Consider the following 115,343-nt stretch of genomic DNA (forward strand, 5'->3'; position numbering starts at 1 on the left):
TTCCAGCTCTTTATTTAAGGTATCCTTTAACTGATGATTTAACTTCAGTTGTTTAATAGTGCGTTGTGTTGCCACCTCTTTTTGCTCTCTCAACAATCTTACTTTGTCTCCAATAGCAACAGACAAGAACATCATTTCGGCAACAAAACAAAAGCTTAAACTATAATGAGTAATTGGACCATATGGCAGGAAATTAGGCCAAAAAGTAAGAATACTCTTTACCACCAACCCAAGAAATAAAAATGAATAGGCGATAACGTAGAATCGAGCCGGACGATAGCCTGAAACCCGAAGTCTTAATCCTACATAGAAAGCAATGCTTAAAGGAATCACTTCTATACCTCGCAACTCAAAACCAGAACGGAACCAAATCAAACAATACAGAAAGAAAAGCGACCGGCATACCAACGTTACAATAATGAGCTTATCGAGTTTAGGCGCTACTTTTTTCAGGTTCAACAGTTTACGCCCAAATAAGAGGGCAAAGAAAGATGCTGCAAACAACGTAAACCCAGTTGTATGTTGATTCCAGTTAGGATAATTAGGCCATAGGTATTCATAGGCAATCCCATCTGCACACATTTCATAAAGGGCAATTGCCAACAAATAAGCTATATAATAAAGGTATTGGACTTCTTTGATCGCAAAATACATTATGAGATTGTAGAAGCAGAATACAGCTATCATTCCATAAAAAAAACCAAAAAAGAAATACTCGTTTAAAGCATACTCAACAAACCAGTTTACCGACCTTAAAACAATAAGGGCATCTGCCTTTTGCGCTGATTTTATCTTGAAGTAATAAGTGTGAACTTCATTATCGTTGTTCGTAATATCCATAGTGTAGTTTTTATGGATATACTGACGATTCCTGAACTTAAAGCTGTCGCCAAACTCGGTAGGTGCATAAGCTCCATTGGACAGTGGCATGTAAAACTGAATATAATCGATTGTTTGATCAAAAAACTCGAAGATCCATCGCTTACTGGAACTTTGATTATTTTTCAGCCTGATGCGGTACCAATAGGTTACATTCCGCTTAAAATTATGCGGAAACAGTAATTTACTTGATTGAAATTTTTGTGAATAAGGGAACGAAGAAACCGTGTTAATATCTAACTTCCCACTTTCATCTTCGAGGTATTGGATATCATTATACATGAAGATATGCTGATTGACCTTATCATCTATAGCTATTATATTTTGGGCCGTCAGACGATTAAAACAAGTCAACAACAACAATGATACTACAAAAACAGCACGTAAAGTTCTATTCATAAAACGTTAGAAATGATCACAAATATTTTGTTCTCTCAAATCTATATAAAAAGTAATTACATCAAAATGTAATCGATCTTTAGCTTATAAATAAAAAAACGGGTCTGGTAATTAACCGGACCCGTCGTTTGTATGTAAGTTTTACTAATTATTTCTTAGCAAATTTGAAGCTTTTTCCTAAGAAACGAGCAGTGTTTCCTAACTCTTCTTCAATACGTAACAACTGATTGTATTTAGCTATCCGGTCTGAACGAGAAGCTGAACCAGTTTTAATTTGACCACAGTTTAATGCTACCGCTAAGTCAGCAATGGTGTAATCTTCAGTTTCACCAGAACGGTGGCTCATAACCGAAGTATAACCGTTATTTTGAGCTAAAGTTACCGCATTTATGGTTTCTGTTAATGAACCAATTTGGTTCACTTTAACCAAAATAGAGTTAGCAACGCCCATATCAATTCCTTTTTGAAGGAATTTAGAGTTAGTTACAAATAAATCATCACCAACTAATTGAATTTTGTCACCCAATTTCTCAGTTAACTTTTTCCAGCCATCCCAATCGTTTTCAGCTAAACCGTCTTCGATAGAGATAATTGGATATTTAGCAGCCCAATCAGCCCAATAAGCAACTAACTCATCGCTGGTAAATTTGCGATCAGGATTTGACTTATAGAAACTATATAAGCCAGTTTTTTCATCATACATTTCAGAGCTAGCGGCATCCATTGCAATGTAAACATCGCTACCAGCTTTGTAACCAGCAGATTCGATCGCTTGCAAAACAGTTTCAATAGCTTCTTCGTTTGAACCGATGTTTGGAGCAAAACCACCTTCATCACCAACGTTAGTTGAGTAACCTTTTTTCTTCAACACATTTTTTAAGTGATGAAAAACTTCGGTACCCATACGCAAAGCGTGAGAGAACGACTCAGCACCAACTGGCATTACCATAAATTCCTGGTAATCAATTTTGTTATCGGCATGAGCGCCACCGTTGATGATGTTCATCATTGGAATTGGTAATGTATTAGCATTAACTCCACCAATATAACGGTATAACGATTGATGCGACTCCTGAGCGGCAGCCTTAGCAACAGCTAATGAAACTCCTAGAACAGCATTTGCACCCAAATTCCCTTTATTCTCAGAACCATCGATTTCGATCATAGTCTTATCAATCAGGTTTTGATCGAAAACATCCATTCCACGTAAAGCATCGACTAAATTATCATTTACATTGGTTACGGCTTTTAATACACCCTTACCCATGTATACGCTTTTATCATTATCGCGAAGTTCTACGGCTTCATGCATACCGGTTGAAGCACCGGATGGAACTGCGGCGCGACCCACTACTCCGTTTTCAGTGATTACATCCACTTCAACAGTAGGGTTACCTCTTGAATCGAGGATTTGTCTTGCTTTAACATCTAGGATTAAACTCATGTTATTTCAATTATTAAATAAATACTGATGGTTGATGTGTAAGTAGTAAATTATTTTAGGAGATATGCCGTCAAACAATTACCCAACTTACCATTTTATTTTTCGCAGCCGAAAGTAGTTAAAATTCCTCAGAGAGACAAACCGTTTTTCGACATATTTTTAATAATTTTCCAATAAATTGATAAAAAATTAATGAAATGATTAATTATTAAATGTTTTATTATGTATATTAAAACAAACCAAACTTAGTGTGAAAAATACACTAAATTAACATTTTGACTACTTTCAATCGATTTCCTTATAATCATAAATCTTAGGAAGATATAGTTTAAATCGAAACGAAACAACCCGAACCACAACTACTGTTACAGCCGAAATAACTTCGGTTAAATGTGTTTCTATATTTAAAAATCTTAACAAAAAGAACAAACTGCCACCAGCAATACATGCTGTTGCATAAATTTCCTTCCTAAACACTACGGGAATTTCATTGACCATTATATCTCTGATAACTCCACCGAAAGCACCAGTCATAGTTCCTAAAGCAATACACAACACAGGATGAAGTCCAAAAGCCAAACCTTGGGCAATACCTGTTATTGTGAAGGCTCCTAGTCCAAATGAATCAAAATAAAACAACAGCTTTTTTAAATGATGAATGTGTGCATTAGCAAAAAGGGTAACGATATAGGTCACAAGAATTATCGAAATGGTGGTAAAATTACGCATCCAGGCCACTGGAGTATAACCGATCATAACATCTCTTAAGGTTCCTCCCCCAACAGCTGTCACAAAAGCTAAAATAAGCACCCCGAATATATCCAGGCGCTTGTTCATTGCCGATAATGCTCCAGAGGTAGCAAATGCAATGGTTCCGAGTATATCAAATAAGTAAAGAATTGACACAGTATTATTTATGTGTTTTGGTAGCTTGATAACACCAATAAAAAATAGCTTTAATTTTCAGGTTTACCTAATAATCGCCGTTACGTTTACGCACAAACCATTCTATAGTTAATAAACCTAAAATCAACCCAAATAACAGCTTTAAATTAATGAGCTCATCCAGTGTTTTATCTTCATAAGAAACCGCCTTAATTGTTTCTTTCTTTTCAATTAAACCAACAAGTTTATTGATACTTGCAGGATAAACCATTTCGCCACCATTATTCTTTGCAAGATTGAACAACAATTGATGATTGGCCGTAGTTTGAAGTTCCTCAATATTTAAGGCATTGATGATAAACATCCCTGAAAACGATTGATCTTTATTTCCAAGACGTGTCTTTGCTATATACGTATAATCACCAACCGGCAGAACACCCGCATTCAGAAAGTAGGCCTTATCTGATTTGCTAAATGCAAAATTGTAATTTTTACCTTCATTGTTTTTAATGACTATAGATACTTCGGGATCGTTTATCGGTTCGTAACTGTCGTTATATAGCTCCGCATTGAAGATCACTGGTTCGTTTTCATCAAAGATCTTTTTAGGTTGTGTAACTCTAAACTTTCGCTTATCATCGCGAGCAGTTAAATACTGAACAGTTTTAGTAAGAAATTCATTAAAAGCCTCATGGTTCCCTGTCGATTGAAAATCTGCTAATCGCCAGCGCCACAACCCCTCACCAAACAAATACCCGGTTTTCAACCCATTATTAGTTGTAAAACTTAACAAAGGCTCCCCAGTTTTTACCGACCCAATTTGTTGAGTAAGCAATGTGCCTGTAAGGTTTTTTACTCCGAACTTAGCGAATGGTGAACTTAAAGGAGGATAGGAAGCAAACTGTCGCTGGGCTGCTTCTGAGAATGAAAACTGAAAAAAATCACCTTGAAAAACAGGCTGAGTCTCATTGTAGCTATTTCTGAAATTGTTTACATCAGCGCCTTGTTGTGCTTTATTAAACAAATCGATGTAAGTTTGGTTACCAACAATAAACCATATTGGAACTCCTGAAGCCTGTACCTTGTTCACCAAATCCATACTACCTGCATCTGAAGATGGAAGCTGATGCAAAACAATTAAACTATAGTCTCCAAGCTTTAATGTCGATGCTTTTTCTGCCAGCTCAATTTGCACCTCATAGTTTTTATTGGCTTCGAGCGTTTGCTTTAAAGCTCCTAAATCAGGATGAGGAGCATCAGCAAGGATCAACACTTTTTGCCGTACATCTAAAACGTCAATAAAAACAGATTGATTATTATTCTTCAGAGTTATTTCACTGGCCAATGGCTGCAAGCCAATTGTATAACGTTGCGTTCCTACTTTATCGGCTTCAAGATCAACCGGAAACGACTGACGAAAATCAACAGCATTGATCAATACATCTTTAACAAACAAAACCTTTCCGCCAGCTGAAACACTTAATCGCGTTTTTTGATTTTGAAACCCAAATGCTGCTACATTAACATTAACCCGGAACGAGTTGCCCAGGTAAGCAATTTTATTGTAGTCAACAGACGCAACGAGTAAATCTTTTTTCGGAGTGGTATCACCAAGGGCCACCGTATAAACTGCGGCATTAAAATTTAACTGCTGATATACTGGATTGGGCCCTCTGTTATACAATCCATCACTTATCAATAGAATGGCTCCTACATTACGATTGGCATACCGACTATTCAACTCATTGAATAGTTGCCCGAAATCAGTTCTTTTACCAGAAAAGTCATTCTTCCCATTTTCTTCTACTCTATCCCCAAACAAATAATTTTTCACATCGTAACTTGATGATAGCTCTTGAGTTAACTCCCCTATTGCCTTAGGAAGTTCGGTTTTATAATACTCGCCTTCTTTATTCAATAAAACAGAAGATGAATTATCCTGAGCAATAATGATTAAAGGTTTTTCAACAGTCCGTGAAACCGTTTTAATAAGCGGTGCTAGCAGTAAAAAAGCAATAAGTGCAATTGCCAAAGCTCTGATACCGAACAAGAGTTTTCTGAAACCTGAATGAAATGAGTTGGTTTTATTGTAAAGCAACCAAGCATAGCCTAAGCCTAAAAGTACACACGGAATAATCCACCAGGGAGAAACGCTGCTAAATATGATCACTGATAATGCTTTAAATGATTAATGTTCACGCCCAAACGTAAATGTAGCAGGACCCAAAAGGTCCATTTTAACAGGGATTTAAAATATTAAAAAATTCAGGCAATGTGCAATTCGAATAAGTAAAAGTTTTGAAAGAAATACAACCCTCATTTGTTTAAGCCAACAAACTGATCATCAGCGAAAAAGCACTTAATGGTTGTAAAAAAGAAAGGCGATTGAACTAAATCAACCGCCTTTCTTCTATTTGAATAATACTAACCTTATGCAATCAACTCTTCTTCTTCTTGTGGAACCGTAGTATTCCTTTTAGGAAAATTGAACAGAATAGAAGTTACTACCGGAACAACAAAAATTGCGACGGTGAACAGGGAAACAAAAAGATCGGCATGTTCACTATCTATGGCCTTAGCTATACTATTCTCCGGATAAAAATGGGTAAAAAGCGAAACTGATAGTTTCAAACCTAACACTGCAATTACTATAAAGGCAATAGTTTCAAGAAACGAAAACTTCTCCATCAGTTTTACAAACCCCTGAGCCACAAAACGCATTGCCAGAATACCTATAAAAACGCCTGTACAGATCAGATAAATATTATCGGTAAAAGCTACAGCCGCAAAAACATTATCTATTGAAAATGCAAGGTCCATAACTTCAACCAAAGCAACCGTTGCCCAGAAGTTCCCAATCGTACCTACTGTAATAGTATAAAACCAGTTGCCTTTTTTATCAATAAGATCGTCTTCTTTTTCAGGTGTTGATTTCCCCTTAAAATAACCGTAAGCAAGATATAATAAGTACAAACCACCTAATGGTTTTAACCACCAGATTTTCACCAGCCAGGTTGCCAGCAGCAAGCAAACTCCTCTAAAGAAATAAGCTCCAAAAATACCGTAACGTAGCGCTCTGTTTCGCTCTTCTTTTGGCAAATCCATTACCATAGTAGCCAAAACAGCAGCATTATCAACAGAAAGTAAACTCTCTATTACAATCAGATTTAAAATAATAAGAGATGCAGCCTTTAAATCGCTGCCAAGAAACTGGTGTATTAAATCCATCTATTTATCCTACTAATCGTTTTATAAAATTGAAAAAGTCCGCAAGTATACAGCTTTCGATCAATGTAACTTTCAGGAATTTTAACATTCATTACTTAAAGCCTTTTTATTTACAATCGAACACTCTAATTTTAGCATCTACTCCTTTCATATTTTTAATCATCATTTATGACCCAAACACAAATTCAATTTCTTGGTCATGCATCATTTAAAGTTATTTCTCCTGAAGGCAAAGTAATTTTAGTTGATCCCTGGCTAATCAACAATCCTTTTATTCCCGATGAATTTAGAAATCAGTTAAATGTAGATTTGGTTCTAATTACTCACGGTCATGAAGACCACATGGATCCCAACATTATTGAACTTATTAAAGGTTGGAACTGTAAATTGATAGTAAACCCGATTGTTCGCTGGTATTTACTTGAACATGGTGTTGATGGAGAATTGTTTGAACCAATGAACTTGGGTGGAACAATCTCGGTTTTAGGTATTAAGATTTCAATGGTTCAGGCACATCACATTGCACACATTCCAGAGTCGGAAACTAAAGCACGTTTTCAGCATCCTACTGTAGGCTTTGTATTACAGTTTTCTGATACAAACTCCGTTTACTTTGCCGGAGACACCTCTGTTTTTGGCGACATGAAACTCATCGGTGATATCTATAACCCTAAAATTGCTGTTTTACCTATTGGCGACCGGTTTACAATGGGCCCGCTGGAGGCTACTTATGCACTTAAATTATTGAATACAAAGCACCTGATTCCATTTCACTTCGGAACTTATTCAATGTTAACCGGAACTGTGGAAGAACTGAGAGAATGCACAAACGAAATTGAGAAACTAAGTATACATTCCTTAAAAGCAGGCGAAACACTTGACTGCAGCACACTATAATCAACACCTAACAAACACAAACACATCATGACTGAAAGAGAACAACTTATCGAATTGGCCAATAAATTATTCATCTACACCGATCATCATCAATGGGAAAAATTATTAACAGAAGTATTTACTGAAACCGTACGCTTTGACATGTCGAGCCTTGGAGCAGGAGAGCCAAAGGATATTTCTGCAATAGATCTTTGTAAACTATGGGAACAGGGATTTGCCGGTATTGACGCGGTTCACCATCAGTCGGGGAACTATCTGGTAAGCACTGCCAATAACTATGCTGAAATTTATTGTTATGCCATTGCTTCTCATTTTAAAGCCGCTGCAACAGAGGGTAAAACCCGTGAATTTGTTGGTAGTTACAATCTTGAAGCAACAAAAACTGAAAAAGGCTGGCGATTAATCAGCTTTAAATACAACCTGAAATACGTAAATGGCAACATTGATCTGAAATAAGCTGATAATCTTTCTGTTGACAAAGTAAAGTTATTTTGCTTTCCTAATAATTTGCTATTTTAATGTATGATCATTTACAATTAAAGCAGGTTATCTAAATGAAGTTAAATTTACGCTCTATATCCTTCTGGGTTGTGCTCATTTGTACCTTCAGCTTTACAAATAGCGTATCTGCCCAAAAAAAGAAAATTTCATTAAAAGACTCACTCGACAACGCTTTTGACGTAAGCGACTGGGTAATAGAGGCTCATGGTTTTATCCCTATACCTTATATTATAACAGAACCTGCATTAGGCTATATAGGCGGTGCTATTGTACCTGTTTTTCTAACTCCTAAAACACCTTATATAGATTCAGTTGGAGGAAAAAGAAAAATAACACCTGTAGGACCTGACATTACAGGAGGGGCTTTCTTTTACACGGCAAATAATACATGGGGAGCAATTTTGTTTCGGTCGGGAACATGGAAAAAACCGCGTATAAAATACAGAATGGCCACTGGCTACGCCGACATAAACATGGATTTTTACCGAACCTTTCAAAACGTAGGTGAGCAAAAATTCGAGTTCAATTTTAAATCATATTTCTTTCATGCGTTTGGATTAAAGCAATTTAAAAACCCAAAATGGGCAGCGGGTTTACAAACATTGTTATTGTTCACTAAAGTTGGTTACGCCGGAACAGTGCCGGATTTTGTTACACCTAAAGAGTTAAATAGCAATGTGGTATCCGTAGGTCCAATTGCAGAGTTTGATAATCGCGACAATACCTTTACGCCAAACAAAGGGATTAAAACACGTCTAGACACATATTGGTCAAACAATGTAATTGGAAGTGACTATAATTATGGGAAGATCAATTTTTTCATTAACGCATACAAACCCCTTCTGCCAAATTTAATTGGAGGTATACGGCTTGATGGACAACAAGCATTAGGTACAGCCCCTTTCTATTTACTCCCCTATATTGATATGAGAGGCATTCCAACCAACCGTTATCAGGGGCAAGCGGATGTGTTAACCGAAGCTGAATTGAGATGGGATTTTAACAGAAGATGGAGTTTAATGGGATTCGGAGGTACCGGAAAAGCTTTTGACGACTGGAGTGAATTTGGTGAAGCAGACTGGGCCTATAGCTATGGCACTGGCTTTAGATACCTGTTAGCTCGTAAATTTGGTTTACGTATGGGAATAGACGTAGCAAGAGGGCCTGAAAAATGGGCCTACTACATTGTTTTTGGCAGCACATGGCTTAAATAATTTATTAATTCGATTATTTTTAGCGAATGAAAAAGACACTTTTATTCGCCATCTTCCTTTTTTCTACCCTGTTCAGTTTTGCTCAGGACCGTCTATTCTTAAAATCTTCCAAAATTCCAGGTACCGATACTGTTATTGTTTTTAAACCCAAACAATACGATTATGTTCAAAAAGTCCCTGTGGTATTTCTATTACATGGATGGTCGGCTAATTACAAACAATGGGATAAAACTATGGATGCACAGAAATACGCCGATGAATATAATGTTCTAATTGTTTGTCCAGATGGATTTTATGATTCTTGGTATTTAAACTCTCCGCTTAAACCCAACTCACAGTATGTCGATTTCTTCTATGAAACTTTACTCCCTAAAATTAAATCGGACTACAGAATAGATGACAAAAACCTATTCATTACCGGCTTAAGTATGGGCGGGCATGGAGCATTGAATATTTTCCTTGAACATCCAGAAGTTTTCAGAAGCGCGGGAAGCACAAGTGGTGGTGTTTACCTTGAAGCCTCAGGCGACCGCTTTGGTATAAATAAAGTAGTTGGAAGTTTTCAAACCGCATTAGATACCTGGAAAGCTTACTCCATTGTAACTAAAATTGACAAATTAAAAGGAATCGATAAGCAGATTATTTTCGATTGTGGAACCGAAGATTTCTTTTATGAAGCTAATAATATGTTGCGGGCCAAATGCGACTCTTTAAAGATTAAGGCTACATACATTACACAGCCTGGTGGACATGATCCAACCTATTGGAAAAAATCAATTAAACAGCAATTCGAATTTTTCAGAGAACTGATGCTTAATTGATAAACAAACCGAGGGTAAACAAAAAGTAAAATCGCGTAGTTCTACGTAGTCAGCTTATTTATCCTCTTGTTATATTTGAACATCGAACACCACCTATAAAAAACACACAAGCCGAATTTCGAAAGAAATCCGGCTTGTTTTTTATATCTACTTAAGCTGCTATTATGATTCCATACCACCACAAACAGCAATTGACTGTCCGGTGATGTATGCGCTCATATCAGAACCTAAGAATACAGTTAAGTTAGCCACGTCTTCGGTTTCGCCCATACGCTTTAATGGAATTGACTCCGCCCATTTTGCTACTTGCTCTGCAGGTAACACATCGGTCATTTCGGTTTTAATAAAACCCGGACAAACTACATTGGCGCGAATGTTACGAGAACCTAATTCTTTAGCAATTGATTTAGTAAAACCAATAATACCCGCCTTAGAAGCAGCATAGTTAGCCTGTCCAGCATTACCTTGTAAACCTACAATAGAGCTCATGTTTACAAAAACACCAGAACGCTGTTTCATCATTGGCTTAGAAGCAGCTTTAGTTAAGTTAAAGATTGATTTCAAGTTCACACGTAAAACTTCATCCCATTGTTCTTCGGTCATACGCATTAACAAACCATCTTTGGTAATACCAGCATTATTAACCACGATATCGATTCTGCCAAATTCGGCAACAATATCATTGATTAATTGCTCGGCAGCATTATAGTCAGAAGCATCTGAACGGTAACCTTTTACTTTAGTGCCAAATTGTTGCAATTCCTGCTCTAAAGCTTGTCCCTTTTCAACAGATGATAAATAAGTGAAAGCCACTTGCGCACCATTCTTGGCATATAATTCAGCGATCTTACGACCGATTCCCTTAGATGCGCCAGTAATCAGGGCTACTTTTCCTTCTAAAAGTTTCATGTTTGTGTTTAGCTTGGAGGTTTTAGATGTGAGATATGAGCTTTCGACTTAGTCGAAAAAAGAATGAGAAATCTTACAGGCTAAAACTCTCTAATAATAAAAAAAGGTATGCGATGAGTCTCATACACCACATCGCATACCTGATATCTGATTTTAGATTTTTCCAGCTTTCTTCAATTCTTCTGCCATGGCTTCGCCAATTTCAGCAGGAGATTCTACTACACGAATACCACACTCACGCATAATCTTCATTTTAGCAGCAGCAGTATCATCAGCGCCACCAACAATTGCTCCAGCGTGACCCATACGACGGCCAGGAGGCGCAGTTTGACCAGCGATGAAACCTACAACTGGTTTAGTACCGTTTGCCTGAATCCAACGAGCAGCTTCAGCTTCCATCCCACCACCAATCTCACCGATCATGATGATACCATCAGTTTCAGGGTCGTTCATTAATAATTCAACTGCTTCTTTAGTAGTGGTACCAATAATTGGGTCTCCACCGATACCAATTGCAGTTGACTGACCTAAGTTTTGTTTAGTGATTTGATCTACAGCCTCGTAAGTTAAGGTTCCTGATTTAGAAACGATACCAACGCGACCTGGAGTAAAGATAAAGCCTGGCATAATACCAACTTTAGCTTCGCCTGCTGTCATAACGCCTGGGCAGTTAGGACCAATTAAACGGCTTGATTTATCTTTTAAGTATTCTTTAACCTGAATCATATCCTTAGTAGGAATACCTTCAGTGATACAAATAATTACTTTAATACCAGCAGCAGCAGCTTCCATAATAGCATCTGCAGCAAATGCAGGTGGAACGAAGATAATTGACACATCAGCGCCTGTTTCTTTTACCGCGTCAGCCACAGTATTAAATACTGGTAATTCTAAGTGATATTGCCCCCCTTTGCCTGGAGTTACACCACCCACTACATTTGTTCCGTATTCAATCATTTGCGAAGCGTGGAAAGTACCTTCGCTACCTGTGAATCCTTGAACAATAACTTTTGAGTTTTTATTAACAAGTACGCTCATTTTAAGCTTATTTATGAAAGTGTTTTGTTGATTCTTGTATAACCCTCAATGCTAGTAAACATCGTAGTTCAATAGTTTTCAAAAGGCAAAACCAATAGTACAACCGGGTTTAAAAGTTGTGGTGCAAAGCTAAGTTTATTTTAATAATTTGAAAATGCATCTAAAGATTTTAATATGCTTAAGCTTTGCTTTTAATAGGCCCATAAAAATTCCGGCTAATGATATTAACAATCAATTCTATTTCTCCAGAGTTGCATTGGAGAGGCTGTTTCCGAAACACTTCTGCAGCATTAATGAATAAATGTGCAAATAAGCTATACTGCCTTATTGGCACATTTATTCATCTGCACATTGATTTACTCATCTGCACATCTTCAAATTTTCAAAATTTCAAATTATGCTACTTTCTCTTCGCTTTCAATTCCATTGTTTTAAATTCTTTGCCATCATCCATCACCATGTACATTTCCATTACCTGGGTGTTAACATCAGGCCATTTCATCACAGATTTTGACTGACAGTCTTTTCCTTTCATTGGATCATAACTTTTACCCATCATGGTAAGTGTTTTGGATGCATCATCCCACTGACCTTCCTGCCACATGATGCCAGTGCCCATATTATCTATCCAGGTACTATAGAATGTTTTCTTTCCATTATCATATGCAGTTGTAGCGATGCCCTCAAAAGGTTGGCCCATAAAAGTTCCCTTATAGGTTGATTGTTGATAACGGCCACCTAAAATCATTTTATTAACACACGTGCCGGTGCTTTTAGACGGAGGAGCATCAGGCGCCATCCAGGCTGTCATTTCATAGGTCCACTGACCATCATCCTTAGCCAGCATTTTATGTACTTCCCCTGGAGTCATATAGGCTTGCCAAGCCTTCATACTAGCATCATCGGTATTTTGCGCGCGCAATCCACAGCACAGCAGAATCAATGATGCGGTTAATAATGCAGTTAACTTTTTCATGTTTTAATAAGGTTGGTTACATTAAATCTACAAAAAAAACATGACCAAAAACTTGTTTAAACACTGATAACCATCTAATTAACACTAACAATCGAAATAACTAAAAACATCCATTTGCAAGGCCATTAAACGTTTCTATCTTGCGCATGTCAAAGCCAAAAACATACAAATGAAGAATATCTGCAAACCGCTACTATTAATTTCGACATTACTATTTTCATGCTCTTCCAACAACAACCCAGAGCCCAACCCTCCTTCAGATAATAAATCGTATTATTTCCCTCCTAACTCCTCGAACGAATGGGAGACAGAAACTGCGTCTTCATTAGGCTGGGATGAAACCAAGCTTGCCGAGGCCATTACTTTTGCTCAAAGTAAAAACACCTATGGACTGATCATTTTACATAGAGGAAGAATTGTAACCGAGAACTATTGGAATAATTGGAACAAGGACACCAAATACTATATCGCTTCCGCCGGAAAAAGTGTTGTTGCTTTTTTAACAGGAATTGCTCAACAAGAGGGTATTCTTAATATTAATGATAAAACCTCAAAATACCTGGGGACAGGTTGGAGTAGCTGTCCTGCAGTCAAAGAAGATTTAATTACCATCAAACATCAGCTTAGTATGACCACCGGATTAGATGACGGAGTCGCAGATGTAGATTGTACCGACCCATCATGTTTGATTTATAAAGCTGATGCAGGAAAACGTTGGGCCTATCATAATGCACCCTATCATTTAATCCAGAATATTATAGCAACAGCATCGGGCACAACGATGAATAATTATACCAAAACTAAGCTATCGGATGTAATTGGCATGAAAGGTTCAACTTGGGTAAACTACATTTTGTGGTTGAACACACGAGACATGGCCCGTTTCGGGTTATTGATTCTAAACAAGGGTAAATGGGCTGACAAAACATTAATGACCGACCAGAACTATTTTAATGCAATGGTAAACACTTCGAACACTTACAATCCATCGTATGGTTATTTGTGGTGGTTAAACGGCAAAGCCAATTTTATGGTTCCCACGTTACAAACTGTTTTCCCGGGTGCATTAACACCTTCGGCTCCTACAGATATGATTGCTGCTTTAGGTAAAGGGGACAAAAAGATATATATAGTACCCAGCCTTGACCTGGTAGTGATAAGGCATGGAGATGACACAGGAACAAGTGTCTTGGGTCCTTCCTCCTTTGATGAACAGTTTTGGGCAAAACTGAAATTAGCAATGAAATACTGATTAAACGTGTCGTGTTGAGCGCAGTCGAAACACCCTTCGACTGCGCTCAGGGTGACTACGGCAAATCTTTCCTTACTACAATTTTAGCTTTATCTCAGAAATTTACTTACATCTTAATCCCTACCGAATTAAACTGCAAATCATACAAGCGTTTGTAATAACCATTTAGTTTCAACAACTCCTGATGATTACCCATTTCTTTTATCTCTCCTTTATCTAACACAATAATCTTATCTGCATTTTGAATGGTTGATAAGCGGTGGGCAATAACAATGGTGGTACGTCCCTGCATCAACTTTAAGATCGCACGTTGAATTAACTCTTCGGTTTCGGTATCAACTGAAGAAGTGGCTTCATCTAACACTAAAATCTTAGGATCATAAACCAATGCACGAATGAAAGAAACTAATTGAGCCTGACCAACGGAGAGTGTGGCTCCCCGCTCCATTACATTATAGTTAAAACCACCAGGCAATCGTTTTATAAAATCTTCTGCTCCGACTTCACGTGCTGCTTCTTCTATTTGAGCATGAGAAATCTTATCATTATTCAAGCTTATGTTATTATATATAGAATCTGAAAAGAGGAAAACATCTTGCAAAACTGTAGCTATTGACGATCGCAAATAATTCAAATCATAATCCCGAACATCCACACCATCAAGCTTTACTGAGCCCTTACTAATTTCATAAAATCGATTTAAAATATTGATCGTTGACGACTTTCCGGCTCCGGTAGCACCAACAAGTGCCAGGGTTTCCCCGGGTTTAATTTTAAATGAAAGGTCTTTTAACACCCATTGCTCATCATTGTAAGCAAACCAAACATTTTCAAATTCAACTTCGCCTTTTAAACCATCAGGCTTTAAGGTTCCTTTATTAGGTGTTATCTCATCTGTATCAATCACTTTAAACACACGTTCAGCGCTTACCATACCCATTTGCAAGGTATTGAACTTATCAGCAAGCTCCCGGATAGGACGATACAGCATGTTGATATACATCAGGAAAGAAACCACCACTCCTGGTGAAATTTTATCGCCTATAATTTCTTTAGAACCCCACCAAACCAACAGACCAACCGACATGGCTGAAATCAACTCTACAACTGGAAAAAAGATCGAATAGTACCAGTTAGAACGAATATTGGCCTTTCGGTGGGAGCGGTTAATGCTTTTAAACTTATTGAATTCTTGATCTTCGCGACCGAAAAGTTGTGTAACAAACATTCCGGTTATGTGTTCCTGCAAAAAAGTATTTAAACGGGTTACTTGTTGGCGCACATCTTGAAATGCCGACTTGATAGCTTCTTTAAACACATAGGTAGCCACCAGCAACAAAGGCATCGGCGCAAGCACTACCAGTGTTAAAACCGAATCGGTATAAAGCATAAAAGCGATAATCGTTACGATCTGCAGAATATCCCCAATTATTGAGATCAACCCTTCGGAAAAAACATCAGCAATTGTTTCTAAGTCAGAAACAGTACGGGTAATAAGTGTTCCTATAGGTGTATTATCGAAAAACTTTAAGCGAAGATTAGTGATATGATCAAAGGTATCTCTCCGCATATCTTTTATCACCGATTGACCCAGCCAGTTGGTGCAAAAAGTATGATTGTATTGAATAATTGTTTGCAGTAAAATTACCCCTATCATCAAGCCCGTCATACCTAATAATCCGTTTACATCATTGTATAAAATGAAATGATCAACGGTATACTCAACCAGGTAGGGACGTAATGGAGCAACAATAGCCAAAGCAATGGTTAAGACCACTGCCCAATAAAAAATACCCTTATAGGGTTTGGCATAATTAAGTACTCTTTTAGTAAGTTTTACATCAAGGGCGTTTCCGGTTACGGCCATAAACTGATTTAAGGAATTTAGGTTCTAAAAGTACGAATTGAAATATTGTCAACTAGTTTAACGACAAAATTGTTATCTGGTTTGATTTAACAGATATTTTACGTTCCGCTGGCTATAGATACGGGTAAGTAATCGTTGTTAAGAACAAACCTGCCGCCGGAACCGACTCACCCGCATTCGAGCGGTTTTTACTCTCCAGTATTTTCGGAACATCATTAAGCGACAAATTCCCTTTTCCAACATCGAGGAGCGTTCCAACAATTGCCCTTACCATATTACGAAGAAAGCGATCGGCAGTGATATGAAACACTAAGCCTCCTTCTACTTGCACCCATTCTGCCCTCGTTATCTTACAATTGTTCGTGAAGGTTTGGGTATTACTCTTACTAAAACAGCTAAAGTCGGTATGTTGCATTATTACTGATGCGGCTTTATTCATAAGTTCAACGTCCGGCTGGCTCCCTAACAAATAAGAGATTTCTAACTTAAAAGGATCTTTTACGAAATGCACATGATATTCGTACGAACGACTTGTTGCATCAAAACGGGCATGAGCTTCAGGAACAACTTTTATGAAACGCTTTATAGCGATTTCGTACCCTACTAAAGCATTTATCGCTTTAACTAATCGATCATGAGTAATTATAGATTGAGGATTTCGGATTTCGGATTCTCCATTACTGACTCCTGATTGCTGGCTTCTTATTTCAGTAACCGTATCAAAATGAGAAAAGAAATTAGTGGCATGAACGCCTGTATCCGTTCTTCCACAACCAACCGTTTCAATTTCTTCACGCAACACAGTCGATAATGCCTTATTCAAAACTTCTTGAACACTAATTGCATTAGGCTGAATTTGCCAGCCATGAAAATTGGTGCCTTTGTAGGCAAGTTCAACGAAATAGCGATGTTTTTTTTGCGCCTCCATCACACCTGCTCTAAATTAATTATTGGATGTAGTGGTATTACTTGATATGTATTCCTGCACCAGTTCTTTTATCCCATTGGCAGTATTCTTAATTCGACCTGTATTTATTTTGGTTACTATTGATCTATTATCTCTAAAGTATTCTAGCAAAATTTTAGAAGTCTCTAACTTATCACCCAAAAAGCCAAAAGGAATTTTCTTCAATCCTACTTTATCATTTTCCAAATAAAGTTCAGTAATAACTGATCGCCCAGAAACTTTCCCCCCATAACTGACTAAGCCTCCATAGGTCGTTATCAATAAATAACTAACTTTTTCATTCAAAATACATTTCATGTTCCCATCGTAAAACTTAACTGTTGATTCTTCACTAATTACTTTTCCTTTAGGTATGAAAATGAAATCATCCTCGTCAGCATTCAGTACTTTCTTCGAAATATAAGTTATCGAACTCATGTCATCGAAATAGCCTTTAATTGAACCTGCAGTAAATACCTGATCTTTATTCTTGCCCCTTAAACCAATCTTTACACTTCGTGGCATTGCCTTGGAGATATAACCTTCATACTTTACAGAATCAGCATCCAATATATAATCTTGAGCAACCGCATTGTCGATAATCAAACTTAATAGCACTACAAACAGTGTAATTTTTAATCTCATAAATAGAAGTCCTTTTTTGCCCCAAAGATAGACACGAATTTCACGAATTAAACAAATTGCACAAATTCACATTTAAGAGTCACAAATAGTGTAGCCGCATTATTTGATCAATTTACAAAATGACATTGGAATCAATTTATACATAAAAGCCCCCTTAACTATGGTCCAATGGCTATTGACTATTAACTATTGACTATAGATTATTGACTAACTATATTTGGCTCCATGATACAACGCGTACAATCAATCTACTTAGCCATCGCTTTTATTGCAGCAACGGCTCTATTCTTTGTTCCTGTGATAAGTTTTGTGGATATGGACAACCAAGGACAAGGCAGTATTAAAGAATTGGTGGAGATTAAAACATCAGGCAAGTATGTTATGTCAATGGCAGGCCCTAACCAAGTCGAAACTTATATTCCGGGCATTATTTTAACAATTGCAGTAGCGGCGTTAGCATTAATTACGATCTTTCTTTATAAAAACAGAAAGCGTCAGATTAGTCTTTGCTGGATAAACGCATTTTTAGCTTTAGGTCTTTCAATCTTCATGATGACTAAAGCACAACCTGCGAGTTTGGGACAAGTTTCGGAGTGGACTGCAAAAATTGGATCTTACCTCTTTACTGTGATCATTATTGCATTAATGCTGGCGCTACGCTCGATCAGAAGAGATGAAAACCTTGTGCGCTCAGCTGATCGATTACGTTAATTAAAAGATTAAAATATAAAATAATGAAAAGCAGATGACCTTAAATGGTTAATCTGCTTTTTCTTTTAATTCCCTTTTAAATAGTATGATAGCTATCATTTTTATCCGATCAAGGATCTTTAAAAAAGATTAAAACCTGAAAATCAACAAGGTATATCAAAAACTTATTTGGTTTTTAAAATAAAATAACCTTACCTTTGCGGCTGATAAAAACACCCGATGTTTATCGGAAAAGGTAGAGAGGCATTTTGATCTGGCGATCATCCCCTTTTTAAATCCCAAGCTACCCTCCTGTTAACCATTCGGTTAAAACTTAAAAAACTTGATGAATTTATTTGAACAATTGGGCATTGGCCCCAAAACTGTCCAAGCTATTACTGAGCTGGGATTCGAAGCGCCTACTCCTATTCAGGAACAAGCAATCCCAGAACTTTTAAAAGGCAATCGTGACTTTGTTGGTTTAGCACAAACAGGTACCGGTAAAACTGCAGCATTTGGCTTGCCAATGCTGGAGCTTATCAACCTTGATTTGCGTCAGCCACAAGCGTTGGTATTATGTCCAACACGCGAACTTTGCTTACAAATTACTAACGACTTAGTAAATTTCAGTAAATACCTTGGCCAAGTTAATGTTGTAGCTGTTTATGGCGGTGCCAGCATTATTAACCAAATGCGCGACCTTAAGCGTGGAGCTCACATTATTGTAGCTACTCCTGGCCGTATGTTGGATATTATCAACCGTAATGTTATCAACTTTGATAATGTAAAAATCTCTGTGTTAGACGAAGCAGATGAGATGTTGAATATGGGTTTCCAGGAAGACATCAACTCTATCCTTTCTCACACTCCTGACACTAAAAACACCTGGTTATTCTCGGCAACTATGCCAAATGAGGTACGTCGTATTTCACAAAATTACATGACCGACCCATTTGAATTAACCGTAGGTAATCGTAACGAAGGTAACGCTAACATTGAGCACGAATATTATGTTGCGAAAGCACGTGATAAATACGCTGCCTTTAAACGTTTAGTTGATTTTAACCCTGAAATTTTCGGTATTGTTTTCTGTCGTACCAAAATTGAAACGCAGGAAATTGCTGAAGCTCTAATCCGTGATGGATACAATGCTGATGCTTTACACGGCGACTTATCACAGCAACAACGCGATAAAGTAATGAAACGCTACCGCGATCGTTCTTTACAGTTATTGATTGCTACTGACGTTGCAGCACGCGGTATTGACGTTAACGACGTAACTCACGTAATTAACTATTCATTACCTGATGATGTAGAAAGCTACACTCACCGAAGTGGACGTACAGCTCGTGCTGGTAAAACCGGCGTTTCTATGGCTATTGTTAATAGCAAAGAAATGGGTAAAATCCGTCAGATTGAGCGTATTATAAAAAAGAAATTCACTAAATGTGATATTCCTAACGGATTTGATGTTTGTGAAAAACAATTATTTGCGCTTATTCACAAAGTACACAATGTGCAATTGAATGACCAGATCGATCAGTACCTGGAACGCATAAATGCCGAATTTGCTGATGTTAGCAAAGAAGATATCATTAAACGTTTTGCATCCTTAGAGTTCAACCGTTTCCTTGATTACTATAAAAACGCTCCTGATTTGAACGCCCGTGTAGACGAGCGCGAAGGTCGTGAACGTGTTGGTGAAAGAGGTGAAAGAGGCGAACGTCATACAATGCGCGGTGGAGCCGGCAAGTTTACTCGTTTATTCGTTAACCTGGGTTCTCTTGATGACTTTACACGTGGTGACATGTTACGTTACATTTGCGACAATGCACATGTAAGTGGAAGCAAGATTGGCCGTATCGATGTTAAAGGTGTTTACTCATTCTTTGAAATCGAAAGCGATAACGTTGACAAGATCTTCGAAGGTTTCAAAAGCAAAGATTTCAACGGCCGTCAGGTTCGTGTTGAAATTTCGCAAGACGGTGACCGTAAACGCGAAGAGCGTCGCTCAGGCTTTGGCGGTGGCGAACGTCGTTCGTTTGGCGGCAACCGCGAAGGTGGAAACCGTGAAGGCGGTGAGCGTCGCAGCGGTGGCTTTGGAGGAAACCGTGAGCGTAATGGCGAACGTTCTGACAGAGGTGATCGCGGAGGCCGTGGTGGCTTCGGAGGTGGTAACCGTGAGCGCAGACCATCAAGCAGCGAAGATAAAAGAGGTCGTTGGTAATCTCATTTAATCGATATAAAAAAGTCCGGATCAATGATCCGGACTTTTTTTGTGCATTCAACTATTTCTTCTGTCAACAGGTCTTTGAACTCTGAAGCTTATTCCTAGCTTAACTTTTCTGCCAACAATCTTATTTCCATACTTGGCGAAATATTTTCGTAAAGAATTGCGTAAACAGCCCTGCTGATAGGCATATATACTTTGTAGGTTCGATTAATCTCGTGCAAACATTTTACAGCGTAATATCCTTCAGCTACCATGTTCATTTCCAACTGGGCCGACTTCACTGAATACCCCTTTCCGACCATATTACCAAAGGTACGGTTGCGACTAAACTGGGAATATGCAGTTACCAGCAAATCCCCTAAGTAAGCCGAATCCTTTATATCACGATCAATCGGGTGAACTGCATCCACAAAACGCTTGATCTCTTGTAAGCCATTTGAAATTAGTACTGCTTGAAAATTATCACCATAACCTAATCCATGGCAAATTCCACTGGCAACAGCGAATATATTCTTTAACACAGCCGCGTATTCTGTACCGTAGATATCATCAGAAACAGTTGTTTTAATGTATCGGTTTAAAAGAGCTTGTGCAATCAATTCAGCTACATCATGATTCTTAGAAGCTATGGTCAGGTACGACAGTTTTTCTAATGCTACCTCTTCGGCATGGCAAGGACCAGATATTACTGCAATGTGACTCAATGGAACGTTATAACGGGTGTTCAAGAACTCCCCAATGATGAGGTTATCCGAGGGCTCAAAACCTTTAATAGCAGAAACAACAATCTTACCTTTAAAGTCTTCTTCCGACAACTCTGCAATGGCAGTCTTTAAAAAAGCTGCGGGAACAGCCAATATGATAACATCAACCTTTGCAATTGTTCCTTTCAGATCCGAGGTCAGGTTTTCTGGAGCAACATTAATTTCAACCGAACTTAAATAACGTGGATTATGACGATACTTCCGCAAATGCTCAATATCCTCATGATTACGCATCCACCAAAAAATAGTATGCTTACGGCTATTATCAGTAAGCATCTTTACAATGGCGGTTGCCCAGCTTCCACCGCCAATAACTAGTATATTCTTTTTCTCTTCGGTTAACATTTATTAGGTATGAGTTCTTAAAGATAAATAGTCTGCTCAATTGAGGCCACGAACTTTTAAACTCCTTAATTGGTTTTGAAATGGTTAACGACTAAACGTTTTAAAATAAAAATGGCCCAATTTTACATTAAATTAGGCCATTTTCAAGAAATTATTGAAAACTATTTTTTCTTTTCGCCGGCGTACAACTTATCCTTCTCCACTTTTTTTACCTTATCGCCGCTCTTAAGTGTCTTAGATACTGCCAGATAGGGGCCAGTGATGACTTGATCACCCGCCTTTAAACCCGATTTAATTTCGATGAACGAATCGTTCTGAATACCGGTGGTTACGTTAACCGATTGAGCGACCCCATTACGCATAACAAATACCAAAGGCTGAACCTGATCCATTGATTTATCGGCCTTTTTATCATCCTCTTTTGACTGAGGCCCTTTGTCTTTATCATCTTTTTTCTCTGGCTCGCGTGTGGTTACCGACTGAATAGGAACGGATAAAGCATTTGTTGATTTTTCGGTATGAACATCAACCGTTGAAGACAAACCCGGACGGAACGGCGACTCAGCGCTTCCTTTTAGTAACTGTTCATACGACGAAGGAATCAAATGCACTTTAACTTGAAAATTAGTTACCTGGTCAGTGGTAGCAGTTGAGCTTGCAGTTGAAGCAGAATTAGCAATTGAAGTAACCACTCCTTTAAATTTCTTACCAAGGAAAGCATCTACTTCAATATCAGCGGTGTCATTTAATGAAATACGATTAATATCGTTCTCATTTACATCAACCACAGCTTCCATGCTTTTTAAATCGGCAATACGCATAATCTCGGTGCCCTGCATTTGAGCTGTACCTAATACGCGTTCACCTTTTTTAACGCTTAACAACGAAACAATTCCATCAATTGGAGAGTAGATAGTGGTCTTGGCAAGGTTAACCCCTGACTGTTCTAACGAAGCCTGAGTAGAGGCCACATTATAACGAGCAGCCTGTACACTTTGTTTAGCCGCGCTTACACTTTGCTTAGCCTGTTCATACTGAGCTAAAGCAGCATCATATTCTGATTGAGAAATTACTTTGTCCTGAAACAACTTTTGGTTACGGTTATAAGAAGCTTCGGCATTTTTAAAGGTAGCTTCAGCTGATGCAAGTTGAGCCTGGCTGTTGGCCATATTGGCTTTTACCTCATTCACCATTGCTTCCGAACGGCTATAATCAGATGCATAAAAGTCTGGACGAATCTTACATAACAACTGCCCTTTTTTAACCCTGTCACCTTCTTTCACATAAATCTCTACCAATTCACCTGAAACTTCCGGACTAAGTTTCACTTCTACTTCCGGTTGGATTTTACCACTTGCCGATACTGTTTCAACAATAGTTAGTTTTGAAACAGGCTCAACAGATACCTCCACTTCATCCTTGCCACCGATCCATCCTTGTTTCTTACCAACAAATGCAACAATTATTAACAGCGCTACCGCACTCAACAAGTACCATAGCATTTTATTACTTTTCTTCATTTAAGTTTCGTGTTATTGCTGATCTATTATTTTTATTATAAAGTTAACGGCTTTCCTAAGTAATAATCAATCACTTTGCTCTTAAAAATCATATCATATTTTGCCTGAAGAGCTTCCGATTCTGATTTACTGTAATTGTTTTTTGAAATATTCAGGTCCAAACTATTGATCAAGCCTACATCAAAACGTTTTTGACTGTATTCGTATGCTTTTTTAAGCGATTCGAAAGAACTTTGAGCTGATGCATATTTCTTTTCAGCAGCTCTTAAATCGGCAACAGATTGAGCAATGGTTTTGTTCAATACATTTTTAGCTAATTCTTCACTGGCTTTAGCATTTTCATAATCAATTTTAGCCTTTTTAACATTGTTTCTGGACTGTAACCCATTGAATATCGGAATATTCAAACTAAAGTTCAGTGATTTACCTAAAAAGCTATCGTACTGATCGCTGAATGAAGGACGATGCTTTGAACCGTTGGGGTTATTTGGATCATCAGGAACTTCAAATTGCCATGAATAATATGAACCCATGTTAGCATTCATACTTAAAGTCGGATAATATGCTCCGCGTGCCATACTCACTAACTTTTCATAAGATAGCTTTTGATACTCACTGATCTTTATGGCAGGATTAATTTTCACTGCTTCATTATAAACATAATTAGCGTCGTATTGCAAATTGCTTGCTTTTAAAGCATTCTCACTTGGGCGTTGAATGCTAAAAGCTTGTTGCGGTTCTAAACTCAACAATTGTTTTAATTCTAATGTTGAAATTTCAAATTGATTCTGTGCAGATGTTAAATTTGTTTCATCTATAGCCACCTGTGCCTTAAACTGCAAATAGTCAGCTTCTGTAATACTTCCCACATCTGCTTTTTTCTTCGCCATTTCCGCCTGTTCCTGACTTACTTTTAATTGGTTGGTAAGGTTATTCACCTGCTCTTCATTGAATAGCGTAGCTAAAAACTGGGTAACGACATTTAACGAAACATCCTGAATGGTTTTTTCTACGTTACTTTGATTAGCCATTAAAGAATACTTTGCTTGCTTAATGGAATTCACTCTTTGTAAACCTGAGAATAAGTTCCAATTAGCCGACAACCCATAATTAAGGTTATTGGTTGTTGTATTTGCATACTCGTAAGTAACCTGGTTAACACTCCGCCCAAAGTTATTAAGCTGTGAAATATTACCATTTACTGTAGGTGCCAAATCAAACTTAGATTGTGAATAATTTACTTCTGAAACGGATTGAGCAAATTTTGCCTGCTTTATACTCAAATTGTGCTCTAAAGCATAGTTCACACATTGCTCCAAGGTAAATTTCTCCTGGGCTTGTGCTTTATTAAACAGTAAAATACTTGATGTAATGAATAAGAATATCGGCTTTTTCAAGGTATTTAAATTATTTGAGGCTGAAACTAAATATATTTTTTTTAATACAAGATATTTCTTGAAAGCTGTTGCCGTAATTTTTTGGTTACAGCTTATATAACTATTAGGCAATTTTTCCATCTAACAGATTTATAATTCTTGAACCATACGACGCATTCTTTTCCGAATGGGTTACTTGTACAATGGTCACTCCGTCTTCTTTATTTAATCGGGTAAACAAATCCATAATTTCTTCGCCTTGCTTTGAGTTGAGGTTACCCGTTGGCTCATCGGCTAAGATTAGTTTAGGCTTGGTGATCACCGCTCTGGCAATACCCACTAATTGCTGTTGTCCTCCTGATAATTGCTCCGGAAACAGGTCTTTCTTTCCAACAATCTGAAAGCGGTCTAATATGTCTGCAACCATGGCCTTACGCTCCGAAGAACTTATTTTATGATATAGCAGTGGTGTTTCAATATTTTCATAAACTGTTAACTCATCAATTAAATGATAGGCCTGAAATACAAAACCAATGTGTTTTTTATATAGCTCCGAGCGTTGTTTCTCTTTCAAGGTAAAAACAGATTCTCCTTCAAAAGAATACTCACCTTCAGAAGGGTCATCAATCATACCCATAATGTGCAGTAAAGTAGATTTCCCGGAACCCGACGGGCCCATGATCGATGCAAACTCACCTTCTTTGATTTCAAGATCAATGTGACGCAGAATATGCGCTTTAGCTGACCCGTTTGAATACCACTTTGATATATCTTTTAATTTTATCATTCTTTTATAGTTTTAAGCCTTTAGGTTTTAGCTATTGGCTATTAGGTTTATTAATTTATTTAGCTAACGACTAACAACTTCGGTAATTTCCGGTTCAAAGAAATTTCCACTGGGCAGCAATTTCTTATCACCGTACGACAAGGCATGCTCTCCTTCCCATGAACACATTACCACATACTTAAAGTCGCTGCCGTACTTGGCTTTAATTTCATCACCCAAAACATAAGGGACTGATCTTTGGGTTCCTTTAAAGCCATTAAAGGTTTGATTTTGCCAAACAGCAGCAATTTTATCGTGGTTTTTGAAATTCTTGTTAAATGATAATTCATCCCAAATCCATAAACCGATTAACATAGCCACCGCCATACCTACGGCCAATCCACCCAGATTGATGAATGAGAATATCTTGTGCCTCGAGAGGTTTCTAAGTGCGATCTTTATATAGTTTTTTAACATAGCTTTTAGCTTTATAGCCTTTAGCAGTTAGCTGTAGGTTATGATTTTTATAATTTATTTAATCAACGAGAGCTATCTAATGGCTAATAACTAATCGCCAATAGCTCTATTACTCTGTTTTCAAACTATTTACCGGATTGGCTACCGCCGCTTTAACAGCCTGAAAACTAACCGTGACTAAAGCAATAACTGCCGCTAATAAACCGGCAACAATAAACATCCACCAGCCAATATTTATCCGATAAGCAAAATCCTGCAGCCATTTATCCATTGCGTACCAGGCAATTGGAAAGGCAATTAGGGTTGCTATAAGCACTGGTTTCAAAAAGTCTTTAGATAGCAGTAAAACAATGTTGCTTATACTGGCGCCAAGTACTTTTCTGATACCAATTTCTTTAATGCGTTGTTCAGCAGAGTAAGTTGCCAAACCGAATAAGCCTAAACAAGAAATCAGGATGGCAATTAGGGTGAAATAGCTTACGATTGATGAAAGCCGTTCTTCCGACTGGAAGTTTTTGGCAAAATCTGCATCTAAAAAGCTGTATTCAAATGGCTCGGCTGGATTAAGTTTTTGCCATTTACTTTCTATTGAGGTTAAAACTGAGTGCATATTCTCTGCCGTAGTATGAACGATCAGGTAGTTGTAGCCATCTGTTACCCATCTGAATGCAAAGGGTTTTATTTCGTTGTGCAGATCTTCGAAATTAAAATCGTTTACCACACCTACGATTGTGAATGGCATAGTTTGTCCTTGCCAGTCCCAATTAAGAATTTTTCCAATTGCTTCCTGCGGATTTTTGAAGCCTAATTCAGCTATAACTTTTTGATTCACCACTAATCGGTCATTGGTATCGGCTTTAAACTCGGTTGTAAACAACCGCCCAGCAAGTGGTTTTATGTCTAAGGTTTGTAGTAAATCGTCATCAACATAATTCATAAACACATTCTTCGCCTCGTTAATTGTCTCACCTGAACGATACAAATTCATATCGCTGGGATTCATAATCCCAGGATAATAATAGCAGGCGCCAACCGAACGTATTTGTGTTTCTTTTTTGAGCTCATTTTTTAACGGCTCATAAATTTGTTTTGCCAATGATGTTCGCAAGGGAATTATTACCTGCTGTTCACGTTGAAACCCCAGATCCTTTGAACGCATGAAATGCATCTGACTATATATAACAATGGAGGAAACTATTAATACCACTGAGATAACAAATTGGAAGACCACCAAAAACTTGCGAACGGACACCGCTGCCATTGTATTTGACAACTTGCCTTTTAACGCTTTAACCGGCTTTAATGATGATAAATACCAGGCTGGATAGCTTCCAGCCACGACACCGGCAATTAACGAAAGGATGAAAAATCCTATGATAAGAAGATAATGCTGCTCAAATGAAAAGGTAATTTCCCTGCCCGAAACTTGCGCAAACAATGGGACCATTACTCGCGTAACAAGCATGGCAAAGCCAAATGCAAACAGGCTCATTAATATCGATTCACTTAAGAACTGTCGTACCAAAGCCGACTTTTCTGCTCCTAATACCTTACGAACTCCTACTTCAGCCGAGCGTTTTGCCGATCGGGCAGTGGATAAATTCATAAAGTTGATGCAGGCAATTAGTAAAGTGAACAAGGCGATGGATGCCAGTATGTAAAGATAGGTCACGCTTCCTGCCGGCGTTACTGTATTCTTTAGTCCTGATGCGAGGTGAATCTCGGTTAAAGGAGTAATTGTGAACTTTCTTCCTAAACCAACCTTCCTTAATGCTTCACCCAAATATTTATTTACAAACGCCGGAAACTTGGATTCTAAGGTTTTGGCGCTGGCATTCGGTTTCAAACGAAAATAGGTAAAGAACATATTGTGAGTGATCAAATCAGACGATTGGCGGTTGATCAACTGTTCCATCGTCCCACCCCTCATCGACATAAAAAAGCGTGCATTTATATGTGAGGGCTTTTTACCAGGCACAAAAACACCTGTTACCTTAAAATCATTTTCGCCGTTGGTGTTGCTGTTAACATGAATTACCTTATCTAATGCCGATTCGTTACCGAATATTTTCTTCGCTATTTCTTCCGAAATCACTAATGAATTTGGCTCTGACAGTGCTTTAAGTGGATTTCCTTCTTTAAACTGATAGGTAAAAACATCAAAAAAAGTAGAGTCGGCTAAGAAGCCATGATCTTCGTAAAAAGGCTTTAGGGTTCCCCTATCATTATATTGAAACAGGGTTTTATCATCTACAAAGGTTTGCAGCAAACGAGTGGTTTGTTCAATTTCAGGAAATACCTCCTGCATGGTTTTAGCCATGGGTGCAGCCGCTGTTGCTGACGCAGATTCCTTTCCATCTTTAACAAACACGGTATTCAATTGATAAATCCGGTCTGCATTTTTATAATGCTTATCGTAACTCAATTCATTGTTCAAATACAATGCAATGAGTAAGCAGCTGGTTAAACCCGTTGCCAGTCCGAACACATTGATAAAGGTGAACGTTTTATTTTTCTTAAAACCTCGCCAGGCTATTTTTATATAGTTTCTAAGCATACTTTTTAAGTATTTAGCTTTTAATGCATTTGCCTTCGACTACGCTCAGGCTGACCTTATTGAAGTGTCAGCCTGAGCGTAGTCGCCTTACTCTGTTCTCAAGCTCTTCACCGGATTTGCCATTGCTACTTTAATGGCCTGAAAGCTTACGGTTGCTAAGGCGATGATTAAAACCATGATTCCAGTAGCTGTAAATATCCCCCAGCCTACGTTAATCCGATATGGGTAGTTCTCCAGCCATTTATTGGTTGCCCACCATGCTACCGGCATGGAAATTAAAAATGAAACAATGATAAGCTTCAGAAAATCTTTGGATAATAAAGTAACTACTCCCCCTACCGATGCACCCAACACTTTACGGATGCCAATTTCTTTGGTTCTCTTTTCGGCAGATAATACAGAAAGACCAAACAACCCAATGGCTGATATGAAAATGGTCAACACTGCTCCAAACAACAGGATGGTTTTCCATTTTGCTTCGCTTTGATAGTTTTCAAGGTTTTCGATATGCTTGAATTTGTAAACGTAAGGGTTAATTGGAAACATCTTCTTGAACACTTTTTCAATGTATTGAAGACTTGCTGTCTCGGTATGTGGTTTGATTTTGATGAATACAATACCGTAGCCATTATCCTTTTTCATGGTAAACAATTGTGGACCGATCTTTCTTCCCAATCCTTCGAAATGATAATCTTTAACCACCCCAATCACATTATACTTTTTATTATGGTACCAAAAATCAACCACCTGATTCAAGGGATCTTTCCAACCGGCTTCCTTTACAAACGCTTCGTTAACAATTACCGAATGGCTTGAATCAGAAGGATAATCCGCAGAAAAATTACGCCCCTGAATAATCGACACCTTTAGCAAAGGCAAATAGGTTTCGTCGACGGTTTCGTAAGCAAACTGCAACTGTTTTTCGCCATTAACTTTTGCCATAGTACCCCAAAAGCCGCCATTTTTAGGAGCAACTTCAACTATGTTTGGATTTTTCTTTAGCTCATTTTTTAACACCTGGGCCTGCTCTCTGTTCATATCCCATTTCTGCACCCCAACTAAATCTGTATCATCATAACCCAATTTTGCATTGGTTAAATAGTTGAACTGTGAAAAGATGGTGAGCGTGGCGATAATTAAAAATGAAGCCAATGCGAACTGCGTAACTACTAATGATTTTTGCAGATAGTTTTTACCGGCTATGGCAAACCGACCGTAAAGTGTTTGAGTTGGATTATATTTCGACAGCACCAATGCTGGGTAAAACCCTGCCAATAAACCGGTAAGTATAAACAACAAAATATAACCGCCAATAAGTTTTGCATCTAAGAGATAACTAAAGGCTAGCGCTTTATTCGAAAGGTCATTAAAAACAGGTAAAATAAGCTGTACTACTACTAAAGCCAACACAAAAGCTATAAAGCATAGAATGAACGACTCGCCCATAAACTGCACGATCAGCTGTTTTCTTCCACTTCCAACCACTTTTCGTACGCCGATCTCTTTAGCGCGTTTTACCGATCGGGCTACGGTAAGGTTAATGAAGTTGATACAGGCGATTAACAAAATAAACACTGCAATACCTGAAAGGATGTAAGAAAAAACAGGGTTACTATTACCAGAAAGCCCATTCTGTGCAGGCATTTCTGTGCTCAAATGCATAGCGGTATATGGCTGCAACAGATAAGCCCATTTTTGAGTCACCCCATACTTATCGAACTGCGCTTTTATTTCGGAAGCGGCATCTTTCTCATAAACCATTTTCATTTTACGTTCCACTGCCTGCACATTTGCCGTTGGCTTTAAAACGATGAACGTATTGAGGAAGAAATTAAACCAGTTCTCGCTGTTTTGCTCATCCTCTTTCGATACAATCATCGGCAGTAATACATCAAACTTAATAGATGAGTTTTGTGGGCATTTCTTGGCAACAGCTGTTACCGTATAAGGAACAAACTGCTTGTTCTCTTCAAAAAGAATGGTTTTACCTACAGCATCTGTAGTTCCAAACTGTTTTATCGCCTCGGTTTCGCTAAGTACAACGGTTTGAGGATGAACCAGTGCCGTTTTCGGATCTCCGCTTAACAATGGAAAAGAGAACACGGAAAAGAAACTTGAATCGACATACGAAAGCTCTTGTGAATAAATTTCACCCTTGCTTTTTATATCACGGTTTCCTCCTTGTACTCGGACAAAAGATTTAATCTCCGGAATGTTTTGCGTAAACCGAGGGCCCTGAAAATAACCTGTTATGGCATCCTTGCGGCCCTTTGCCCCATCTTTACTTATCTCCTGAAAACCGATACGATAGATCTGGTTCACATCTTTATGAAAACGATCATAGCTCACCTCATCTTTTACGTATAAGACAATGAGCATTGCACAGGTTAAGCCTAAGCTCAGTCCTGCGATATTGATGAAGGAATACACTTTGTTCCGAAGTAAATTCCTTAATGCCGTTTTAAAGTAGTTGCTTAACATAACATTTAGCTTTTAGCCATTAGCTGTTGGCTATTGGCGTTGTGTTTTATTTCTTAAAATCGATAATGGCTACTAGCCAACCGCTAATAACTCTTTTATTCTGTTCTTAAACTTTTCACCGGATTGGCCACGGCTGCTTTCAATGCTTTGTATCCTACCGTTATCCAAGCAATTAAGATGGATAGCACTATTGCCAATGCGAAAACACCAACACCGATACTAATTCGATAGGCAAAATTGCTTAACCAATTATTCATGATATAATAGGCTGTGGGTGCAGCTATAAAAAAGGCAATAGCAATTAGAATGGTGAATTCCTTAGAAAACAGGTAAATAATATTGGCGACTGAGGCGCCTAATACTTTTCGAATCCCTACTTCTTTCGTTTTCTGAACTGCCATAAATGACACTAGTCCGTACAACCCTAAACAAGAGATAAATAAGGCCAAGCCTGCAAAAATTTTATACAACACAGCCAGCTGTTCCTCCTGCTGATAAAAGTGAGCTATACTTTCATCCATGTAAGAGCCCGAATAAGCGTATTCCGGATAAAACTTATTCCAGCTTTTTTCTATATTTTTTTGGGCCTTGGAAAGATTATTGGTTAACAGTTTTATAGAAGTAACACTATAAAACTTTGAATTAGCAGCGATCAGAAGAGGTTTAACAGTTTCGCGTAGGGAATTCGTTTTAAAGTCTTTAACTACACCTACAATCTGTTTCCATGGTTGACCTCCCAATCGGATTTCTTTCCCAATCATATCCTGGGCATTCTTCACACCCATTTTATTCATCAAGGTTTCATTAACTAAAACTTCGTTGATAGTGTCACTTTGAAAATAACCTCGTCCGGCAACTAACTGTAAACCGTAGGTCCTCACATAATCAAGATCACCAAACTTTAAGAAAAGCGGGAACTTTTCATCCGGACGATGATCGTAGGCGAAATTGGTACCCCAGTTATTTTCAGATGAAGGCACATCGGTACTAAAACTAACGGCCTTTACTCCCGGAATAGATAAGAGTTCTTCCTTAAATGATTTTTGTCGGGCAACAGAAGCACTATCTGAATTTCCTTTTAATACTAAAATGGCTTCCTTGTTAAATCCCAAATCGGCTGTGCGGATATAATTCATCTGACTTACGGCCACAATAGTGGCAACCACTAATATTTGTGACATGGCAAACTGCAGAACCACCAATCCCCGGCGCAAAGAAATGCCTCCAATTGTGGTTGTGGTCAGTTTACTTTTCAATGCCAAAACAGGCTGAAAACCGGATAAGATCAGCGAAGGGTAAAAACCGGAAAGTATAGTAACAACTGTAATAATGATCAGTAGAAATAAGAAATTAATACCGCTGAATAAACTAAGCTGCTCGGGCAGTGAAACCACATGTTTAAGGTATGGCAATATTAACCACGCAATTAATACTGCTACCAAAGCCGAAACAATAACAATAAATGCCGTTTCACTCATCATCTGCCCAATCAACTGTTTACGGTCGCTTCCCAAAACTTTGCGCACACCCACTTCTTTTGAGCGGCCAATTGCCAAAGCAGTTGAAAGGTTGACAAAGTTGATACATGCCATGATGATGATCAGCACTCCGATAAATGAAAGTGTAATCAGGGTTGGTTTACTGGTAACATGGTCGCCCAAATTGCCGAATCGTGTGTCAAAATGATTTTCGGCAATCGGATGCAAATAGTTCAAACGGTATCTGCTTGGATCACTTTTTTGATAGTGCTTTAAACTGAATTTTTTCAACTGGGCATTTATTGAAGCAGCTGAAACTTTTTCAGGCAACAGCATAAAGACTTGAAAACTACTGGTTGTACTGCCCCAATCAGTGGTATAATAATACACCGATGGATTATTCTTCATGGTGATAAATGAAGCTACCAGGCCTAATGGAAAGTCGGTATTGGCTGGAGGATTACTTAAAATACCTGCAACTTTAAGCGTTATGGTATTATCAAGTTTTACAGATTGCCCAATAGCCGTATGCCAATCACCAAAATACTTTTCTGCCATCTTTTGGGTGAGTACTACCATATTAGGTTGTGCAAGTACCTCCTTGTTTCCAGCTAACCAATTAAAGTTAAAGACCTCAAAGAAAACTGGATCACAAAAGCACATTCCATTTTCTTCGATAAACTTTTTATCCTCAGCCACAGCTTTACCATTGTTTAAAACAGTAACCTGACTGCCATAAAGTGAAAACAATGCCCCGGTTTTCACTTGCGGAAAGTCTGTTCTAAATGCGTCTAATGCAGGAAAAGGAACACCGGGAGTATAATCGATTCCCTCGGAATTCTTGTCTTCTGTAACCACATGGTAAATGCGGTTGAAATTAGGCTGAAATTTATCATAACTCAATTCATACCTGATCACCATAAACAGCAGCAAACAAGAAGCAATGCCAATGGCTAATCCGGCAATATTTAGTAATGAATAGGTCTTTCGACGAATCAGATTACGAAAGGCTATTTTGAAATAATTTCTGAACATAATTACAGTCTTTATAGATAAGCGTTAGTATTAGAATAAACTAAACAGAGTTACTCAGGGCTATTCCGTTCTTAAACTTTTTACAGGATTGGCCCTTGCAGCTTTAACCGCTTGAAAACTTACAGTAAGCAAGGCTATCGAAACTGCGGCAAGGCCTGCAATAACAAATACGCCCCAACCTATATCAATACGATACGCAAAATCCTGAAGCCATTTATGCATAGCCCACCAAGCTAGCGGAGAAGCGATAACAATGGCGATCAAAACCAGTCGTAAGAAATCTTTACTTAGCATTGCCAAAATGCTTGTTACACTGGCACCCAGCACTTTTCGAACACCAATTTCCTTGGTTCTTTGCTCTGCGGTAAAAGTGACCAAACCAAACAATCCTAAGCACGAAATGAATATGGCCAGAAAGGCAAAGTATCGTGAAAGCTTGTTAACTGTAAGCTCTGTTTTATAGTTTTTTGATATTTCCTGATCGGTGAAATAATACCTGAACGGAAAACCGGGATTAAACTGTTTTAACACCTTTTCCATACTGGCAAGGGCCTGTTTGGTTTGGCCGGCTTCTGTTCTAACAATTACATTCTGACCATAACCCCAGTCTTTTTTCACTAAACGAAGTATTAACGGTTCAATAGGAACATGCAATGAATTATGGTGATAATCTTTCATCACACCGATAATGGTTCCTTTATCCCCCCACATGGTGAGTTCCTTACCAACCGGATCTTTATAACCTATTTTCCTGGCAGCTGCTTCATTTACCAGGTAGTTCAAGGTATCTGTTCCGTAATCGGCGCTAAAGTCTCGTCCATCCACCAGTTGAATACCCATTGTTTTTATATAATCATAGGTAATTGGGTTTGAACTGAAAAGGATAAGCTTGGTGGTGTCTTTGCCGGGCCAGGTTACACCTTGTGTTGAACTACCTACCTCCAGCGGACTGCTTGCGGCACTTGTTACATTTTTTATCCCAGGCTGTTTAAGTAGTTCTTGTTTAAACGTTGGATAGTTCTTTGCTAATTCGCCCTCCAATGGAATATATAAAAGATCTTCCCTGGCAAAGCCCAGGTTCTTATTATGAATAAAATCAATTTGCCTGTACACCACAATCATTCCGAGTATTAAAATGATGGATAGTGAGAACTGAAAAACAACTAAGGCTTTACGAAAATAGGCCGCACTTGGATTAATTTTCAGCGCTCCTTTTAAAACCACTATCGGCCTGAGAGACGACATGAACAAGGCAGGGTACGAACCCGAAACAATTCCGGTTAGCAGGGTAAGCAAAATAATTGTCGACCAAAAAGAAACATCTCCAAAATTGAGGGCAAGCTGTTTATCGGTTAAAGCATTGAACGAAGGAAGAATGAATAAGACAAGTAGCAAAGAAACACCCATTGCTATAAAAGAAACCAATAGTGACTCACCAATAAATTGCCCTATTAGTTGTCCTTTACTGGCCCCAACAACTTTACGCACGCCAATTTCCCTGCTTCGTTTAAGCGAACGGGCGGTGGCTAGGTTCATGAAATTAATGCAGGCAATTAAAAGTATAACAATGGCTACAACTGAAAATATTCGCACATACTCTATTCTTCCGCCATTTTGTTTTCCACCTTCCCAGTTAGAATACAGGTATGATTCGCCATAATTCTGCAAAAACATCTCTACATTGCTGCCCTTGTTTTTACTTTTTATATACCCCTTAAGTTTAGCATTTACTTTCTCAAGCGAAGTATTTGGAGCAAGCATTACATAGCAACGCGGACCATTATTGCCCCATTCTTTTGCCCAGGTATTTTCTTTCGCCCATCGATCAAAACTCATTAAAAACTCAAATTTCAAAGAAGATGACGTTGGAATTTCGTCGAGCACTCCGGTAACGATCACATTTTCTTTATTGTCTATGCGGATCATTTTTCCGATAGGATCCTGGCCTTTAAAGTATTTATCCGCAAGTTTCTTTGACAACACCACCGCATCCGGACGGGCAAGGGCCGTAGCCGCATCACCTTTTGTCAGTTTAAACGAAAACATCTTTAAGAAATCCTTCTGTACGTAACGGCCCTTTTCTTTATCGAAGGTATCGTTCACGGTAAACAGCGGCTCTTCTTCCCACAAACACTGACTCGCCATTTGAATTTCAGGAATATCCTTCACAACATTTTCAGCGAAGATTCCCGGTGTTGAAGGAAAGGTGGATATTGAACCTGAATAAAACTGGTTCTCCATCACGCGGTAAAGTCGGTTGTCGTTGGCATGAAACTTATCCATGGCCAGTTCGTCTTTTACCCAAAGCATTATCAACAGGCTGCAGGTCATCCCCAGGGCCAACCCCATTATATTAATGAAAGAGAACATCTTGTTGTTCAACAGGTTTCTCCAGGCGGTTTTAAAATAATTTTTTAACATAGTTGTAGCTTTTGCGCTTTAAAAATCTTAGTGAATTGATATCCAAAACAGCATCAATGCACTGCAAATAATTCCCAGGGCAAGTCCCAACACGCTCAGCACAATGGTGCCTTTAAGTAGAAACTTGTTTTTCATTTGTCTTTCAATAGTGTGAGGTCCCATGATTTTAATGTTATAAGTTATTTTTAGCCTTCGACTACGCTCAGGCAGACTCTATTGGAAGTGTCATGCTGAGCGTAGTCGAAGCGTTATTCAGTTCTTAAACTTTTCACCGGATTTGCCAAAGCTGCCTTTACTGATTGGAAACTGAGGGTTACCAAGGCGATTACCAATGCGGTAAGACCGGCTAAAACAAACACCCACCAGCCAATTTCAATACGGTAAACAAAATCTTGCAGCCATTTATTCATGGCATACCATGCAATTGGAAATGCTATTAGGGACGCAACAAATACCAACTTCAAGAAATCTTTAGAAAGCATGGTGATAATATTGGCTGCGGAAGCTCCCAATACCTTTCGGATACCAATTTCTTTAGTGCGTTGCTCGGCCGAATAAGCTACCAATCCGAATAATCCTAAACAAGCAATGACAATGGCCAGCATAGCAAAAACGATCGCTATTTTACCTACCCGTTGTTCGGTCCGGTACATATCGTCAAATGAATCATCGAGAAAACGGTAGCTAAAAGGCATGCCCGGTGCCAATGATTTCCATTTGGTTTCAACCTGCTGAATTAGCGCTTGCATGTCTTTGGTTTTAACTTTGAAAGCTGCATAGCCATCAGTTTTTGAAAGTATCAGGGCTAATGGACCAATATTCTGACGCAAGGATTCGAAATGAAAGTTTTTAACGACCCCAATAATTGTATACGGAATCATAACCCCTGTTTGCGTATCCTGAAGCGTATAAACTTTCTGACCAATAGGATCTTTATAGCCCAGTATTTGTGCAGTGCTTTCGTTAATAATAATAGCACTTGAATCGGCGCCAAAATCCTTTGAGAAATTCCTTCCTGCACTCAGTTGCATACCCAGTGTTTTTAAGTATTCATAATCAACACCCCAAACTTGAGAACTGTAGGAATTTTGAACATTCATTACCGTTTCTTTTGAAAACGTATTGTCGTTGCGCCACGAAGAAGACACTGGCAAAAAACCACTAACTGTTCCGCTTAACACTCCAGGCATGTTGCCAACCTCATTTTTAAATGCATCCACATTCTTTTGAAGTGCACCTGCCCGGTCAATAATTAAAACCTGCTCTTTATCAAAGCCTAATTTTTTGGTTTGTATATAATTAAGCTGGCGGTAAACGATGATAGTCCCGATGATTAGAACAATAGAAGTAACAAATTGAAATACCACCAATCCTCCTCTCAACCAGCTATTTTTCATACCGTTTGACAACTTGCCTTTCAAAACAACAATCGGCTGAAATTTGGAAAGGAAAAAAGCAGGGTAACTACCGGAGATAGCCCCAACAACAAATGGCAGAATGATTAGAAACAGCAGCATTTTGCCTCCTAACAAATTCTTAATGGAAAGCGATTTTGCAGCCAGCTCATTAAAAGACGGTAACACCAGCCAAACCATAACCACAGCTATAACCGTTGAAATGATCACTGTTAAAGTCGACTCTGTTAAAAACTGACCGATCAGGCTTCTCCGTTCAGTACCAAGTACTTTGCGTATACCAACCTCTTTAGCCCTCCTACTTGAACGTGCCGTTGAAAGGTTCATGAAATTGATACATGCCAGCAACAAAATGAAAAGCGCTACTGCCGAAAAAATATAAACATATTGAATGCTGCCGTTTGGGGCCAGCTCAACACCCCTGTCTGATTTAAGGTGGATATCAGTTAGCGGTATTAAGTTATATTCCAGTTTATTGCCGGCTTTATAAAAATCATCCATGCTGTTTATTTGCATAAACTGTTTGGCCTGCGGAAAAATATATTTCTGAATTACCTGGGCAAAGTTTTTTTCAAAAGCTTTATAGTTAGTTCCTTTCTTTAATAAAAGGTAAGTATGAAAGTTATGACTAAGAAAAGTTCCAAAGTTGTAATCCACATTTTGCATCGAGAAGATGAAATCAAAATTAAAATGTGAATTATGAGGAATGTCTTTTATTACCGCAGTAACTTTATAAGGAGTTTTGTTAGCTTCAATAACTTTACCCAAAGCCGCTGTAGTGCCGAAATATTTTCGGGCTGTCGATGCGGTAATTACCACCGAATTAGGCTCTGTAAGCGCTTTTTTCGCATTACCCTCAATAACCGGCAAGGTAAATACGTCAAACAAGGTAGAATCGGCATGCGCTACATTCTGCTCTTCAATAAATTCATTTCCCTTTTTAATAAGTTTAGCTCCGTTTGAGTTGTAAATGCGAACAAATTCTTCTACCTGCGGATAATCTTTTTTGAGCGTTTCACCCATCGGATCAGAAGTAACAGCCAGCTTCATTTCATTGCTACCCAATTTCAGGTCAGAATTTATACGAAAGATCCGGTCGGCATTTACATTATACTTATCATAACTTAACTCATCAAAAACGTACAATGAAATCAGGATAAAACAAGCCAAACCTGTAGCTAATCCAATAATATTGATCAGCGAGAACGTTTTGTTCTTTATCAGGTTTCTCCAGGCAATTTTTATATAGTTTGTTAACATAGTTGTAGTTTTTAAGGTTATGTGTATGTTGATCTAGCCTTCGGCTACCCTCACTGTCATGCTGAGCGAAGTCGAAGCGATTGTCATGCTAAGCGAAATCGAAGCGTTATTCAGTTCGTAAACTCTTTACCGGATTAGCCATTGCAGCCTTTATGGCCTGGTAGCTCACCGTTGAAAAGGCAATGAATAAAGAAACTATTCCGGATGCTATGAAAATCCACCATTGCATATTTATATGGTAGCTGAATGTTTGCAACCACTTACTCATCGCCCAATAAGCAATGGGTGAAGCAATAAGGATGGCTATAACGATCAGCTTTAAAAAATCTTTAGATAATAGCGCGGTGATATTAATAACAGAAGCACCTAATACTTTGCGTACTCCAATTTCTTTCGTGCGGTTCTCGGCCATATAGGTTGCCAAACCGAACAGCCCCATACAGGAAATGATAATGGTAAGCATCGCAAAAATGGTGATCAGCTTAGAAGTACGTTGAGCATCATTGAATTTCTGAGCATATTCCTGATCTATAAACTGATATTCGAATGGGAACTGGAAATTATGTTTCTTGAATATCTGTTCTGCAGCTTTAATGTTTTGAGCCGTTGAATTAGCAGGGTTCAGTTTAATATGAATTACATTAAACCATCCTTTAGCGCCCTCAATAACCATTGGTTCTGTATTTTCAAAGGGCGACTGCAGCACAAAATCTTTTATCACACCCACTACATGCCAATCAATTCCATTGTCTTTTACAATTTGTCCGACAGGATCTTTGAAACCCATTATCCTTGCTGCCGATTCACTTAATATACAAGCAGTTGAATCCGTTGGAAATTCTTTCAGATTAATATCACGTCCCTGAATAATCTTTAAGCCAATGGTTTTGGTAAGATCATCGTCCACACAAAAACGGTTAAAGATTATTTTCTGCTTTGGATCTTTTCCTTTCCACTCAAAACCCCATGAATTACTAAATCCTTGTGTAATTGGCGCGCTGGTTTTACAAACCGAAATAGCCGTTCCTGAACTCAGCAATTCTTCTTTGATAACAGGATAGTTTTTCTCCAAATCCTCAGTTAAAAAGTGATAGATCAGGTTATCTTTTGAATAACCGGTTTCCCTCTCTTGAGAATATTGAATTTGCCGTCTGATAAAAAGAGTAGAAATGATTAGTATAATGGCAATGGTAAACTGAGTTATCACCAACACTTTGCGTGGATTGAAAGAAGTATGCACTGCCTTTAAGGTTCCTTTTAAAACCCGCACCGGTTGAAATGCAGAAAGGTAAAAGGCAGGATAGCTTCCGGCAAGCATGCCTGTAAAAAGTATAAAAGAGAAGAAGAACAACCAGAAATATGGATTTCCATACTGAACTGATAACTGTTTCTCGGTAACACTATTAAACACCGGCAAAAACAGTTGAACAATGGCAATGGCCAATACCCCGGCAATGAGTGCCAACAAAATAGACTCACCTAAAAACTGGCGAACCAATGCAGTTCTTTCAGCACCAATAACCTTACGAATACCTACTTCCTTAGCACGTTTCTCGCTTCTTGCAGTACTCAAATTCATGAAGTTGATACATGCAATTACCAAAATAAATGCAGCCAGTATTCCAAATATTTTAACCAGATCAATTCGTCCTCCCTCCAGTTTACCATCGAACTTAGAATATAATCTCAATTTGCTTAAAGGATGAATAAAGAGTTCGTTTTGCTCCTCTCCTTTTGAATGACGAATGGTGAAATCTCTAACTTTAGCGTTAAAAGTGGCAGCATTAACACCTTTCTTTAATTCAATATAAGTATCGGTTGAATTGTTGCCCCAATAATCATCATCCCAGCCAATTTTTGTTAAATAGGCCCATGGCAATAAGTACTCAAATTGAAAGTGTGAATTTGAAGGAGGATTTTTAACCAAGCCGGTAACGATGAAATTATCTTTGTTTTCGATCTTAATGGTTTTGCCTATTGGATTATCATCATTGAATAAACTTTTTGCAAGCTTTTCAGTGATCACAATTGAATAGACATTGTTTAATGCTGTTTTAGCATCTCCTTTTAACACAGGAAACGAAAACATGGATAAAAATCCCGGATCAACAAAACCACCCTTAACACGAACTTTATTGTCCCCAACGATCAATAAAAATGGGCTTCTGATTTCAACCCGCGATACTTCTTGTATATCAGGATATTCCTGCTTTAAGGTTTTTCCTAATACTTTAGGTGTAGTACCCCATGATTGCAGCTTACCATCAAACACAGTACGGTTCCACATCTCATAAATGCGATCCTTGTTTTCATGAAATTGATCGTAACTGAATTCATGTTGAATCCACATCAAGATTAGCATTGCGCCGGCCATACCTATTGCCAGGCCCGAAATATTGATAATCGAGAAGCCTTTGTTTCTCAATAAATTTCTGAATGCTATTTTAAAGTAGTTGCGTAACATGAGGTTGATTTTTAGCAATGGGCCCTGCCCGGCAGGGCCCTTAATTGAAACTTTATTTAAATGAAGATCTTAGATCGAATTAAATCATCACATTCTCCAGCACCACCTGTCCATCGAGCATGCGCACAATGCGATGGCTGTAGCGGGCATCATGCTCAGAGTGAGTAACCATGATCACTGTTGTTCCGGCATCGTTTAACTCGGTAAGCATTTGCATTACCTCATTACCGTTACTTGAGTCAAGATTACCGGTAGGCTCATCGGCAAGAATTAGTTTAGGACGATTGACCACAGCACGCGCAACAGCCACACGCTGCTGTTGTCCACCCGACAATTGCTGAGGGAAGTGATTCTTGCGGTGCATGATCTGCATTTTCTCCAAAACTTCCTCAACACGTTTCTTGCGTTCATCAGCACCTACTTTTAGATAAAGCAAAGGCAACTCAACATTTTCATATACCGTTAACTCATCTATCAAGTTGAAGCTTTGGAACACAAAACCAATATGTTGTTTGCGCAAGCTCGCACGCTTACGTTCGTTGTAATGCGCTACTTCTTGTCCGGCAAAAACAAAACTTCCGCCATCAGGGTCATCAAGTAAACCCAGAATATTTAGCAAGGTAGATTTACCACAGCCCGAAGGGCCCATGATGGCAACAAACTCACCTTCTTTAACATCAAATGACACACTGTTTAATGCAACGGTTTCTACATCTTCAGTTCTGTAGATTTTTTCCAGATTGGATATCTTTATCATATGCTTAGTTATTAGCTTTTAGTTGTTAGCTTTTAGTTGTTAGCTTTTAGTTGTTAGCTTTTAGTTGTTAGCTTTTAGTTGTTAGCTTTTATAATTAATTTATCTACTTAAAACTTATTCATTTTCTACTATGAGAAATTTTAAACAGTTATTAGTATGGCAAAAAAGCCATAAACTTGTTCTTTTGATTTATAAGGCCTCTTCAAAATTTCCAAAAGAAGAATCCTTTGGTATAACCAGTCAATTAAGACGTGCTGTTGTCTCCATTCCCTGCAATATTGCCGAAGGATGTGGAAGAGAAACAGCTCCTGATCTTGCTCGATTTCTTAGCATTGCCATGGGCTCAGCCTCTGAAACAGAGTATTTAATTTTACTCTCCCGCGATCTTGAATATTTAACCGATACCGAATTCATGCTATTAAATGATGAATTAATTGAATCCAAAAAAATGTTAAACACACTGATCAGAAAAATTAAGTCCTGATATTTAGCGATTAATTATTAGGTGTTAGGTATTAGATTTACCTAATGGCTAACACCTAACGACTAATCACTAATAGCTAATGACCAATATTCAGTTCCTGAATCTCTCCGTAGTTCTCATAACTTGAAGTCACTACTTTATCACCTGGCTGTAAGCCGCCAAGCACTTCGTAATAATCAGGGTTTTGACGACCAAGCTGTATATCAACTTTGTAAGCAGTTTTACCATCAGCACTCACTTTAAATATCCAGTTACCGCCGGTTTGCTGATAAAAACCGCCTTTAGGCAATAACAATGCTTGAGTTTCATCGCCCAATGCTAAACGGATTTGTAATGTTTGGCCTCTTCGTACTCCTTTAGGAACGCTTCCAACAAATTCCATATCTACTTGAAAACGTCCATTACTCACCTGAGAATAAACCTTTTTTACTTTCAGTTTATAGGTTTCGTTATTGAAAACAAACTCTCCATCCAAACCGGTAAATACTCTCGAAATGTAATGTTCATCGATATCGGCACGTACTTTAAATCCGCTCAATACATCGATTTGTCCTAAACGTTCGCCTTTATTTTTTGACTGACCTATCTCTGCATCAAGCGAGGTAAGCTGACCATCAACAGGAGCTTTTACGGTAAGATCTTCTGCTTTTTTTCGCATTAGCATCAAAGCATTTTGCATACGCATTAACGATTGCTTTTGCTGAATAAACTGCTGGCTATTAGCGAGTGTATCTTTCTTTAATGTTTCCAGCGTTAATTTTTTCCTGCGTAATTGGTAGTTGTACTCGTTCTCAACCGATTTAAACTCCTGAAAAGAAACCACTTTTTCATCATAAAGGGTTTTATTCATTTTGTATTTACGTTCTGCCTCGGCTAAGGCATTATCTACATCGGCCAATTGATTTAACTGTCTGATACTGTTTTGATCAGCAAGGTTACGAGTGTTTTGCATATTGGTGATCAGGTCGTAAACAGCTGTTTCGCGGTTAGCCAGATCCAGCTCTAAATCAGTATTGGCTAATTTTAAAATTGGCTGTCCGGCTTTCACCACCGCTCCGTCTTCAACAAACTTTTGTTCAACACGTCCGCCTTCTACCGCATCCATATAAATAGTAGTAATCGGTTGTACTACGCCATTTATTGGAATAAATTCCTGAAACGGGCCCTTCTTCACTTCACCCACAATAATCTGTTCGTCCTTTACATTTAAACGTGTCTTACCGCTTATAGAAAAATAGCTGAAACCAATTAGTGCTATTATTGCCACCGCGCCAACAATTGTGAAAATTCGTTTTGCCGGCCATTTTTTCTTTTCAATGATTCTGTCCAAAGCCTTATGTATTAGTATTCGTTAGTGGTTAATTACTGATGTTTTTCGTTCATCTCAGCTCTTTCACGCTGCTGTTCAGTTGGCATTGCTATCTTCAAAAGCGTGCCATTGAAAAAAACGGCTTTAACTCAGTCATTTAGCAGAAAATCGAATTTTCAACCATTTTAAATGTGTTCGGTTTCGATACAAAAACTGTCCGCATACGAACAGGTAAATGATACAGTCTAACGTTAAACACTGAAACTAAGCTATATTTAAAACTGCATGAAAGTTGTTGCTGTAGAAATAGCTTTATGCAGAGAAAGTCATTTGTAGTACTTTTATCACCACTAAAACCTTTTGCTTAAAAAATGAAATTGAAAAACGCCAAAATTCTTATTGTCGATGATGACCCGGATGTGTTGTTAGCCATGAAAATGCTGCTGCAACCCGAAGTGCATCAATTAACAACCGAGAAAAACCCTGAAAACCTCAACGCTTTAATTTCCCGCAATAAGTTCGACCTGATCATTTTGGACATGAACTTTAAAAGCGCGTTGAATACTGGTAATGAAGGGTTCTTTTGGCTAAGCAAAATTCGTGAGCAGGACAAAGATGTTTTAGTGATCATGATTACTGCTTATGGCGATATCGATTTAGCGATAAGATCATTAAAAGAAGGTGCTCGTGATTTTGTAGTAAAGCCTTGGCGTAATGAAAAATTAATAGAGGTTATTTCAGAAGCCCTTGACAAACAAGCTTCAAATGGTAAATCGCTTAATGTTTCAAAAAGCGACTCAGCTTCACAACCAAACAAAAATGGATCAGCCAAAACCAATACCTCTAATTTGATTGAACTCATTGGTGAATCCGAAGCGATGCAGGATGTCTTTTATAAAATCGACAAAATCGGCCCTACGGATGCCAACGTATTGATTTTAGGAGAAAATGGGACCGGAAAAGACCTCGTAGCAAGAGCCTTGCACGAACGTTCGCTTCGAAATGATAAACCTTATGTTGCTGTTGACCTGGGCGCACTTACCGAAACTTTATTTGAAAGTGAACTATTTGGCCATCGAAAAGGTGCTTTTACTGATGCTCGTGAAGATAGAACCGGAAGGATTGAAGCAGCCTCCGGAGGAACATTATTTCTGGATGAAATCGGAAACATCTCTTTGTATCAACAGGCCAAATTACTATCAGTTTTGCAAAACCGACATATTGTACGTTTGGGAACCAATCAAATGATCCCGGTTGATATTCGGTTGATTTGTGCCACTAACGTTCCTATTTATGAACTGGCATCAGAAGCACGTTTCCGTAAGGATTTAATTTATCGGATCAATACCGTTGAAATTACCTTACCCCCATTGCGCAAAAGAGGAAATGATATTGAACTGTTAGCCCAACATTTTCTTAAGATCTATTCCACCAAATACAACAAATCGGGGCTTGATTTTGAACCATCTGCCTTGCTCAAATTAAAGCAATACAATTGGCCTGGCAACGTTCGTGAGCTTCAGCATACAATTGAACGTGCTGTAATTATGGCCGGAACAGCATTTATAAAAGCTAACGAACTTTCCTTCTCTCCAATTGAGCATCCGGAAATGACCAATGATGAACCTAAAACATTTCAGTTGCATGACATTGAGAAGGATACCATTTTAAAAGCTATAGAAAAGCATCAGGGAAACATAAGTAAAGCGGCAAAAGAACTTGGTATAACACGCACTGCATTATACAGAAGACTCAACAAATATGACATCTAAACGCTTCGAAATCATACTAATTGCCCGTGTGGTGCTTCTGTTTATCACACTATGTGGGGCGGCCTGGCTTTTTGTAAAATATCAAACATGGTACCCGATAGTCTTATTGGTTATCGCATTTTTCCAGCTGTTTGCCATTATTAAATATGTTAATCGAATTAATACCGAATTAAGGGATTTCATTAACGCCATTAAATACAAAGACTTTAGTCAGCATTACAGCGTACAAAAAGCCCCTGCTTCTGTTGCCTTGCTACGACAGGCTTTTAATGATGTTGGGAGGGCGTTTAATCTACTAAACATAGAAAAAGAAACCCAGTATCGGTATCTACAAACCGTTATGGAAATTGTTGATACAGGTATTTTATTGTTTGATGAGGATGGTACCGTGAAATGGGTAAATGAAGCGGCTAAAAAGATGTTTAGTTTGCCGGAACTTAAAAACATTGAAGGTTTAAAATCACGAAATACTGAGCTAAAAGAAATTTTAGAATCATTAAAGCCGGGAGAAAATAAACTTTTGGAAATAGAAACGGGACATTTTCCGATAAAGATCGTTTCCTCAACCATGCAATTTAGGTTAAACGGCAAAATTCAATCGATGTTCGTATTTAAAAACGTGAATGATGCAGTTCAGGAAACGGAAATGCAGACCTGGCAAAAGTTGCTGAGAACAATCACACATGAAATTATGAACTCAGTGGCCCCTATCGCTTCTCTGGCCGAAACATTAAAGAAACGACTGAGCTACATTCAAACCGATGGTGGATTCGAAACTTCCGATAATGAAGCTATAGAAGATATAGAATTGATGGTGGATGTCATCAGAAAACGCAGTGAAGGATTATTAAAATTCGCCGAAACCTATAGAAGCCTTAGCAAAATCACTATTCCATCATTATCGGTAATAAACATTCAGGATTTGTTTGCTAACCTAAACCAGTTATTGGGCCCTGATCTCAAGCAAAAAGGAATAAAAATTTCTACTGAGCTACGTGACCATGGTTTAAAAATAGAGGTTGATATTTCGCTTATTGAACAGGTTCTTATCAACCTGATTTTAAATGCTACAGAAGCAGTTAAAGAAAGAGAGAATCCTCAAATCAAACTGGTTTCTTTTTTAAATGAAGCGAATCATATAGTTATTGAGGTGATCGATAATGGTATTGGTATTCCTCAGGAATTAAGAGACCAGATCTTTATTCCTTTTTTCACAACCCGCAAAAATGGCTCAGGTATAGGCTTAAGCTTATCTCGTCAGATTATGCAATTACATAAAGGAACAATTGTAGTAGACTCAAGAGAAGGGGAAGGCAGTATTTTCCGGCTGATCTTTTGATAAATCCTTCTAATCAATTTAAACATTTATAATTTAACATCTCGTTAAAAGAAAGCCAATAGAAATTTCGTAATTCGTAATTCGTAATTCGTAATTCGTAATTCTAAAATTAATTATGTATCCGGTAAAGACTCCCTATTTTATAAAAAAGCTGTTTCCTTCATTAACCTGGAACTATCCAAGAACCGAGAAAGTACTATACCTTACTTTTGATGATGGTCCGATACCAGAAGTAACACCTTTTGTAGTTGAGCAGCTTAAGAAATACGGTGCAAAAGCAACTTTTTTTTGCATAGGCGACAATGTGCGTAAGCATCCGGAAGTTTTCGAATTAGTAAAAAAGAATGGGCATTCCATTGGGAACCATACCTTCAATCATTTAAATGGCTGGCATACCCAAACAAATGAGTATTTAAAGAATATTCAAAAATGCCAAGAGTTGACAAAATCATATTTATTCAGACCTCCTTATGGCAAAATTCGTCCAACACAAATTTTAGATCTTAAGAAACACTATAAAATCGTTATGTGGGATGTATTAAGTGGCGATTTCGATTTAAAATTAACTCCTGAAGAATGTCTTGAAAATGTTATAAAACATACTGAAAATGGTTCAATCATTGTTTTTCATGACAGCCTGAAGGCTGAACCTCGGTTGCGTCACACGCTGCCATTGGCATTAGCTCATTGGGCAAAACTTGGTTATAAATTTAAAGCCATATAGCTTATTATTACTTTAGGGAAGTGGAATCTGCCTTTGATCCAGTCTCTTTAAACTTTTTGTAGCTAGTGCTTATATAGGTATAAATGTCGTACTGGTTAGCTGATTTTATAAATTCATATTCAGGCCGGCTAAATTTCATAAAAGCTTCCATTTCAGCGTCACTATCAATTTTAACTATTTTTTTAATTAGCACCGGATTGTAATAGTTATCAATAAACTTTTCGTGTTCATAGTCCACTATCCGGCTTTGGAAACTTCTCAAGCCCTGGCGTTTTTTGCCACTGTATAAATATTCAATAAATGATAGTGGATGAAAAATGGCTGTTCCGATCAGGTTCCCGGTTGATTTATCTTTGTAATTAAAAACCCTTGCATAATCTTCTCTAACCTCAGCGGAATCAGCTTTGTATGATTTTTTGCCCGACACCATTACTTCTGGTAAGGATAAGGTTCGGGTTTGCATGTAAATATTCTTGTTTAAAAAATTAAGTGACTTATCAATAATAATCTTTTGCGTTTCGTAGCCTAAAGCTGAGAACAGAATTGTATCACCCATTTTCACGTACACCTTATAATTCCCCTCCCTATCGCTTGATAACTGGTAATCGATGGTTTTGTTATAAACCTGAACAAACTCCATTGGCTTAGCCTTTTCGCGATCATATATTTTACCCGACAAAATCCCCTGGCCACGTACCGCGTAGCTAATTATCAAAAAAAATAAGACAAAAAATACTTTCAAGTACCTCATAGTCAATATCAATCTTCTAAAACTCAAAACATACAAAGATAGTATTCGAGGTGTAAAAGAAATTTCAGTAACGCATAATATACAATTTAGTTCAACAAAAACACAAAAACACTGAATTTCAGCAAGTTAGAAACATTTAATAATTTGCAGACCAACAATTTAAATCCCGGTTTAAATACTATAACTTTTGATATATTAATTTTGATAAGTATATTTAAGTATAAACGCTCTCTCATGAATAAGAATTTTTACTTAGCCAAACTTGGCATTTGCGCAAGTATTATTAGTTGCGCGCTTGTCCTTAACTCCTGCTATCCGAATAACGATGCAGACATTCAAGATCTGGACGTAGTTGCAAGCTTCCCAAAAAAAGATTACGACTTTAAGCAGAACAACACTTACACACTCCCTACTCGTATTCCAATAATAGACGATGAGGTTCCATTACCAGGTGACACTTTACCTGCGGCTGTTGCTCAACCAATTATCGCTAAAATCAGAGCAAACATGACGGCAAATGGCTATACCGAAATCCTACCCGGAAATCCTACAGCTCCTGATGTAGCCATCACCTCTTATGCGATCGAAACAACTTATGTTGGCGCTTATTATCCGTACTGGTGGTACTGGTGGGGTTATTATCCATGGGGTGGTTGGGGCTACCCTTGGGGTCCAGGTTGGTATCCTGGAGGAGGTTATTACTATTCTTTTGATACGGGTAGTTTAATGATTTCAATGAGCTCTCCATCGGGCGGTAGAACTAATGAGGTTAATACACTATGGCTGTCTGCCATTAAGGGTGTCTTGAACGGAACCACTTCCAATGTTCAACGAGCAACAGAAGGTGTTGATCAAGCCTTTTTACAATCTCCTTATTTAAAAACAAATTAATCTCAAAAGCCTCGAAATCATGAAATTTATTTATAAAACACTTAGTCTCGCGCTCATTGTTTGCTTATTAAGCAGTAGTGCAATGGCACAATATAAATACTACGTTAACTTTTCCTGGAACACCGCCCTACCAATGTCACCCACATCTGATTACATCAGTAAATTTAGTGTAAGAGGTGTAGGATTTGAATGGGGTGGATTTGTTAAGCCCAATGTTAGCCTCTCATTTCAAACCGGATGGAATGTTTTTTATCAGGCAAAAAACCGCCAAACATATATTGGAGAAGGTGGAGGGGCGGTTACAGGCACTCCATACAACTATATTAATGCGCTTCCTATTTACGGAAAAGCAAATTATTATTTTAAAGACCCCGCATCTTCTAAAACTACTCCTTATGTTGGCATAGGAGTAGGAACTACCTGGCAAAAACAAAATACTGATTTTGGGATCACTTCTTTCTACCGCGATGGCTGGATGTTTGGCCTGTACCCAGAGCTTGGAGTAGAATACAATATCAATCCTATTTCAGGAATAAACTTTAACGTAAGATACAATTACAATTTCGAAACCGATCAGGTTAACGAGCTAAGTTACCTGGGATTTAATATTGGTTTTGTTTACCGTTATTAATTAACCATTCTGCCTTTTCTTTATATAACTAATAATTAACTTGGTCTGTCGTGAGATACACCAAGTTTTTTTATATGATAACATTTGAAGATTTTGAAAAAATAGACATACGGGTTGGTACAATTATCAATGCTGAAATATTTCCTAAAGCTAAAAATCCATCCTATAAGCTTACCATCGATTTTGGGCCTTTGGGCATTAAAAAGTCATCGGCTCAGATAACCGTACTTTATGCAACCGCTGAATTGGTTGGCAAACAAATAATTGCAGTGGTTAACTTTCCTCCTAAACAAATTGCCAATTTCGTTTCTGAATGCCTAATATTAGGAGTTCTGGGAGATGGAAAATCTGTCACCTTGTTAGCCCCTGACAAGAAAGTTGAAAATGGGCAACAAATAGCTTAAAACCACCAGCCACAGTGATCGGTATACTTTACATTTTTAATTCTTCAACGTTTCTAGGTTTTCAAAACAACTACAATTTCACCCTATAAAGCACTTCTGAAAAAGCATACAACTTCTTATTAAAAACTAATCATTATCAATAGCTTAAGCCGGTTTTGAGTGTATATTTAACACTATTTTTTTAAGGAATGATTTATGTATATGTTCCACCAACTAAATTTAATTTAATCTTAATACGCTCTCAAAATATGCAACAGCTTTTTAAGCTATTGGTAGTATTTTTTATTGGATTGGGGGTTCTAACCCTATGCTCTAAAAGTCAACTAAAGCCTGAATATAACGTACGAGTATTAAAGTATACACTTGATAACTCTGACAATGTGCTAACTTTTGCCTTAGGAGATAACTTCTATATAGCTTATGACACCATTCAATGTGGCTTATATAAAGTTTGGCGAGGAGGATTAGCTGCAAATGATTCAAGCATTTCGGCTGTTGGAGAGTTATTTTATGAGAATTACTTGCTAAATAGTGACATTAAACTGATTGATACTAGCGGACGAGGCTATAGTCCGGCTGTTAAATTCATGGGATTTAGCATAAAAGAGAACTCCATTTGTATTTGTTATGAGGTTACTAATGAAGACAAGAAATTCATTATTGAAGAAACTATAAAAGGGGAATCAGAAAACCACACCTGCAAATTATTACGCATTTATAGTTTTAATAAACAACCCGAGAACACTCAAATAGGTATATACATTCCGAATTCATCCATAAGAAAACCTCTTACAATTACAGCTCGTAACGGAGAGGTTGCATCAGGAATGGACAAGCTTTTATTACCCGAATCAAGCAAATCTCAATTTACTCTTATATTTAACGAATAGCCCGAACACCTCAGTACCTAAACTAATCATTTTTTGCAATCAACTGTTTTTTTAAAGGGCATTATTAGTATCTTTGCGCTGATTTTAAAATCAGTATAACAAGCTAATAATCAATAAAAACAGATAAACTATGTCAGTATTAGTTGGAAAAAAAGCACCTAAATTTGTTGCCCCTGCAGTTATTAACGGTGAGGAGATTGTAGAAGATTTTTCATTAGAGCAATACATAGGTAAAAAACACGTATTATTCTTTTTTTATCCAAAAGATTTCACGTTCGTTTGCCCTACAGAATTACATGCTTTTCAAGAAAAGTTAGCTGAATTCGAAAAGCGCAATGTTGCCGTTGTTGCCTGTTCAACCGATACAGAACAGTCACACTGGGGTTGGTTACAGCTACCTAAAAAACAAGGCGGTATTGAGGGTGTTACTTATCCTTTAGTTGCTGATACAAGCAAAGCGATCTCAACTAACTTTGGCGTTTTAGCAGGTGAGTATGAATACAACGAAGAAGGATTTTTGACTGCAAACGGCCCTATGATTGCCTACCGCGGTTTATTCTTAATTGATCAGGCAGGTGTAGTTCGCCATCAGATTGTAAACGATTTACCATTAGGTCGTAATGTTGATGAAGCGATTCGTATGGTTGATGCTTTACAATATTTCGAAACCAAAGGTGAAGTTTGTCCAGCAAACTGGAAACAAGGTGAAAAAGCAATGGATGCAACTTTCAGTGGTGTTGCTTCTTATTTCTCTGAAAACTAAGAAGGATTTCACCATTTAGTTGTGTGATTACACCGATAATAAAAATGGACCCAAAGCGGTCCATTTTTATTATCGGTGTAATCTTTTTAAATCAGTGGAATCACTTACGATATTGAGGTTCTCACCCTCGAAGTATAAGCTCGCAAGGCCTTCGGAAATGCATCACCTGTTTTATCAATTTCCTGCTTAATCCAAATGGCCGCTAAAATATGCGTTAACTGCTCTCCCTCATCATCACCCTCAACTTCAATTGCCGGCATTTGTTCATCCATTAAAGCATCTTCGGCTAATTGCAACGAAGCTAAATCATAAGCTTCTACTAACTTTTTAATAGCGGGAATTTTCATTACTTGGACAATAAGTTTTCAATCATTTTAACTACCACCTCTTCTTTAGAAGATGCCGAACTTTCAACCAACTCACCTTGATTAAACGTGGCGAAAAATGGCAAATTGTCAACACCTGCCAGTTTACGGGCCGCTTCATTTTCTTCAGCGTTTATATCCAGAAAAACAACATTTGTAAAGCGTTCATCATTAGATAAACGTTTATACTTAGGCGAAAACAATTTGCATGATCCACACCAATCAGCATAGTACTTAACTATAACTTTAGCATTGGTATCTAATGTATTTTTAAAATCCTGGTCGGTACTAACAACTACTGCCATATTTATACTGTTTAATTTTTCGAGGGGCAAAAATACGGAATACACTTAGCTTTAAGAAAAGTGGCATACTTGACTACTATGCTTTGAAAAACCTTACTATATATAATGTGCTTTAATAAAAGAATGAATGATAGCTGGCAATAACAAAATATGAGGTTATTTATTCGTCGAAATAATTGCATAAATTAAGAAGCATTTCAGTTTAACGCTCTATGTCAGCAGCTTATACCAAAAAACTTTACACATAATTTTTTTCAAATTATAAAATAAACAGAAACAAGGGTCGTTAATTAAATAATCACGCTAACAGATTATTATATGATTGAAACCTTTACTCAACACAACCCAAAAACTGAATTGCGAACTCAAGAAACTTCCGAAGAAGCTGAAATGATGGAGAATTCCCTGGCAGCTGAAGAGGCTTATACCGAAGGATATGAAAATCTGGTAAGTATAAAAGAAGCCTTGAACCAATTTTTGGTAGAACCTGGCCAACACACTGTTGAAAACATTTTGAAGTATTCAAATTCAACACGCAAGTAGTTCAGCTTTCTTATGTATCTGTAGAAGGTTTAAGTCATAACAAATGGCTTAAACCTTTTTAGTTTCCTCCCAATTAGTGCCGTTCGTTTATGCCTTGAATTCATAAGGCGTTATTAATGAATTCCAAAAAAAACTATCTTTGGCCATGCTCAAAAAAGACCGTTACAAAGCATTTATTGATTATTTCTCCGAACATCAACCTAACGCCGAAACAGAACTAAACTATACTAATCCGTATGAACTGTTAGTTGCGGTTATTCTTTCTGCTCAATGCACCGATAAACGGGTAAACATGGTTACCCCTACTTTATTTGAGCGCTATCCAACACCTGAAGTTTTAGCAGAATCAAGTTCAGACGAAGTTTTCAGCTATATACGAAGCATAAGCTACCCAAATAACAAAGCCAAACATTTAGTTGGAATGGCGAAATTATTGGTTGAGAAATTCAAGAGTGTGGTTCCGTCAAGTGTAAACGAATTGCAGGAAATGCCCGGAGTTGGCCGTAAGACAGCCAATGTAATTGCGTCAGTAATTTACAATATGCCTGCAATGGCTGTTGATACTCATGTATTTCGGGTTTCCGCGCGCCTTGGCTTAACAAGTAATGCTAAAACACCTTTAGCTACCGAAAAGCAATTGGTGAAATATATACCAAAGGAGCTGATACACGTAGCTCACCACTGGTTAATTTTACATGGGCGCTATACTTGTTTAGCCAGAAGTCCTAAATGTGAAGCTTGCCCACTAACTTATTTTTGCAAATATTTTGAGCAAAATAACCTGAAAAAGACTAAAAAAAGTGGTACTCAGGAAATATTTTGAAAAAATTTTTAGCATTTTTAGAAAATAATATCCTATTTTTATCTCACTATTTTTAACATTAGAAACTACTTGATAATGAGCGATAACAAACTTGAAAAGCTAAAAGCTTTACAACTTACCTTAGATAAATTAGAAAAATCATACGGAAAAGGAACCATTATGAAGCTTGGCGATACGGCAATTGAGCCGATTGAAGCCATTTCAACTGGTTCATTAGGTCTTGACATTGCATTAGGGATTGGTGGTTTACCCAAAGGACGTATCATCGAGATCTATGGTCCAGAGTCATCGGGTAAAACCACTTTAGCTATTCATGCAATTGCCGAAGCTCAGAAAAAAGGGGGAATTGCTGCGATCATCGATGCGGAGCATGCCTTTGATAAGTTTTATGCTAAAAAATTAGGCGTTGATGTTGACAATCTTTTAATTTCTCAACCTGATAACGGTGAACAAGCTCTTGAAATTGCAGATAATTTGATCCGTTCCGGAGCAATTGACATCATTGTAATTGACTCGGTTGCTGCATTGGTACCTAAAGGTGAGATTGAAGGTGAAATGGGTGAATCTAAAATGGGTTTACAAGCACGTTTAATGTCACAGGCGCTGCGTAAACTTACTGGAACCATTAACAAAACTGGATGTTGCTGTATTTTCATCAACCAATTGCGTGAGAAAATTGGAGTAATGTTCGGTAACCCGGAAACTACTACTGGTGGTAACGCTTTGAAATTTTATGCCTCTATTCGTTTAGACATTCGTAGAACCGGACAAATTAAAGATGGAGAGGAAGTATCAGGTAACCGTGTTAAAGTAAAAATTGTTAAAAATAAAGTTGCTCCTCCTTTCCGCTTAGCCGAATTTGACATTATGTACGGCGAAGGAATTTCAAAAGCCGGAGAGATCATTGACCTTGGTGTTGAATATGAAATCATCAAAAAATCAGGTTCATGGTTCAGCTATGGTGATAGCAAATTAGGCCAGGGCCGTGACGCAGTGAAACAGTTGATCTTAGACAATCCTGAACTGATGGAAGAATTGGAAACTAAGATTCGTGCAGTGGTAACAGGTGAAAGTCTTGCGGATCAAGAAGTGAAATAAGCTTGGTCTTCATTCAATTTATATCAAACTCCGGAATTTTGTTCCGGAGTTTTTTAATTTTCAGTTATGCTTGTAGAACACCATCCTTTTCCAGCTTTTATTCCTGAAAACGCCAAGTATCTGATTATGGGAACTTTTCCGGGGAGAGACTCTACTCTAAACCCTAGACCTGAAATCTGGACCTTTGAAAGTGAACGAAATCAATTTTGGAAACTATTCAGAACGATATACAATCGTTCGTTAAGCAACAAAGCAGAAAAACAACAATTATTCTCTGACTTAAAACTAGCCAATACCGATATTATTTTAAGCTGTTCGAGAAAGAATAACAGCAATCTTGATAGTAATCTGATCAATAAGATCTATAACACAACAGTAATTGAGGCTATTTTGATCAATAATCCAATCGAAAAGATTTATTTAACAGGTAAATCAATGGAAGTTGAGTTTAGGAGTAAGTTTAAAGAAATTATTCAAAGGAACAACCAAATACAAATTATTCCACTTCCGTCGCCATCGCCGGCTTACGCCAGTATGAGCTTTCAACAAAAACTGGAAATTTATAATAATTGCTTACCGACTTTGTTCGTTCGTTAAACACTCCATCGGGCCAATGGACTAACCTCTTGCCCTACAAAGTCGCCTTTTAAATATTTATAGTAACCCGCAATAGCAATCATAGCGGCATTATCAGTACAATACTGAAACTGTGGGATAAACACTTTCCATTTCCATTTCTTCTCTGCTTCTAATAACGCATCCCGTAAACCTGAGTTTGCAGAAACCCCACCGGCAATAGCAACCTGGTTTATACCAGTTTCTTTAACTGCCTTTTTTACTTTGTTAATTAAAACCGAAACAATTCGATGCTGAATTGAGGCACAAACATCGGCCATATTCTCCTCCAGAAAATTCGGATTTTCCTTTTGCTTATCTCTTACAAAATAAAGAAACGCAGTTTTCAACCCACTGAAACTAAAATCTAGCCCGGGTATTTGAGGTTCGGGAAATTGGTAAGCATTTGGATTACCCAGCTTGGCATATTTATCAACCAGTGGACCTCCAGGATATGGCAATCCTAACATTTTTGCGGCCTTGTCAAAAGCCTCACCGGCAGCATCATCGGTAGTTTGACCAATCAGCTCCATGTCAAAGTAGTCGTTCACTTTTACGATTTGTGTGTGACCACCCGAAACTGTCAGGCATAGGAATGGAAATTGAGGCTTTGGATCATCAATAAAATGGGCCAAAATATGCGCCTGCATGTGATTAACATCAATCAGTGGAATGTTTAAACCCAAGGCGAATGACTTAGCAAAGGATGTACCCACCAAAAGTGAGCCTAAAAGGCCAGGACCACGGGTAAATGCTACTGCATTTATCTCTTTTTTACTTACTTTAGCGTCAATTATTGCCTTATGAACAGCAGGAATAATATTCTGTTGATGAACTCGGGAAGCTAATTCAGGCACAACGCCGCCAAAAGCTTCATGTACGGTTTGATTGGCTATCACATTTGACAGAATTTGGCCATCAACACAAACCGAAGCAGACGTTTCATCACATGATGATTCAATTCCCAAGATTACTGGCATAACTATATCTGAAACTAAAAATTAAACGTTTAAAAGGATATCGGCAAAGTTATTAAAATATTAGGCAAAACGCTGTTATACCTGTTCAGCTTGATTATTATCTTGCTGGTGGTGTTGTATTTTGCCGGCCAAACCAAATGGTTTCAAACTAAAGCCGCACAGTATGGTGCCGAATATCTATCTAAAAAACTCAAAACCAAAGTTCAAATCAAAGGCCTTTATATCAAATTTGTCAAATCAGTTGTAGTTGAAGGCTTATACATTGAGGACCAGAAAAAAGACACGCTGTTATACACTGGCTTATTAGAGCTTGACTTGAACAAGCTTAACCTGAATGCAGGAAAAATTGACGTGAACGAGTTAAAACTTCACAATGCTTTTTTCGCGTACAAAGAGTTAAAGAACAGGAAAACCAATTTAAGCTTCATAATTGATTATTTCAGCGGCTCACCTGATACCACTACAACTCCATCGAAACCGATGAAGATTAATGTTGATGAAGTGGACATACAAAACCTGACCTTTATTTACCATGATGAAACCGATACAACCAAAACCTCTGGTATGGACTATGGTGATATCAAAGCTTCGAAGGTAAATCTGCAGGCCAATAATGTAAGCATTGATGGAAATACTATACTTGCCAATTTAAAGCATTTAAGTGCGAGGGAAAAATGCGGATTTGTTTTAAATAAGCTTGCTGGAAAAGTAAAGTATACTCCGAAAGAAATCGAAATAAACAATCTCAAAATTATTACTCCTAACAGCAGAATCGGTCATTATCTCGCATTTAAATTCAATAAGATTGGTGATTTCAATCATTTTGTAAGCAAAGTATACATGGATGCTGATTTTCAAAATTCACATCTCGACTTTAAAGATATTACCTATTTCGCTCCTGAAATAAAGAATTACACGTTAAAAGTTAACATGAACGGCAGTGTGAAAGGCACTGTAACCGATCTTAAAACCAAAAACATCACATTAACAGCTGGCAATGAAACCCTGATCAAAGGAAATGTTTCGATAAAAGGCTTACCGAATATTAATCAAACGGACATGAATTTAGACTTTGCACGTTTGATTACTAACAGAGAAGACATTAATAGAATTTTAGCGAGCATCGACCAAAAAGATGTTGAGCTTCCCGAGATTCTTTCCACTCTCGGGAATGTTGATTTTAAAGGTACATATAAAGGACAATACAATAATTTTAAGGTAAAAGGGATACTGGTTAGCGGGGCTGGATCTGCTCTTACTGATTTAGCGATGGATATTCGAAACATGAAAAAACCATTGTATAAAGGCTTTATCAGTACTACCGATCTTGACCTTGGTAAACTTGCCAATATTAACAACCTTGGTAAAACAACCTTTAAAGCGAACATTGACGGCTATGGCTTCAACATGGCTGACATGAAAGAAGATCTTACCGCGCAAATAGCCTATTTCGATTATAATGGTTACCGCTACCAGAATATAAAAATTAATGGAAACCTAGAACGTAAAAAGTTTAATGGATCTTTTAATATAGATGATAAAAATATTGCCATTGACTTTGACGGCAAATTCAACTTAGCCGGAAATATTCCTGTTTGTGACTTTAGCGCTGATATAAAACACCTAGACTTTAAGGCATTAAAGTTCATGGAAGACACACTAGAGGTTTCCTCCTATGTAAGCAGCAACTTTTCAGGATCAAACATCGACAACCTTCTGGGGTCTTTATTATTAAAAGACACTCATTTAAAAACCAACCATGGCTCATTTAACATCGATACTGTTAGTGTTTTGTCAAAGAGGCAAGCCGACACTGCAAAGTCGCTCATTTTGAAATCTGATTTGATAGATGCTGATTTTGTTGGAAAATATAAGTTAACCCAACTCGAAGGGGCTTTAAAAGGAATGCTATCGGCCTATCTTCCTTCCTTTAAATGGAAGAACCCTAAAGCAACGGTCGATCAGAATTTTAAATTTTCGATCTACTTAAAAGATATGGAACCTATTACTTCCATTTTCATTCCTGATCTTGAAATTCCGGAAAAGGCAATGTTTGTTGGCGAGTTTAATAACTTAAAAAATCTAATGTCTATTAATGGTTCGGTACCTAAGATAAAGTTCAAAAATTTCGAGACCAATAACCTTATTGTTGACCAAGGAAACAGCTCTGAATCATTATTTCTAAACTTAGCGTTTGGAACCCTTTCAATGGATAGCTTAATGTTTAATGATGTAGCCATGTCGAATTACATGAAAAACGACCGGGTTAACTCCAATTTAAAACTTGCTGACCCAAGCAATCTGAACGCACTCGATCTAAACTCTGAAGTACTTTTCTCAAAAGATTCAACCATTTTTAGTGTTTTACCATCGGAGTTAAAACTTAATAACGAGAGCTGGAAAATTGATGACCGGTTTAGGATTTTGTTTGAAACAGAGGGCTATAAAATTGAAAACTTCACACTACACAATAACGACCAGCAATTAACGGTAGAAGGAGCCATTTCGAAAAACGATAACGATCCATTAACAGTAAACCTGAGAAATCTTAATCTAAATATTCTTAACCCGTTTTTAAAAAGCTCAGGTATTGAAATAAAAGGATATGCCACGGGAAATGCAAGTACTACAGCTGTGCTTAAAGCCCCGAAGGTTAGTTCTGATTTAATTATTCATGAGCTGGGATTGAATAATAATTTATTAGGAGACGCTGAGATTTCATCGCGTTGGTATAGCGAATCCAATGATGTTAACTTTTCGATGAATGTTACTCGTGATAATATTACTACCATAAGTGTTTCGGGAAATGTTCAGCCTACTAAAAAAGAAGATAACCTATTTGCTGATGTAGAGTTAAATGAAACCAGCCTGGTAATTTTCCAGCCATTTTTAACTGGTTTGGTCTCAAACCTCAGCGGACAAACATCAGCTAACTTACTCGTTCGTGGCAGCACGTCAAAGCCACAACTTAATGGCTTTATCAGTTTTAACAATGCAGGTGTAAGAGTTGATTATTTAAATACGCATTATACCATTAATGATAAAGTTGGAGTGGAGAATGGAAAAATTTTATTCGATGGATTTACACTTCGTGATGTGAATAATAACCGAGCCAGAGCTACCGGAAACCTCGATCTATCAGACCTTAACAATATTAAACTTGATATCCGCTTAAATGCCACTCGTTTTCAGGCATTAAATACTTCCTTTAAAGACAATGAACTTTATTACGGAACTGCTAACGCTACCGGTAATTTCTTATTTAAAGGCTCATTGAGAGATATGCTCATTGAGATAAATGCAACAACCACAGAAGGGACAAAATTCTTCCTCCCTATTTCAAGTGAAAGCAGCGTGGGCAGTGATGATCTGGTTACCTTCTTAACTCGCGATACTATAAACAACCTACAGAAAAAGGATGAAGCTGAAATGAATCTTCGGCTTAACTTCGATCTTTCAGTAACTCCAACGGCTGAGGTTTCTATTTTAATGGGTGACAATTCGGGAGGAACTATGACCGGAAAGGGTAATGGAAATCTTCAGCTTCGGATCAACACTCAAGGCGATTTTCAGATGTATGGATTGTATAATCTTACAGAAGGAAAATACGACATGAGCATTCCGGGTTTGAAAAAAGAGTTTATTATATCTGATGGAAGTACCGTTCGATTTAATGGAGACCCTTACGATGCCCGTATGAACGTAAGCGCATATGTGCCACTCAGAGCGAACTTGAGTAATTTATATAATGATGCGCGTATTTCGGAATCGACAGATGTAACCAACCAGAAGGCCAGTGTAAACACTATTATTAATGTAACGGGGAGCCTTGATGAGATGACCTATGAGTTTAAGATCGACTTTCCTCAAAATGAGAACCTCAACAACACCTTTGCGTCCTATTTCAGCAGCGAGGCAAATGAGCAGAAACAGGCATTCGGCTTAATTACTACCGGCGGTTTTACAAGTGATGCGGGCTCATCAACACTTTCACAGGGAATAATTACGAATTCACTTGTTGATGCAGCAAGTAGTAAATTTTCATCATTACTAAATGAAGCTATTGGTTCTCAAAACTTTGATTTAAACGCCAATATTAATGCAAGTGGTGAAGCCGAATTTGGCGGTAACGTTCGCTTATTAAATGAGCGTCTTATTATTAACGGTTCATTTACTTCAAGAGATAAAAATGTGACGGGAAACAGCAACTACAACACTAACAATAGTTCAGCATTGAGTAGTGATATTGACATCGAGTATTTGATATTTCCGGAAGGCAATTTACGCTTAAAGGCCTACAATCACTCTAATACCACCAACAGCACCAATAACCTCACCTACGATTCTGACTATAAACAAGGAGTAGGTATTTTATACAGGAAAGACTTCGACACTTGGAAAGAATTTTTTGAGAATACACGTAAAAAGAACAAAAGACAAGAAGCTAGAAGACTGGAAAGAGCCGAGCTGCGCAAAAAAGAACAGGAGGAAAAAGAGCGCTTAGAAAAAGAGAAAAAGGAGCTGGAAGAAAAAGAAAAACAGAAGAAAATTGATAATAGCGGTGGCGATTCAGATAGCGAACTAATAGAATTTGAACAATAAAAAATGATCCTGATTATTCAGGATCATTTTTCATTATGGCGTGTCCCATTTTATCACGCTTTGTAAGCAAGTAATTTTCGTTATGCTCATTATGCACCACCTCAATAGGAACAGACTCAACTACTTCAAGTCCGTAACCTATTAAACCTGCTCGTTTGGTTGGATTGTTTGACATCAGACGCATTTTAGTTACGCCCAATGAACGAATGATCTGTGCACCAACACCGTAATCGCGTTCATCCATTTTAAACCCTAACTGAAGGTTGGCTTCTACCGTATCCAAACCATTCTCTTGCAAATGATAGGCTTTAAGTTTATTAATTAAGCCAATTCCTCTACCCTCCTGATGCATATAAATAATAAGTCCTTTACCTGCCTTCTCGACCATTTCCATTGCTTTATGCAACTGCGGACCACAGTCACAACGGCAAGAGCCAAAAATATCACCAGTTATACACGATGAATGCACTCGAACTAAAACTGGTTCGTTGGGTTCCCAGCTACCTTTCACTAATGCCAAATGATGCTCACCTGTATCAATTTGAGTAAAGGCAACCATGTCAAAGTCACCCCATTCAGTAGGTAATTTAACAGAAACCTCTTTCTTAATTAGTGATTCAGTACTTAAACGATAAGAGATCAGGTCTTGAATAGAAATAATTTTAAGGTCGAATTTCTCGGCCATTTTAATTAGTTCAGGTAGTCGGGCCATCGTTCCGTCTTCATTCATGATCTCACAAATCACACCTGCAGGAAACAAGCCTGCCATACGAGCTAAATCAACTGCAGCTTCGGTATGCCCTGCGCGACGTAAAACGCCACCATCAACAGCTCTTAATGGAAAAATATGCCCAGGACGGCCTAACTCATTCGGGTCAATGCTAGGGTCGATCATTGCTTTAATGGTTTTGGACCTGTCTTGCGCCGAAATACCAGTAGTACAGCCATGACCCAATAGATCGATAGATACGGTAAAATTAGTTTCGTGAGTTGCCGTATTACGGCCAACCATCATTTCTAATTTTAGCTCTTCACATCGTTGAACGGTAATTGGGGCACAAACCAAGCCTTTACCGTGGGTAATCATAAAATTAATGGCTTCGGGAGTAACCATTTCTGCGGCCATCAAAAAATCGCCTTCATTCTCGCGATCCTCATCATCCACCACAATCAGCATTTTACCCGCTTTAATATCTTCAATCGCGTCCTCTATCTTATTCAGCATTAGTATAAAGTTTATTGATTGAACAACACAAAAGGTAATTAAGTTTTGTGTGGCTCAAGAGTATAATAATTTATTGATTTTCTTTCTTCGAAAAAAGTCTTTTAAAAAAGCGCTGGTACTTTTCAGCATCAAAAATTGCTGAATCAGTAGCTGCTTTATAGGTAAGAAAAATGCCTATAGGCACTAATACTAAGGTTGCCATCCACATTCCCTGATAAGGCTCAAGCTTACCCTGTTTAGCAAACTTTTCCCCGCTGATTGATAAAACGTGAAACACCAGGAAGAAGAGGATGGAAATAACAACCGGTAATCCCAAACCGCCCTTTCTAACAATTGCTCCCATTGGTGCTCCAATGAAAAACAAGACGATACAAGCAAATGACAAGGTGAATTTACGGTGAAACTCCACCATATGCTTCCTCAATATTTCCGATTGTGTTGTTGCCTCTTCCTTTGCTGAAGTAAGATAGCTCTTTACATTTCGCATTGAATTAATGGCATCGTCCACCACTATCAATCGATCAGTAGCAGGAAGAATATTCATAATGACATCTTTATTCTTCCATGAAAGATTTTTAATGGGTTTTATAGTTTTATAGTTACTGTGCGGTTTATAAAGTAAAAATGTGGGTTCAATGTATGCATCTAAGTTTCGTTGCTTTAGGGCCATCAGGTTTTGCAGCGAATCTTCTTTCACCAGCAACTGACGAACATTTAGCATTTGGTAATGGTCTTTGAACAATTCTTCTTTAGTTCTTGAAAGATTGAACCCTGACAAGTCAAACTTCAATCCGTACTCCTTAAATCGAATACGTACCTGCCTTTGACGATCGTTATAGCCATTATCGCCAGGATTTTCGGAATACCGTACCCCATCGTAAAGGTTCAGCACAAGGTAACGGTCATCATCCGATTTAAACATCTCGCCTTTCTTAGCCAATACCACATTCATATTACCATTCCCTTGCATATGGTCATAAATCATGAGATCATAAAGCGTTTTCCCATCCGGATCTTTTTTAGTAACCCGTATTGAATAACCTTCTAAATCATTATAAAAAACCCCTTCGGGAATAGCAAAAGCTGCCTTTTTCTGTCTCACGTCATAAAGGAGGCTTCCCATTTTTAAGAAAGAGCGAGGCATAATAATATTAGAAAAATAGAATGCGGCGATGCTTAGTAAGACCATTACAAACACTAAAGGAACCATAGCACGAGAAAGGGAGATTCCGGAGGCTTTTATAGCTACCAATTCATACTGTTCACCAAGGTTACCAAAAGTCATGATGGAAGCCAAAAGGATGGCAAGAGGGAGTGCAAGCGGAACGTTTACGGCAAAATTATAACCAAGCAGTTGCAAAATGGTATACCACTCTAGCCCCTTTCCTACCAGTTCATCGATATACTTTGACAAAAAGATCATCGACAAAATGAAGGAAACGATAAAAAAAGTGGCTACAAATGGCCGTAAATAAGATATAACAATGAGTTTATGGAGTTTTTTCATCCCATCTGTTTGTGGCACAAAGGTATCACAAATTACCTTTATGCACCAATAACTCCCAGAAGATTATCAACCTAGCTCTCTTATAGTAATTTACGTTCGTCTTACTCATCAACAGATACTCTAAAACTGGTTATGTGTTGCAGTATTTCGACTCCCCATCATTTCTAACCTTAGCTCTTCATCTCATTGAACAATGATAAGCGTACAAACAAAGCCTTTATCACAGGCAATCAAAATGAGTATTTCAGCGGCCAATACTTTGACAAAAAGATCATCGACCAGATGAAAGAAACGATAAAGACAATGGCTACAAAAGGGCGTAAATAAGATATAACAATGAGTTTATGGAGTTTTTCAATCCACCAGGTTGAGGCACGAAGGTATTATAAATTACCCCCTATGCACCAATAACTCCCAGAAGATTATCTACCTGACTATCCCATATTAATTTGCGTTCGCCTTTCTCATCTTCAGTGGTAAAATCAGTAACAGCTAAGGCAACATCGCCGGTAAGTTCATCCTGTAGAATTTCAAGTTCAAAATAGCAGTAAGGTTCATCGTCTTCCCATTTAAATTTCACCGACTTGTTATCCCGCAAACCCAATAAACGTGCTCGTTGTTGCTCATTGTCCCACTTAAAAGTATACATATCGTCTCTTACGGTAACATCATCTGCAAACCATTGTGATAAACCATTAGGGGTACTGATGAAATTAAATAAAATTTTAGGAGACGAATGTATCTCATACTCAAGGCTGTATTTCTTTTTAGCTCCCATCCGGCACAAAAAATTAAAAATTTTGGTCAATAATGTTTTTAAAGTACGTGATTTCCTCTTATATTTGCAAACCTTTTGAGAAAAGGGGTATCAATAAAGATACAAATAAAAACCATAATTGGCGGGGTAGCTCAGATGGTTAGAGCGCAGGATTCATAACCCTGAGGTCACGGGTTCAACTCCCGTCTCCGCTACGAAAGATAAAAGGCTTTTAGAGAAATCTAGAAGCCTTTTTTGGTTTAAAGCTACTTTGAGCTTTTATTGCTTTTCTCTTGTGCGCCAACAGATGCGCCAAATGTTTACAGAACCAGAAATTAAATTTTCTTCAAACAGAGCTTACATTGAGTACTATTTCGATGGCGCTCGACAAAGAGAGTACAACGGGAACCGAATCTCATTACCCATCTTTCCCAATAAGGCAAAGAACGAAAAGGAAAAGTTAAGGCTATTAAACAAGCTGAAATATATCAAAAAAAGGCGATCATTAATGATCGCCTTTCTGATATATCAAATCTGATTAGTCTTCGTTTTCAAAGTTTACCTCGGCAAGTGCAGCCAAATTTGCAAGCATTTTAGCATAAATAGCCTGATTTGACGTACTACTGATTACTATTTTACCATTAGTTTTGGTAGCGTTATCTAATTCAGTGGTTGATATGTTGGCAGTTAACAAACCAAGGTTCATATGAATTAAGCCAAGATAATCTATGTCTTCATTTACGAGAAACTTTCCATATTGACCTTCAAACTCCACTTCGCCATTGGCTAAAATTTCAACAGGAGTAGTACCATATGTGCCAGATAAGGCAAGGTTTTTAGCTTTAATGCTTACGTAAATATCTTCATAAGCCCCTGCAATCACTTTAACATTCCCAAAGGATTGACTAGCGCCAAATAGATCAACTTGAATCGGCCCCTTAAATTCAAAGTCCATTTCGGTATTATCTTCATTCTGACCCTCCGGTTCATCTTTTTCGGCATTAAAATTTACTTCCGAAACCAGTAAAGAACCTGCCGTAAAGTTAATAGTTGGAGCACCATTGACCGCTTTCGTTGCGGAGTTTACCTCTTTTGTAGAAGATGAAGTTAAACTATTCGCAGTATTACTTGCTTTAATTTGATAACTAAAGGAAGAGGCTTTATCTTCTTCCTTTTTACAGGAAATAAGAGCCAAAGTAATTAAGGCTAAAAAACTAAGTTTTGTTTTCATGTGAGTTATATTAATTGGTTTCTATTGTATACTATTTAAATTTCAATTAGTTTCAATATTTATATTCAAACTAATTGCCAATAACTTAAGTTGAACAAAGCTATATGCACAAGATGAAAACAAAATGAAATTTTAATGCCTTCAGCGCATTGTTAAAGAAAATTACATTTTAAATCAGCAATTTCGGTACTAATCACAATGGCTCGGGCGTCCTGAACGAAGGTAGCGATCGAAGCGAAGAATGTGAACGATTGGTGCAAAAACTTGTCAGTTGCGAGTGGAGAAAGGTACGCAATCAAAACAACTTACTCTTGACAAATATAAATGCGGTGATTGTTTCTCGGATAGATAGTGATAACTATTCAATAGGCCTTGATATTCTCACAAAAATATCACGCGCTCTTGATGTGAATGTCGATTTAGTTTAATATTGATTATTAATTCTTGTGCGCCAACAGATGCGCCAAATATTGTTAAATTTCGCCAAGAAAAGGCCTTTAAATAGCTGTAGAAGGGCTCTGATAGCTAAAAATCAGGATTCATAACCCTGAGGTCACGGGTTCAACTCCCGTCTCCGCTACGAAAGATAAAAGGCTTTTAGAGAAATCTAAAAGCCTTTTTTGGTTTAGATATGTCCGGTCATGAAACAAGCTGACACCAAAGTTGACTCATTTTAAAATACAAAACAAGAACATCTTAAGGCAGAATGAAATTTTGGAGAATGACATCACCTACCTCGATCTTATCAAACAGCATTACTCAGGTGCTATACATACGGCGTTGACTCGACACATACTAGGCGTATACTAGACGCATACTCGACGTATACTAGGCGTATACTCGACGCATACTCGACATATACTCGGCGTTGATACGCTTTAAAGGAGCCTATTGCCTCGTCCTAAAACAACTATACGGATTGTTAAATATATCCTGGATAAACTATACACTGGATGGTGTTAATCCTAAATAAGCTATACAGGCGGCTTCTGGAAAACAAAAAATCTTAAAGCTATGGCTGTTGCAATTATTGATTTTAAAGAACGGCAAAATGCACAATGAGAAACCTTTTTCGCTCTAATTCTTCAAGGAGAACTTGATTTGATTAAATCTAGTGTAATAGGTAAAGTGTATTCTATTACAAAGAAAGCTTCTATAAAAGGCACTTTCAATGAAGTTACTTGCAAAGCTCTCTTTGGAAAGAAATTCCCAGGTTCGATAAAGAAGATCGAATGTGACTCTATTCCTATACCGTTCCAAAAACAGGAGAAATAGCAAGCATAAGTTATAGGTATGAGTATTCAAACGAAGCGGCAAATATGGAAGAGGAAATATTTTAGATGTAATTCTTATAGAAGAGAAAGGCGATTAATAAGGATCGCTCTTTTGCAATCAACCCGCAAAGACTCTTTGTGGTGAAGTTAAATGCACAATTAATTCTCTTCCATTGTAATCGCATTGAAAATTCAATACATTCGCCGCGCTAATCATAAATTGAAAAACATGAAAAGAATCTTGACTTTAATTAGTGCTTTTTTAGTGCTTCTGACCACCGGTTGCGCGGTGAACAGTATCGGATTGCAAAAAATAGTGCAATCAAAAATAAGTGAAACGAAAAAGGATAATGCTTCAAATCTAAACATCGAAATCCAGATTAATAAAAACATAGAATTGCGAAATGAATGCAAGCAAGAGAAAAGTTCATATATCCCGGCGTTGCTCTATTGGGGCTGGAATTCGGAAGTGAAGGGCGAGTTCAGCAAGGAAACGATTACCAATGAAATCGAGAAAGTAGCCAAAAGTAAAATTGAAGCTCTTGGGTTGAATAAAGCTTTGAAAAACAATAAACTCGTAATCAATATTGATGAGTTGCCAACAAAATTTAAATTTCAGGAAAAGGGAGATGTTGCAATTTTGATTTTTGCCTACATAGTTTCAATGAAAAAATACATAGCTCCGGAGAAGATGAATTTCAAAGGAAATTATAAGGTTATAAATGAAGAAGGCAAAGTAGTTTTGGAGAAAGATTTTATGCAGGAAAATAAATTGGCTACAGAATCAAATCCCAACAAAACAGCCAAAAAACTGGCTTCGAAATTCATTGGTTCTTACAACAATGAATTGGATCGCTTTATATCCATTCTATTAGCAGAAGTAAAAGCCCATCTGGAAACAACAACTATTACTCAGCAATAGCAAGAACGTCTCCTGACCCTCGAAGGTGAACATCGTAAGACGTACTCGTAAGGTATAATGAAATTTCGGGGAATAACATCACCTACTTGGCGATAACGATGATGAAGTTTTTACTTTACAGTGATAAGGAACTAGCTCATAACAAACCTAAATACGCTCCCTTTAGTATTAAAAAATCAACTATTTCAAAATTGTATCTCATTAAAGGGGGTACATAAAAAATTAAGTCATTAAGAAATGAAAAGAATGCTATTGTTAGCTGTTATCGTAATTTCCTCTTTAAATGTGTTTTCTCAATCAAAATTGAGTTTACAATTTAATGGATCTGCTGGCGGCTTTAAAGACAACTTCTTTGGTGTAGGTAATCGCTATTATGAAGCGGGATTTTCCTATAAAATTGAACCGAGGATTTATTATGAAGTGTTAAAAGATTTTCGAGTGGGTCTTGGTATTGGATATTTAAGCAACACTTCTCGTCGAGATATAATAGATCATCTAGAACCATCAGACCCTAATGATCCATCAGTTTTCCAAGGTAAATTAGTTACTATCAGCTACAATTACACTTATTTTACTATTCCAATAAGTGTTAAATATGATATTAACCTTACTAAATCTTTATTTCTTCCCCTTGAAGTAAATGGAACATATAATAACTTCTTAGAGGCAAAAAATAAAAACAGTGTTAATAACAGTTATCAAAATGTAGAAATGTCGAATTTTAATTCACCATTTTCTATAGGAGCTGCCACGGGGCTTGGGTACAAGTTAAGTCCTAAAGTAAGTTTTGAAGGTAATCTTATATACACATTGCAATTATCTAATATCCATGATGGAATAACTAATGCAACTCTACCAGAGTTTAACAACATACCTATGAAAGGAAAATATACCATTTGGGGTGGTATTGGTATTAATTATAAACTTTAAATCAAATGCTTCCTTTTTGGAGTGAATAAAAATTTAATCAATTAAAAAGCTGTTATATGAAAAGAATCTTATTGTTAGCATCTATCTTAATTTTCGCTCTCAACCTATTTGGGCAACAAAAAGCAGAATCATCTGCTCCTAAAGAACAAAGTAAAGCAGATAAATTTTCTGAACGAAGTGGCTCATTAATTAGTAATGAATTTATTGATCTTGGGAATATAGGTGGCTCGGGTTTATTGGGAGGTTCCGCTAAGGCCCAGGTAGTGATACTTACTGACCTATTAAAAAATGAAAAGCTGTTAGCCTTACGTTTTGAAAAATACACCTCAAAAAGTTATGGGGGTGGTACGACAAGTATTGCAACAATTGATACTGATGAACTTTCCGGATTAATCACTTCAATCAACTATATCAACGAAAAAATTATAAATACCACTCCTGGGAACTATACTGAAGTTAAATATTACAGTAGAGATGGATTTTCAGCCGGCTGTTATTATACCTCTGAGAAAAAAGACTGGGTGTTTTTTTTGAAACTAGAAAAATACGATAGTGATTCATATGTATGGCTAAAACAAAAAGATATACCATCGTTGCTGGAAATTTTGAATAAAGCCAAAACTACCATGGATGCGAAGATTTAAAATTCACTTCAGGCCAATTAAGGATGGACTGAACGGGTTTAACTCCCTTTTCCGCTACGAAAGAAAAAAGGCTTTTAGAGAAATCTAAAAGCCTTTTTTAGTTTAGATATGTCCGGTCATGAAACAAGCTGACACCCAAGTTGACTCATTTTGAATTACAAAACAAGAACACGTAAGACTCGTAAGGTATAATGAAATTTCGGGGAATGACTTCACCTACTTCGATCTTATTAAACAACTTTACTCATGCGCTATTCATACTTTATGTACGCTTTATGTACGCATTATCTACGCTTTAGATACCCTTTTGACCCGTCCTGAAATAACTATACAGATTAGTGAATAAATCCTGGATTAACTATACACTGGGATTTTAAAATGATGAATCAAGTCGTTAAGTTATTGATCTTACTATTTTTAGTTTTAATCCATTTTCATACAATGGGATATAAAAAGCATTACAAAATTTGCAAACAATTGTATTTCTACGAGTTACGAATAAACACTCTTTTTCTAGCAGAAAACATCAAATACACAATGCACTGCAAAACAATTACTTACGAATATCAAAAAGAACCATGCTTTTATTTGGCCTACTCGCGTTTTCTCAAAATTTTCAATTTTTACTGAAAACTTGCATTGTTTTATCAATTTAATAATAATAATTAAATTTGATTAATAAATTTACACTAAAACAATTAATGTTCCTATATTTGCATCAACAAAACAAATCAATGTAGGGTGGTGAAACAGGCAAACACACCTCCTTGTCTCGGTGGCGGAGAATAATGGGAAAGCTCAAGCAATTGAGTGATAACCACTCCCTGAAGGTTCGACCCCTTCCCCTACAGCTTAGCAAAAAATGAAAGCCCCGATTGGGGCTTTTGTATTTTACAGCATTCTTCTTACCAGCGCTTCAAATTAATCTAATTCCCTGTTCTTTATTATCCATATAATTTAAGTAGATAAGCAAGAATATTAATCCCGACATGCCAAATTTAAAAGCATCCTGCCAGGTAAAAATGTAACCAACACTGGAGGCATCTTTATTAAATACGCGTATCCAAAAAGATGAGGGAGTAGTATGAAACTATTTGAGCCTTAAGTGTCAATCAGCAAAGGTCTGTTAAGGAAAAAGCTAAAGGACTTAATTCACAAAACGCATTGAAAATTTCGCAAGCAATTGTATTTCTAATACTTACCAAATACCATTATTCTTCTTGCAGAAAACATCAAAAAGAAAACACCTTACAAAACAATTACTTGTAAACTTAAATCTTTAACAAATTTTATTTTGAAAATTTGCGACTTCGTGAAATCTTTCATTTTTACCAATATTTCACTCAACTTTAACACTTTGGCAATAATTATTAAATTTGATTAATAAATTTGCATTCAAATAAACAATGTACCTATATTTGTATCAACAAAACAAAACAATGTAGGGTGGTGAAACTGGCAAACACACCTCCTTGTCTCGGTGGCGGAGAATAATGGGAAAGCTCAAGCAATTGGGTGATAACCACTCCCTGAAGGTTCGACTCCTTCCCCTACAGCTTAGCAAAAAATGAAAGCCCCGATTGGGGCTTTTGTATTTTATAGCATTCTTCTTACCAGTGCTTCAAATTAATCTAATTCCTGTTCTTTATTATCCATATAATTTAAGTAGATAAGCAAGAATATTAATCCTGACATGCCAAATTTAAAAGCAATCCTGCCAGGTAAAAATGTAACCAAACACTGGAGGCATCTTTATTAAATACGCGTATCCAAAAAGATGAGGGAGTAGTATGAAACTATTTTTGAGCCTTAAGTGTCAATCAGCAAAGGTCTGTTAAGGAAAAAGCTAAAGGACTTAATTCACAAAACACATTGAAAATTTCGCAAACAATTGTATTTCTAATACTTACCAAATATCATTATTCTTCTTGCAGAAAACATCAAAAAGAAAACACCTTTCAAAACAATTACTTGCAAATATAAATCTTTAACAAATTTTATTTTGAAAATTTACGACCTCGTGAAATCTTTCATTTTCACCAACATTTCACTCAACTTTAACACTTTGGCAATAATTATTAAATTTGATTAATAAATTTGCATTCAAATAAACAATGTACCTATATTTGTATCAACAAAACAAAACAATGTAGGGTGGTGAAACTGGCAAACACACCTCCTTGTCTCGGTGGCGGAGAATAATGGGAAAGCTCAAGCAATTGAGTGATAACCACTCCCTGAAGGTTCGACCCCTTCCCCTACAGCTTAGCAAAAATGAAAGCCCCGATTGGGGCTTTTGTATTTTATAGCATTCTTCTTTTACCAGAGCTTCAAAATTAAATCTTCTTCCGTTAAGCAGCTACCAATAGTTTTAATCGAGCTAATCAATTATTTTTTATATTGCTGTGAGTATTATTTAGTCATCTACTCTAGAATAAATTCGGGTAAAATGAAAAAGACATCATTCCTACTATTAATCATTACAGCATCTTTTCTTTCAGGCTTTGCATTTAAAACAATAATTACAAAGCCAACTAGCAATGCGGCCAACCTGAAAAAGGTAACTGGCATTGGTGGCATCTTTTTTAAGTGCAAGGATCCCAAAAAGATGAGAGAGTGGTATGAAACTAATCTTGGACTAAGTGTAAATCAGTATGGGTCGGTTTTTGAATGGTATCAAGGTGCCGACTCTACCAAAAAAGGATTTTCACAATGGAGCCCGTTCAATGAAAAAACCAAGTATTTCGAACCATCAACAAAGGACTTTATGATCAATTATCGAGTTGAAAACTTAAACGCGCTTGTTGCAGAGTTGAAAAACAATAAGGTAACGATACTCGATACCATTGCAACTTACAACTATGGTAAATTCGTTCATATTCTTGATGCAGAAGGAAACAAAGTAGAGCTCTGGGAACCCAACGACATTGAATATGAAAAATTAGGCAAACAATTGGGTGCTAAGACAACTAAATAGTTGGCAGGAAGAATTTCCACGGTAACCTTGGTAGTTTTTTCTTCATTATTAAGACGCTATTCAAAAAAATGAAACAGATTAGCTTACTTTGGATTTAAATAAATACTAATACCTAAGAAACGTTGCATAGAGAAATGCGTTAGCTATTACCATTTGAAACTTTAATCATTAACTATGAAAATGATCTACATTATTGGAGTAATTATAGCCGGAGGATTTGCTTTTTATTTGGCTAGTTGTACAAACAAATCATCCGAAAAACACAAGCAAACAACAACCAAACAAGACACTAGCAGATTAAAAGCTTATCATACAAAAGAAAACACTTTTGAGGATCTTCGAAACTTAGCATTTACTGCAACCCCGGAAAAACTTGGTATTTCCCTTCCAAATTACAAAACGATTGTATTTGGTGTAATTATGGATTGGGAAATGGATGGAGCGACAGTGACTACAGTTTCATATCAAACTGGTGATGCAAGTTTATATATGAGTACAGGAGGCGCAATTATCGGCGGAGGACAATATCAGAATGTAAGTAATGCAGCTAAAGAATTTGTTCTTAAGGCGCAAAGTTTCTTGGAAAAAACAACCCAAACCACATCTACTCCTACTCCTCCTAAAAACTTAGTAAAGTTTTATCTACTGACTAACAAAGGGATTTTTGTTGGACAGGAAGAAATGAAAAACTTTGAAAATAATTCATCGATCTGGTTAACGCTTTTTGAGCAGGCTAATAATGTAATTACCGAGTTAAGATTAACAACAGGGAATTGAAAAATCAGTATGAAAGGAAATAAAAGATGAAAAGATCGTTTTATGTAAAAATCAAACCTCTTAAACTTTTAAATAAAGACAAAAATGAAAAACATTCTCACACTACTTTTGACCATTTTGACTATCAATTTTTAAGGGTCCATCCCTATCTTTAATAAAACACATTCCTAATCATGAACGAACTAAAAAAAGAAGATATTAAACAAGAGGTATTTGACCTTTATGATGAATATGCCCACAGTCGCATTGACCGCCGTGAATTTATACAGCAGCTTTCTCTTTATGCAGTTGGAGGATTGACGGTTGCTTCGCTTATGAGCTTTATTATGCCTGATTATGTAAATGCTGTACAAATTAGAGTCGATGATCCTCGTTTAATCACAGAAACTATTACTTATCAATCGCCTAAAGGCGGAGGAGCCATTAAAGGACAATTGTCCAAGCCTGCCGATGCCCAAAAGAAACTTGGAGGCATTGTGGTAGTGCATGAAAACCGAGGATTGAATCCGCATATTGCTGATGTGGCTCGCAGGGCTGCTTTAGCAGGTTTTATCACCCTCGCTCCAGATGCCCTAACACCATTAGGTGGTTACCCTGGCAATGATGATGCTGGCCGTGAATTACAAAGTAAGCGTGACCGAAATGAAATGCTGGAAGATTTCATTGCTGCCTTTGAGTACCTGAAAAATCATCCGGATTGTAATGGCAAAGTGGGTGTGGTTGGTTTCTGCTTTGGTGGATGGATCTCCAATATGATGGCGGTTCGCCTTCCTGATCTGGCAGCAGCTGTTCCTTTTTATGGTGGGCAACCTCCATTGGAAGATGTTCCTAAAATAAAGGCACCTCTTCTTTTGCATTATGCCGAACTGGATACCCGCGTTAATGAAGGATGGCCCGCGTATGAACAAGCGTTAAAAGAGAACCATAAAGAATATACAGCTTATATGTACGCCAATGCAAATCACGGTTTTAATAACGATACTACTCCACGTTATGATAAAACCGCTGCCGATTTAGCCTGGAAACGTACCATTGATTTTTTCAATGAGAAACTGAAATAAGGATTTACAAAGGCAAAGGCTCTACCTCAATGGTTTGTAGAGAACGTCTTCCTATTCCAAGAAACAATACCAGCAAAATAGGGATAAAGTTCAGGGCGGCCATCACCAAATAAATGTCTTTATAAGTTAATAAGGTGGCCGGTTCAGCCATTTCTGCTTGAAGTGGGTTATCAGCCATCTTATCAGCGGCATTTGGTTTTAATCCTTTCGACAGGTAATAATTCTTTGTGTTTTTATGCTTTTGGGCAGCTGCTTCATTTCCTGCAGTTAACTGCTGGCTGATCCCGGTTTTATGCAATGTGGTAGTATTAGCAATAAAAGTACTCAATACCGAACCTCCAATAATTGTAGCTAGAATGATCCGGGCAAGTACTCCACTCATCATTCGCGAAGTGCTTAAAGGCTTAGGTACATTTTCAGAAATATATAAAGCACTTAACAGGTATAAAAATCCAATACCTATACCTTTTAAGATAAAAGGCAAAATAAAGTCATCTTCTGAAATTCCAGGATAAAACCTGAAATACATTAAAAGATGATACAAGCAAAAAGCAAGAAACCCTAGTATGGCTGCCACACTTAAATACACTTTATGATACATCATATACGTGCATACAGGAACCGATATCACCAGTCCGAGAAATATGTACAAATGCGATCGGGCAATATAGAGTTCATCAAAACCAAGCAAGCCAGCCATAAAACCCATTATCACGCTGCCTGTACCGTTTACCAATCCTATAAAAAAAAAGAACAAAGTGCCTATCGCTACATTTTTGTATTTGTAAACCTCCAAATTGATCAGGGGCGTAGAGTTATGCCGTGCATATAAAATATACCCTCCTACTATCACCAAAAACAATGCTATTGCCAACTTGATTTTTGAATCAGAAAACCATTCGCGATTTTGACCTTCTGCCGCAAGGAACAGCAATGGAAATAAAAACAAGATCAAGAACAGCCATCCTTTAAAGTCAAAACGGAAGGGCTGTTTACCCAAGGCAACATCTTTCCGTAAAAACACAAAGGCTAATAGAATACATAGCAAGAAGTTGATATTGAGCAATAACAACGAGATGCGCCAATTGTAGATAGTTGAAAAGTGAGCTCCCGAAAACTTATAAAGATTGCTGCTTCCCTGAATGATGAACTGCACGATGCCGTACATAATTGCCATATTAAGCGTCGGATTATACAACACTACAATTGGTATAATAGCGGCTACTATTCCGAAAATGGTAAAAAAAGCCAGCAATGACCGGAATAGGATGAACCAAAAAATGGAGGGAGCATAAGCAGAGCAGGTATTCAGAACAATGCAAATCAGGATTATGGAAAGCATCATTGACTTTAAAGGGAATATTTTGGCAAGTTCAAGGGCCAAAGGTAAGCCGGCAACCAAAGCAAATACCGGCACCAGATTCATATACATAAACTCCACTGATGAGGCTCCGAAATGGCCTTGCAACTGCGAGTTTACATATCCCGTAGCATTGAGCACATTCAGAAAAGGAACGATGAGCAGGTACAATCCTGTTACTTTCAACAACTCCCCTTTTTTCCACTTCATCTACTTCATTTTATAACTTCTACAGAAACATTCATTCCTGGTTTTATTTCGCCAAGCTTTTCAGCGGTGTCGGCAAACTCAATGCGCACCGGAATACGCTGTGTTATTTTCACAAAGTTTCCTGTTGAATTATCGGGAGCCACCATTGAAAACTTCGCGCCTGTTGCCGGTGACAGCTCACTTACTTTCCCCTTGAAAACTTTTCCACCCAAAGCATCCACCATAATATCTACTTGCTGACCAACCTTAAGATCCTCCATCTGCGTTTCTTTAAAATTGGCTATTACCCATTTTTTATTCTGAACAACAATTTCAGCAATCACCTGGTTCACATTTACTAATTCTCCCAGGTGAATCGTCCGTTCTCCAACTATTCCATTGGCCGGTGCCACAATAACAGTGTATGACAATTGTAATTTAGCGGCCGACAAATCAGCTTCCTTACGCTTAACCGTTGCCACTGCAGATTCAATATTTAACATGTTTTGCTCTGTAATAGATTTACTGGCTACCACATCATTTTTCATGGCCTGCAGATTGGCTTCTTCCGACTTAAGCTGAGCCGTTACCTGATCGAACTGATTGAGTGTTACTGCCGAATCGCGGTACATATTGGTAAAGCGTATATAGTTTTTTTCTGCTTTTTCGAGGTTGGCTGCATTGCCTTTTAGCCTGGCAGCCGTAGCGGCTTCTGAAGACCTTGAGGTTACTACCGCTTGCTTAATGGTGGCAAGATTTGCCTGCGCGATAGCCAAATCAGCCTCTGCCTGCGCTACTTTAATCAAGAATTCCTCGTCGTCTAGCAACACAAGGGTATCTCCAGCATGTACTGTTCCGTATTCAGTAAATTTTATCGCTTTAATATTGCCTGTTACACGAGATGTTACCGCTGCAATATCAGCATCAACCTGTGCATTGTTGGTTTTAATAGCATTACTAAAATCAAAAAACAGCGATGCCATCCACACCATTCCCGCTATTAAAAATAATAGGGCAATAATTTCAATCAACCGGTTTTTCCGAACCTCCTGCTTTTTGTTCTCAGTTTCCATGTCTTTTTCCTCGGCCATAATCTTTAGTTCAATTTGCCCATAGCGAATAACAATGAATAATATTGGATGATCGAATCGATGATAGCCTTGTTCAGCGACAAGTTTGAATCGTTAACCTGTAACTCTGCATCAATCAAATCAATGATCAGGGCAAAATCATTATCATACCGACTTTTCACCACCCGATAATTGAGCTCCGACATCTCCACGTTTTTCCTATAGGCTACAATATTGGTTTTGCTCTCTGCAAAATTCACATAAGCCGACTTTACCTCCTGATCGATATTATTTTTAACCTGCGCAATATTGTAATCTTCCTTTTCAATTTGCAGTTTATCAGCCTTTACACGGTGCTTCAAATTGTAAATACTCGACAGGTCGTAGCTTAAGCCTACCCCTACGGCCCAATAGTTTAAAATATCAGGTTGAGGCGGAAATGTACCTGGAACCGGAAAATTAGAGCTGTAAATTGCATTACCAGAAATTGCCGGCTTGTAGAAACTCCTGGTCATTTTAAGTGACGATTCCGAATAGTTCTTCTGTAATAGTGATTGTTTTATTTCATTTCGATTTGCAAAGGCCTCTTCCAGGCACTGTTTATACTGCAAACTATCACTCGGAATTGCCAAAACTACCTCGACAGGCCGTAGCCTGGTATTTGTAGGTAAGCCCGTTTGAATACATAGAAAATTGCTCAGCAGATCAATGTCGTTCCATGTTTTAAACACATCGATTTCAAAGTTGGAAAGTTGTAATTGCGTACGGGTAAGATCACTGACCAAATTTTGACCATTTGCCACCTTCGACTCTAACTGCTTAATATTGATTTTTACATTTTTAATATTGGCCTCAATGATCTCAACTTCACGATATAATTTGTAGAGTGTATAAAACTGCGTAATAATTGAAAGCTTCAATTGGTTCTCAGTCATCGTCAACACTTCCTTTTGAATATTACTGACAATTTCGGCCTGTTCGATTTGCGTTCTAATTTTCCCGCCCAGGTACAATGGAAATCCGGCAGCCAAGAGCCAACTGGCCTGATGATGGTAGTAGTTAATGGAGGTATCATTTGAATAAAAATCGCGATACAAAACAGGGTTCCCTATAAAGTTATAGTTGCCTCCAAAATTAACGTAAGGAGCTTTAGCAATTTTTGCTGTTTTTATATTCTCTTCGGCAATGGCATTGTCTTTATGAGCCATTTTTAATGTAAGATTATTTTGTTTCGCTAACAGGAGGATTTCGTCGAGGTTAATTTCCCGTACAGTTAACCCCGATCTGTTTTGCGCAAATAATGGCTGTATGAGGCCAATTATTCCTAAAACAAAAAACACAAAAGCAATGCGATGGATCTTACGTTGTACCGCCATTTATCAAATGAACTCTAGCTGTTGGCATTGATCTTCATTTTCACTCCTCAATTCTCAGGAGTTTCGTGCACCCATAATCCGGCAAGCTTATACCCCAGCGACAATACAATTGCGCCGGTAAACATGCCTATAAAGCCTGATAAAATAAAGCCGCCGATGGCCCCAAGAAAAATTACAATCATTGGAACTGGAGCGCCTTTACCCATTAACAATGGCTTGAGCACATTATCACTAAGGCCGCAAATTAATATGATGATACCCCAAATAGTTGCCGGAACAGGCTCTCTAACTGAGAATAAATAAATGATAATTGGGATTGCAACAATGGCTCCCGGCAGCTGAACAAGAGCGAGTAAAAACACCAATAGTGCCCATACACCTGCAAATGGAACCCCGGCAAGCATAAAACAGAGCCCCATAATAATAAATTGAATAAAGGCTACGCCCAGAATCCCCTTGGAGACATTGCGCACTGTTTGAACAACCAGTTTAGTAAACTCTTCGGCTTTGTTGCCCACAAGGCGCCGGGAAAATGCATTTGCCGATTTTTCCGATTCATCGCTATAGGCCAAAAAGATACCGGCAATAATTATTGAAAAGCTGAACATTAAGATATTGGAAAATACCCCTTTTACAGCTCCAACTAATTTCTGTCCCCACTCTACAATTTCTTTCTGATGGAGCACCATGGCTGAATCTAAGTTTTTAGATGCAAGGCTCCATTCTTTATAAAGTCGTTCCCCGACAAGAGGCCAGTCGGCCACCTTTGGGTTTGGCGGCGGCACCACGAACTTATTCTCATTTAAGCTGGTTTTTAGCTCTCCTGCTTCATCTATAATTGATGACACTAATATTATGGTGGGAACCAACAAAATAGCCAGGAGTAAAATCGTTATTAAAGTACTTGCGATGGATTTTTTTCCATTCACCATTTTAAGCAAACCGTTATACATTGGAAAAATGGTAATTGCCAATATTACTCCCCATAAAACTGGACTGACAAAGGGTAGAATGATCATCCCACACCAAGCGAGGAGTAGCACTATTAATAATAGTTTTATCGAAATGTCAATGGTTCTTCGTTCCGATGACGCATTGTTTTCTTGCCCGTTATTCATAGTATATTGATTTGTTTAAATTTTTAGAACCTGTAACTATTAAGCTTTCTAAGGGTTACAAACCGTATTATTTCTTTTGCTTATTAACTATTACCAGCATACGTTCAACTACCGCGTAAAACATGGCTGTTGACCAGCCAAACAACAAAATGCCATTCATGGCTTCAAACCCGCTCATCACACGCCATATAGGAGGAAGAGTGATATCTCCGTAACCCAATGTGGTATAGGTAACGGTGGAAAAGTAAATGGCTTCCTCCCAAGTACTTATTTTATCGAGCTCAGGGATAAACAGATAGGCCAATGCCCACAATCCGATTTCTAAATAATGTAATAACATCAGCGTAATTGCTGTGTACGATAGTACCTGCATTGTTTTATTGAACCCTAAAAACTCACCGTTTCCACCATGCCTGCGTATAATGAGGTTTAGTAAATAAAAAGTGCCTAATCCATGAATTACGATAGTTAAAGCTATAATCCCCAGGCTAATAATAACTTGTACAAACATTGGCTAGCAGGTTTTACCATTCTGTTTTACAATCACTTGAATTAGGATTGAAGTGCTGTTTAATTAATTTAAAAAAGGGCTGACTTGCTTAATAAGAAGAATGGAATGAGCTTTATACGAAATATTGTTTTACAGTTAAAAATCTGTAAAACAACTACTTTAATATACTAAAAAAAATAACTTGTTTTTTTCAGAAGATGGCAAGTTTGACTTTCTGTTAAATAACAAATGAGGTCGTTTATATGCCGAAAAGAATAAGGAAGGGATTGTTAAGAAAAAAAGGCCCTTCCGAAATCCGGAAAGGCCCATGAAGAAAAGTATAATGTATGATTAGAAGTGTTTCTTTAACTATCGATGTGCTTTAAGGGCGCTCCTATTATAAACATTCAGTTATAATGGTTTACTCAGCCATTCATTTAGTACTTCTTTCAGTTTCGGATCACTTGGACGAGGCGCATCTACATTAATGATGTTACCATTTCTATCGAACAGCATAAATCTTGGAATTCCATTAATGTTATACGATTTGGCAATTGTTGACTGATGCCATCCTCCTGCAAATACCTGAACTCCTTCCAATTGATTATTGATTAGAAAACTCTTCCATTTCTCTTTGTCTTTCACTTCATCAACTGAAACACCCAGAAAAACTACATCCTTACCTTGAAACTCTTCTTCCAGTTTTTTCAAGTAAGGAATTTCTTTATTACACGGGCCACACCAGGTTGCCCAAACATCTACCAATACAATTTTACCTTTGAAATCTGAAAGAGAAACTTCTTTACCTGAGGCATCCCAACAAGTAAAATTGACAGCTGCTGTTCCTGGCTTAAACTTTTGCAATCCTGCTTCAATTTTCTTTACCCGTTCTTTTTGATCAATTGTAAGAAAGTACTTGTTATAGGCATCGTTTAGCTCCTGATAATTAGTATATGATTTTACAGCAGCCATTTTACTTAATACAAACTCTCCTTTCAAAACATCACTTGAAATTCCAGGTAACTGCTTTTCCCAAGCACTATTGTAATAGTCTTGAGTCTTAAATGCTACCAGACTTCTTAGCAATGTAGTTCCGTAAGGAAATTTCAACAGCTCTTCAGTTTGTAAATACTGCTCTGCGTTAAAGCTCTTTACATACTCGGTATAGTCGTTAGGATTAGGTTTTGACGCTCGCGGAGAAATGATGAAAGCCATTGTAAAATAAGCCAGGTCATGATCAATTGTGCTTTTCATTAACTGATCAAACTCCGCATTACCTGTTTCTTTACCAGTCATCCAATTTCTTGATGTTGAAACCAGATTTTGTAATTCGGGGAAAAAGCCTTGCATATTTCTTTTTCCACGGTTAAAATACACCGATCTACACTCAACCTTGTAGGCTAACTTATACCATTGGTACAATACCTGATTTTCTTTGGTATTTTCACCATTGAGAACATAGGTAGAATCATTCAACTCCAGATTGATCTTATCATTCCCTTTTGCATAAATCTTGTATTTATCCAAAATTTCATATTTATCACCAAAGCCAATCGCGTAATATCCCTTGTATTCTGGTTGAAACTTTAAAGTAAATGACCCATTGGCATTAGGGGTAGTATTGGCAATTTCTTCAATACGGCCCATAACCACTTTAAACAGCCTAACGTTATTAGGTTTTACGGTTTTTGAAACACCATTTATTTCTGTGAATTGCGCATTCGCAGAAAAAACCGCACTCAAAAGAAGGGCAAAAAATGCACAGTATTTTTTCATTGGTTTATTGATTTAATAATTCAGTGAGGTAAACTTTTAATAAAGGGTTCGAGGGGCGTTTGCAACAGTTATTGTTAATCATTTTGCCTTCTTTATCCAAAACCACAAAACGCGGTATTCCTGATCTACCTATTTTTTCAAAGAATGGATCTTTTTTGCCCATGATCAACTGACGCTCATCGGTTTGATTTCGCTTTTCCAAAAACTTTTTCCAAACCTCGGTGGTATAGTCACAAGAAATTGAAAGGAACACAACATCTTTCCCCTTCAACTCATGCTCCATTTTCTTTAAGAAAGGCATTTCGGCAATGCAAGGCCGACAACCCGTATTCCAAATATCAATAAAGATGATTTTGCCTTTGTAATCGCTGAGCGAAACCTGCTTACCATTTAAATCATGGAAAGTGTACGCACTCATATCGGTACCCTCCGGAGCTGATTTGTAATTATTCAGGTTCATGGAAAGCTTGCCTTTTATTGCATTTAATCGGACAATATTTTTGGGGTCCTTGATCAAAGGCAATGCTTCTTTCATCTCTTTATTGAGTGTGAGGTCGCCATTCGAAGCAGAATAATTGATTAGTTCCAGAATAAACTCTTCTCTTAATTTTGGATGCTCAATGGCATTTCCAAAATCGGCAATCCAGGTGTTAATGCTTCTCACTTTCAAGTTGCCAGATCTTATTTTGGCAAACATCAGCTCGGTGACTATTTCATTCCAATTAGGATAAACCATAATTTCCGGCACCAGGTGAATATCTAAATCGCTAAAATTCACCTCCATCATATCTGGGGTACCACCATGCGCTTTGTATTCGATTACCGGACCAAAAACCTTGTCCAGGTATTCCCCTTGTTCATTACCCAACAAAAGCGCCTTATTACGGATTACCTCTTCATTTTTAGAAGTATTGATTGCATTAACACGATAATTATAGATTTGTGAAAGTGTTGCACTTGCATCCTGATATGGGAAGTTTTTATCGATATCGTAAAGAAACTGATTTAATTTACTTCCCTTGCCACTCATTTCCATTTCACCATTCACTACGTTTATAGTAATTTGATCACCCGGATTGAGGTACAAATCAAGATTACTTGAATTACTGCTTAACACATAAAAACCGGCTTCTTTCAAATTCAAGTTCAACTGAAATTGCCCAGCGTTTAATGAATCTACAATGTTGCTTCGCATGGCTTTGCGATTGCATAGCTGAACATATTTAACATCCGAGCCTTTAACCGAGCCTTTTACAATGGTTTTCACACCCTCTACTGCAAAGGCAGGGATCGCAAACATCCATGTGCAAACAATGAAAACCACTGCCTGCTTAAGAATTCTTTTCATATGCACTTGAGTTAAAAAATGACGGCAGACTAGCTGCCATCATCGTATTTACTGGCCTTATTATTTAATTTACATTCACAGATTGGTTAGCCTGATTAAGCTCTTCAATGATTCTATTTGAACCAGAAAACTTCTCAGTAATAAAGAGTAAATAGCGAATATCAGCACAGATTACTTTGTGAAGGTCTTTTTCGAAATTGAACTCTCTGGTCATTGACTCCCAGTTACAGTCGAAGACTAAGCCTATTAATTTACCATCAGCATTCATCATCGGACTTCCAGAATTTCCGCCAGTTACATCCCCGTTGGTCACAAAGCAAGTCGGCATATCACCATTTATTCCATATTTCCCAAAATCTTTAGTCTGCCATATAGTTTTCAATTTTGGATTGAGCTGATAATCCTTATTAAGTGTGTCAGCTGCCTTTGCAATTAAACCACTGAAAAAGGTTTGGTATGGAATTGTTTTATCCTCTAACTGAAGATCAGAGATTGTTCCGTAAGAAAGACGGACGGTTTTATCAGCATCGGGATAATATCGACCACCTTTATACTCGGCAAGACTTCGGCAATAGGAGTCAGTCAATCGATAAATCATCTTTGCATTTGACTCTGCAACGTGGAACACTTCGTAATCCTTTTTCTTAATTGATTCCATTAAAAGAATCAATGGGTCGTTTTCAAGAGAAACAGAAGGTTTTTTTAACCAATTTTGCAGCTTTGTTGAATCGGCAAAAACTGATAATTTGAACGCCTCATCAACATACCTGTCAATTTGCCCGCCGGTTTGAAAATTACTGGAAGCAAATAGGTCTGGTTGAAGATCTGCCGGCAAGCTATCTTTAATGAGCTTAAGCATTGCTTTGGTGATCCGTTTATCAACGTCAATATTTAATTTACTGTAGTAGAAACGAACTGTGCTTGAAAGGTCTTTAAGGCGCGCAGGATTCTTTTTAACATCCACCGGATAGCTATAGAAAGATCTCCCAAATGCCGAAAAGAATTGTGTTAAATCACAAGCCTGGCCAAAACATTCGTTGTAATAGGTTTCGGCCCTTTTAAATTTCGCATTAGCTTCAATTGCCGCTTTCTGATCTTGCAGGGTAGTTGAGTAAAACGATTTCTTTTTCTCATCCTGCATAGCCCAATTCATCCACTCTTTCTCATAAGCTTCCTTTTTAGCAATGATATTGAGTTTATTCACCCAATAATTCATACCTACAGCATTTTTATAGTAGTTGGCAGAGGTAGAATATTTTTCAGCGTACAACTGTTTAATAAACCCATTTTTAGCCATTTCATCTTCTAAAATCGCTTGTCTGAGTTTACGCACTGCAATCATGGGCGGATTCAACACCTGAGTTTTCTGCCAGATTTGAGATGAGCTTGCATCACGGTCAGACATACCCGGGTAGCCCATCGACATGGCGAAGTCACCCTTTTTATAACCTTCAGTAGAAATATGCAAGTAGTTCTTCACCGCCAATGGAACATTGGTTTTTGAATAAGCAGCAGGAGCTCCATTCTTATCAGCATATACCCTGAAATAAGCAAAATCAGCACTATGACGAGGCCACATCCAGTTATCAGTTTCTCCCCCAAATTTTGTTACATTTTTTGGAGCCACACCTACCAAACGCACATCTGTGTACTGCAATTGCAGAAACAAAACGAACAGCGAGTTATTTTTATAAGACTTAATTGCAATCTTATACTTGGGATATTTCTGCTGATACTTTTGAGTTACAGCAGCCATTGCATTCTTGATATTACCTTCACCGGCACCTTTAATTTCTTCCGTGATATCAAGTATTTTTTTGTTGATGGTAATGACTAAATCGTTAACCCGAAGTTCCTGCTCAGCAGTATTAGCCCAAAACCCATTTTTAAAAATATCGTTAGTTGGTGAAACGTACTGTTGAATAGCACTGTAAGAGCAGTGGTAATTAGTAAGCACTAACCCTGAATTGGAAATCAGAGAGCCAGTACAGCCCGATCCGAATGCCACTACAGCTTCGCTCAAGGCGTCTTCATTTTCCCCCGTAAGTTTTTCAATTGGAACTCTAAGTCCCATTGCCTTTAGCTCATCTGCATTATAACGCTTTAGCTGAGCCAGCAACCACATACCATCGTCGGCACGCAGTTGAGAAGAAAAGGACAACAGCAGAACTAGCAATATTGACCATTTTGAAATGGTTTTCTTGTACATTTCAGTTTTATTCTATTGATTGGTTTTTTAACGAAGAGGACCTAACCCTCAAGGACAATTAACGGATGTAAAACCCTTGTCAGAGTGAAGCCAAATGACTCCACTCATGACAATAGATTGTTTTTGGCTGTTATTAAGAAGATTGTTTATCCCTTATTATTTTGCTCAAAGATTGATTCCAGCACTTTATTCAACTCCTCACCTCTTACACCTTCGGCAATAATTTTTCCGTTTGGATCAATGATCCAGATAGCAGGAATACCATCAATACCGTATTTTTGGGCAACCGGTGATTTTAAGCCACCTATCAAATCAGAAGCATTATTCCATATTAAACCATCTTTCGCCAGAGCTTCTTGCCATTTGTCGAGTTCATGATCCAATGAAAAGGAAATAACCTCTAAGCCTTTAGTATGATATTTTTCATACATCTCTTTTGTATGCACATTTTCGGCACGGCAAGGAACACACCAAGAGGCCCAGAAATCAAGCATTACATACTTACCACGGAATGAAGAAAGTGTGATTTTAGATTTTCCATCTTTCTCAAATACAGTAAAATCGGGAGCTATTGCACCTGGAGCCGTTTTACGGATGATATCCGCACGTTTCTTCATGGCAAGGTAATATGGGTGCTTTGCAAAGTAGGGGGTGAAGTTTTTTAGAACAGCATCGATCTGATCGCATTTCATCATCATTAAAGGACCCTTAGCCAGGTACAATGAAACAATGGAATTCGGATAATTCTTGATCAACGAATCGGTATAAGCTTTTTTTTCAGCTTCAGCTTTCTTGAAAAAAGCAACCTTTTCTTCCTTAGAATATTGCTGGCTATTCATCATCACCTGGTTACTCTTCATGATTTGCGCCAGGGAGAATTTGTGGAAGTTATTCCAATGTTCGTTTTGAGGGGTTCCCTTCACTTCACTTGCGTAAAGTTTGCTTTTATCGCCCGTAATTTCAACGTGACCTTTTTCTGCCACAAAATTAACAGATGATCGAACCCCTTCAATCTGCAAATCGTATACTTCATTAGTTATTTGAGCCGGAAGCGTAATTGAGAAATTCCCGTCAGCATCTATTGTAGACTGCTTTAAAACTTCTCGGCCACCATGGTCGCCATGGTCGCGACCAACAGTTATTTTCGATGTTTTATCTATTCCGTTGATTTTTCCACTAACTATGCAATCTTTGCTTTGTGCATTAGCTTGAAAAGAAGCAATAGCACAAACTGTTGCCAAGCCCCATTTTAGTTTATTTGTTATCATTTTATGGTTTAAAAGAAAAAATTGGAATAAGAATGCGTTATTGTTTTTCAGCCACCAAAGCGTTAATCATAGTGTTATCCCAAGCATGCTGATTTTGAAGAAAAAAAGCTTCAGGTTGAGCAAAATATCGGTAGGTACGAGGAGGCGTGAAGCTATTATCCCAAGTGGCATCAAAGTAAGAATACCCGCCGTTATAGTTTAACATACTCCAGGCATGACCAACATTACCTGCCTTTCCTGAAACATTATAGCATTGTATCCCTGCAGCGTTTGCCAATAAATTTAGCCCCCAGGAGTATCCCCCACAGACAGCTTTTCTATTTTTAAAAACACCCAAAGCCGTTTGAGAATCATAATTCAAATTAGGCGTATTAAAATCCCAATCATATTGAGTTGCTGATACATAATTATAAATCGCGGTAAGTTTTTGATTGTTGGTCATACCAGGAGTTATAATACGGGTCAAAATTCTATTAACCGAATCTTTAACTACGGCGATTCTTGACAAGCAGTCGCTAATACTCGTCGGCGCTCCAGGTAGTCCCATTGGAGAGGAAGAACAGGTAATGGACGTTGCGTCAGGGTTAAAATTATAAATAAGATATGCATACCCGCATTGGGCGCTTAGCACTTGCTGCATAGTATTAACATCGAGATTTTTGTTAGTAATGGCAATTGGAATTTCCTGTCCTAAGGGCGCATTTAATGTAGCAGTAATGATATCGTTATAACTATTGATTTTTTTAGTACCTGTTGGCACCGTGTTAGGATCTATACCTAATTTGTAGGGCATATATTTTATTTCACACTGTAAAATCTTAGCACTCTGATTATAAATCTGAACAACTTTGTAAGCATATTTTAGAGAGTTATCCTGACTAATTACATTACTGTATGCATTCCCGACAGTTATCTCTACCTGATTATCGGCCAAATTCATAGCTGACATATCAAGAATTAATGTTGTTTTAAGTGATTTTATAGCTGTCGACAACAAGCCCGACACCTCTTGTGAAGATTTAGGCTTAGGGTAATTATTACCGGACGGACCAGGAGTTAGATCATCACTTGGATCTGAACTTGATTTTGAACAGGCAGAAATAGCTAATGCCACCACAATAACCAATGCAGATAAGGAATTGGTTAGTTTTATTATAGATCTTTTCATTTGTTAAAACGGCTCATTAAGTACCATTCGCTCAACTTTTTCAATCAGCAGGCAAGCCTGCTGATTGAAAAGTCAGACTTTTTATCTTAAACAACTTATTCTAAAACTGTTTATAATTCATTGCTGAAATTTTTCCGGAGATACCGGTATATGCTTTCGGAGTACCACTCATTGTACCGTTAATACCGTTAATAGCAATTTCTAACAGGGTACTACTTTGCGTAGCGCTATTATAAAGAGCTACATATAGCAGCTGCCCATCCTTAGGATGACCCTTTACTTTAAACACTTGCATACTGGTTATAACATTCCCCGAATAGTTAGCAAGAATGTCATAATAAAGATTAGATGTTTGATAGTCATTACTCAAATAGATTTTGTCATTGGTGGCATAATACATCACGTTGCCTTTATTACCGAATGCAAAATATTTGGCATTATCAATATCCGTTGCAGCACTAATATCTTTAACCGCCACACCCCTCAAATTACTAGTAAGAGACATTGATTTAGTAACATCAGTAGGGAAGTTAGGATCAGGAAGTCTTCCCAAGTCACTTATATATACTTTACGAGTACCAGCTTTTGCTGAAATACCACCCGTAAAGTTGAGATCTGACATTACACAATAAAAGTATCTGGAAAAGTATGGACTAAGCTGGGTTGGGCTATTACCTTGTTCGCCATAAACCATCCATTTACCAACGGTGCTTAGGGCAAAACCACCTGCAGGAGCAGTACCTGTAAATGTGCCTATGGTGTTATCGTTTTTAGAATATAAAAAACGTCTTGAATTTGAATCATAAAACACACCAACCATCAGGGCATTAATAGGGCTCACATTGTCAATATCCATAGCAAAATAAGGGGTTGCGGTATACGTACCCGGACTTATGTTGCTTGGCAAATAACATTGTGAACCAAAAGGTTTAAATATTGCTGGCTGAGTTTGCCCTTGATAATACAGAGCTCCATTATTAATTAAATATTCATTAGTACCAGCTGTTCCGTATGCCTGAAAATTTGCAGTAGAAGGTGCAGCACTAAACAAGTTGTTATACGGATCCTCCATTTTCAATCCACCAAACTCCGTTCTATACCCCCCATTAGAGGTTAACACATAAACTTTGCTCCTTGCTCCGCTGGCTCCATGATTATTAAAAGCTACCGCACGGGCTTCGCCTTCTATTTTCTTTCCGTTTATAATAGAGAAAATATTTTTTTGTATAGAATCTGCAGTTGCAGGCACTACTGTATTTACTCTGTTGTTTACCAAAATACTAACATCGCAAGAGTTAACATCACCATGTAATAACATAAGACCTTGCAAGGCATAGGAACTTACAGTAAATGGAGTATTAATAATTTGGGCTATATTTCCGTTGCTCGGATCAAAAACATGCAACCTTAACACATAAGAACCGGGGCTAAAAGGAATCTTTTTTGAGAAATTTTGCTCGGTGCTCAAAACAGTGTCAATATATCTCCCTGTAACAGGATCTGCAGTATATTCTACTTTTGTCAAACGCCATTCATATGTCAATTTTGATGGGTCAACTCCCTCTATAAAAGACGGGGAAATCGAGTATACTTCATTTTGTCTTGCTACAATTTGTTTGGCATATTTTGAAGTATCTACAAACGTTGTATTCAGGTCTTTATAATCGCCTCCTATCTCCTTTTGACAGGCTGAAAACACAAGAGCTGTGAGACACAATAATATAATTGAATTAAAAACTTTCATCAGTCTATTTTTTTTAACTTAAAAATTAAATCATGCATTTTGCTTTTTTAAAATTGCTGTCATGCAATACGTTTAATTATCAATTAACCAAGCCCAGGAGCCCCATATGTTGGAATGAATATATTGACGTTATTCTCGTCCTTTAATTGATTTGCAAAAGTTTTACCTCTGTTATAATCAGCTACATAAGCACGCAATAGCAGATTGTAGTAGCCAATCATGTCGATATTATCCGGATTGGGCAATTGGGTAATTTTGCAGACATCAAGAATAAGTTGAACCTTCTTTTGTGAAAAACTTCCAAAAGCTTTCTCATAATTTTGGCCATCCCAATTAGCCGGCTTTATAAATTTGGATCCCCATACAAGAACGGCTTTATTAAAGCGATCGTAACCAACTTTGAAATTTTGGTTTTCAACTGCATTAAGTTGTAATCGTAAAGGTTTACCTGAGGCAATTAATTCTGCGGTTTTATAAATAACAACAGGAATATTCTTTTTAAATACTCCAGCCGGTATTATACTATCTACAATCTTATAGTCAACATTTACCTTAGCCGTTGTATTTGCAGTATCTACCTCAATTTTAAACTCTCGGTCTTTTGGGGCTGCATTACCCATGATATTTGCCTCAAACCAAATGGTATCTTTTTCAACGGCAGTTGGGTGAAAAGGAAAGGAATACACTAAAGAATCACGTGACTCTTTGGTGTTAAATTCGCCGGGAATCCGGAAGTATATACGTGCATCTTGCTCATAAGATGCAATATCGTCTTGCGTACAAGCATTCAATAGCAGAACGCTTGCAATAAATGCGATGTATGATAATCTCTTCATTTTTTAAATTTAATTAGGTAAAAAATGTTCTTTGATTACTTGTTATATTCAATTTCAGCGTCCGGTTTTGGCAATATCCAATTAGCGGATGAAAATGTAGTAGCGTAATTGGCCCATGCTCCCGTAGAGGTAGCCTGAGTTGGGATCTGAACCCCTTCAGTTCTATTTCTTTTACAATAAAAGAAGAACTGACCTTCGCCCTGAAATTCTTTCCAGTATTCTTTCGTTATTTCTAAACGAAGGCTACTTGCAGATAAGCTGCTCGACAAATCAGTTGTGATCCCCCTATGTTGACGAACTTCATTTAAATAACCTACTGCAGTTGGATAATCATTTAACTTTAACAGACATTCAGCTGCGATATAGTTCATTTCCGAACGGCGAATCAATGGAATACGTCTCTCATATTGAGCATTATAACCCGCAGGTTGATAATATTTCATGTTCATGTAATAGGTGGTAGTAGCATCTGCCGGAATTATACCAGGCATAGAAATACTTACCAGACGATAATCCGTTGCACCAGTAGTAACGGTGTTGGTATTCTCAAATAAACCTTCATAAAAATAGGTTGTAGAAGTTCCCGAGGTGGTATGTCCTTTCCTGTACAACTGATTGTTAACCGATGCCCCGGTAAACCAATTATTAGTTATAGTTGGTAATTTGAACACACTTAATGCAAACAAATGCTCTGTTGAAAAAGAAAAGTCTTTGCTTTTATTATCACTAACGGTAAGATTTTCGGGTTTCACCCATGGAAACACACTGTTTCCAATAGTCATTACTTCCTTGGCTGCTTCCAAGGCATTTGTATAATCACCTTGCCATAAATAGGTGCGCGCCTGTAATCCTTTTACTGCATAGTAATTAAGGTGAAAGTTGCGGTCATTTAAGAATGCATCAGCTGATTTCTTTTGCCCTTTTAAAATCGGATCACTTTTCAATAGAGTTGCCGCATCAGTCAAATCTTGTTGGATATAACCTAATACCTCAGTCCCTGTAGAAGCCTTGGTAACATTGGTCGACAAGGTTTTCACGTAAGGAATTGCCGGTTGAGTTAAACTCACGACATCATTAGATGCAAATATTTTAAATAGCTCAAGGTGAATAAAAGCTCTTAAAGCAAGTGCTTCTCCCTTAATGATCGCATAGTTATTGCCGGTAAACTTATCTTTATCCGCATCAATATGATCTAAAATATTATTTGTGTTAGCAATAACGTTGTACAAGCCATTCCAGAACTGATCTATTCTTGGCTTTACAGTTGTTAAAGTATACAAAGCCGAGTTACTACTATTACTTATAAGATCTTTATAGTCTGCTGCTGATGGTTCGTAGAACTTTGTCAAAGCGTCAAAAAAACCAAATGACAATTCACGCCCATGAAGAGACTCTGCTGTCATAAGCGTATAACTTCCTAAAAGAGCGTCTTTATACCCCTGTTCGGTTTTTAGTAATTCATCTGATTTCACTTTTGTACGTGGCTCAACATCCAGCCATTTTTCACAAGAAGTGGCAGAAAGCAGTATGATAAGTGACAGTAGTCCCGTATATAATCTTTTTCTCATGTCTAATTTCATTGATTAATTAAAAATTGGCCATCATCGTAAAGGTGCAGTAGCGCGCAAATGGGTATGAAGTACCTCTTTCAGCACGTACAGTACTAAATTGCTGCACATCGTTAAAGTTTAATATGGTCTGCAAACGCTGAAGCTTTAACTTTTTAACGAATGCAAAACGATAGAAATCATATCCAAGATTTACCGATGAGATATCCAGTTGACTTAAATCTTGTACGAAGCGAGAAGAAGCACGTGTTAGGGCGTTTGTTGTACCAATGCTTTTGAATAGAACATTATCACCCGGTTTAACCCAGCTATCATAATAAGCACGTTTATCAACATTGTAGTTCAACGAAGCATTCTCCACTTTATCCACCAGGGTTTGGTTATAAATCTGCCCACCTACTCTGTATCGACCAATAACACCTACACTAATTCCTTTATATTCGAAATTTGCTCCCATGTTTCCTGATGCCAATGGTTGGTTGTCACCTACGATCACTTTATCACTTGCATCCCAGGTATCTGTTATCGTTCCGTTTTTTTTCACGAAGATCTCTTTACCGGTCGCAGGATCAATTCCATTAGAACGAACTGCCCATATAGCATCTAGCGACTCTCCCTCCTGGAATCTAACCAAAGGTTTATTTGTGTTTTTCGAAAGCACATCCTGACTATTGTTCAGGCTTTGCAGCGAGTTTGATATCTTAACAATTTTATTATTGTTAGAAGCACCTGAGACAAATACGTTAAGTGATTGTCTGTTGGCGTTATTTACTAACATCCTGTAATTCAATCTGAATTCTATACCGCTGTTAACAATTTGACCAAGGTTGGCTTTATAGGTAGTAAAACCTAAAGACGGTGGCGTAGTTATATCTGTTAAAAGATTGTTAGTGATCGCTTTATAAACGTCTACACGTAAACTTAAACTGTTCAATAGTTCAGCATCTAACCCTACGTTATAATCTAAACGCTGTTGCCATTTTAAGTCGTTATTTGCTAATCCATTTAGATAGGTACCAAGCATTCCTTGGTAAGCATTGTCTGTAAAATAGTTATACAACAACATCGACTGATAAGAGTTGAAGTTTTGTGATCCGGTATATCCCAATGACCCTCTTATTTTCAGGAGATTGATGTATTTGTTATCGGCCAGAAACTTCTCATTGTGAATGTTCCATCCTGCTCCAGCTGACCAGAAAGCACCCCAACGATTGTTAGAACCAAACTGTGAAGAAGCGCTGTAACGAATAGAAGCGTCGGCAAAATATCTATTATCGAAAGAATAGTTAAGGGCTCCCAGCGTACCAATTTCCCTGTTGATAGATTCACCACCACTTGGTTTATTGCTTAAAGCATATTGTTTAGCAAAGATGATGTTATCCATTTTATCGTTCGGGAAACCAATTGCCGAATACAGATAATTTTCTGAGTTATCCTCTCTTATATTCGCACCAATATTTGAAAAGAGAAGGTGTCTTCCCCAAACTTTTGAATAGTTCATATTAAGGTCACCACTCACCATTGATGCCTTACCATTACCTTTGTCGTAGCTTCCTTTCAAAAACAGATTATCACCAGTATAGGCACTACCCATAAAGTTAGTATGACCAGCCGGCAAGAATACCTCTGAACCATTTACGGTATTAGTGAACCCAACCCTACCTACAACTTTCAAGTTATTACTCGCCGTCCATTCTAAATAAGTGTTGTTGGTAACATCACTATATTCAGAAGTTGATCTAGTATTAATAGTAGCATTATACATCGGATTGAAAACCTGCTCGGTATAAACAGGACCAACGCCCAAATATCTATTAACGGTACCATCATCGTTAGTAGGTCTCCAATAAGGATTTAATTTGGCATATTGTGAAAAATCGCCGTAAGGAGAGTTAGCAGAATTCATCTTGGTATACTGAAGCTGATTTCTGAACAATATATTATTGTATCGATAAGTAAGAGTAAGAGCTCCACCCATATTATTTCTTTCACTTCCCTTCATTGCACCCTGGGTGTTATTCATAAAGAATGTAGCACCGGCTCTCAAACGATCATCTCCAACTTCAAATCCAAAAGTTTGCTTATTGGTTAACCCTGTACGAGTTGGTTGCGCTAACCAGTTGGTATTAACACCACTTTGTATCTGTTTTAAATTAGCGTAATACAAACTGTCTTTGTTTAACCCTAAAATAGGTTGAGCTACATTGTAGGCTCCTAGTCGTTTCTCCAAGGCTAACTTTTCAGCGGCGCTAGTCAGATTATAACTGCTCAGATCTGGGGCTTCAATGCCAAAGCTGCCTATATAATTAACCCGCAATTCTCCTGGTTTCACTTTTACAGTTTCAATAACAATAACTCCATTAGCAGCTCTTGAACCATACAAAGCTTTTGCTGATGCGTCTTTCAATATAGTAACAGCCTCAATGCGATTAATATCCAGATCATTTACCTTCTCAATGCTCATTTCAAAACCATCTACAATAAATAATGGCTGATTAGGATTGGTAGCATATTGACCTTTCAAATCAGGAAATGAAGAAGATCCTCTTATTGACATATCCGCGATCTTATTAGGATCAGATCCATTGGCAATGTTTTCCTGAATATTCAATGAAGGCTCCAGGTTTTTCAAACTTTGAAAAATATTTAGGGCTCCCGCGCGCTGCAGTTCCTTCGCTGTAATTTTTGTTGCTGCCCCCGTAAAGCTTTCAGCGTTACGATTAAAAGGAATACCGGTTACCACCACTTCTTTAATGGCTGTATTACTTACCTTCATCACTACATTAATTGATGTCTTTCCGGCAACCGAAATATGCTGGGTTTCCATACCCAAATAGTTAATACTTAAAACAGCATCATCATTAACGTTTAATTGAAAGCTACCATTTTCGTCGGTAAAGGCACCGTTAGTAGTTCCTACTTCGACAATGTTAACACGTAACAAAGGATTTTTATCCTCGTCAGTAATAACACCTTTTACCATTACCTTTTTTTGTGACGAGCTACTTTGTTTCGCTAGTTTAGGTCCAACAACTATGGTGTTTGATCTAAAAACAAAATCTAAACCCGTACCGGCAAATAACTGTTCCAATACTTTGTCTAAAGGTTGATCTTTTACATTAAGGGTAACCCTTGGAAAAGCATTAACTTCTTCGTGATTGTAAACAAAATAAAGGTTAACCTGCTTTTGAAGCTCATCAATGGCTGTTGAGAGTTGAGCTTTCTTTACATTTAAACTTATTTTTTGCACCGATTGTGCCATGATGTTAAGAGAGATAGTTAAAAACAGAAGGGTTAATGCTCCTGCCTTTTTGAGCCCTCTTTTCAGGGTGCTTTGTATGTAGTTAATTTCTTCGTAATTTTTTTTCATTAGATTTGGATTGGTTGAGTTAAACACATTAAATCTTTGTTGCTTGCCTAGCGCAAATGATTTATGAAAACTTACCGTTCACGGGTGATGGTCGGACATTACCCGTTTTAGTTTTAGTGGTTTTAGGCTAATTCTAAGTCGACTTTTCTACAATAATGCTCCTTTCTTTAATCGTAAATTTCAACTTGGCTGTTATTTGAATATTGTTCAATATGTTTTGTATCGATTCTGTTCTATCGGCTCTGCCAGTATAGTGCAGCCGCTTTAAACTATCATCCTTAAACTCGATGTCGTAATCATACAAGCGGCCTATTTTCTCCATCAGTAGTTCCATGTTCATATTCTGAAACACAATCACCCCCTGTTTCCAGGCTACAAAAGGAAACACATCAACTTCCTGTTTTTCTAATGCGCCACTTGCTTTATCAAATGAAGCTTGTTGACCAGGAGTTAGTATTAATTGCTTGTTACCACCTTCAATATTTACTTTCCCTTCCACCAAGGTGGTTTGTACATTATCTGCGTAAGCGTTAACGTTGAAAGATGTTCCCTTCACTTCTACCACCATGTCCCCGTGATGCACAATAAAAGGTTTTGCAGGGTTTTTAGTCACCTTGAAATAAGCTTCACCTTTTTCGAGGTAAACCAGACGCGTTTGCGTTGCGGCAAAGTTCACCTGATATTTTATGCGAGAGTCGGCATTTACCCAAACCTGGGTGCTGTCATTCAACAACAGCTTATAATCTGTGCCTTTAGGAACAATCAGGGTATTGAATTTTGCCGTCTGGGCAGTTTGCTCTGTTTGACTATAATCAAGCTGGCTATTTTCAGAAATTACCTTATTACCCAATCTTAAATCTTGTTGAGCATTTAAATTCACCTGGTCACCATTTTCTAAGATCAGAATTACCTTATTGGTTTCCTTTTTAGCAGGCTTTACAACCACTTGTTGTTGCTTATTAGCCGAAACCTGCTTGTTCGTTGATAAATACACTACCGTACCAATCATTAATGGAATTGCTATAACAGCAGCATATTTTAAAAGACCAAGAGGGAGCGTAACTACACGATTATTAGTTTGAGCAGTATTATTCAAACGTCCTTTGATCTTTGCCCATGCCTGCACTGAATTAAAAGTCCCCTGTGTTCCAGTTGCTGTTTGTAATTGATCCTCCCCTTCGCTGTCCAATTCAATATTGAACCCCTCACTCTGCACCTGATCATCCAACACTTCATGAATCCACTTTTTATTTTCCATAGATTTTTTGTTGTTCATCACTTATAAGTAACAGGAAATAAAAAAGAGGGTGATTGTTTTCTTAAAAAAAATGAATTTTTATTTTGAATAAATCGCGAAACACAAAATAAGTATTCACCACACCCCATATTGGGGCAAAATGGGGGGGTAAAAAACCTTTTGTTAATGATCGTTAAAATTGGATATCAATAACAATTGCCTATACTTCAAACAAAGCCGGCTATTGCCGGCTCTGTTTGAAGTATCACTTAAATAATTAGAGGACATTAAAATTGAAACTTAATTTACTTTTTTGGCAGTTGCAGCTGTCTGGTTTTTTCTTCGTTTGAATTCTTCCAATCACTCTTCACTTGCAATAAAGAAATAAGATTCGCTTTGACTTTTAACATAGCACCTGAAAAAATTGGGCTATAGCTATTGTTAAAAAAAAGAAATTAAACTTTGCAAACCCCTCAAACCGAAAAAGAACAGTAGGCCAACAGTCGATATGTCAGATAGATTAATACGCAAAGTTACATATGCCTTTTTGATTTGCGTTTTAACTGTATTAATGGAAATATTATTTTTCAGGGCTATTTCAGAGTAAGTATATCCTAAGAGATTACTCATTAAAAATAATTTACGGCGTTCGGGAGGAAGCTCCTTAATCGCTGCCATTAGTTTTGAAACAGCAGCGCTTTTAGACAATTCAAGTGAGATTAATTGCTCAGGATCAAAAGACATTTCTGGGAGTTCATCCGACTGATATGAGATATGATTTTTCCGTCGCTTAAGAAAAGTAATACAAATATTTTTCACTGCCTTAAGGGCATAAGCCTCAAAAGATGATTGCAGAACAATTTGCTGACGCTTGTTCCAAACATATATATAAAACTCCTGCACCAGATCTTCGGCAAGATCACGGTCTTTTACATACTGAAGAGCTGTTAAACATAGTTTTTCATAGTTTTTATGAAAAAGCTGTTCAAATTGCTCCAATGAAATTTCAACATTCGCGTACAATTCTCCCATCGTTCAGTAAATCTTTTTAGCCTATTAACTCAGAATTACATTACTTAAGAAATAGAATCGCTACTGCGATTCTCTATTTCTTGCGCGTAATTTTGGTTTAGGTGTTTTATGATTGGTTAAATTAAATGCACTAAATCTTTGCTAATGACTTTGCAATGAAAACTTATCTACATCATTATCCCTTCTCCATGACTTTACTACCGCCTATCCATTATACGTAGCAGTTATTTGAGAAAAGGGTGACTGCCTTTCTTAAAAAAATGAATTTTAATTTCGCAGAAACCTAAAACAGCAAAACATCATTAACCATAACATTGGCATTTCAGAAGAATTTGGAGGCAATACCCCTTATTCTAATTCGCTTTAATTGTTTCACACTTATAAAAACAGCTTAATCAATGTCATCTGTTCCTATTGAATAATTTATTATAAGCTGCCCGGCAAATCATTCTTTAAAAAGAGGCTCCGATAAGAGCCCCTTTATATTTGGTTTGGTTAATTAACTTTGCCTTTTCTGGTTGATTCCGACTCCGTATCCCTCAGAGTCTATAAAAACTTATATGTTTCAACCAACAATTAAACCCCTGCTGAATTGTTGATTTCAAACAGTGATTGAGGAGCACAAACTCGCATTTCTAACTGATTATCAACACATAAGACATCACTACAATATCACTACATGGATCATTTTGTATCAATAAATAATTACTACAATTGGTGAGATTTAGGCTAAAAGAGGTTAAAACAGTAGAATTTTAAGCAATGAGGCCGCCAGATGATGAAATTTAATTCTGCACATCTTCTATTGAACAGGCAATAATTTCATTTATGAAAAAAATTGATTTAAAGCATATTTTATATTAATGGAAGGACAAAGCAACTTTGCAAGGGTTGCTTTAATAGCAATTAAGCCCCTGAATACGATGATTAAAAAAGAAAAACGCTTAATCAACCGATAAGGAAGATAGGATCAAAGAGGAGGAAGATAAGACAAGGATGACTCATTATTAACGCTTAAGATTGCCACAAAAAAGCCGTTTTCTTTAGTAAGGCTTTATCGATATAAGCTTTAAACTTATCATGATTTTCTGGCAATGGGCAAACTAGTGTTTTATTAACAGTTCTGCATATACAGGTCGGTGATCCGAAGCATAGGTTTCTTCAATTACAGTATGCTTCACAACAGCGATCTTCTTACGCAAGTGCTTTTCAAAAGCAATAAAATCAATAGTTTGATGAGGAATATCCTGAGGAACGGTAGGCTCGCAATCAATACAGCTGCGCTGGAAATTTTTATCTAAAAGATTGATGGTCGAGCTATTAGGCGTATCGTTAAAATCACCAGCAATTAAAAAAGGCACCTTTTTGCCCCCTGCTTTTATTATTTTAATTATTTCATTGATTTGCAGTTCCCGATTCTGAGCGCTTTGTACATCCAAATGCGTGTTTGCAAATCGAATTTGTTTTTTATCACTAAGGGAAAGTGTTGCCGTTAATAAAACGCGTTGCTCGGTTTGGGGCTTGGCATCCTTTGGTAAATTATAACACTGCACCTCACTAATTGGAAATTTTGAAAGAATGGCTACACCGTAACCTCCACCTGCAAAATCCAAAGCTTTGCCAAAACAAAAATACATACCGCAAGCGTTAGCAATAGCTTCAGCCTCATTAAGCTCTTTGCCTGATCTTGAAGTATTCACGTCAATTTCCTGTAACGCCACTATTGATGCATTACTCTGTTTTACCACGTTAATTATGGCCGGAACATCAATGATTGTTTTACCTGGAGGATTACAGTGATGGACATTATAGGTTAATATTCGCAACGTATCCCCTTCTGTTTTTGGGCCTTTAGCAAATGCCAAATCAATTTGAAAGCCCCCAAACCACATGCATAGCCCGAACATTAGTATCCTTTTTCCTCTCATAGATTAATTGTTTTTAAAGGTAATGGTATAAACAACAAAAGTGGTCTTGCTGAAGGCCACTTTCGTTGTTAAGCTCATGAAGCTTAAATATTCCTATTTAATTCACGATCAATATATTTCTTAAGCTTTTCCTTACTTTCAGGAAGTGGACAACGAACCTCCGCCCAGTTACCGTTTTTATCGATTAGTAAAAAGCGGGGAATCGCATTCATTTTGTATTTACGCCCAAATGTTCTGCCGAAATCATCCAAAAGCTGCACTCCTTCAAGCTGCTTTTCATGAATCATGTCCATCCATTTTTGCTTGTCTTTTGCGGCATCCAGCGAAATACCTACAAAAACGATACTATCATTTCCTTTATAGAGTTCTTCAACTTCTTTCAGGAAAGGCATTTGCGCTTTGCAAGGCCCGCACCAGGTAGCCCAAACATCAACCAAAACCACTTTGCCTTTAAAATCTTTCATCGACACCATTTTGCCGTTTACGTCAGGCAAAATAAAATCATAGGCTGATTTACCAAGATATGCTGTGTCGGCAGCATACATACCGCTAACACCATCGTACTTCGCTTTTACAGAAGGCACTTTTGTATATTTCTTGTATGGCAGGAAAATATCACGGAACTCCGAATAGTTACTCACGTTGAGCTCCAGTTCATTCAACTGCGATTTTAATAAATAAGCTTTTAGTGTATCATTGGGTGTCGAATTCATTAAAACCTTCACCTTTTCAGCATCTGTAATTTCTTTGGCCTTGCTTTCATCCAAACTTAGTTTTGCATTCAGATTGATATAATTATCACCCTCACCCAATTTCAATAAATCGGCTGAGTTGATGGTATTCGCTTTTAATGTCTGTTTGTAATAATCAGGAACGTTTACAAACTCTTTATACATAGACGAAAATGACCCTCTGTTCACGCTATTTGTTTTTAACAACATGTTCAAGGCGGCCATATTGTTGTCGAGCTGTGCTGCCGTTTTAAAGAGCGCGTTAAACTTAGCGTTCTTGGTTTTAACTTGTTGTACAAATGTTTTGATCGTCGGCTGCAGCGGCTGATAAACTGTTGTAAAGCTTTCCAGATTAGTCTGTTTATTCGCTTTTTTTAGCAGTTCAGTAAGAGGACTTTTCAATTCCTCCCATTTCTGAAGCACATTATTTTCTTCGGTTGATTTAGCTGCACTGATTTGCGCTCCGGTTCTGTTATCTAAAACCAATTGCAACTGATCATTAGGCTTTAGGTATACCTGCTTTTTCCAGCCCATAGTGGAAAGGTAATACAACCCTTCCTTTTCAAGCGGTACCAAAATATTAAAAACAGAATCTCCTGCTTTAGCAAAAATGGTTTGAACCTGCTCCAACCGACCTTCAACCACCTTTTCGAAACTAAGATCCACCCCAAATTTGGAATTGTTAAACGCACCTGAAATTGATACCGTTGAGAATTTAACCGGCAGCTTTTCAATTTTAAAACCAGATTTTTGAGCAAACAGGGCAGGATCGATAGTTAAGGTTAAACTATTTTTTCCTGTCAGGTTTAAAGGATAAGTGGCCTCCGCTTCAGGTTCCAACCTGCGATGGCCCATTTTCATTACCCTTACCTTCAGTTGATAGGTTGCCTCTGCATTTGCTGGAAAAACAATTGAAAAATTAGTATTGCCGGGATCATTATTGTTTTGAACTACTCTGAAACCTTTATCACCCAACTTTCCCGCAATCGTGATCTCATAATACTTTTTTTGGGTAAAAGAACCGGTGATTGTTACCAGCCGCGATTGTGCTGATGCATTTACCGCTGCGGCAATGCATAAAAGGACAAGCGCTAAACTTTTAATGAAATTTCTCATATCTCTTTCTTTTAATCAGTAAAACCTTCTGATAGGATCATTATATCCAATCAGCAGGCACTCTAGTGTTAAATGCTGTTGAATTATTTCGCGGCCAGCGTTTCGTCAATTAGCTTTTTAAACTGAGGTGTTGAAGGACGAGGCGCATCTACCGTTACCACTTTACCTTCACGGTCAAAGATCAGGAAGCGTGGAATAGCCGATATTTTGTAAAATTTAAAAAGGGATTCATCGAATTGCGTTATTAATTCAATGCTTTTAAAGCCCCTCTTTTTCACAAAGTCTTTCCAAATTTGTGTTTTATCATGACCATCAACTGACATTCCAATGAAGATAATGTCGTTTCTGTCATGATACCCTTCTGCAATTTTTTCCATGATCGGTTTTTCTGCTAAACAAGGAGCACACCACATCGCCCAAACGTCAATAACCACAATCTTACCCTTGAAACCGGCTAAAGTGTAGGTTTTATCGTTTACATCTTTAAGTTCAAAATTATATCCCGGTCTACCCTTGGCATATGGTCCTAAATTATTATAAACTTTATTATAAGCTTCTTTTTGCTCAGGGGTAACAAAGGCGCTTTTATAGGGTTCAACATATTTTACAAAGTTCTCATACTCTTTAATGCCAGGTATTTTATGCATTAAAAACGCAACCTTAACTGCATCATTACTGATTTTGGCACCATTTTCTGCAGAAAAGAAGTTATCGACCACTTTTTGTTGATTCTTAACTTCATTGAACTTCCAATACCCGAAAACAAAATCAAGTAACTCCATTCCATGCTCCGAACGAAGCAAGCGAACATCGTTGATCGTATTTTTATCAAGTAAAGGTTTATAAAACTCCTGAGCACTTAGCGAACTGTCGCAAGAGCCATTTAATCTCCCCAAACCGAAAAAATTACCGGCTCTTAAATATTTAAGGTCGATAGTCACTTTATCATTTAGCCAGGTATTAAAATAAGGATTGGCAGTTTGGTTCGATTTCAAAAATGAAGCTGCAAACTTTTCGAATTGAGCATATTTAGTACGGCCAACGCTTGGTTTAGCTGCAACGGAATGGCTGTACTCATTCATGGCATTTACCCAGGCCTGCAAAGTGGTCGTTTCTATGTTTGGCTTTTCAATTTTTACGTTTTTATAAACAATACCTGAATCAGTAACTTCCACATTTTTCTGGTCACCAGCTTTCAGGTAAATAACGTTATCAAATGAAGTTCCATGAGCAGCACCGGCTCTTTTAAAAAAGAAAACACCTTCTTTTTTAGGATTTACTGTAAAAGAAAGTTTCCCATTAGCATCAGGACGTTTAAAACCCAAACTCACCCCTTCACCATTTTTTAACTCATGTAAAAACAAGCCGCTACCCAAATTACCTTTAACGGTAAAATTTATAGTTGCCGTTTGAACAACAGGTTTAGGTGCAGGCTTAGCCTTCGTTTTTGTTTGAGCATTAACACCCAAACTTAATGCGGCTAAAGCAAATGTTAACAATTTCTTCATATCACTCTTCCTTTCTTTATTAGTTATATTTGGCCTACTGCCAAAGCTTGCTCAATAGTCTTTTTAAAATCAGGAGATGTAGGAGGTGGAGCCTGGATAGAAAACACATTACCCTCTTTATCAAAAATCATAAAACGATTAGGTACCTTAAAATTATAATACAACCTAAAACGGGATTCAACATCGAGTAAGTCAATACCCTTATAAGTGTCATTCGCCAATATCTTCTTCCAAATCGCTAAATCATAAAGTTTATTTTGAGCAACGCTTATAAATACTACATCAGGTCTCGTAGCCTTACAATCTTGTTCTGTTTTCTTAAATGCAGCTCTTTCTGCAAGATTGGTATTAGCCGCGGCAAACCACAGGTTAATAACCACAACTTTCCCTCTAAAATCTTCTAACGTATACACTTTACCATTCACGTCTTTAAGTGAGAAGTTTAAAGCTGGAACACCTTTAAGATATTTGGTTACAGCATCCTGCTTTTGAGAGAAAAGCTCTTTAAGCTCCTCAGTAGAAAAACATTTCACATTTGTCTCTACATATCGTGCAAACATTTCTTGAGTTGCAACCTTGTCAAAGAACTTAACCAGGTACCAGGCCTTTAACAAGTCATTATTGATCATTGGAGTATAATCAAAGAAGGATTGATAAGCTAATCCTTTTTTATAAGCCTGATATGAAAGCAGGTATTTCATCATCTCAAAACCACGTGTTGAGTTAAGCGGAGCAGTTGATGACAGGATCTTGGCGTTATCTAATGACTTGTAAAAAGGCTGCACCCCTGCGGCTGTATCATATGTTGGAGTTTTAGTTAAGATATTAAATTGAAAGAAATTACCGGCCTTCAAGTAATAAAGATCAGTACTTATCAGGTCTTTCAAATACTCGTTGAAATATTTATTCGACGTTTTAATTTTGGTTAATATTGTTGCAAATTCCTCGAGTTTCGCATATTCAGAATAAAAGTCGAATGATTTATTGAAGGTGCGATCATTACTAAACTTAGCGAACTTGTTTAACCATGAGTTTAATTTATCGGTTTCGAAATTAGGATTAGCTTGCTCGTACGTCTCAAAATCCATGTTCATGCCGCCGCCTACAGATCCAGTTAACTTAGCATGATCACCTGGCTTAAGATAAATTCCATTTTTGTAAATAGAACCATGTGAAGCATTCGGACAAACGAAATATATTCCCTCCTCATTTAAATCAACATTAAATGTGACCAACATACTCGCATCAAGTTTGCGCTCTTCTAACTTTACTGCTGTACTATTTTGAATTTGATATAAACTTACAACTGTTCGATCATTCCCTCCCTTAATATTGCAGGTAATGGATGCTTGTGGGCTCTGTGCTTTAGTTACAAACGAGCACAATTGAAAAAAAACTATAAATACAATTAATTTTTTCATAATTCATGTAGTGTGGTGAATTCCCGGCCTAAAAACGTAGCCGGGAATAAGTGATTAATAGTTAATTATTTTCAGCCTTCGTTTTGAGTTTGGAAATAGGCACCCAACCTTAATCCGGCTAAAACACATTCTTCATTTCTCTCCCTTTCTCATCCTTTCCTCGGCAGGTTATTATTTCCCTAAAGCCAATGCCTGCTCAATCGTCTTTTTAAACTCTGGAGTGGTTGGACGAGGGGCATCTACTGTAAACACATTTCCGTTACGATCAAAGATCATGTAACGTGGAATACCAGCCAGGTTATAAAAATCGGTAAACTGGTTTTGGTAATCCAGTAATTCTAAACCGTTATAAGCGTTCTCTTTCACAAACTTTTTCCATGACTCTTTCTCCTTGATCTGGTTTTGTGAAATACCAATAAAGACGATATCATTTCTACCATGATACTCTTCTTCTATTTTCATGAAGGTTGGTTTTTCACGGCGGCAAGGAATACACCAGGTAGCCCACAGATCAATAACCACTACTTTTCCTTTAAAATCTTTCAATGTGTAGGTTTTCTCATTCACATCATTAAAAGAGAAATTCAAACCAGGAGCGCCTTTAGCATACTTGGTTAGTGCATTGTACTTTTGATTGTAACTATCTTTTAAGTCGGGATTTGTAAAGGTCTCTTTATAAGGCATCACATATTTTGCAAACTCCTCATAGGTATTAATCCTTTCGAAGAATTTTGCCAAATAGAACGCCTTTAAGTTGTCATTTGCAATCATACCTGTGTTATCAAAAGGAGATTCAGGTTTCAATTTCTTTTGGTAAACCCAGTATGAAAGCACATATTTCATCATGTCAAAACCGCGCGTTGAATTAAATGCAGCTGTGGTTGTAAGGATCTTCGTATCGTTTAACGACTTGTAGAAAGGTTGGACCACCGCGCTGCTATCATAGCTAAGTTTTTTTACAGAAATATTGAAATAAAAGAAATTACCGGCTTTCAAAAAATGAAGGTCTGTATTTATCCAGTCTTTTAAGAAAGCATTATACTGATTGTTAGGTGTTTTTACTTTGGTTAAGTCCGTAGCAAAGGTTTCCAACTTCCCATATTCGGTATAGAAATTAAACGAATCTTTTTCTTTCCAACGTGCAGTACTAAAATCAGCAAACTTCACCAACCATTTATTTAAGCGCTGGGTTTCCAAATTAGATTTGTCCAACTTACAGCTATCAAAATCCATTGTCATCGAAGTGCCGATATAGCCAGTTAACTTAATCTGGTCACCTTTTTTCAGATAAATAGCATTTCTGTAAATAGCACCATGTGAAGGGGCAGGAACAACAAAATATGTCCCCTCCTTCTGTTCAGCTACCTTAAAAAAGGCAATCTTATTTTGGTCGGGTTTCGTTGAAGCCACTTTAACAGCTTCTCCGTTTTTCACCTGAAATAAACTTACAACTGTTTTATCATTGCTCCCTATTACTTTGCAGGAAATGGTCGATCCAGTAATCTGAGCATTAACAGCAAGCGCAGAAAACTGAAGGAATGCCGCAAATACAAGTAATTTCTTCATGGAATTTTGAATTTATAAATCCCCGGCCGAGATATTCAGCCGGGGATAAGTGATTAATTGTTGGCTTACTAATTCGCAAGTGCGAAACGCTTTTTCAAACCTGTTTGAATTTGATCAGCTACATACTGTAAGTGATCTTTAGAAGCCTTATTTTTTGCTAAAGGAAGAGCGGTTAAAATCTCCTTACGAAGGTTTTCAAGGTGTAAGCCTACCACCGAGCCGACATCTGTGCTTAAAGTAACCGGAGCCATTTCTCTGGCCATATTACCTCCAAGTAGTCCCGCCATCGCATTGGCACCAATTTCAGCTTCATTGATACGCATAAGAAGGGCTGAAACATAGCTTTTTTGCACACTACGACGGAAAATATCAATCGGCTTATTGGTCTTCAACTCACTCCACACACCCACTTTAACATCATTCAATAAACTATTTAATGAATAGGTATTGGCTTTTCCGTAGCGTTGTTCCATAATGTTCAGGGTATTGAACACACGATCAGAAAACACTTGATCCATTACCCTGTCTTGAATAACAGAAACGCCACCAAGGCCGACAGGTTTACTGATTTTGTTAAGTATGTTGTTATCTAATAACCAATAAGGGGTTTCAAACACTTCTTTATTTAAAAAGGCTACGGCCTCTTTTTGCTTGGCAACAGGTGCTGAAGCATAAACATCGCCGTTCCCTGGCTGCTCAGGTGTAGAAATTGTTTCTTCAACACTAGCTATATTTTTTGCAACATGGTTGGCATAACGCATATATTGGTTAAGCACCTGACGGTACATTTGATTTAGATTTATGTACAAATCATTTTCCTCTTTTGTCCATTCAGGCAGGTTCTTCATTACAATTTTCAGGTTTTTAATACCATAAGTATTTGCCACCATGTTATTGTCACCTACGTCTTCAGTTTGGCAACGACCATCATTATTCATGCCTTCACCACCGAACCATAATCTTGGGTTTGCCTTTAAGCTGTCTACGATCCATTGAGAAACGATTTTTTTATCCTCTTCTTCATCTTTAGCCCCGGTTTGCTTATACCCCCATTGAATAGCCCATTTATCATAATCATTGATACGAGGCATGATACCTTCAGGAGCAATTTTATCTTCTGGTTGAGCTACATAGTTAAAGCGAGCATAATCCATAATTGAATTACAGTGACCGTGTTTCTCCACCCATTCTTTATCTCTTAATTTTTCAACCGGAGTTAAAGAACTACTACCCATGTTGTGACGTAAACCTAAGGTGTGACCTAACTCGTGCGAAGACACAAAACGGATCAATTGACCCATCAGTTCGTCGCTGAATTTCATGGTGCGTGCACGAGGATCATTCGGACCTGCCTGGATCATGTACCAATCGTGAACCAAAGTCATTACGTTATGGTACCATCCTACATAGCTTTGCAAGATCTCCCCGCTTCTCGGGTCGTGAATATTAGGGCCGTAAGCGTTAGGCGTTTCTGAAGGAAGGTAACGGATCACTTTGTAACGTGCATCTTCCAAACTCATTGTTGTATCATTCTCAGGCCATTCTTTACCCATGATGGCGTTTTTGAAACCGGCAGCTTCAAAAGCTTTGTTCCAGTCGTTAATACCTTGAATCAGGTATGGGCGCCATTGTTTAGGTGTAGCCGGATCGATATAATAAACGATTGGATTTTTAGGTTCAACCAATTCACCTCGTTTGTACTTCTCAATGTCTTCATCTTTAGGCTCCAAACGATAGCGAACAATATATACCTTAGGATTTACCTGTTGCTGACCATCAGCATAATCATATAAACCATCAGCAAAATAACCCACACGTGTATCATAGTAGCGAGGCATCATTGGTTTTTCAGGCATCAGCAATATGGAAGTAGAAAGTTCCAACGTAGCGGCACCGCCAATTTTACCGGCTTCTAACGGTGGTAGCGGTCTGCCGGCAGGTCCTTTACCAGGTGTACTTGCGGCATTATATGTGCGCACCATTTTCATTTCCACGTTGATCGGATAGGTAGCAAAGCTTTTGATATAGCTTCTGTCGGCAACCATAGCAGAAAGCTGCATTCCACCTTTTGCCTCATTATTCAGCGCAGTGAATATATTTTCCTTTTCAAAGAAATCGGTAAAGTCAATGATCGAACTCTTATCAGCTTCTCCTCTTGCTTTTACATCATAAACAGCAACAATGGGATTAATGGTTGAATTTTTAACTGCCTTTGAAACAGCGTTACTAGAATCAGCCCGTAATACATTGTAAATCACACGTAACACCAACTTATTAGCTTTGCCTTTTTCAAAAGTCATCACTGTTGTGTTCATTTCCTCCCCACCAAACTTCGGACTTCCTCCTGGAACCTTAACTAAATAGTTGGTTACCATCAGTTGCCGATTAATAATTGAATCAGGAATCTCGAAGTAATACTTATCCCCTTTTTTATAAATATTGAATAAGCCTTTTTTAGCAACAGTGCCTTTGGTGTATTGTTCATACGGTTTAACCGGAGTTTTAACCGAATCAACCTTGGCAACAGATGGCTTGTCTTTCGCTTTTTTCTTGTCCTTCCCCTTCTCCTGAGCCATCGCTGTGCTTGCACACAGTCCAATAGCCACCATCAATATATATTTCAGTTTCATTTTTAGCTCTCTTTCTAAATGAACGTATACTTAGTTTTTTGATTCAAAATAAGCGTTGATCTTAGCTACAACGTATTTTAAATGTCCTACAGTTGCAGCATCAGTATAAGCTGGGATGGCCGCTTTACTCTGACTCGCAATTTTTCTCAAATGAGCTTCTAATACCGCAGGAACATCCGTTCCTGACAGATCATTTGTCGGAGCAGGTTTTGTTAGATCTGGCACTTCTGAGGCAATTTTCGCGATCTTGATCATTTTAGCTAAAGCTGATTTTTGCAAAACACGCTTATGCATATCAATTGGTTGACGGCTTGTTAATTCGCCCCACAACACTTTATTTAAGTCAGTTAAATATTCATCAACCGAATACGCTTTTTCAGCTCCATAACGCATTGTCTGCGAATTCAAGCGATAAAAACGCGCATCTGATATTGCATAAATAATGGTATTTTCTTGCCAGTCAAGAATTTTATCTTTTAAAGCAGGCTTGCTGAACTTGTTCAACACATTAGCATCGATTAACCATTTAGGAGTGGTAAACACTTCTCTGCCCAAGAACGCAACCGCTGCTTTTTGAACTGATTTAGCAACCGGAGAATATACATCACCACTTTGTCCTGAAGTTTTAACATTTTCATGCACCCCACCTATGTTAGCATACACATTACGAATAAGGAATGCATATTGGATTCCAACGAAATTGTATATTTCTGAAGCGTTATAATAAGGCTCATTAGGAGTTTTTGTCCACTTAAGGATATCAGACATTACCACTTTTAAGTTCTTAATACCATACTCTCCAGCTTTCATTGCATCATTACTTAAATCTTCATGTACCACACTTGGGTCAGTTGGATCACTTGCATTAGCGGAATTAAAAGCGGCATACCATAACGCAGAGTTAGGCTTCACATTTTCTTCGATCCATTTTAAGCGTACATTTTTATCTGCAGTAAAGTCATCTTTTCCGGTATAAGCGTAACCCCATTTAATCGCCCATTTATCATAATCGCCGATTTGTGGGATCAAACCTTTGCGACCAACCTGATCTTGAGGCTGAGCTACGTAGTTGTAATGGCTATAATCCATAATTGAGTTATTATATGGATGGGTTTCTAACCATTTTTTATCTCTTAATTTATCGAACACAATGGTACTGCTGCTACCAATATTGTCGCGAAGACCAAGGCTGTGACCAATTTCGCGGCTGATATCAGCGCGGATCAAAGCTCCCATTAATTCATCGCTGAACTTCATGCTTCTTGCTCCCGGATCAGTAGCGCCAGCCTGAACCATGTACATATGATGTAAGAAAGTGATCTGACTGTGAGACCATCCTACATATGTTTCTAAAATTTCACCTGTACGTGGATCGTTTATGCGGTTACCCGTAGCAATTGGAGAAGTAGACGGAAAATAACGAACCACTTTATAGCGAGCATCATCAATATTCATAGTGGTATCGTTTTCAGGCCACTCTTTACCTATGATAGCATTTTTGAAACCTGCCGCCTCAAACGCCTGGTTCCAATCATTAATACCTTGAATGATATAAGGGCGCCATTGCTTTGGAGTTGCCGGATCCACATAAAATACAATCGGCTCTTTAGGCTCAACCAGTTCTCCCGCTTTGTAACGATTCAAATCCTTAGGCTCTAAGCGAAGACGAACAGTGAATTGTTTTTCTTCAACTTTTTGCTGCTCATCGGAAAATACTTTGTAACCATCGCCAAGGAAACCTACACGCGGATCATAAGCACGGGCTTCCATTGGAGTTTTTGGCAATACCATTACCGAGTTACTGATTTCAAAGGTAGCGCCGGCACTTGGACCATCGCTGGCCATACCAAAGGTTTTAACCGACTTTACCTCAATGTTAGTAGGATAAGCATCCATCGATAACACGAAAGAACGGTCAGCTGCAGGACTTGAAAGCATCAACTCTTTTTTTACCTGAGGATGTAACCCCGAAAGTTGATTTTCTTTAATAAAGAAATCGGTTACATCTATTACTGAACTTTTATTGTTATCACCACGCGATCTCAACTCCAATGTCATAATAATTGGATCGATAGTCGCATTGCGAACTGCACGTGAAATTGCATTTGAAGAATCGCTATAAGCAACGCTGGTTACCGCGCGAACAAATAATTTATCATTTGGCGCTTTTTCAAACGAAACAATGATTCCGTTACCCAGCTCTCCTGCATAACGAGGACTGCCATTTGCCACTTTTGAGAAACGGGTAGTAAATAAGAATTCTCTTTTTAATAAAGAATCCGGAATTTCAAAGTAGTATTTCTCATCTACCTTGTGCACTTTGAATAACCCGGTTTGGGTTTTAGCTTTAGCCGAAATCACCTCTTTGTAAGGTTTCAATTTGGCTACCGCAATTGAAGGTTTCTTTACCCCAGCAGAATCTTGCGCAAACCCTGTTTTTGCAGCGAATAATGCAATTGCTAAAACAGGAATAAATTTCAATTTCATAATGATTGTTAATTGATACTAATATTTTATTAGTGAATTATGCGAAAAAAGCATCATTGGACTATTGTCCAATGGCTTTTTTAAATGCTATGTCAGTGATCTTACCAAAACCTGAGTAGGAATCAATTTTTTGACCGATATCTCCTGCAGTAGTTCCCGTAGCAACCAAATTATAGAAGTATACATTGTTACCCCCACCACTTGCCGTTTCATCAGTTGCAACTACTAACACTTTACCATCAGGAATTGTAGCAAGGTTTGCAGTTTTATAACCTGACTTAAACACTTTCATCGCTTTAATTACAGTTCCTTCTGGATAGGTTATCTGAGCCGCAGCTGTTGAAGAGTTCTGCGGAGTTTTTAAACTACAGGTGTAAATTTTATTTCCACTTGCATAATAAAACTTGCCACCTGGCACAGTTAAAAAGGTTGGAACAGCAAATAATGTTGCCGAATTAATATCCGGGCATTTACCCACTGCATCCACTAAATTGTAACGGCCCGCAGTTGCAGTGTTAGGATATCCTGCAGCCCATTGACGAGTGAATTGTACCATATACGTATTGTTGCCTGCATCATTTCTGAAAACACAATTCCAGTAAGGAGTAGCTGATGATGTGATAACCTGTGCATTGTCGGCAGCAATTAAATTATCCTTCATGTTATTCATATCATAACCTGAACCTGTAGCAGGGTCTAAAGCTGCTTTTGCTTTTGTTTTATTTACATCATCACCCGCAACCGAATAATCAACAAAATGCCTATTTGGAATATCGTCTTCAGTTGTTGTAGAAGATCTTCTAACTTTTCCATCGTTAAGCGTCATTAATAAGAAACAACGATGTGCTTTATCGTACAAGGTGACATAGTTGTCACTTGAATACGATGAAATCACAAAAGGACTTAAGGTAAAAGAGCCTACAAATGGAGGAGTAAAATAAAATGGCTGAGTACCAATAGTGCCTAAACCTACCTGACGAGCAGAAATTTGACCGTTATTAATTACATATTCGTAGCCGGCTCCTGAAGCTGTAAAATTCCCATTGGCTTCCATTTGAACTAAACCGGGCTTTTGAGCAAACCAGTTTTCTGCTTTTACAGAATCCATGAAATCATAGTATCTTACCTCTACACCACCATTTGGATGGAATATGGAAATTTTTTGTGCCTTGGTCGCATCCTGATGATTTACAACATTTATCGAATACGCTCCAAGAGGCAATTTCTGAAGATTAGTGATTGAATAAACATTATCATAGATTGCTCCATGGGTTGAACCATCTCTGCTTGCAATAATAGAAACATCAGATCCATCTGCAAATTCTTGCAAAACCAGCCAGCCTTCACTACCCCATTTTCCGGTTACATTTAATGCAAATCGTTTATAAAACGAAACACCTGTACTTTTATCTGTAACTCTTACAATTAAATTGTATAAGTTGGGTGACAAGGAAATCTTTTTGTTCAATACGGCTGACGTTCCTAATACGTATTGATTGGGATTTGATCCGGCTTGAGCATATTGTGTAACCATCCATTGATAGTCAAAATTCTCCGCGTTTCCTAACGTTTGATCGACCTTCAATTTTACTGTTAAAACATCACTTGGTTTTACGATAATTGAATCTGGAGTAATAAAAACTGCAGGATCAGCTTCAGACATGTCCGTTGTGATGTTAAGAGAGTTGATATCCTTATAATCGTATCCTCCTAAATCTTTATAGCAACCGGTAAAAGCAGCAGCTGAAATAACTGTGCCCAAGAAAATACCTAAAACTTTTTTCATCTGTTTCATTTTATTTTAGTTTTCAAATGAATCTACTTTATTAATAAGCGTACTTGGCATCACCAACCCTAACCGTATCATTGTTGTGATCAGGATCGAGCAACACAACACCTTTCCCCCCATTATAATTGCCCGGATAGTTAGTCTTAATGTAATTTTTAACACGGGTTATATATGAATTGTAAACAATTGGATATTGGCCAACAAACCTATCTCCTGGGAATTCAGTTATCGTTGTACCGGTTGTTTCATCGTACAAAGCATCTAAAATTACTTTGTATTTGGTGGGTGTCCAGGTTCCAAAATAGTCTTTATACCCTGCCCATTTTGTGCTTGTTGTACCATTTAAATCACCCCAATTTGCAGGTTGCTGCATATAGGCAATTTTGATTTTTACTTTTTGGCTAGCTGTAATGGCTTCACCCGGGAAACTCCCATTTGGCTTTATTTTTACATAAAATGAAAGCGTATTGGTCTCCAAATCTGGGGTGCGATAAACAACTACCGGAACTGTTCCTGTATAGGAATTAGCTTTTACCAATGCATCAACCGGTAATTTAAACTCTTTACCTTCTACAGCAGCATTGGTTTCTGGGCTTACAACTTCAAGAGTAATGGGTCTGTCTTGAGCTGATGAAAGGCCTAATACCTTTACCGGTACGTGAATGGTATCAAACGTTTTCTTCGGATATTTGGCAAAAGAGTAAACAATACTGTCACCAGTTCCGAAATAAAGGCCATCAGATTCTGAGTAAAGAGCCGGGTCTTTTGCACATCCGATAATGGAAAGTGCAGCAAAAAAGACAAATATGTATTGAACTTTAAGTTTCATGATTTGAATAGTTAATTAAACATGCTTAACGATTGAATTCATTCTCTTTATCAGGAATTGGAAAAACATACGCTGTTTCAGGAACCGTAACAACTGCGGTTGTACCCGACACCGCCTTCAAATCCAAATTCAATCGTTTATAATAAAAGAATGTTTGTCCTTCTTGAATAAATTCTTTTTGATGCTCTTTGGTAATTTCAGTTGTAAGTGTAGCTGAATTAGTAATGTTCGTTAGGTCGGCTAACCCGCGAGCTCTTCTCACACTATTCAAATAAATCAAACCATTGGCAATGTCCCCATTTCTATTGGCGCATTCAGCAGCTATATAATACATTTCAGAGATCCTTAGTACAGGAACATTTGATTGTAGCATACCATACTGCTCTGGAGAGGTATCAAAAGTGTATTTTGTCAGTCTTTCATAACTATTATTGTTATTATTCTTTTCGAACCAGGTTAATCTCCAATCTACACCTGTTGGTGCTTGGCCTCCGTAAAGAGTGGTTTGGTTAGCTAGAGGGAATCGAAGTGATACACCCGAACTAATTGAAAACAACTCATCACTATAATTCCGCAAATTGTTACAGTACACACTGAAAAGTAATTCCTGAGAAAACATCCGATCTCTGGTGGCACTGCTGGCACTATTTACATTACTAGTGATCAAAGGAAACTTATTGCTTCCAATTACTTCGTGCGCATATTTTTCTGCATTAGCATAATCTCCCTTATACATATACACCCTGGCCAACAAGGCTTTTGTTGCCCAATAATTAAGGTGATTCTGTGTAAATCCATTAAATAGATCTAAAGAAACTTTAGTAAGAGCAGTTGTATCAGTTTGTGCCAATAAAACCGTTGCCTTTGTCAGATCAGAAATGCAAGAGTCTAATGCTACATTTAATGGTACAAATGGTGTTGATACAGCACTGAAATTAGTAACGTAAGGAATTGCCTTATCATTTAAACCAGTAACAGGGTTTTGACCATATAAGCGCGCTAAATCGAAGTGAAAAAGAGCACGCAATGCATAAGCTTCACCTTTAACTCTTTGATATCTGTCAAGAGAAAAAACAGCTCTTTTAGCATCGATATGCGACAGTAGATTGTTGATGTTGGCAATATTATTATACATACCACCCCAAATACCATCAATCTCTTTTCTTACAACAGAAGACATATAATCATATTTTGCAGCACTTGAATACAATCCATCCTTACCGTTAAATAATGAGGCTGCGGGATAATTATTTGCTAATGTAGATACCAACCCCATTGATAGATCGGTGGTATACAAGCCATAAGATCCGCCATTGGTAGGTTTATCCATTCCAACATAAATACCTGTTAGCGCGTCTATAAAACCTTGTTCATCAGTAAATAATTTATCCTGAGGAACTTTATCTTTAATAGGCAACTCTAAGAATTTCTCACAGCCACTAAGTGAAAGTAGCATGGTGAAAGACAAAAGAATACATCCTAACGCTACAAAAGCGGATGCCCCATTTTTTTGCTTAGTTAATTGAGTCATTTTTAACATGGCTTAGAAATTTGTAGATAAACCAAAACTTAAACTTCTTGCAAACGGATAACTTGTACCGCGTTCAGTTTTAATAGTTCCAAAATGTGCCAGATTATTTTGGGT

General features: G+C 37.7%; 86 protein-coding genes and 3 tRNA genes (2 of these 89 cut by a window edge). 30 read left to right on the forward strand and 59 right to left on the reverse strand.

Translation table 11 applies throughout. The annotated features are described in order from the left end of the window. The 5 genes from NF867_RS02915 to NF867_RS02935 all read right to left on the reverse strand — a co-directional run. Nucleotides 1-1,278: the 5' portion of a 7TMR-DISM family protein gene (locus NF867_RS02915; protein WP_252586047.1), read on the reverse strand. The gene continues 585 nt to the left of window position 1, outside the view; only the first 1,278 of its 1,863 coding nucleotides appear in the window; its start codon is at nt 1,276-1,278; its stop codon lies beyond the left edge, outside the window. Nucleotides 1,279-1,426: 148 nt separating this feature from the next. Next, a complete protein-coding gene (gene eno, locus NF867_RS02920; protein WP_252586048.1) occupies nt 1,427-2,722 on the reverse strand; it encodes a phosphopyruvate hydratase in 1,296 nt (431 codons plus the stop codon). Between the two features lie 285 nt (nt 2,723-3,007). Beyond that, the gene (locus NF867_RS02925; RefSeq protein ID WP_252586049.1) at nt 3,008-3,628 is read right to left on the reverse strand and encodes a trimeric intracellular cation channel family protein; all 621 of its coding nucleotides are present in this window, start codon (nt 3,626-3,628) and stop codon (nt 3,008-3,010) included. Nucleotides 3,629-3,695: 67 nt separating this feature from the next. Beyond that, a complete protein-coding gene (locus tag NF867_RS02930; RefSeq protein WP_252586050.1) occupies nt 3,696-5,777 on the reverse strand; it encodes a hypothetical protein in 2,082 nt (693 codons plus the stop codon). A gap of 260 nt (nt 5,778-6,037) precedes the next feature. Beyond that, complete coding sequence (locus NF867_RS02935) at nt 6,038-6,835, reverse strand: TerC family protein (RefSeq protein ID WP_252586051.1); 798 nt, start codon at nt 6,833-6,835, stop codon at nt 6,038-6,040. Between the two features lie 168 nt (nt 6,836-7,003). Here NF867_RS02935 and NF867_RS02940 point away from each other — a divergent pair, with 168 nt between their 5' ends. From NF867_RS02940 to NF867_RS02955, 4 genes are all read left to right on the forward strand, one after another. Beyond that, complete coding sequence (locus NF867_RS02940; protein ID WP_252586052.1) at nt 7,004-7,732, forward strand: metal-dependent hydrolase; 729 nt, start codon at nt 7,004-7,006, stop codon at nt 7,730-7,732. Nucleotides 7,733-7,759: 27 nt separating this feature from the next. Continuing rightward, on the forward strand, nt 7,760-8,188 hold the full coding sequence (locus NF867_RS02945) for a nuclear transport factor 2 family protein (RefSeq protein WP_252586053.1): 429 nt from the start codon (nt 7,760-7,762) through the stop codon (nt 8,186-8,188). 98 nt (nt 8,189-8,286) lie between these two features. Next, nucleotides 8,287-9,447, forward strand: a complete 1,161-nt coding sequence (locus NF867_RS02950; RefSeq protein WP_252586054.1) for a BamA/TamA family outer membrane protein — start codon at nt 8,287-8,289, stop codon at nt 9,445-9,447. A gap of 26 nt (nt 9,448-9,473) precedes the next feature. Then, a complete protein-coding gene (locus NF867_RS02955; protein WP_252586055.1) occupies nt 9,474-10,268 on the forward strand; it encodes an alpha/beta hydrolase in 795 nt (264 codons plus the stop codon). A gap of 162 nt (nt 10,269-10,430) precedes the next feature. Here the strand turns inward: NF867_RS02955 and fabG are convergent, their stop codons facing one another. The 3 genes from fabG to NF867_RS02970 all read right to left on the reverse strand — a co-directional run bounded on the left by fabG (nt 10,431) and on the right by NF867_RS02970 (nt 13,191). Next, nucleotides 10,431-11,177, reverse strand: a complete 747-nt coding sequence (gene fabG / locus NF867_RS02960; protein WP_252586056.1) for a 3-oxoacyl-[acyl-carrier-protein] reductase — start codon at nt 11,175-11,177, stop codon at nt 10,431-10,433. 153 nt (nt 11,178-11,330) lie between these two features. Continuing rightward, nucleotides 11,331-12,215, reverse strand: a complete 885-nt coding sequence (sucD, locus tag NF867_RS02965) for a succinate--CoA ligase subunit alpha (RefSeq protein ID WP_252586057.1) — start codon at nt 12,213-12,215, stop codon at nt 11,331-11,333. 400 nt (nt 12,216-12,615) lie between these two features. After that, nucleotides 12,616-13,191, reverse strand: coding sequence for a DUF1579 domain-containing protein (locus NF867_RS02970; RefSeq protein WP_252586058.1), 576 nt, complete (start codon nt 13,189-13,191; stop codon nt 12,616-12,618). 169 nt (nt 13,192-13,360) lie between these two features. On the opposite strand from NF867_RS02970, the gene NF867_RS02975 reads away from it, so the two are divergent. Next, on the forward strand, nt 13,361-14,443 hold the full coding sequence (locus NF867_RS02975; RefSeq protein WP_252586059.1) for a serine hydrolase domain-containing protein: 1,083 nt from the start codon (nt 13,361-13,363) through the stop codon (nt 14,441-14,443). Between the two features lie 106 nt (nt 14,444-14,549). Here the strand turns inward: NF867_RS02975 and NF867_RS02980 are convergent, their stop codons facing one another. The 3 genes from NF867_RS02980 to NF867_RS02990 all read right to left on the reverse strand — a co-directional run bounded on the left by NF867_RS02980 (nt 14,550) and on the right by NF867_RS02990 (nt 17,901). Beyond that, the gene (locus NF867_RS02980) at nt 14,550-16,310 is read right to left on the reverse strand and encodes an ABC transporter ATP-binding protein (protein WP_252586060.1); all 1,761 of its coding nucleotides are present in this window, start codon (nt 16,308-16,310) and stop codon (nt 14,550-14,552) included. Nucleotides 16,311-16,422: 112 nt separating this feature from the next. Beyond that, nucleotides 16,423-17,238 (reverse strand): tRNA pseudouridine(38-40) synthase TruA, encoded by an 816-nt coding sequence (truA, locus tag NF867_RS02985; protein WP_252586061.1) that lies wholly within the window; start codon nt 17,236-17,238, stop codon nt 16,423-16,425. A gap of 15 nt (nt 17,239-17,253) precedes the next feature. Beyond that, on the reverse strand, nt 17,254-17,901 hold the full coding sequence (locus NF867_RS02990) for a hypothetical protein (RefSeq protein WP_252586062.1): 648 nt from the start codon (nt 17,899-17,901) through the stop codon (nt 17,254-17,256). 225 nt (nt 17,902-18,126) lie between these two features. Here NF867_RS02990 and NF867_RS02995 point away from each other — a divergent pair, with 225 nt between their 5' ends. Together NF867_RS02995 and NF867_RS03000 are read left to right on the forward strand one after the other, a co-directional pair. After that, complete coding sequence (locus tag NF867_RS02995; RefSeq protein WP_252586063.1) at nt 18,127-18,612, forward strand: DUF4293 domain-containing protein; 486 nt, start codon at nt 18,127-18,129, stop codon at nt 18,610-18,612. A gap of 325 nt (nt 18,613-18,937) precedes the next feature. After that, nucleotides 18,938-20,818, forward strand: a complete 1,881-nt coding sequence (locus NF867_RS03000) for a DEAD/DEAH box helicase (protein ID WP_252586064.1) — start codon at nt 18,938-18,940, stop codon at nt 20,816-20,818. A 104-nt stretch (nt 20,819-20,922) separates the two neighbouring features. Here the strand turns inward: NF867_RS03000 and NF867_RS03005 are convergent, their stop codons facing one another. The 12 genes from NF867_RS03005 to NF867_RS03060 all read right to left on the reverse strand — a co-directional run bounded on the left by NF867_RS03005 (nt 20,923) and on the right by NF867_RS03060 (nt 41,940). Then, the gene (locus tag NF867_RS03005; protein ID WP_252586065.1) at nt 20,923-21,933 is read right to left on the reverse strand and encodes an NAD(P)H-dependent glycerol-3-phosphate dehydrogenase; all 1,011 of its coding nucleotides are present in this window, start codon (nt 21,931-21,933) and stop codon (nt 20,923-20,925) included. A gap of 161 nt (nt 21,934-22,094) precedes the next feature. Continuing rightward, a complete protein-coding gene (locus tag NF867_RS03010) occupies nt 22,095-23,453 on the reverse strand; it encodes an efflux RND transporter periplasmic adaptor subunit (RefSeq protein ID WP_252586066.1) in 1,359 nt (452 codons plus the stop codon). Between the two features lie 35 nt (nt 23,454-23,488). Continuing rightward, entirely contained in the window at nt 23,489-24,850 is a 1,362-nt protein-coding gene (locus NF867_RS03015) for a TolC family protein (protein WP_252586067.1), read from the reverse strand. A gap of 103 nt (nt 24,851-24,953) precedes the next feature. Then, a complete protein-coding gene (locus NF867_RS03020) occupies nt 24,954-25,616 on the reverse strand; it encodes an ABC transporter ATP-binding protein (protein WP_252586068.1) in 663 nt (220 codons plus the stop codon). A 63-nt stretch (nt 25,617-25,679) separates the two neighbouring features. Beyond that, the gene (locus NF867_RS03025; protein WP_252586069.1) at nt 25,680-26,072 is read right to left on the reverse strand and encodes an ABC transporter permease; all 393 of its coding nucleotides are present in this window, start codon (nt 26,070-26,072) and stop codon (nt 25,680-25,682) included. A 109-nt stretch (nt 26,073-26,181) separates the two neighbouring features. After that, nucleotides 26,182-28,629: an ABC transporter permease gene (locus tag NF867_RS03030; RefSeq protein WP_252586070.1), complete on the reverse strand. Its 2,448-nt coding sequence runs from the start codon at nt 28,627-28,629 to the stop codon at nt 26,182-26,184. Between the two features lie 87 nt (nt 28,630-28,716). Then, the gene (locus tag NF867_RS03035; RefSeq protein ID WP_252586071.1) at nt 28,717-31,110 is read right to left on the reverse strand and encodes an ABC transporter permease; all 2,394 of its coding nucleotides are present in this window, start codon (nt 31,108-31,110) and stop codon (nt 28,717-28,719) included. A gap of 95 nt (nt 31,111-31,205) precedes the next feature. Next, a complete protein-coding gene (locus NF867_RS03040) occupies nt 31,206-33,623 on the reverse strand; it encodes an ABC transporter permease (protein WP_252586072.1) in 2,418 nt (805 codons plus the stop codon). 60 nt (nt 33,624-33,683) lie between these two features. Then, a complete protein-coding gene (locus NF867_RS03045) occupies nt 33,684-36,044 on the reverse strand; it encodes an ABC transporter permease (protein WP_252586073.1) in 2,361 nt (786 codons plus the stop codon). Between the two features lie 248 nt (nt 36,045-36,292). Beyond that, nucleotides 36,293-38,719: an ABC transporter permease gene (locus tag NF867_RS03050; RefSeq protein ID WP_252586074.1), complete on the reverse strand. Its 2,427-nt coding sequence runs from the start codon at nt 38,717-38,719 to the stop codon at nt 36,293-36,295. 106 nt (nt 38,720-38,825) lie between these two features. Further along, nucleotides 38,826-41,183: an ABC transporter permease gene (locus NF867_RS03055; protein ID WP_252586075.1), complete on the reverse strand. Its 2,358-nt coding sequence runs from the start codon at nt 41,181-41,183 to the stop codon at nt 38,826-38,828. Nucleotides 41,184-41,262: 79 nt separating this feature from the next. Beyond that, nucleotides 41,263-41,940 (reverse strand): ABC transporter ATP-binding protein, encoded by a 678-nt coding sequence (locus tag NF867_RS03060; RefSeq protein ID WP_252586076.1) that lies wholly within the window; start codon nt 41,938-41,940, stop codon nt 41,263-41,265. Nucleotides 41,941-42,070: 130 nt separating this feature from the next. Between NF867_RS03060 and NF867_RS03065 the strand changes: the two genes are divergently transcribed. Continuing rightward, nucleotides 42,071-42,424, forward strand: a complete 354-nt coding sequence (locus NF867_RS03065; RefSeq protein ID WP_252586077.1) for a four helix bundle protein — start codon at nt 42,071-42,073, stop codon at nt 42,422-42,424. A 76-nt stretch (nt 42,425-42,500) separates the two neighbouring features. Here the strand turns inward: NF867_RS03065 and NF867_RS03070 are convergent, their stop codons facing one another. Further along, nucleotides 42,501-43,754, reverse strand: a complete 1,254-nt coding sequence (locus NF867_RS03070; protein WP_252586078.1) for an efflux RND transporter periplasmic adaptor subunit — start codon at nt 43,752-43,754, stop codon at nt 42,501-42,503. A 350-nt stretch (nt 43,755-44,104) separates the two neighbouring features. Between NF867_RS03070 and NF867_RS03075 the strand changes: the two genes are divergently transcribed. From NF867_RS03075 to NF867_RS03085, 3 genes are all read left to right on the forward strand, one after another. After that, nucleotides 44,105-45,505: a sigma-54-dependent transcriptional regulator gene (locus NF867_RS03075; protein WP_252586079.1), complete on the forward strand. Its 1,401-nt coding sequence runs from the start codon at nt 44,105-44,107 to the stop codon at nt 45,503-45,505. Next, entirely contained in the window at nt 45,495-46,844 is a 1,350-nt protein-coding gene (locus NF867_RS03080) for a sensor histidine kinase (protein WP_252586080.1), read from the forward strand. The genes NF867_RS03075 and NF867_RS03080 overlap by 11 nt, the downstream gene beginning before the upstream one ends. Nucleotides 46,845-46,959: 115 nt before the next feature. Beyond that, entirely contained in the window at nt 46,960-47,568 is a 609-nt protein-coding gene (locus tag NF867_RS03085; protein ID WP_252586081.1) for a polysaccharide deacetylase family protein, read from the forward strand. 7 nt (nt 47,569-47,575) lie between these two features. On the opposite strand, the gene NF867_RS03090 is transcribed toward NF867_RS03085, so the two are convergent. Further along, nucleotides 47,576-48,283, reverse strand: coding sequence for a carboxypeptidase-like regulatory domain-containing protein (locus NF867_RS03090; RefSeq protein ID WP_252586082.1), 708 nt, complete (start codon nt 48,281-48,283; stop codon nt 47,576-47,578). 270 nt (nt 48,284-48,553) lie between these two features. Between NF867_RS03090 and NF867_RS03095 the strand changes: the two genes are divergently transcribed. From NF867_RS03095 to NF867_RS03115, 5 genes are all read left to right on the forward strand, one after another. After that, nucleotides 48,554-49,210 (forward strand): DUF4136 domain-containing protein, encoded by a 657-nt coding sequence (locus NF867_RS03095; RefSeq protein WP_252586083.1) that lies wholly within the window; start codon nt 48,554-48,556, stop codon nt 49,208-49,210. A 19-nt stretch (nt 49,211-49,229) separates the two neighbouring features. Next, on the forward strand, nt 49,230-49,841 hold the full coding sequence (locus tag NF867_RS03100) for an outer membrane beta-barrel protein (protein WP_252586084.1): 612 nt from the start codon (nt 49,230-49,232) through the stop codon (nt 49,839-49,841). Between the two features lie 74 nt (nt 49,842-49,915). Next, a complete protein-coding gene (locus NF867_RS03105; RefSeq protein ID WP_252586085.1) occupies nt 49,916-50,245 on the forward strand; it encodes a tRNA-binding protein in 330 nt (109 codons plus the stop codon). A 248-nt stretch (nt 50,246-50,493) separates the two neighbouring features. Next, complete coding sequence (locus NF867_RS03110) at nt 50,494-51,135, forward strand: hypothetical protein (RefSeq protein WP_252586086.1); 642 nt, start codon at nt 50,494-50,496, stop codon at nt 51,133-51,135. Between the two features lie 130 nt (nt 51,136-51,265). Further along, nucleotides 51,266-51,898: a peroxiredoxin gene (locus NF867_RS03115; protein ID WP_252586087.1), complete on the forward strand. Its 633-nt coding sequence runs from the start codon at nt 51,266-51,268 to the stop codon at nt 51,896-51,898. A 104-nt stretch (nt 51,899-52,002) separates the two neighbouring features. Here NF867_RS03115 and NF867_RS03120 read toward each other — a convergent pair whose 3' ends face one another. Both NF867_RS03120 and NF867_RS03125 read right to left on the reverse strand, forming a co-directional pair. Beyond that, entirely contained in the window at nt 52,003-52,245 is a 243-nt protein-coding gene (locus tag NF867_RS03120) for a DUF6952 family protein (protein WP_252586088.1), read from the reverse strand. Then, nucleotides 52,245-52,568 (reverse strand): thioredoxin family protein, encoded by a 324-nt coding sequence (locus NF867_RS03125; protein ID WP_252586089.1) that lies wholly within the window; start codon nt 52,566-52,568, stop codon nt 52,245-52,247. The genes NF867_RS03120 and NF867_RS03125 overlap by 1 nt, the downstream gene beginning before the upstream one ends. A gap of 318 nt (nt 52,569-52,886) precedes the next feature. On the opposite strand from NF867_RS03125, the gene NF867_RS03130 reads away from it, so the two are divergent. The 4 genes from NF867_RS03130 to NF867_RS03145 all read left to right on the forward strand — a co-directional run bounded on the left by NF867_RS03130 (nt 52,887) and on the right by NF867_RS03145 (nt 55,629). Then, nucleotides 52,887-53,111 carry a hypothetical protein gene (locus NF867_RS03130; RefSeq protein WP_252586090.1) on the forward strand — a complete coding sequence of 75 codons (225 nt, stop codon included), beginning with the start codon at nt 52,887-52,889 and terminating at the stop codon, nt 53,109-53,111. 145 nt (nt 53,112-53,256) lie between these two features. Continuing rightward, complete coding sequence (nth, locus tag NF867_RS03135; RefSeq protein WP_252586091.1) at nt 53,257-53,934, forward strand: endonuclease III; 678 nt, start codon at nt 53,257-53,259, stop codon at nt 53,932-53,934. A gap of 75 nt (nt 53,935-54,009) precedes the next feature. Further along, entirely contained in the window at nt 54,010-55,032 is a 1,023-nt protein-coding gene (gene recA / locus NF867_RS03140) for a recombinase RecA (protein ID WP_252586092.1), read from the forward strand. Between the two features lie 66 nt (nt 55,033-55,098). Next, nucleotides 55,099-55,629, forward strand: coding sequence for a hypothetical protein (locus NF867_RS03145; protein ID WP_252586093.1), 531 nt, complete (start codon nt 55,099-55,101; stop codon nt 55,627-55,629). Here NF867_RS03145 and tsaD read toward each other — a convergent pair. Continuing rightward, on the reverse strand, nt 55,626-56,627 hold the full coding sequence (gene tsaD / locus NF867_RS03150; protein ID WP_252586094.1) for a tRNA (adenosine(37)-N6)-threonylcarbamoyltransferase complex transferase subunit TsaD: 1,002 nt from the start codon (nt 56,625-56,627) through the stop codon (nt 55,626-55,628). The two genes, NF867_RS03145 and tsaD, sit on opposite strands and share 4 nt — an antisense overlap. 90 nt (nt 56,628-56,717) lie before the next feature. Between tsaD and NF867_RS03155 the strand changes: the two genes are divergently transcribed. Beyond that, nucleotides 56,718-61,229, forward strand: coding sequence for a translocation/assembly module TamB domain-containing protein (locus NF867_RS03155; RefSeq protein ID WP_252586095.1), 4,512 nt, complete (start codon nt 56,718-56,720; stop codon nt 61,227-61,229). Nucleotides 61,230-61,242: 13 nt separating this feature from the next. Here NF867_RS03155 and NF867_RS03160 read toward each other — a convergent pair whose 3' ends face one another. From NF867_RS03160 to NF867_RS03170, 3 genes are all read right to left on the reverse strand, one after another. After that, nucleotides 61,243-62,454, reverse strand: coding sequence for a bifunctional 3,4-dihydroxy-2-butanone-4-phosphate synthase/GTP cyclohydrolase II (locus NF867_RS03160; RefSeq protein WP_252586096.1), 1,212 nt, complete (start codon nt 62,452-62,454; stop codon nt 61,243-61,245). Nucleotides 62,455-62,524: 70 nt separating this feature from the next. Beyond that, entirely contained in the window at nt 62,525-63,961 is a 1,437-nt protein-coding gene (locus tag NF867_RS03165) for an LptF/LptG family permease (protein ID WP_252586097.1), read from the reverse strand. 397 nt (nt 63,962-64,358) lie between these two features. Continuing rightward, nucleotides 64,359-64,739 (reverse strand): START-like domain-containing protein, encoded by a 381-nt coding sequence (locus NF867_RS03170; protein WP_252586098.1) that lies wholly within the window; start codon nt 64,737-64,739, stop codon nt 64,359-64,361. A 120-nt stretch (nt 64,740-64,859) separates the two neighbouring features. Between NF867_RS03170 and NF867_RS03175 the strand changes: the two genes are divergently transcribed. After that, nucleotides 64,860-64,933 (forward strand) — tRNA-Met (locus tag NF867_RS03175). Between the two features lie 323 nt (nt 64,934-65,256). On the opposite strand, the gene NF867_RS03180 is transcribed toward NF867_RS03175, so the two are convergent. Continuing rightward, nucleotides 65,257-65,949, reverse strand: a complete 693-nt coding sequence (locus tag NF867_RS03180; RefSeq protein WP_252586099.1) for a hypothetical protein — start codon at nt 65,947-65,949, stop codon at nt 65,257-65,259. Between the two features lie 1,503 nt (nt 65,950-67,452). On the opposite strand from NF867_RS03180, the gene NF867_RS03185 reads away from it, so the two are divergent. From NF867_RS03185 to NF867_RS03220, 8 genes are all read left to right on the forward strand, one after another. Beyond that, nucleotides 67,453-68,145: a hypothetical protein gene (locus NF867_RS03185; protein WP_252586100.1), complete on the forward strand. Its 693-nt coding sequence runs from the start codon at nt 67,453-67,455 to the stop codon at nt 68,143-68,145. Between the two features lie 237 nt (nt 68,146-68,382). After that, nucleotides 68,383-69,075 carry an outer membrane beta-barrel protein gene (locus NF867_RS03190; RefSeq protein WP_252586101.1) on the forward strand — a complete coding sequence of 231 codons (693 nt, stop codon included), beginning with the start codon at nt 68,383-68,385 and terminating at the stop codon, nt 69,073-69,075. 56 nt (nt 69,076-69,131) lie between these two features. Beyond that, entirely contained in the window at nt 69,132-69,719 is a 588-nt protein-coding gene (locus NF867_RS03195) for a hypothetical protein (protein WP_252586102.1), read from the forward strand. A gap of 1,440 nt (nt 69,720-71,159) precedes the next feature. Continuing rightward, nucleotides 71,160-71,275: transfer RNA gene (locus NF867_RS03200), tRNA-Asp, on the forward strand. A 592-nt stretch (nt 71,276-71,867) separates the two neighbouring features. After that, nucleotides 71,868-71,983: transfer RNA gene (locus NF867_RS03205), tRNA-Asp, on the forward strand. A gap of 185 nt (nt 71,984-72,168) precedes the next feature. Then, a complete protein-coding gene (locus tag NF867_RS03210) occupies nt 72,169-72,696 on the forward strand; it encodes a VOC family protein (RefSeq protein WP_252586103.1) in 528 nt (175 codons plus the stop codon). Between the two features lie 174 nt (nt 72,697-72,870). Further along, nucleotides 72,871-73,473 (forward strand): hypothetical protein, encoded by a 603-nt coding sequence (locus NF867_RS03215; RefSeq protein WP_252586104.1) that lies wholly within the window; start codon nt 72,871-72,873, stop codon nt 73,471-73,473. A gap of 173 nt (nt 73,474-73,646) precedes the next feature. Further along, nucleotides 73,647-74,534, forward strand: a complete 888-nt coding sequence (locus NF867_RS03220; protein ID WP_252586105.1) for a dienelactone hydrolase family protein — start codon at nt 73,647-73,649, stop codon at nt 74,532-74,534. Nucleotides 74,535-74,538: 4 nt separating this feature from the next. Here NF867_RS03220 and NF867_RS03225 read toward each other — a convergent pair whose 3' ends face one another. The 27 genes from NF867_RS03225 to NF867_RS03355 form a co-directional block, all read right to left on the reverse strand. After that, nucleotides 74,539-76,104, reverse strand: a complete 1,566-nt coding sequence (locus NF867_RS03225; protein ID WP_252586106.1) for an efflux MFS transporter permease — start codon at nt 76,102-76,104, stop codon at nt 74,539-74,541. Nucleotides 76,105-76,109: 5 nt separating this feature from the next. Continuing rightward, nucleotides 76,110-77,174, reverse strand: coding sequence for an HlyD family secretion protein (locus NF867_RS03230; protein ID WP_252586107.1), 1,065 nt, complete (start codon nt 77,172-77,174; stop codon nt 76,110-76,112). A 5-nt stretch (nt 77,175-77,179) separates the two neighbouring features. Continuing rightward, nucleotides 77,180-78,529, reverse strand: a complete 1,350-nt coding sequence (locus NF867_RS03235; protein WP_252586108.1) for a TolC family protein — start codon at nt 78,527-78,529, stop codon at nt 77,180-77,182. A gap of 47 nt (nt 78,530-78,576) precedes the next feature. Beyond that, nucleotides 78,577-79,647 (reverse strand): AI-2E family transporter, encoded by a 1,071-nt coding sequence (locus NF867_RS03240; protein ID WP_252586109.1) that lies wholly within the window; start codon nt 79,645-79,647, stop codon nt 78,577-78,579. A 67-nt stretch (nt 79,648-79,714) separates the two neighbouring features. After that, a complete protein-coding gene (locus tag NF867_RS03245; RefSeq protein ID WP_252586110.1) occupies nt 79,715-80,158 on the reverse strand; it encodes a potassium channel family protein in 444 nt (147 codons plus the stop codon). A gap of 390 nt (nt 80,159-80,548) precedes the next feature. After that, nucleotides 80,549-81,913, reverse strand: a complete 1,365-nt coding sequence (locus tag NF867_RS03250) for a TlpA family protein disulfide reductase (RefSeq protein WP_252586111.1) — start codon at nt 81,911-81,913, stop codon at nt 80,549-80,551. A gap of 4 nt (nt 81,914-81,917) precedes the next feature. Beyond that, complete coding sequence (locus NF867_RS03255) at nt 81,918-83,261, reverse strand: TlpA disulfide reductase family protein (RefSeq protein ID WP_252586112.1); 1,344 nt, start codon at nt 83,259-83,261, stop codon at nt 81,918-81,920. 64 nt (nt 83,262-83,325) lie between these two features. Next, on the reverse strand, nt 83,326-85,470 hold the full coding sequence (locus NF867_RS03260; protein ID WP_252586113.1) for a S46 family peptidase: 2,145 nt from the start codon (nt 85,468-85,470) through the stop codon (nt 83,326-83,328). A 146-nt stretch (nt 85,471-85,616) separates the two neighbouring features. Continuing rightward, nucleotides 85,617-86,738, reverse strand: coding sequence for a TlpA disulfide reductase family protein (locus NF867_RS03265; protein ID WP_252586114.1), 1,122 nt, complete (start codon nt 86,736-86,738; stop codon nt 85,617-85,619). Between the two features lie 37 nt (nt 86,739-86,775). After that, nucleotides 86,776-87,906 carry a transglutaminase domain-containing protein gene (locus NF867_RS03270; protein WP_252586115.1) on the reverse strand — a complete coding sequence of 377 codons (1,131 nt, stop codon included), beginning with the start codon at nt 87,904-87,906 and terminating at the stop codon, nt 86,776-86,778. 100 nt (nt 87,907-88,006) lie between these two features. Beyond that, nucleotides 88,007-89,650: a PKD-like family lipoprotein gene (locus NF867_RS03275; protein WP_252586116.1), complete on the reverse strand. Its 1,644-nt coding sequence runs from the start codon at nt 89,648-89,650 to the stop codon at nt 88,007-88,009. 83 nt (nt 89,651-89,733) lie between these two features. Continuing rightward, the gene (locus NF867_RS03280) at nt 89,734-90,486 is read right to left on the reverse strand and encodes a DUF4843 domain-containing protein (protein WP_252586117.1); all 753 of its coding nucleotides are present in this window, start codon (nt 90,484-90,486) and stop codon (nt 89,734-89,736) included. A gap of 35 nt (nt 90,487-90,521) precedes the next feature. Then, nucleotides 90,522-92,054, reverse strand: coding sequence for a RagB/SusD family nutrient uptake outer membrane protein (locus NF867_RS03285; RefSeq protein ID WP_252586118.1), 1,533 nt, complete (start codon nt 92,052-92,054; stop codon nt 90,522-90,524). A 19-nt stretch (nt 92,055-92,073) separates the two neighbouring features. Next, entirely contained in the window at nt 92,074-95,424 is a 3,351-nt protein-coding gene (locus tag NF867_RS03290; protein ID WP_252586119.1) for a SusC/RagA family TonB-linked outer membrane protein, read from the reverse strand. Between the two features lie 133 nt (nt 95,425-95,557). Next, nucleotides 95,558-96,682, reverse strand: a complete 1,125-nt coding sequence (locus NF867_RS03295) for a FecR family protein (protein WP_252586120.1) — start codon at nt 96,680-96,682, stop codon at nt 95,558-95,560. A 420-nt stretch (nt 96,683-97,102) separates the two neighbouring features. Beyond that, on the reverse strand, nt 97,103-97,693 hold the full coding sequence (locus NF867_RS03300) for an RNA polymerase sigma-70 factor (RefSeq protein WP_252586121.1): 591 nt from the start codon (nt 97,691-97,693) through the stop codon (nt 97,103-97,105). A 1,103-nt stretch (nt 97,694-98,796) separates the two neighbouring features. After that, the gene (locus tag NF867_RS03305) at nt 98,797-99,621 is read right to left on the reverse strand and encodes an endonuclease/exonuclease/phosphatase family protein (RefSeq protein WP_252586122.1); all 825 of its coding nucleotides are present in this window, start codon (nt 99,619-99,621) and stop codon (nt 98,797-98,799) included. An 83-nt stretch (nt 99,622-99,704) separates the two neighbouring features. Further along, nucleotides 99,705-101,468 (reverse strand): TlpA family protein disulfide reductase, encoded by a 1,764-nt coding sequence (locus NF867_RS03310; RefSeq protein WP_252586123.1) that lies wholly within the window; start codon nt 101,466-101,468, stop codon nt 99,705-99,707. A gap of 83 nt (nt 101,469-101,551) precedes the next feature. Next, nucleotides 101,552-102,976, reverse strand: coding sequence for a TlpA family protein disulfide reductase (locus NF867_RS03315; protein ID WP_252586124.1), 1,425 nt, complete (start codon nt 102,974-102,976; stop codon nt 101,552-101,554). Nucleotides 102,977-102,999: 23 nt separating this feature from the next. Then, nucleotides 103,000-104,397 (reverse strand): TlpA family protein disulfide reductase, encoded by a 1,398-nt coding sequence (locus NF867_RS03320; RefSeq protein ID WP_252586125.1) that lies wholly within the window; start codon nt 104,395-104,397, stop codon nt 103,000-103,002. 171 nt (nt 104,398-104,568) lie between these two features. Beyond that, nucleotides 104,569-105,963, reverse strand: coding sequence for a TlpA family protein disulfide reductase (locus tag NF867_RS03325; protein WP_252586126.1), 1,395 nt, complete (start codon nt 105,961-105,963; stop codon nt 104,569-104,571). Between the two features lie 68 nt (nt 105,964-106,031). Then, the gene (locus NF867_RS03330) at nt 106,032-108,593 is read right to left on the reverse strand and encodes a zinc-dependent metalloprotease (protein WP_252586127.1); all 2,562 of its coding nucleotides are present in this window, start codon (nt 108,591-108,593) and stop codon (nt 106,032-106,034) included. Between the two features lie 30 nt (nt 108,594-108,623). Beyond that, entirely contained in the window at nt 108,624-111,080 is a 2,457-nt protein-coding gene (locus tag NF867_RS03335) for a zinc-dependent metalloprotease (protein WP_252586128.1), read from the reverse strand. Nucleotides 111,081-111,141: 61 nt separating this feature from the next. Further along, nucleotides 111,142-112,866 carry a PKD-like family lipoprotein gene (locus NF867_RS03340; protein ID WP_252586129.1) on the reverse strand — a complete coding sequence of 575 codons (1,725 nt, stop codon included), beginning with the start codon at nt 112,864-112,866 and terminating at the stop codon, nt 111,142-111,144. 40 nt (nt 112,867-112,906) lie between these two features. After that, nucleotides 112,907-113,698 carry a DUF4843 domain-containing protein gene (locus NF867_RS03345; protein WP_252586130.1) on the reverse strand — a complete coding sequence of 264 codons (792 nt, stop codon included), beginning with the start codon at nt 113,696-113,698 and terminating at the stop codon, nt 112,907-112,909. 25 nt (nt 113,699-113,723) lie between these two features. After that, nucleotides 113,724-115,229, reverse strand: a complete 1,506-nt coding sequence (locus NF867_RS03350; RefSeq protein WP_252586131.1) for a RagB/SusD family nutrient uptake outer membrane protein — start codon at nt 115,227-115,229, stop codon at nt 113,724-113,726. A 12-nt stretch (nt 115,230-115,241) separates the two neighbouring features. After that, nucleotides 115,242-115,343: the end of a SusC/RagA family TonB-linked outer membrane protein gene (locus NF867_RS03355; protein WP_252586132.1), read on the reverse strand. 3,081 nt of this gene lie beyond the right edge of the window; the window shows 102 of its 3,183 coding nt (coding positions 3,082-3,183); its start codon lies off the right edge, out of view; the stop codon is at nt 115,242-115,244.

The organism is Solitalea agri, from assembly GCF_023914155.1.
In the GTDB taxonomy this organism is placed as follows: domain Bacteria; phylum Bacteroidota; class Bacteroidia; order Sphingobacteriales; family Sphingobacteriaceae; genus Solitalea; species Solitalea agri.

What these genes read in the sequence shown, in the direction of transcription:
- NF867_RS03050 (WP_252586074.1), bottom strand. Translation starts at nt 38,719, where the DNA reads ATGTTAACAAACTATATAAAAATTGCCTGGAGAAACCTGATAAAGAAC.
- NF867_RS03005 (WP_252586065.1), bottom strand. Translation starts at nt 21,933, where the DNA reads ATGTTAACCGAAGAGAAAAAGAATATACTAGTTATTGGCGGTGGAAGC.
- NF867_RS03020 (WP_252586068.1), bottom strand. Translation starts at nt 25,616, where the DNA reads ATGATAAAATTAAAAGATATATCAAAGTGGTATTCAAACGGGTCAGCT.
- NF867_RS02945 (WP_252586053.1), top strand. Translation starts at nt 7,760, where the DNA reads ATGACTGAAAGAGAACAACTTATCGAATTGGCCAATAAATTATTCATC.
- NF867_RS03145 (WP_252586093.1), top strand. Translation starts at nt 55,099, where the DNA reads ATGCTTGTAGAACACCATCCTTTTCCAGCTTTTATTCCTGAAAACGCC.
- NF867_RS03300 (WP_252586121.1), bottom strand. Translation starts at nt 97,693, where the DNA reads ATGGGAGAATTGTACGCGAATGTTGAAATTTCATTGGAGCAATTTGAA.
- NF867_RS03285 (WP_252586118.1), bottom strand. Translation starts at nt 92,054, where the DNA reads ATGAGAAAAAGATTATATACGGGACTACTGTCACTTATCATACTGCTT.
- NF867_RS03260 (WP_252586113.1), bottom strand. Translation starts at nt 85,470, where the DNA reads ATGTACAAGAAAACCATTTCAAAATGGTCAATATTGCTAGTTCTGCTG.
- NF867_RS03270 (WP_252586115.1), bottom strand. Translation starts at nt 87,906, where the DNA reads ATGAAAAGATCTATAATAAAACTAACCAATTCCTTATCTGCATTGGTT.
- NF867_RS02950 (WP_252586054.1), top strand. Translation starts at nt 8,287, where the DNA reads ATGAAGTTAAATTTACGCTCTATATCCTTCTGGGTTGTGCTCATTTGT.
- NF867_RS03325 (WP_252586126.1), bottom strand. Translation starts at nt 105,963, where the DNA reads ATGAAGAAATTACTTGTATTTGCGGCATTCCTTCAGTTTTCTGCGCTT.
- sucD (WP_252586057.1), bottom strand. Translation starts at nt 12,215, where the DNA reads ATGAGCGTACTTGTTAATAAAAACTCAAAAGTTATTGTTCAAGGATTC.
- tsaD (WP_252586094.1), bottom strand. Translation starts at nt 56,627, where the DNA reads ATGCCAGTAATCTTGGGAATTGAATCATCATGTGATGAAACGTCTGCT.
- NF867_RS03120 (WP_252586088.1), bottom strand. Translation starts at nt 52,245, where the DNA reads ATGAAAATTCCCGCTATTAAAAAGTTAGTAGAAGCTTATGATTTAGCT.
- NF867_RS03210 (WP_252586103.1), top strand. Translation starts at nt 72,169, where the DNA reads ATGAAAAAGACATCATTCCTACTATTAATCATTACAGCATCTTTTCTT.
- NF867_RS03290 (WP_252586119.1), bottom strand. Translation starts at nt 95,424, where the DNA reads ATGAAAAAAAATTACGAAGAAATTAACTACATACAAAGCACCCTGAAA.
- NF867_RS03350 (WP_252586131.1), bottom strand. Translation starts at nt 115,229, where the DNA reads ATGACTCAATTAACTAAGCAAAAAAATGGGGCATCCGCTTTTGTAGCG.
- NF867_RS03215 (WP_252586104.1), top strand. Translation starts at nt 72,871, where the DNA reads ATGAAAATGATCTACATTATTGGAGTAATTATAGCCGGAGGATTTGCT.
- NF867_RS03075 (WP_252586079.1), top strand. Translation starts at nt 44,105, where the DNA reads ATGAAATTGAAAAACGCCAAAATTCTTATTGTCGATGATGACCCGGAT.
- NF867_RS03195 (WP_252586102.1), top strand. Translation starts at nt 69,132, where the DNA reads ATGAAAAGAATCTTATTGTTAGCATCTATCTTAATTTTCGCTCTCAAC.
- NF867_RS03130 (WP_252586090.1), top strand. Translation starts at nt 52,887, where the DNA reads ATGATTGAAACCTTTACTCAACACAACCCAAAAACTGAATTGCGAACT.
- NF867_RS03035 (WP_252586071.1), bottom strand. Translation starts at nt 31,110, where the DNA reads ATGTTAAGCAACTACTTTAAAACGGCATTAAGGAATTTACTTCGGAAC.
- NF867_RS02975 (WP_252586059.1), top strand. Translation starts at nt 13,361, where the DNA reads ATGAAGAATATCTGCAAACCGCTACTATTAATTTCGACATTACTATTT.
- NF867_RS02955 (WP_252586055.1), top strand. Translation starts at nt 9,474, where the DNA reads ATGAAAAAGACACTTTTATTCGCCATCTTCCTTTTTTCTACCCTGTTC.
- NF867_RS03245 (WP_252586110.1), bottom strand. Translation starts at nt 80,158, where the DNA reads ATGTTTGTACAAGTTATTATTAGCCTGGGGATTATAGCTTTAACTATC.
- NF867_RS03235 (WP_252586108.1), bottom strand. Translation starts at nt 78,529, where the DNA reads ATGGCGGTACAACGTAAGATCCATCGCATTGCTTTTGTGTTTTTTGTT.
- NF867_RS02995 (WP_252586063.1), top strand. Translation starts at nt 18,127, where the DNA reads ATGATACAACGCGTACAATCAATCTACTTAGCCATCGCTTTTATTGCA.
- NF867_RS03180 (WP_252586099.1), bottom strand. Translation starts at nt 65,949, where the DNA reads ATGAAAACAAAACTTAGTTTTTTAGCCTTAATTACTTTGGCTCTTATT.
- NF867_RS03045 (WP_252586073.1), bottom strand. Translation starts at nt 36,044, where the DNA reads ATGTTAAAAAATTATTTTAAAACCGCCTGGAGAAACCTGTTGAACAAC.
- NF867_RS03000 (WP_252586064.1), top strand. Translation starts at nt 18,938, where the DNA reads ATGAATTTATTTGAACAATTGGGCATTGGCCCCAAAACTGTCCAAGCT.
- NF867_RS02990 (WP_252586062.1), bottom strand. Translation starts at nt 17,901, where the DNA reads ATGAGATTAAAAATTACACTGTTTGTAGTGCTATTAAGTTTGATTATC.
- NF867_RS03250 (WP_252586111.1), bottom strand. Translation starts at nt 81,913, where the DNA reads ATGAAAAAATACTGTGCATTTTTTGCCCTTCTTTTGAGTGCGGTTTTT.
- recA (WP_252586092.1), top strand. Translation starts at nt 54,010, where the DNA reads ATGAGCGATAACAAACTTGAAAAGCTAAAAGCTTTACAACTTACCTTA.
- NF867_RS03185 (WP_252586100.1), top strand. Translation starts at nt 67,453, where the DNA reads ATGAAAAGAATCTTGACTTTAATTAGTGCTTTTTTAGTGCTTCTGACC.
- NF867_RS03010 (WP_252586066.1), bottom strand. Translation starts at nt 23,453, where the DNA reads ATGAAGAAAAGTAATAAAATGCTATGGTACTTGTTGAGTGCGGTAGCG.
- NF867_RS03055 (WP_252586075.1), bottom strand. Translation starts at nt 41,183, where the DNA reads ATGTTACGCAACTACTTTAAAATAGCATTCAGAAATTTATTGAGAAAC.
- NF867_RS03160 (WP_252586096.1), bottom strand. Translation starts at nt 62,454, where the DNA reads ATGCTGAATAAGATAGAGGACGCGATTGAAGATATTAAAGCGGGTAAA.
- NF867_RS03330 (WP_252586127.1), bottom strand. Translation starts at nt 108,593, where the DNA reads ATGAAACTGAAATATATATTGATGGTGGCTATTGGACTGTGTGCAAGC.
- NF867_RS03115 (WP_252586087.1), top strand. Translation starts at nt 51,266, where the DNA reads ATGTCAGTATTAGTTGGAAAAAAAGCACCTAAATTTGTTGCCCCTGCA.
- NF867_RS02940 (WP_252586052.1), top strand. Translation starts at nt 7,004, where the DNA reads ATGACCCAAACACAAATTCAATTTCTTGGTCATGCATCATTTAAAGTT.
- NF867_RS03280 (WP_252586117.1), bottom strand. Translation starts at nt 90,486, where the DNA reads ATGAAGAGATTATCATACATCGCATTTATTGCAAGCGTTCTGCTATTG.
- NF867_RS03065 (WP_252586077.1), top strand. Translation starts at nt 42,071, where the DNA reads ATGAGAAATTTTAAACAGTTATTAGTATGGCAAAAAAGCCATAAACTT.
- NF867_RS03265 (WP_252586114.1), bottom strand. Translation starts at nt 86,738, where the DNA reads ATGATAACAAATAAACTAAAATGGGGCTTGGCAACAGTTTGTGCTATT.
- eno (WP_252586048.1), bottom strand. Translation starts at nt 2,722, where the DNA reads ATGAGTTTAATCCTAGATGTTAAAGCAAGACAAATCCTCGATTCAAGA.
- fabG (WP_252586056.1), bottom strand. Translation starts at nt 11,177, where the DNA reads ATGAAACTTTTAGAAGGAAAAGTAGCCCTGATTACTGGCGCATCTAAG.
- NF867_RS03190 (WP_252586101.1), top strand. Translation starts at nt 68,383, where the DNA reads ATGAAAAGAATGCTATTGTTAGCTGTTATCGTAATTTCCTCTTTAAAT.
- NF867_RS02970 (WP_252586058.1), bottom strand. Translation starts at nt 13,191, where the DNA reads ATGAAAAAGTTAACTGCATTATTAACCGCATCATTGATTCTGCTGTGC.
- NF867_RS03220 (WP_252586105.1), top strand. Translation starts at nt 73,647, where the DNA reads ATGAACGAACTAAAAAAAGAAGATATTAAACAAGAGGTATTTGACCTT.
- NF867_RS03030 (WP_252586070.1), bottom strand. Translation starts at nt 28,629, where the DNA reads ATGCTTAGAAACTATATAAAAATAGCCTGGCGAGGTTTTAAGAAAAAT.
- NF867_RS02980 (WP_252586060.1), bottom strand. Translation starts at nt 16,310, where the DNA reads ATGGCCGTAACCGGAAACGCCCTTGATGTAAAACTTACTAAAAGAGTA.
- NF867_RS03305 (WP_252586122.1), bottom strand. Translation starts at nt 99,621, where the DNA reads ATGAGAGGAAAAAGGATACTAATGTTCGGGCTATGCATGTGGTTTGGG.
- NF867_RS03095 (WP_252586083.1), top strand. Translation starts at nt 48,554, where the DNA reads ATGAATAAGAATTTTTACTTAGCCAAACTTGGCATTTGCGCAAGTATT.
- NF867_RS03110 (WP_252586086.1), top strand. Translation starts at nt 50,494, where the DNA reads ATGCAACAGCTTTTTAAGCTATTGGTAGTATTTTTTATTGGATTGGGG.
- NF867_RS03335 (WP_252586128.1), bottom strand. Translation starts at nt 111,080, where the DNA reads ATGAAATTGAAATTTATTCCTGTTTTAGCAATTGCATTATTCGCTGCA.
- nth (WP_252586091.1), top strand. Translation starts at nt 53,257, where the DNA reads ATGCTCAAAAAAGACCGTTACAAAGCATTTATTGATTATTTCTCCGAA.
- NF867_RS03165 (WP_252586097.1), bottom strand. Translation starts at nt 63,961, where the DNA reads ATGAAAAAACTCCATAAACTCATTGTTATATCTTATTTACGGCCATTT.
- NF867_RS03340 (WP_252586129.1), bottom strand. Translation starts at nt 112,866, where the DNA reads ATGAAAAAAGTTTTAGGTATTTTCTTGGGCACAGTTATTTCAGCTGCT.
- NF867_RS03295 (WP_252586120.1), bottom strand. Translation starts at nt 96,682, where the DNA reads ATGGAAAATAAAAAGTGGATTCATGAAGTGTTGGATGATCAGGTGCAG.
- NF867_RS03060 (WP_252586076.1), bottom strand. Translation starts at nt 41,940, where the DNA reads ATGATAAAGATATCCAATCTGGAAAAAATCTACAGAACTGAAGATGTA.
- NF867_RS03100 (WP_252586084.1), top strand. Translation starts at nt 49,230, where the DNA reads ATGAAATTTATTTATAAAACACTTAGTCTCGCGCTCATTGTTTGCTTA.
- NF867_RS03125 (WP_252586089.1), bottom strand. Translation starts at nt 52,568, where the DNA reads ATGGCAGTAGTTGTTAGTACCGACCAGGATTTTAAAAATACATTAGAT.
- NF867_RS03275 (WP_252586116.1), bottom strand. Translation starts at nt 89,650, where the DNA reads ATGAAAGTTTTTAATTCAATTATATTATTGTGTCTCACAGCTCTTGTG.
- NF867_RS03255 (WP_252586112.1), bottom strand. Translation starts at nt 83,261, where the DNA reads ATGAAAAGAATTCTTAAGCAGGCAGTGGTTTTCATTGTTTGCACATGG.
- NF867_RS03105 (WP_252586085.1), top strand. Translation starts at nt 49,916, where the DNA reads ATGATAACATTTGAAGATTTTGAAAAAATAGACATACGGGTTGGTACA.
- NF867_RS03170 (WP_252586098.1), bottom strand. Translation starts at nt 64,739, where the DNA reads ATGGGAGCTAAAAAGAAATACAGCCTTGAGTATGAGATACATTCGTCT.
- NF867_RS03080 (WP_252586080.1), top strand. Translation starts at nt 45,495, where the DNA reads ATGACATCTAAACGCTTCGAAATCATACTAATTGCCCGTGTGGTGCTT.
- NF867_RS03025 (WP_252586069.1), bottom strand. Translation starts at nt 26,072, where the DNA reads ATGTTAAAAAACTATATAAAGATCGCACTTAGAAACCTCTCGAGGCAC.
- NF867_RS03315 (WP_252586124.1), bottom strand. Translation starts at nt 102,976, where the DNA reads ATGAAGAAATTGTTAACATTTGCTTTAGCCGCATTAAGTTTGGGTGTT.
- NF867_RS03320 (WP_252586125.1), bottom strand. Translation starts at nt 104,397, where the DNA reads ATGAAAAAATTAATTGTATTTATAGTTTTTTTTCAATTGTGCTCGTTT.
- NF867_RS03085 (WP_252586081.1), top strand. Translation starts at nt 46,960, where the DNA reads ATGTATCCGGTAAAGACTCCCTATTTTATAAAAAAGCTGTTTCCTTCA.
- NF867_RS03225 (WP_252586106.1), bottom strand. Translation starts at nt 76,104, where the DNA reads ATGAAGTGGAAAAAAGGGGAGTTGTTGAAAGTAACAGGATTGTACCTG.
- NF867_RS03240 (WP_252586109.1), bottom strand. Translation starts at nt 79,647, where the DNA reads ATGAATAACGGGCAAGAAAACAATGCGTCATCGGAACGAAGAACCATT.
- NF867_RS03040 (WP_252586072.1), bottom strand. Translation starts at nt 33,623, where the DNA reads ATGTTCAGAAATTATTTCAAAATAGCCTTTCGTAATCTGATTCGTCGA.
- NF867_RS02935 (WP_252586051.1), bottom strand. Translation starts at nt 6,835, where the DNA reads ATGGATTTAATACACCAGTTTCTTGGCAGCGATTTAAAGGCTGCATCT.
- NF867_RS03310 (WP_252586123.1), bottom strand. Translation starts at nt 101,468, where the DNA reads ATGAGAAATTTCATTAAAAGTTTAGCGCTTGTCCTTTTATGCATTGCC.
- truA (WP_252586061.1), bottom strand. Translation starts at nt 17,238, where the DNA reads ATGGAGGCGCAAAAAAAACATCGCTATTTCGTTGAACTTGCCTACAAA.
- NF867_RS03345 (WP_252586130.1), bottom strand. Translation starts at nt 113,698, where the DNA reads ATGAAACTTAAAGTTCAATACATATTTGTCTTTTTTGCTGCACTTTCC.
- NF867_RS03230 (WP_252586107.1), bottom strand. Translation starts at nt 77,174, where the DNA reads ATGGCCGAGGAAAAAGACATGGAAACTGAGAACAAAAAGCAGGAGGTT.